Annotated in this window: 106 protein-coding genes, 1 tRNA gene, 1 pseudogene and 1 riboswitch (2 of these 109 cut by a window edge); of the genes and pseudogenes, 66 read left to right on the top strand and 42 right to left on the bottom strand. The window is 49.1% G+C overall.

All coding sequences use genetic code 11. The features are described 5' to 3' along the window. The 5 genes in view from yedF to HZB31_00805 are tightly spaced (at most 14 nt apart) and all read right to left on the bottom strand, a layout consistent with a single transcriptional unit that may run on beyond the window. Window positions 1–266: the 5' end (the start) of a sulfurtransferase-like selenium metabolism protein YedF gene (gene yedF / locus HZB31_00825; GenBank protein ID MBI5846497.1), read on the bottom strand. It extends 322 nt beyond the left edge of the window; the window shows 266 of its 588 coding nt (coding positions 1–266); the start codon lies at window positions 264–266; the stop codon falls past the left edge of the window. 9 nt (window positions 267–275) lie between these two features. Beyond that, window positions 276–1010 (bottom strand): rhodanese-like domain-containing protein, encoded by a 735-nt coding sequence (locus HZB31_00820; GenBank protein MBI5846496.1) that lies wholly within the window; start codon window positions 1008–1010, stop codon window positions 276–278. A gap of 14 nt (window positions 1011–1024) precedes the next feature. Next, window positions 1025–1891 carry a DUF169 domain-containing protein gene (locus tag HZB31_00815; protein MBI5846495.1) on the bottom strand — a complete coding sequence of 289 codons (867 nt, stop codon included), beginning with the start codon at window positions 1889–1891 and terminating at the stop codon, window positions 1025–1027. Beyond that, the gene (locus tag HZB31_00810) at window positions 1881–2618 is read right to left on the bottom strand and encodes a 3-hydroxyacyl-ACP dehydratase (GenBank protein MBI5846494.1); all 738 of its coding nucleotides are present in this window, start codon (window positions 2616–2618) and stop codon (window positions 1881–1883) included. The genes HZB31_00815 and HZB31_00810 overlap by 11 nt, the downstream gene beginning before the upstream one ends. 1 nt (window position 2619) lies before the next feature. Continuing rightward, window positions 2620–3915, bottom strand: a complete 1296-nt coding sequence (locus HZB31_00805; protein MBI5846493.1) for a 2-hydroxyacyl-CoA dehydratase — start codon at window positions 3913–3915, stop codon at window positions 2620–2622. A 441-nt stretch (window positions 3916–4356) separates the two neighbouring features. On the opposite strand from HZB31_00805, the gene HZB31_00800 reads away from it, so the two are divergent. Further along, a complete protein-coding gene (locus HZB31_00800; GenBank protein ID MBI5846492.1) occupies window positions 4357–4692 on the top strand; it encodes a hypothetical protein in 336 nt (111 codons plus the stop codon). Between the two features lie 212 nt (window positions 4693–4904). Here the strand turns inward: HZB31_00800 and HZB31_00795 are convergent, their stop codons facing one another. Further along, window positions 4905–5180, bottom strand: coding sequence for a hypothetical protein (locus HZB31_00795; protein MBI5846491.1), 276 nt, complete (start codon window positions 5178–5180; stop codon window positions 4905–4907). A 273-nt stretch (window positions 5181–5453) separates the two neighbouring features. Here HZB31_00795 and HZB31_00790 point away from each other — a divergent pair, with 273 nt between their 5' ends. The 8 genes and pseudogenes from HZB31_00790 (at window position 5454) to HZB31_00755 (ending at window position 11375) form a co-directional block, all read left to right on the top strand. Continuing rightward, complete coding sequence (locus HZB31_00790; protein ID MBI5846490.1) at window positions 5454–6245, top strand: C_GCAxxG_C_C family protein; 792 nt, start codon at window positions 5454–5456, stop codon at window positions 6243–6245. A 107-nt stretch (window positions 6246–6352) separates the two neighbouring features. After that, on the top strand, window positions 6353–6571 hold the full coding sequence (locus HZB31_00785; GenBank protein ID MBI5846489.1) for a twin-arginine translocase TatA/TatE family subunit: 219 nt from the start codon (window positions 6353–6355) through the stop codon (window positions 6569–6571). Between the two features lie 64 nt (window positions 6572–6635). Then, window positions 6636–6803 (top strand): hypothetical protein, encoded by a 168-nt coding sequence (locus HZB31_00780; GenBank protein ID MBI5846488.1) that lies wholly within the window; start codon window positions 6636–6638, stop codon window positions 6801–6803. Between the two features lie 126 nt (window positions 6804–6929). Then, window positions 6930–7072, top strand: a riboswitch (cobalamin riboswitch). 42 nt (window positions 7073–7114) lie between these two features. Continuing rightward, window positions 7115–7372: a metal-binding protein gene (locus tag HZB31_00775; protein MBI5846487.1), complete on the top strand. Its 258-nt coding sequence runs from the start codon at window positions 7115–7117 to the stop codon at window positions 7370–7372. Between the two features lie 16 nt (window positions 7373–7388). Continuing rightward, window positions 7389–8458, top strand: a pseudogene (locus HZB31_00770) (energy-coupling factor ABC transporter permease). A 278-nt stretch (window positions 8459–8736) separates the two neighbouring features. Continuing rightward, window positions 8737–9438, top strand: a complete 702-nt coding sequence (locus tag HZB31_00765; GenBank protein ID MBI5846486.1) for a class I SAM-dependent methyltransferase — start codon at window positions 8737–8739, stop codon at window positions 9436–9438. A gap of 131 nt (window positions 9439–9569) precedes the next feature. Then, window positions 9570–10310, top strand: coding sequence for a transporter (locus HZB31_00760; GenBank protein MBI5846485.1), 741 nt, complete (start codon window positions 9570–9572; stop codon window positions 10308–10310). A 12-nt stretch (window positions 10311–10322) separates the two neighbouring features. Continuing rightward, on the top strand, window positions 10323–11375 hold the full coding sequence (locus tag HZB31_00755; GenBank protein MBI5846484.1) for an energy-coupling factor ABC transporter permease: 1053 nt from the start codon (window positions 10323–10325) through the stop codon (window positions 11373–11375). A 103-nt stretch (window positions 11376–11478) separates the two neighbouring features. Here HZB31_00755 and HZB31_00750 read toward each other — a convergent pair whose 3' ends face one another. Beyond that, window positions 11479–12360 (bottom strand): LysR family transcriptional regulator, encoded by an 882-nt coding sequence (locus HZB31_00750; protein MBI5846483.1) that lies wholly within the window; start codon window positions 12358–12360, stop codon window positions 11479–11481. 17 nt (window positions 12361–12377) lie between these two features. After that, entirely contained in the window at window positions 12378–12785 is a 408-nt protein-coding gene (locus HZB31_00745) for a hypothetical protein (protein ID MBI5846482.1), read from the bottom strand. A 255-nt stretch (window positions 12786–13040) separates the two neighbouring features. Between HZB31_00745 and HZB31_00740 the strand changes: the two genes are divergently transcribed. Both HZB31_00740 and HZB31_00735 read left to right on the top strand, forming a co-directional pair. After that, the gene (locus HZB31_00740; GenBank protein ID MBI5846481.1) at window positions 13041–13511 is read left to right on the top strand and encodes an HAD hydrolase family protein; all 471 of its coding nucleotides are present in this window, start codon (window positions 13041–13043) and stop codon (window positions 13509–13511) included. A 369-nt stretch (window positions 13512–13880) separates the two neighbouring features. After that, window positions 13881–13939: transfer RNA gene (locus HZB31_00735), tRNA-OTHER, on the top strand. Between the two features lie 66 nt (window positions 13940–14005). Here the strand turns inward: HZB31_00735 and HZB31_00730 are convergent. The 3 genes from HZB31_00730 to HZB31_00720 form a co-directional block, all read right to left on the bottom strand. Next, window positions 14006–15277: an ATP-binding protein gene (locus HZB31_00730; GenBank protein ID MBI5846480.1), complete on the bottom strand. Its 1272-nt coding sequence runs from the start codon at window positions 15275–15277 to the stop codon at window positions 14006–14008. A 113-nt stretch (window positions 15278–15390) separates the two neighbouring features. Continuing rightward, entirely contained in the window at window positions 15391–16614 is a 1224-nt protein-coding gene (locus HZB31_00725) for a diguanylate cyclase (GenBank protein MBI5846479.1), read from the bottom strand. Window positions 16615–16690: 76 nt separating this feature from the next. Next, window positions 16691–16894, bottom strand: a complete 204-nt coding sequence (locus HZB31_00720; protein ID MBI5846478.1) for a hypothetical protein — start codon at window positions 16892–16894, stop codon at window positions 16691–16693. Window positions 16895–17398: 504 nt separating this feature from the next. Here HZB31_00720 and HZB31_00715 point away from each other — a divergent pair. Continuing rightward, window positions 17399–18448 carry a phosphotransferase gene (locus HZB31_00715; protein ID MBI5846477.1) on the top strand — a complete coding sequence of 350 codons (1050 nt, stop codon included), beginning with the start codon at window positions 17399–17401 and terminating at the stop codon, window positions 18446–18448. On the opposite strand, the gene HZB31_00710 is transcribed toward HZB31_00715, so the two are convergent. From HZB31_00710 to HZB31_00685, 6 genes are all read right to left on the bottom strand, one after another. Next, window positions 18445–19131 (bottom strand): ribonuclease H-like domain-containing protein, encoded by a 687-nt coding sequence (locus HZB31_00710; GenBank protein MBI5846476.1) that lies wholly within the window; start codon window positions 19129–19131, stop codon window positions 18445–18447. The genes HZB31_00715 and HZB31_00710 overlap by 4 nt on opposite strands. Before the next feature lie 99 nt (window positions 19132–19230). After that, complete coding sequence (locus tag HZB31_00705; GenBank protein ID MBI5846475.1) at window positions 19231–20529, bottom strand: S41 family peptidase; 1299 nt, start codon at window positions 20527–20529, stop codon at window positions 19231–19233. Between the two features lie 19 nt (window positions 20530–20548). After that, complete coding sequence (locus HZB31_00700; protein MBI5846474.1) at window positions 20549–21679, bottom strand: peptidoglycan DD-metalloendopeptidase family protein; 1131 nt, start codon at window positions 21677–21679, stop codon at window positions 20549–20551. Further along, window positions 21679–22554, bottom strand: a complete 876-nt coding sequence (locus tag HZB31_00695; protein ID MBI5846473.1) for an ABC transporter permease — start codon at window positions 22552–22554, stop codon at window positions 21679–21681. The genes HZB31_00700 and HZB31_00695 overlap by 1 nt, the downstream gene beginning before the upstream one ends. Beyond that, window positions 22554–23216 carry a cell division ATP-binding protein FtsE gene (ftsE, locus tag HZB31_00690; GenBank protein ID MBI5846472.1) on the bottom strand — a complete coding sequence of 221 codons (663 nt, stop codon included), beginning with the start codon at window positions 23214–23216 and terminating at the stop codon, window positions 22554–22556. The genes HZB31_00695 and ftsE overlap by 1 nt, the downstream gene beginning before the upstream one ends. An 18-nt stretch (window positions 23217–23234) precedes the next feature. Further along, complete coding sequence (locus HZB31_00685; protein ID MBI5846471.1) at window positions 23235–23621, bottom strand: hypothetical protein; 387 nt, start codon at window positions 23619–23621, stop codon at window positions 23235–23237. Window positions 23622–23886: 265 nt separating this feature from the next. Here HZB31_00685 and HZB31_00680 point away from each other — a divergent pair, with 265 nt between their 5' ends. From HZB31_00680 to rnr, 7 genes are all read left to right on the top strand, one after another. Further along, window positions 23887–25464, top strand: coding sequence for a peptide-binding protein (locus HZB31_00680; protein MBI5846470.1), 1578 nt, complete (start codon window positions 23887–23889; stop codon window positions 25462–25464). Then, window positions 25464–26465 (top strand): ABC transporter permease, encoded by a 1002-nt coding sequence (locus HZB31_00675; GenBank protein MBI5846469.1) that lies wholly within the window; start codon window positions 25464–25466, stop codon window positions 26463–26465. The genes HZB31_00680 and HZB31_00675 overlap by 1 nt, the downstream gene beginning before the upstream one ends. Beyond that, complete coding sequence (locus HZB31_00670; protein MBI5846468.1) at window positions 26462–27322, top strand: ABC transporter permease; 861 nt, start codon at window positions 26462–26464, stop codon at window positions 27320–27322. The genes HZB31_00675 and HZB31_00670 overlap by 4 nt, the downstream gene beginning before the upstream one ends. A 65-nt stretch (window positions 27323–27387) precedes the next feature. Next, on the top strand, window positions 27388–30204 hold the full coding sequence (gene glnE, locus HZB31_00665) for a bifunctional [glutamate--ammonia ligase]-adenylyl-L-tyrosine phosphorylase/[glutamate--ammonia-ligase] adenylyltransferase (GenBank protein MBI5846467.1): 2817 nt from the start codon (window positions 27388–27390) through the stop codon (window positions 30202–30204). Window positions 30205–30342: 138 nt separating this feature from the next. Next, a complete protein-coding gene (locus tag HZB31_00660) occupies window positions 30343–31548 on the top strand; it encodes a 6-phosphofructokinase (protein ID MBI5846466.1) in 1206 nt (401 codons plus the stop codon). Window positions 31549–31631: 83 nt separating this feature from the next. Next, window positions 31632–32975, top strand: coding sequence for a YihY family inner membrane protein (locus HZB31_00655; GenBank protein MBI5846465.1), 1344 nt, complete (start codon window positions 31632–31634; stop codon window positions 32973–32975). Between the two features lie 144 nt (window positions 32976–33119). Further along, on the top strand, window positions 33120–35255 hold the full coding sequence (gene rnr / locus HZB31_00650; GenBank protein MBI5846464.1) for a ribonuclease R: 2136 nt from the start codon (window positions 33120–33122) through the stop codon (window positions 35253–35255). Here rnr and HZB31_00645 read toward each other — a convergent pair. Genes HZB31_00645 through HZB31_00635 form a run of 3 tightly spaced genes read right to left on the bottom strand, consistent with a single transcriptional unit; the run spans window position 35252 to window position 37341 of the window. Then, window positions 35252–36175, bottom strand: coding sequence for a diguanylate cyclase (locus HZB31_00645; GenBank protein ID MBI5846463.1), 924 nt, complete (start codon window positions 36173–36175; stop codon window positions 35252–35254). The two genes, rnr and HZB31_00645, sit on opposite strands and share 4 nt — an antisense overlap. Then, window positions 36159–37022, bottom strand: a complete 864-nt coding sequence (locus HZB31_00640) for an HDOD domain-containing protein (protein MBI5846462.1) — start codon at window positions 37020–37022, stop codon at window positions 36159–36161. The genes HZB31_00645 and HZB31_00640 overlap by 17 nt, the downstream gene beginning before the upstream one ends. Beyond that, window positions 37012–37341, bottom strand: coding sequence for a hypothetical protein (locus HZB31_00635; GenBank protein ID MBI5846461.1), 330 nt, complete (start codon window positions 37339–37341; stop codon window positions 37012–37014). Before HZB31_00635 ends, HZB31_00640 begins: the two co-directional genes overlap by 11 nt. Before the next feature lie 121 nt (window positions 37342–37462). Between HZB31_00635 and HZB31_00630 the strand changes: the two genes are divergently transcribed. Next, window positions 37463–39280: a KUP/HAK/KT family potassium transporter gene (locus tag HZB31_00630; GenBank protein ID MBI5846460.1), complete on the top strand. Its 1818-nt coding sequence runs from the start codon at window positions 37463–37465 to the stop codon at window positions 39278–39280. 7 nt (window positions 39281–39287) lie between these two features. Then, the gene (locus HZB31_00625; protein MBI5846459.1) at window positions 39288–40127 is read left to right on the top strand and encodes a TIGR02757 family protein; all 840 of its coding nucleotides are present in this window, start codon (window positions 39288–39290) and stop codon (window positions 40125–40127) included. 78 nt (window positions 40128–40205) lie between these two features. Here HZB31_00625 and HZB31_00620 read toward each other — a convergent pair whose 3' ends face one another. Both HZB31_00620 and polA read right to left on the bottom strand, forming a co-directional pair. Next, window positions 40206–41543 (bottom strand): DUF4912 domain-containing protein, encoded by a 1338-nt coding sequence (locus tag HZB31_00620; protein ID MBI5846458.1) that lies wholly within the window; start codon window positions 41541–41543, stop codon window positions 40206–40208. Window positions 41544–41602: 59 nt separating this feature from the next. Beyond that, window positions 41603–44263, bottom strand: coding sequence for a DNA polymerase I (polA, locus tag HZB31_00615; protein ID MBI5846457.1), 2661 nt, complete (start codon window positions 44261–44263; stop codon window positions 41603–41605). A 74-nt stretch (window positions 44264–44337) separates the two neighbouring features. Here polA and tig point away from each other — a divergent pair, with 74 nt between their 5' ends. Genes tig through clpX form a run of 3 tightly spaced genes read left to right on the top strand, consistent with a single transcriptional unit; the run spans window position 44338 to window position 47475 of the window. After that, window positions 44338–45621 carry a trigger factor gene (tig, locus tag HZB31_00610; protein ID MBI5846456.1) on the top strand — a complete coding sequence of 428 codons (1284 nt, stop codon included), beginning with the start codon at window positions 44338–44340 and terminating at the stop codon, window positions 45619–45621. A gap of 1 nt (window position 45622) precedes the next feature. Further along, complete coding sequence (clpP, locus tag HZB31_00605) at window positions 45623–46234, top strand: ATP-dependent Clp endopeptidase proteolytic subunit ClpP (GenBank protein MBI5846455.1); 612 nt, start codon at window positions 45623–45625, stop codon at window positions 46232–46234. Continuing rightward, window positions 46234–47475 (top strand): ATP-dependent Clp protease ATP-binding subunit ClpX, encoded by a 1242-nt coding sequence (gene clpX / locus HZB31_00600; protein ID MBI5846454.1) that lies wholly within the window; start codon window positions 46234–46236, stop codon window positions 47473–47475. Before clpP ends, clpX begins: the two co-directional genes overlap by 1 nt. Window positions 47476–47600: 125 nt before the next feature. Here clpX and HZB31_00595 read toward each other — a convergent pair whose 3' ends face one another. Together HZB31_00595 and HZB31_00590 are read right to left on the bottom strand one after the other, a co-directional pair. After that, complete coding sequence (locus tag HZB31_00595) at window positions 47601–48050, bottom strand: DUF721 domain-containing protein (protein MBI5846453.1); 450 nt, start codon at window positions 48048–48050, stop codon at window positions 47601–47603. Further along, window positions 48050–48244, bottom strand: coding sequence for a 50S ribosomal protein L28 (locus HZB31_00590; GenBank protein ID MBI5846452.1), 195 nt, complete (start codon window positions 48242–48244; stop codon window positions 48050–48052). Before HZB31_00590 ends, HZB31_00595 begins: the two co-directional genes overlap by 1 nt. A gap of 123 nt (window positions 48245–48367) precedes the next feature. Here HZB31_00590 and infB point away from each other — a divergent pair, with 123 nt between their 5' ends. The 35 genes from infB to HZB31_00415 all read left to right on the top strand — a co-directional run bounded on the left by infB (window position 48368) and on the right by HZB31_00415 (window position 85860). Continuing rightward, window positions 48368–50824, top strand: coding sequence for a translation initiation factor IF-2 (gene infB, locus HZB31_00585; protein MBI5846451.1), 2457 nt, complete (start codon window positions 48368–48370; stop codon window positions 50822–50824). Between the two features lie 119 nt (window positions 50825–50943). Then, window positions 50944–51300, top strand: a complete 357-nt coding sequence (gene rbfA, locus HZB31_00580; GenBank protein MBI5846450.1) for a 30S ribosome-binding factor RbfA — start codon at window positions 50944–50946, stop codon at window positions 51298–51300. Then, window positions 51287–52243 carry a bifunctional oligoribonuclease/PAP phosphatase NrnA gene (locus HZB31_00575; protein MBI5846449.1) on the top strand — a complete coding sequence of 319 codons (957 nt, stop codon included), beginning with the start codon at window positions 51287–51289 and terminating at the stop codon, window positions 52241–52243. The genes rbfA and HZB31_00575 overlap by 14 nt, the downstream gene beginning before the upstream one ends. Window positions 52244–52303: 60 nt before the next feature. After that, window positions 52304–53182, top strand: coding sequence for a tRNA pseudouridine(55) synthase TruB (gene truB, locus HZB31_00570; protein ID MBI5846448.1), 879 nt, complete (start codon window positions 52304–52306; stop codon window positions 53180–53182). A 109-nt stretch (window positions 53183–53291) separates the two neighbouring features. Further along, window positions 53292–54344 (top strand): type IV pilus assembly protein PilM, encoded by a 1053-nt coding sequence (gene pilM, locus HZB31_00565; GenBank protein ID MBI5846447.1) that lies wholly within the window; start codon window positions 53292–53294, stop codon window positions 54342–54344. Beyond that, window positions 54341–54880 carry a PilN domain-containing protein gene (locus HZB31_00560; GenBank protein ID MBI5846446.1) on the top strand — a complete coding sequence of 180 codons (540 nt, stop codon included), beginning with the start codon at window positions 54341–54343 and terminating at the stop codon, window positions 54878–54880. Before pilM ends, HZB31_00560 begins: the two co-directional genes overlap by 4 nt. A 1-nt stretch (window position 54881) precedes the next feature. After that, window positions 54882–55493 (top strand): type 4a pilus biogenesis protein PilO, encoded by a 612-nt coding sequence (pilO, locus tag HZB31_00555; GenBank protein MBI5846445.1) that lies wholly within the window; start codon window positions 54882–54884, stop codon window positions 55491–55493. After that, window positions 55490–56020: a pilus assembly protein PilP gene (locus tag HZB31_00550; GenBank protein ID MBI5846444.1), complete on the top strand. Its 531-nt coding sequence runs from the start codon at window positions 55490–55492 to the stop codon at window positions 56018–56020. The genes pilO and HZB31_00550 overlap by 4 nt, the downstream gene beginning before the upstream one ends. After that, window positions 56020–58218, top strand: a complete 2199-nt coding sequence (gene pilQ / locus HZB31_00545) for a type IV pilus secretin PilQ (protein ID MBI5846443.1) — start codon at window positions 56020–56022, stop codon at window positions 58216–58218. The genes HZB31_00550 and pilQ overlap by 1 nt, the downstream gene beginning before the upstream one ends. Window positions 58219–58364: 146 nt before the next feature. After that, window positions 58365–58994: a hypothetical protein gene (locus HZB31_00540; GenBank protein ID MBI5846442.1), complete on the top strand. Its 630-nt coding sequence runs from the start codon at window positions 58365–58367 to the stop codon at window positions 58992–58994. 31 nt (window positions 58995–59025) lie between these two features. Beyond that, a complete protein-coding gene (locus HZB31_00535; protein MBI5846441.1) occupies window positions 59026–60726 on the top strand; it encodes an Ig-like domain-containing protein in 1701 nt (566 codons plus the stop codon). A 161-nt stretch (window positions 60727–60887) separates the two neighbouring features. Further along, window positions 60888–62393 (top strand): tetratricopeptide repeat protein, encoded by a 1506-nt coding sequence (locus tag HZB31_00530; GenBank protein ID MBI5846440.1) that lies wholly within the window; start codon window positions 60888–60890, stop codon window positions 62391–62393. 123 nt (window positions 62394–62516) lie between these two features. After that, window positions 62517–63359: a hypothetical protein gene (locus HZB31_00525; protein MBI5846439.1), complete on the top strand. Its 843-nt coding sequence runs from the start codon at window positions 62517–62519 to the stop codon at window positions 63357–63359. A gap of 10 nt (window positions 63360–63369) precedes the next feature. Then, entirely contained in the window at window positions 63370–65274 is a 1905-nt protein-coding gene (gene gspD / locus HZB31_00520; GenBank protein ID MBI5846438.1) for a type II secretion system secretin GspD, read from the top strand. Further along, window positions 65271–66794, top strand: a complete 1524-nt coding sequence (gene gspE / locus HZB31_00515; GenBank protein MBI5846437.1) for a type II secretion system ATPase GspE — start codon at window positions 65271–65273, stop codon at window positions 66792–66794. Before gspD ends, gspE begins: the two co-directional genes overlap by 4 nt. Beyond that, window positions 66781–67944 (top strand): type II secretion system F family protein, encoded by a 1164-nt coding sequence (locus tag HZB31_00510; GenBank protein ID MBI5846436.1) that lies wholly within the window; start codon window positions 66781–66783, stop codon window positions 67942–67944. Before gspE ends, HZB31_00510 begins: the two co-directional genes overlap by 14 nt. Before the next feature lie 16 nt (window positions 67945–67960). Beyond that, on the top strand, window positions 67961–68449 hold the full coding sequence (gene gspG, locus HZB31_00505; GenBank protein MBI5846435.1) for a type II secretion system major pseudopilin GspG: 489 nt from the start codon (window positions 67961–67963) through the stop codon (window positions 68447–68449). 90 nt (window positions 68450–68539) lie between these two features. Then, entirely contained in the window at window positions 68540–69001 is a 462-nt protein-coding gene (locus tag HZB31_00500; GenBank protein ID MBI5846434.1) for a prepilin-type N-terminal cleavage/methylation domain-containing protein, read from the top strand. Further along, complete coding sequence (locus tag HZB31_00495; protein MBI5846433.1) at window positions 68994–69317, top strand: type II secretion system protein; 324 nt, start codon at window positions 68994–68996, stop codon at window positions 69315–69317. Before HZB31_00500 ends, HZB31_00495 begins: the two co-directional genes overlap by 8 nt. A gap of 1 nt (window position 69318) precedes the next feature. Continuing rightward, window positions 69319–69909, top strand: a complete 591-nt coding sequence (locus HZB31_00490) for a prepilin-type N-terminal cleavage/methylation domain-containing protein (protein MBI5846432.1) — start codon at window positions 69319–69321, stop codon at window positions 69907–69909. Continuing rightward, on the top strand, window positions 69899–70768 hold the full coding sequence (locus HZB31_00485; GenBank protein ID MBI5846431.1) for a general secretion pathway protein GspK: 870 nt from the start codon (window positions 69899–69901) through the stop codon (window positions 70766–70768). The genes HZB31_00490 and HZB31_00485 overlap by 11 nt, the downstream gene beginning before the upstream one ends. Beyond that, window positions 70768–71739 carry a hypothetical protein gene (locus HZB31_00480; GenBank protein MBI5846430.1) on the top strand — a complete coding sequence of 324 codons (972 nt, stop codon included), beginning with the start codon at window positions 70768–70770 and terminating at the stop codon, window positions 71737–71739. The genes HZB31_00485 and HZB31_00480 overlap by 1 nt, the downstream gene beginning before the upstream one ends. Continuing rightward, window positions 71732–72226 carry a hypothetical protein gene (locus HZB31_00475; protein MBI5846429.1) on the top strand — a complete coding sequence of 165 codons (495 nt, stop codon included), beginning with the start codon at window positions 71732–71734 and terminating at the stop codon, window positions 72224–72226. The genes HZB31_00480 and HZB31_00475 overlap by 8 nt, the downstream gene beginning before the upstream one ends. Beyond that, complete coding sequence (gene gspN, locus HZB31_00470) at window positions 72223–72972, top strand: type II secretion system protein GspN (GenBank protein MBI5846428.1); 750 nt, start codon at window positions 72223–72225, stop codon at window positions 72970–72972. The genes HZB31_00475 and gspN overlap by 4 nt, the downstream gene beginning before the upstream one ends. Before the next feature lie 163 nt (window positions 72973–73135). Beyond that, window positions 73136–74329, top strand: coding sequence for a chorismate synthase (gene aroC / locus HZB31_00465; protein MBI5846427.1), 1194 nt, complete (start codon window positions 73136–73138; stop codon window positions 74327–74329). Window positions 74330–74351: 22 nt separating this feature from the next. After that, the gene (locus tag HZB31_00460) at window positions 74352–74855 is read left to right on the top strand and encodes a shikimate kinase (protein MBI5846426.1); all 504 of its coding nucleotides are present in this window, start codon (window positions 74352–74354) and stop codon (window positions 74853–74855) included. Beyond that, window positions 74852–75946, top strand: coding sequence for a 3-dehydroquinate synthase (locus HZB31_00455; GenBank protein MBI5846425.1), 1095 nt, complete (start codon window positions 74852–74854; stop codon window positions 75944–75946). The genes HZB31_00460 and HZB31_00455 overlap by 4 nt, the downstream gene beginning before the upstream one ends. Window positions 75947–76025: 79 nt before the next feature. Beyond that, the gene (locus HZB31_00450) at window positions 76026–76643 is read left to right on the top strand and encodes a DUF47 domain-containing protein (GenBank protein ID MBI5846424.1); all 618 of its coding nucleotides are present in this window, start codon (window positions 76026–76028) and stop codon (window positions 76641–76643) included. Beyond that, complete coding sequence (locus HZB31_00445; GenBank protein ID MBI5846423.1) at window positions 76636–77628, top strand: inorganic phosphate transporter; 993 nt, start codon at window positions 76636–76638, stop codon at window positions 77626–77628. The genes HZB31_00450 and HZB31_00445 overlap by 8 nt, the downstream gene beginning before the upstream one ends. 186 nt (window positions 77629–77814) lie before the next feature. Further along, window positions 77815–79209: a diguanylate cyclase gene (locus HZB31_00440; protein MBI5846422.1), complete on the top strand. Its 1395-nt coding sequence runs from the start codon at window positions 77815–77817 to the stop codon at window positions 79207–79209. Window positions 79210–79247: 38 nt separating this feature from the next. Continuing rightward, the gene (locus tag HZB31_00435; GenBank protein ID MBI5846421.1) at window positions 79248–81854 is read left to right on the top strand and encodes a CBS domain-containing protein; all 2607 of its coding nucleotides are present in this window, start codon (window positions 79248–79250) and stop codon (window positions 81852–81854) included. A 109-nt stretch (window positions 81855–81963) separates the two neighbouring features. Further along, on the top strand, window positions 81964–82209 hold the full coding sequence (locus HZB31_00430; protein MBI5846420.1) for a hypothetical protein: 246 nt from the start codon (window positions 81964–81966) through the stop codon (window positions 82207–82209). Window positions 82210–82274: 65 nt separating this feature from the next. Next, window positions 82275–84104: a thioredoxin domain-containing protein gene (locus HZB31_00425; GenBank protein ID MBI5846419.1), complete on the top strand. Its 1830-nt coding sequence runs from the start codon at window positions 82275–82277 to the stop codon at window positions 84102–84104. Further along, window positions 84101–85393 (top strand): hypothetical protein, encoded by a 1293-nt coding sequence (locus tag HZB31_00420; GenBank protein ID MBI5846418.1) that lies wholly within the window; start codon window positions 84101–84103, stop codon window positions 85391–85393. Before HZB31_00425 ends, HZB31_00420 begins: the two co-directional genes overlap by 4 nt. 11 nt (window positions 85394–85404) lie before the next feature. Next, window positions 85405–85860 carry a phosphate-starvation-inducible PsiE family protein gene (locus tag HZB31_00415; protein MBI5846417.1) on the top strand — a complete coding sequence of 152 codons (456 nt, stop codon included), beginning with the start codon at window positions 85405–85407 and terminating at the stop codon, window positions 85858–85860. Window positions 85861–85868: 8 nt separating this feature from the next. Here HZB31_00415 and HZB31_00410 read toward each other — a convergent pair whose 3' ends face one another. Continuing rightward, window positions 85869–86801 (bottom strand): carbohydrate kinase family protein, encoded by a 933-nt coding sequence (locus HZB31_00410; GenBank protein ID MBI5846416.1) that lies wholly within the window; start codon window positions 86799–86801, stop codon window positions 85869–85871. A gap of 532 nt (window positions 86802–87333) precedes the next feature. On the opposite strand from HZB31_00410, the gene HZB31_00405 reads away from it, so the two are divergent. Together HZB31_00405 and HZB31_00400 are read left to right on the top strand one after the other, a co-directional pair. Next, complete coding sequence (locus HZB31_00405) at window positions 87334–88200, top strand: hypothetical protein (protein MBI5846415.1); 867 nt, start codon at window positions 87334–87336, stop codon at window positions 88198–88200. A 15-nt stretch (window positions 88201–88215) separates the two neighbouring features. Next, window positions 88216–89133, top strand: coding sequence for a TPM domain-containing protein (locus HZB31_00400; GenBank protein ID MBI5846414.1), 918 nt, complete (start codon window positions 88216–88218; stop codon window positions 89131–89133). A gap of 99 nt (window positions 89134–89232) precedes the next feature. Here HZB31_00400 and uvrC read toward each other — a convergent pair whose 3' ends face one another. From uvrC to HZB31_00365, 7 genes are all read right to left on the bottom strand, one after another. Further along, window positions 89233–91110 carry an excinuclease ABC subunit UvrC gene (uvrC, locus tag HZB31_00395; GenBank protein MBI5846413.1) on the bottom strand — a complete coding sequence of 626 codons (1878 nt, stop codon included), beginning with the start codon at window positions 91108–91110 and terminating at the stop codon, window positions 89233–89235. Window positions 91111–91218: 108 nt separating this feature from the next. Beyond that, complete coding sequence (locus tag HZB31_00390; protein MBI5846412.1) at window positions 91219–91776, bottom strand: tetratricopeptide repeat protein; 558 nt, start codon at window positions 91774–91776, stop codon at window positions 91219–91221. Between the two features lie 91 nt (window positions 91777–91867). Next, a complete protein-coding gene (locus tag HZB31_00385; protein MBI5846411.1) occupies window positions 91868–92311 on the bottom strand; it encodes a CBS domain-containing protein in 444 nt (147 codons plus the stop codon). A gap of 84 nt (window positions 92312–92395) precedes the next feature. Further along, window positions 92396–93007, bottom strand: coding sequence for a TusE/DsrC/DsvC family sulfur relay protein (locus HZB31_00380; protein ID MBI5846410.1), 612 nt, complete (start codon window positions 93005–93007; stop codon window positions 92396–92398). Next, window positions 92983–93354 (bottom strand): hypothetical protein, encoded by a 372-nt coding sequence (locus tag HZB31_00375; protein MBI5846409.1) that lies wholly within the window; start codon window positions 93352–93354, stop codon window positions 92983–92985. The genes HZB31_00380 and HZB31_00375 overlap by 25 nt, the downstream gene beginning before the upstream one ends. Before the next feature lie 10 nt (window positions 93355–93364). After that, window positions 93365–93796: a hypothetical protein gene (locus HZB31_00370; protein MBI5846408.1), complete on the bottom strand. Its 432-nt coding sequence runs from the start codon at window positions 93794–93796 to the stop codon at window positions 93365–93367. A gap of 2 nt (window positions 93797–93798) precedes the next feature. Further along, on the bottom strand, window positions 93799–94029 hold the full coding sequence (locus tag HZB31_00365) for a DUF2934 domain-containing protein (GenBank protein MBI5846407.1): 231 nt from the start codon (window positions 94027–94029) through the stop codon (window positions 93799–93801). A 241-nt stretch (window positions 94030–94270) separates the two neighbouring features. Here HZB31_00365 and HZB31_00360 point away from each other — a divergent pair, with 241 nt between their 5' ends. From HZB31_00360 to HZB31_00350, 3 genes are all read left to right on the top strand, one after another. Further along, entirely contained in the window at window positions 94271–97708 is a 3438-nt protein-coding gene (locus tag HZB31_00360) for a PAS domain S-box protein (GenBank protein ID MBI5846406.1), read from the top strand. A gap of 2 nt (window positions 97709–97710) precedes the next feature. Beyond that, a complete protein-coding gene (locus tag HZB31_00355; protein ID MBI5846405.1) occupies window positions 97711–98343 on the top strand; it encodes a response regulator transcription factor in 633 nt (210 codons plus the stop codon). A gap of 211 nt (window positions 98344–98554) precedes the next feature. Continuing rightward, window positions 98555–99964: a sigma-70 family RNA polymerase sigma factor gene (locus HZB31_00350; protein ID MBI5846404.1), complete on the top strand. Its 1410-nt coding sequence runs from the start codon at window positions 98555–98557 to the stop codon at window positions 99962–99964. Window positions 99965–99974: 10 nt separating this feature from the next. Here HZB31_00350 and HZB31_00345 read toward each other — a convergent pair whose 3' ends face one another. Together HZB31_00345 and HZB31_00340 are read right to left on the bottom strand one after the other, a co-directional pair. Continuing rightward, window positions 99975–100967 (bottom strand): acetyl-CoA carboxylase carboxyltransferase subunit alpha, encoded by a 993-nt coding sequence (locus HZB31_00345; protein ID MBI5846403.1) that lies wholly within the window; start codon window positions 100965–100967, stop codon window positions 99975–99977. Beyond that, complete coding sequence (locus HZB31_00340) at window positions 100964–104365, bottom strand: DNA polymerase III subunit alpha (GenBank protein MBI5846402.1); 3402 nt, start codon at window positions 104363–104365, stop codon at window positions 100964–100966. Before HZB31_00340 ends, HZB31_00345 begins: the two co-directional genes overlap by 4 nt. Window positions 104366–104435: 70 nt before the next feature. Here HZB31_00340 and HZB31_00335 point away from each other — a divergent pair, with 70 nt between their 5' ends. Beyond that, the gene (locus HZB31_00335; GenBank protein MBI5846401.1) at window positions 104436–105659 is read left to right on the top strand and encodes a hypothetical protein; all 1224 of its coding nucleotides are present in this window, start codon (window positions 104436–104438) and stop codon (window positions 105657–105659) included. A gap of 6 nt (window positions 105660–105665) precedes the next feature. On the opposite strand, the gene HZB31_00330 is transcribed toward HZB31_00335, so the two are convergent. Beyond that, complete coding sequence (locus HZB31_00330) at window positions 105666–106685, bottom strand: HD-GYP domain-containing protein (GenBank protein ID MBI5846400.1); 1020 nt, start codon at window positions 106683–106685, stop codon at window positions 105666–105668. 28 nt (window positions 106686–106713) lie between these two features. Between HZB31_00330 and HZB31_00325 the strand changes: the two genes are divergently transcribed. Then, window positions 106714–107247: an adenylyl-sulfate kinase gene (locus HZB31_00325; protein ID MBI5846399.1), complete on the top strand. Its 534-nt coding sequence runs from the start codon at window positions 106714–106716 to the stop codon at window positions 107245–107247. 70 nt (window positions 107248–107317) lie between these two features. Here the strand turns inward: HZB31_00325 and HZB31_00320 are convergent, their stop codons facing one another. The 7 genes in view from HZB31_00320 to trpB are tightly spaced (at most 50 nt apart) and all read right to left on the bottom strand, a layout consistent with a single transcriptional unit that may run on beyond the window. After that, window positions 107318–109315 carry an LPS-assembly protein LptD gene (locus tag HZB31_00320; protein MBI5846398.1) on the bottom strand — a complete coding sequence of 666 codons (1998 nt, stop codon included), beginning with the start codon at window positions 109313–109315 and terminating at the stop codon, window positions 107318–107320. Window positions 109316–109337: 22 nt separating this feature from the next. Then, on the bottom strand, window positions 109338–110642 hold the full coding sequence (locus HZB31_00315) for a bifunctional folylpolyglutamate synthase/dihydrofolate synthase (GenBank protein MBI5846397.1): 1305 nt from the start codon (window positions 110640–110642) through the stop codon (window positions 109338–109340). Continuing rightward, the gene (locus HZB31_00310) at window positions 110639–111475 is read right to left on the bottom strand and encodes an acetyl-CoA carboxylase carboxyltransferase subunit beta (protein ID MBI5846396.1); all 837 of its coding nucleotides are present in this window, start codon (window positions 111473–111475) and stop codon (window positions 110639–110641) included. The genes HZB31_00315 and HZB31_00310 overlap by 4 nt, the downstream gene beginning before the upstream one ends. 50 nt (window positions 111476–111525) lie before the next feature. Then, window positions 111526–112296, bottom strand: coding sequence for a 3',5'-cyclic-nucleotide phosphodiesterase (locus tag HZB31_00305; protein MBI5846395.1), 771 nt, complete (start codon window positions 112294–112296; stop codon window positions 111526–111528). Beyond that, entirely contained in the window at window positions 112293–113399 is a 1107-nt protein-coding gene (locus tag HZB31_00300) for an HD domain-containing protein (protein MBI5846394.1), read from the bottom strand. Before HZB31_00300 ends, HZB31_00305 begins: the two co-directional genes overlap by 4 nt. Next, window positions 113400–114176 (bottom strand): tryptophan synthase subunit alpha, encoded by a 777-nt coding sequence (locus HZB31_00295; protein MBI5846393.1) that lies wholly within the window; start codon window positions 114174–114176, stop codon window positions 113400–113402. It lies immediately after the preceding gene. Then, window positions 114173–115343, bottom strand: the 3' portion of a protein-coding gene (gene trpB, locus HZB31_00290) for a tryptophan synthase subunit beta (protein MBI5846392.1). It continues 35 nt past the right edge of the window; only the last 1171 of its 1206 coding nucleotides appear in the window; its start codon lies beyond the right edge, outside the window; its stop codon occupies window positions 114173–114175. Before trpB ends, HZB31_00295 begins: the two co-directional genes overlap by 4 nt.

Raw genomic sequence — 115343 nt, 5'->3', positions numbered from 1 at the left:
AATAAGGTTTTCTCAGACGCCTGTGCTTTTTCGGTCGCAGCTGTGGGCGCGCATGCATAACCTTTCACTATCTTCACGCGCCAGTCGTTGCCGTCTCTGATTGTCTCGGAAAAGAAAGCATGGTTTTTTGCAAACCATGCAAGGTTATCCGCCGAACCTTCATTATCAACAATAACCTCGATAATGCCTTCTTTGATTTTCGAAAGGGCTTCTTCTGCCATCATAACCGGTTTCGGACAGCCCTGATCTCTTGCGTCGATTACCATGTTAACCTCCTATTTCTCTACCTGCTGCCCTGCCTCTTTCCAGTCAGCAAAGATTGTCTGATATATATTCGGATAAGCCAGCTTCATCAGCTTTCTATATGCAGTATAACTCCTCCCGCCAGTATTACAGTAAACGATGATCTTCTTCTCCTTTGGCAGAACTTCCGACTTCGCTGCAAAAGTTTCCACCGGAATGTTTATGGCAGTGGGGATATGCCCTTCTCGATATTCAGACTCATCCCGAACATCCACAATAACTAAGTCCTTTGCACTACTGTCGATCATCTGTTTCAGCTCTGCCGGTTTGAGCTTGGTTGTTTCAATTTTCTTACTATAATCAGGCCCTGCGGTTATGGGCAATGCCTTTTCTTCCCATACGGGGAACCCATCAGCATAGATTGTGATGTTTGTATATCCCGCGGCCGTTGTCTTGGCAGCGACCTTTTTGCTCTTCCCGCACTTGACACCGTTACAGTATATGACGAGGAGAGCGTTCTTGTCGGAAGGTAATTGAGATGACGAAGACTCAAAGCCTTTTTCCGATACATTAATGGCCTTCACAATGTGGGCCTCATCATACTCTTCCTTTGTCCGTGCATCTACAAGTGTAAAATCTTTCTTGGCGTCGAACATTGCCTTTAGTTGAGCTGTATCAATGAGGCTGTAATCCGCTGCTGCCTGAGAAACGAGAGCGAGCAGGCAGAACAACAGATAACCGGCAACCTTCCTATGCATTGTATTCATGATATCTCCTTGCGTTATTCTTTTGGTTTTGTCCAAACAAGAAACGGACAGAGTTTGCACATATTAAAGCCGGGATATGTTTCCCCCGTGCGAGGGAAAGACACCCCTTTGTCTCGCACTGTGCGTTCAAGCATCCATCTTACAGTAGGCTCAAGCTGATCTCCTGGCCAAATCCAGTTGAGTTCGCCCTGCTCTGTCTTTCCTGCTGTGTAGCTACCGCTGCACATGGGTGTAATGTTAGGCCTGTTATTCAAGAAAACAGACACAGCCCCGTGACATGCAGAGCTGTTCGCAGTCATTGTCATCTCAAACGGAAAGGTATCCATTGCTGCTGACCAGTCATTGCCCAAGTGATAGGATTGCAGCACATCGCAAACCCCATGCATCACATCAGGAACATAAGACGCTTTATGGAGTGGCGCAGTTGCAATAGCAAGAAGCCTTTGCCCTAATCGCTTTTTATTTCTCGCTATCCGCTCGGCCTGGGCCTTGTCCTTCGCATATTTCTGATGGCTTTTGATTTCCGATTCATCGAACTCCCGCCAGCCAAATACATACTGAGCATTTGTACATCCTATCCCCCTTGCCTCAGTCAGCAGGATATCACCTCTCTGACGCGAGGCAGCAAGATAGTGACAAAAAGTAAACGGATGGGCCGACCCCTTGAATTCGGTATTTAGCTTAAAAATCTTGAGTTCATCCTGATCAAAGAAGAACTTTACTGCAACAGGATAGTATTTCATCCGAAGCAGATTGCGAAGAACGAATACCATGTCAGCATTTGATAACGATGGCTTTGCAAGCATCTCTTTCGCAAAGGTAGTATCATCAAGCATTATTGAGCTGTCAATCATAAGCACATCCTTATCATCAGGTTCCATAAAGCGCAGCGCCGAGTGCGCCGACAATATCCGGAGGCTCCGGAAGCAGTATTCTTATATCCAGTCTTTCTTTCAGGAGATTTACAGCAGCCGGATTCTTTGCCACCCCTCCTGTAAAGACTACGGTGTCTTCGTATCCGACACGGGCAAGCATAGCCACCAGCCGCTCAATAACTGAGATATGCACTGCCTTGGCAATATCAGCAGGGAGTGTCCCATGGTTCTTGAGCGAAATCACCTCTGACTCGGCAAAGACGGTACACATATTACTGATTCTGACATCACCTTTCCCCTTCAGTGCCTCTGCGCCAAATTCAGAGAGGCCATACCCGAGCGACGAGGCCATAATCTCAAGGAACCTTCCTGTTCCTGCAGCGCACTTGTCATTCATCTGAAAATTGAGCACCTTGCCGCTTTCGTCAAGCGCTATGACTTTGGTATCCTGGCCTCCAACATCAACAATGGTCCTGCATTCCGGAAAAAAGTGTCGGGCTCCCAGCGCATGCGCCTTTATTTCAGTGATCACGTCATCAGCAAAATGTCTCTTGGCAAGGTGCCTGCCGTATCCGGTTGCAATAATTCTTGCCGGATGATATCCCTTTATCATTTCAAGGGATTGGCGATGAGGATCGTAGCCGCTCTCAGCTATCCGAAAATCAACAAGGCGGCTGTCTTCAACAGCAGCTACCTTGATTGTCCTTGATCCGAGGTCAACTCCAACTACCATGTCAGCCCTTTATTTGCTCAAGAAATGCCTCTATCCTGGTCTGCATCTGGCCGATATCCTCGGGCGAATAGTCCGACTCTATTGCAAGAAACGGTATCCCTGCCTTTTCACAGGCCTCCTTGATCTTGATTGCCTCGATGTTATAGGTATGGCAGAACTGAAGACAATAGTGAAGAATACCCTGTGCGCCGGAGTCACGATATTCCTTCAGAACCTGATCAACACGGTCGTCATTTGGCGTAAAGCAGGAGCAGTCTATCTTCATGTACCGGTCAGTCAGTGCCTTGAGCTGACTGTCAAGGTCAGTCATATTCTCATCCATCAGGTCTTTAAAATAGCGGGTGCCGATGCAGCTTTCATCATTCACCACTATGCCGCCTGCCTTTTCGACAAGGTTGTGGGCCTTCCAGTTCGGCATCGCCATAGGCGTGCCTGAAACCAGGACCCTCGGCGCACTGGCAGGAGCAACGGCTATACCTTTTTTGACCCTTTCGTCCAGTTCATCACAAAGCAGATTCACCTTTTCTGCAAACCGCACGGGATCATCGTAAAATGCGATCTGCTCAATAAGAAGAACATCCTTCCCGCTTATGGGCGATGGATTGTGGTGCTGCAGCCTGTTCAGACGCTGTAGGGCCTTTCTCTTATTGTTCATGATCTTAACTGCCTCAGTAACGGCTTCGGCAGTTATTGTCTTGCCGGTGACCTTCTCTATCTGTGCCTTGAAGTCCTTAACCTCCTCAAACCAGAGGGTCCGGTCTCTCTCTCGCTTCATCTGAGGTATCTCCATCACATAGGTCGGCACTTCTCTGTTAAGCAACTCCCAAGTCTTTTTCTTGGCGTCGCAGGTCGTCTCTCCGTACACAAAATCAACAGACTGGAAATATGGGCAGACCTTGGCGACCTTGAACCCATAAGCGGACTTGACCATGGGACATATGTTCCTTGGAAGGGTTTTTTCTGCATCAGGTATCGGACCCTGTGAGCCTCCGCAGAGCCCGATACAGATACCTCCTGCTGCAATAACAAGCTCCTCCGGAACATACACACAGAAGGTGCCCACAACCGGGCGGCCCTCCTTTTTTGCATCCAGTATCTCCCTGATACGGCCTCCGTGAATTTCAGAGACAATCCAGTTAAAATAGTCCATCCGCTGCGGACGGTTTTCCTGGGAAAGAAACGTAGTCTGAAAAACATCTCCCAAAACACAGCGCATCTTTTCAAACCTTGCCACATCCATTCCCAGACTTTCCCACATATCGGGATAACTCTTAATCTCAAACTGTGTTGATGACATAATTTCTCCTTTTTTTCATGAATTTTGGAGGGGAGTAGTGCGAATCGAACACACAATAGCCATTTTATGGCTATAACGCTGGTTTTGCAGACCAGGTGGGGACCATCCCCTTACTCCCCGTTATAGTGAACTTTCAATCTTGTTTCAATTTGCATCGCGACTTGGGGTCAACCTATTCCTTGAGTGTGATCTTGTATCTTCTTGATGATTGACCGAGGGATAAAATCGAACATAATCAGTCCTGCCATGAATATCGAAAGCCTCCTCCACATGATAACGGCGAATATGGTAAAGTTTAAGATAAATGAAATCTATTATACAAATAGATACAGTCTATTCATTAATCAGGATGTATAGGCTACACCCGAGTAAATTGACACAGCTAAATTCAGACTGAGTAGCTGGATATTTTTTGAAATTGCTTATACAGAGAGGTGTTGAATGTTATTTGAGGTAGGCATTGACAAGGATACTCTTCCCATACAGATTGACAATCCGTTTAATTATGACCTTCAGAATATGATCACACAGATCGTGCAGTTTGCATCCTCAAAGGGCATCAGTGTTGATGGGTTCGATCTCGACAGTCTTATCCCAAAAATGACACGAGGCATAGCCGGATGCCAGGGAGGGTGTCCTTCAAATGCGAAACGCTTTGCACAGACCGGCTTTCGCGATTTTTCCATTCAGTACATTGAAGGCGGCATTCTTTCAGTCAGTATTGATATCGGCAACGGCAGATTGCTCACATTGAAGGCGTTTCCGGACTTTAGCTAATTCAGCATGTCGGCCATGCGCTCCAGGCGATTGAGAGGGAAACTGCCATGAGCATATAGTCAAGGCAACAGGTCTGTAGCTAATGCTTGCCTTTTAATGATGAACAGAGATCGGATTCGGGAAATGATCGGAGAGGCAGGGAAGAAGATCCATGCCTCTTGTTTGCAGTCATTCTTTAATAATTACAATTTGACGTTGACTGTGTCATGAAATCAGTGCCAAAATAATGCGATGCAAAAATGTGCGCTAATCCTGCTGATGGTTCTATTTTTAGCTCTCTGCTCACCGCTCACTATTATTGCGTCGCCTTCTGAAAGCGGCTCATTTCTTGTTGCACTCGATGTCTGCCATGCCTCCGGTTCCTTTATGTCAGTGAACGCGGACAGTCCTGCCATCCAGGAATGTTCCCTCATTATAGTCCCTCTTGTATTTTCAGGATACATGGAGCAAACCAATTCTGTATTTAGTCCCTCAGTAATTATCTTCAAACAAGAACGTCCTCCACAAGCTTAATCCATTTATTCCGAAGTTCCCGAGTAATCGTTTTTTCAGAGATACAGGCTCTCCACCTGTATGGGAAAAGTCCTTTCTTCAGACTTTTCTCCCCGTTAAACTCGGCTCCACTTCGGCAATTATCTAAAAATAACTCCAGAGTGGAGCCACTTTTTTTACAAACACGTAGAAATTGTGAGCTTTATATAATCCGTTTCATCAGAAGCGGAAACGTCCTAAAAACCTTAGAGGAGGTAACGCGTATGGACATGAAGTTTTTAGACGAAAATGTATCAAGAAGAGGACTTATCAAAGGTGCAGCGGGAGTTGCAGGAATTGCGGCACTGACAGCCGGGGGGCTGGGATTTTTGTCAAAAGCAGAAGCAAAGGGCGGATCTACAGAAAAATGGCCATGGCCATATGAAAAGCTTGATCCTGAAAAGACTGCTGAGCTGGCCTATAACGAATGGTACCGTGTTTTTTGCGGCGCTGCGGTAATCAGCAGTGTATTCAGCCAACTCAGGGAAAAGGTGGGCGAACCCTATAAGTCATTCCCTATTGACGCTTATGTTTTCCTTGAGGGAGGGATGGTCGGCTGGGGAACGGTATGCGGTTCTAATGCAGGGGCAAACATAGTAGCAAATACGATTATAGGACCAAGAATAGCAGGACCTGAATGTGAAAACGGGGCAGCAATCGGAGCGGATATCCTGCAGTGGTACTCAGAAACAAAGCTTCCGACATTTTCTCCTAAAGAACCGAGGCAACAAGCAAAGATCATTCAGACAACCAGCAATTCACCGCTTTGTCATGTATCGGTCGGCAAGTGGATGAAAGAGTCAGGCTACGCCATAAGCAGTCCGGAGAGAAAGGACCGTTGTGCGCGAGTTGCAGCGAGCGTAGCATACGCCCTTGTCAAAGACTTGAATGCCTGGAAGGACGGCACCTATAAGCAGAAATCTAACTGGAAGCCTGCAAGCAACATGGGCATTACGGCGCAGCAAAACTGCAATGAATGCCACGGGTCAAATATACCCACCCCACCCTCGGCAAAGAAATAATTCTAACCGCACTAACACAAGGGGGGCAGAAGTTATATGCCCCCTTGTGTTAATTATTAATGGTGTGGGGGACAGCTGACCCACAAATATAAAAAGGGAGGCATATTATGCTTGGACTTGGATTTCAGGAGTTGTTGATCGTATTGGTAATAGTCATGGTTCTGTTTGGAGCCAAGCGGCTGCCGGAACTTGCAAGTGGAATGGGAAAGGCGATAAATAATTTCAAGAAGGCATCAATTGAGCCTGATGAGATTGACGTTACTCCCAGACAGGGTGCGGCAGAAAATGGGCCTGCCGAAAAAGAAAAAAGCGGTGCAAATGCTTAGACATTACGCACATATTATATTGTTGGTAATGGCATGATGCTGTCGAGAGCAACAGAATTAATCTATGTTTGATATCGGCTTTAGTGAGATTAAGGCGATTGAGCCTAAGGCCGAAGGCGATGTGAGCAATTTATTCAGAGACATTAACCCTGAGGCAGTATCTCCTGACCTTGAGGTGACTGAGCGAGAGACGGCGGAAGATGCTACTGCAGTTACAAGAAACCTGGGATAAGTTTTTCAGTTTATTACCTTGAAAAATCATCATAAGAAAATATATGCTTGTTCAAACAACGCTTATTGAAGGAGGCGATAAAACAGAAATCAACAAGAAGAACCATTCGTAGCTTCAGAGGAAGCCAGGGAAGAGGAGTGAAATTCTCCCGCTGCCCCGCAGCCGTAAAGGGAACGAAAGCCCAACCATAAGCCACTGTCAAAGGTAACACTTTGATGGGAAGGCGGGCAAGTAGACAGAAGTACAATAAGCCCTAAGCCGGAAGACCTATCCAAAATAACCCAACAATTCCCGAGGGAGGAATCTATGCAATGAACTATAAGTATTTTATTCATCAAGACTGCAGTTTTTATCCGTGTCACAATTTCACAGAATGGAAGTCATGCCTGTTTTGCTGGTGTCCGCTTTATCTGCTTGATTGCGGCGGTGACTTTGTTCTCAAAAACGGCATAAAAGACTGTTCCAACTGTTTTATCCCACATACCGAAGAAGGCTACGACTACATTCTTGAAGCCGTCACTGGTATGATCTATCAAAATAAATCGGTTCAAATACCAATCACAGCCTAAAAAGGATAAAAAAATAATGCATACTAAATCAATCCGGAAAATATTTTTTACATTTACTGTCCTGTCGTTGCTGGCGCTGGCACATGAAAATGCCTATGCAATGCATATCTCGGAAGGGATATTGCCATTCAACTGGGCTGCATTATGCTTTCTGGCCGCTGCTCCATTTGTTGCCTACGGGCTTTATCGTATTAAGAAACAGGCTACAATGGACCTGTCATTTAAACCCCTCGTAGGTCTAATGGCTGCGGTTGTCTTCATCATCTCCTGCATGCCTGTGCCTGTGCCAACAGCAGGCACCTGTTCACATCCTGCCGGGACAGGTCTGTCGGCGATTTTGCTTGGTCCTTCGATCAGCGTAGTTGTGGCATCCGTCGCTCTTCTCATCCAAGCCCTTTTTCTCGCTCATGGCGGTCTCAGCACACTGGGCGCCAACATAGTTTCGATGGGAATTATGGGCTCATTTGCAGGTTATCTTACTTTCAGGTCATTACGAAGTATTAGGGTCAACATTGCAGTTTCAGGGTTTATTGCAGGTCTCATTGCAGACTGGGCAACCTATATCACGACATCTGCGGAGCTTGCAGCAGGACTAAAAGGCGATGCCCAGTTTGTCCCTCTATTTTCAAAAATTGCCATTGCATTTATTCCGACGCAGCTTCCCTTGGGGATACTCGAAGGCGCTATGACAGCGGGCATGGTTGTCCTTCTCTATAAAAAGAGACCTGACCTGCTGGTTAAGATGCGCGTGTTAAAAGCAGAGGAGGTGGCAATATGAAACTTAACACTATCTGTGTGTTATGCAGTTGCCTGCTGCTTTTAGCTATCTGCAGCGCTCACGTCTTTGCTTCTGAGAAATGGCCCGGCGTTGATGAATCTGTCATTGAAAAATATGCAAAGGAGCATGGCAGGGAAGCCGCTGAGCCTTTGATAAATACTGACCAGGGGGATCTGCTGCTCTTCGTATTTCTCCTTGCTGGTACAGTTGGAGGCTTTGCAGCCGGATATTATTGGCGTGTATTGCTAACGACAAAGTCGCCAGAGATAGGAAATGAAGAGCAATTACGAATATCTCCCAGAGCGTAATTGTATGGGTTCCTGTGGATGTAGCTGATCTGCAGTAATCCATATTCGCAATATTGACAAAGCCAATGGTCATGGATTATTCTTCAAATATCTTACTTAAGAGTAACGCCAGTGCTGACGAACAGCAGGGCGTGCATGAAGAAAGATCAGGGGCCATGAAGGCATGCACCAGAAGGTGCGGTATTCATGGCCCTTTTTATTTGAATAATTTATCATCCAGCCGAGAAGGCCAGAACCTCCATGAAGGAGAATACGTATTCCTTATACAGGGAGGATTTATGCCTAATACAGTCTGCAGCCGAACAGCAAGCGTCACATTCTGGGACGGATACGCTCCGTGGTACAAGCTCTGGATGGAGCATAACCACTATCACAACAGGATTATCGAAACGCTCACCACCATGATTGAGCCGGGCTGGAAGGTTCTCGATGTCGGTTCCGGCAATGGCGTTCTTGCTTTTCCGCTCTGCGCTATGGGATGCGTAGTGACAGCAATAGAGCCATCGATCGGCATGAGAAACCTGCTCTTTGAGGAGGCCATGCAGAGGGGGATCGACTGGATCACTATTGACGAAAGGCGTTGGGAGGATGTCCCTTCATTTTACTTTGCAGATTATGACCTCGTCATGGCCTGTAACAGTCTTCATCTCACAGGCGCAGGCTTTGAGCAGTCTCTGAGAAAAACTTTTAAGACAGGGGCTAAAAACATTTTTGTTATCACCGAGCGGTTGCCCGAAATTAAACTGCCCTGGCAATATGGCAATTATTCCATGCTCTTTACCAAATCCTACGAAACAGAGAGCTCCTTTGCCTATCACCAGATGGCAGAGGTATTGGAACATCACACGTACAAGAAAGGTAGCCATCTTTCCGTCCACGAAGAACTCGATATAAAGGCAAGGTTGTGCTTTGAGAACGATCATCTATGCATCAAAGAAAATGCCCATGTCGGAATGTACTGGTGGACAAAACCAAAATGAAAAGGAGGTGAGTATAGAACAAAAAAGGCAGGGGTACCTGTGGAGAGGTCCCCTGCCGGGCGGGAAATGATGCAAGGCGCAACTCTTCCCGCTCCTATTTTATCAGAAAAAGATAATACGGAGGTTTGTTCATGAAGCAATTCTTAATGGCATTAAGTCTCATGCTGAGCATTTTCATTTCGCCGGCATATGCAGCGCATCCGCTCATCACCGACGACACCGGCACACAGGGCAAAGGGAAGTTCCAGATCGAGGTAAATGCAGAACATGCAAATGATAATGGAAATACCGAAACCGCACTTGGCGCTACACTTTCTACGGGACTTCTGGACAATGTTGATCTCGTCATCGGTTCTCCCTACATATTTCTGCGCGAAAAAGATGAAAACGGTCACTGGAATCGGGAAGACGGAATATCTGATCTTTCCCTCGCTCTCAAATGGCGCTTCTATGAGCATGAAGGTCTGAGCCTCGCACTAAAGCCCGGAATGACACTGGCAACTGGAGATGAGGCCAAAGGCTTTGGCGACGGCAAACCAACCTATAGCCTCTTTCTCATAACTACAAAGGAACTGGAACCATTCACCTTTCATCTCAATCTCGGATACGTTCTGAACCGCTCAGAGCTGCGCGATATATTCCATTATTCTCTGGCATTAGAATATGCAGCCGCAAAGAGTATCAAGATAGTCGGCAATGTCGGTGGTGAGACCAATCCAGACAAAGAATCCAGCACGCACCCTCTTTTTGTGTTAGGCGGACTGATCTACAAAGTAACGGATAGTTTTGATATTGATTTCGGTGTGAAAGCCGGCTTGAATAAGGCAGAGGCAGATTATACCCTGTTGGCAGGCATTGCCTTCAGGTTTTAGGGAGGAATTATCATGCATATGGCAGATGCTTTACTTTCACCTGCAGTTGGCACAACGTTTTGGGCGGGAGCATTAGGAACAATTGCCTATTGCTCAAAGAAGTTGAAGGATTCTATGGACGAAAGAATGGTTCCGCTGATGGGCGTTCTCGGGGCCTTCATCTTCGCAGCGCAGATGATCAATTTCACGATTCCGGCAACAGGGTCAAGCGGGCATCTTGGCGGTGGTATGATTCTCGCGGTAATACTTGGCCCCTATGCTGCGTTTATCGTAATGGCCTCGGTCCTTACAGTCCAGGCCCTTTTCTTTGCAGACGGAGGCCTTCTTGCACTGGGTTGTAATATCTGGAACCTGGGCATATACCCATGCTTCATAGCCTATCCCCTGATTTACAAGCCGTTAGTCCAGGCAGGAAGCAGCCCTAAAAGGATTACGATAGCTGCCTTGATTAGTGGCGTGATCGCCCTTCAGTTGGGTGCTTTTTCCGTGGTCATTGAGACAATGCTGTCGGGAAGGAGCGAACTGCCATTCGGTACCTTCGTTCTGTTAATGCAACCGGTGCACCTTGGAATTGGTTTTGTCGAGGGGCTTGTAACTGCGGGCGTAATAAATTTCATCAAGACTGCCAGACCGGAAATCCTTGAAAGCACATCATCGGCCCTGCCGCTTGCCCCTGATATCCCTCTCAGAAAGGTCCTGATAAGCTTGCTGGTTGTAGCTGCTCTGACTGGCGGCGCGCTTTCCTGGTTTGCATCTTCAAACCCTGACGGTCTTGAATGGTCCATAGAAAAAACTTTTGGGAAGCCGGAACTCCCCGAGCAGGAACACGGCATGATGCCAGCATTAATAAGGATTCAGGGGATTACGGCATTTCTTCCTGATTATGGGTTTAGAAAACCCGGAGAAAAAGCTGAAAGTGCTCAGGAAGGGAAAAAAGAAGAGACTTGGCCGGCGATAGAGCCAAGCACGTCCGTTTCCGGAATTATCGGCTCATTCATTGTTTTGGCTACTGTTCTGGTGGTCGGATTTGTGATCAGGGCAATACGGCGCAAAGCGATACCATAAAGCAAAAATCTGGCATAATAAGGCCACTCCACAGGTTCTATGGACGTGGCCTTATTTGCCTGAAAACATAGATAAGACAACGTAGTCACCGCAGGGCAATTGATTATTTCCGAAGCAGATATTCCAGAAATATCTTATATATATGCGGAAGGGTCCGCTTGCGGTGGGTGATAATATAGAACTGCCGCTTCATGTCGGCGTCCTTGATTGTGATTTCTTTGAGCATGCCGCATTTCAGTTCATCCTTCACGGCCCTGCGTGAAATTATCGAGATGCCCATGCCTTCCTTAACAGCCTGTTTAACGGCATCAGTCGAACCGAATATGCCAACAATATTGAGGTGCTGAAAATCGATCCTGGCTTTTTCAAGGATCTTTTCAAATTCTCTTCTTGTGCCTGAGCCCTGCTCCCTCATGACAATGGGCTGGTTGGCAATATCCCCGATAGCGATATTTTTTTTCGTGTCAAATGAGCCGGATGCAACCACAATAAGCTCATCATCAAGAAAAGGTCTGTAATCAACTTGTTTTGATTCGAGCTTGGCGCCCACAATTCCGACCAGTAGGTCATCCCCTGCAACCTTGTCAATAATTGCGCGGGAATCAGAAACAACGACCTCAAAGAGAACAGAAGAATTCTTTTGCCTGAATGAAGCTGTAATGCCGGGAAGAATATATGTTCCAGGGATCGTGCTGGCGCCGATAACGAGATGGCCAGAAAGGTCTTTTCTGAACTCTCCGAGAACATCCCTGAATCCCTCGACCCTGTCTATAATCTCCTGAGCCTTTCCTATGAGAACAGCAGCTTCTTTGGTAGGGATGATTCGCCTGCTCAGCCGGTCGAAGAGTTTGCAATTCAGTTCTTCTTCAAGTGACCTGATATGATCGCTTACCGTCGGCTGGGTGAGGTTAAGCTCCTCAGCAGCCTTCGAAAAGCTCTTATGTTTGAATACCGCCGCAAAAACCCTGAGATGGTGTATGTCCATTATGGAAGTAGAATAACTTATTGAACTCGCTGTGTCGATAGCGCGGATTGTTTCAGAAAGGCTGCAACTTCTGCTTGCATGACCTTTGCTTCTTCGGAATCATTCGTCGAATATATTGCGATCTCTTTCCCTCTTCCAATAAGTTGCACGGAAAACAAAGGAAGCGAATAGCCTTCTATCATTCGGCCCTTGTCTCTTATTTCTACAGTCACAAAGTCTTCAAGGGGATAAACCTTCTGTCTCGCATAGGCTCCTATCCTCCATGTCTTTCTGATCATCCTGTCAGCAAGGTTGATTTCCGTGATAGCCTGCCGTGACATGAATGCAATTGAACCGAGAATAACAAGAATAAGAGCGAGAACGGCAATAAAACTCTGCGATGTGATAACGCTGACGACAGCGATTACAGGAATAGACCCGGCCATTATCCATAAAAGTGGCTTTACATGAGTGCTTACAGGCAGATCACGGATTACAATAATGTTACCACTGCCCCTCTCGATAGCCCTTGAATGGCTTGGCCTGCAATCAGCAGAAGAAAAGTGAGTTAATTTCAAATCCATACATAATTATCGAATAGTTATACTATATGAGTAAAATAGTTTATCTCGATGCAAGGCATGTTATGTATAGAATTATGCAATATGTTTTAGATTTCAGCAATTGATATACTATGAAGCATGATCAGTGTTGAAATTCCAGGCAATATACGACTGGATATAGACCATTTTGTTTCTGACTTTTCCGGCACCCTTTCCGAGGATGGAGTTCTTCTATCAGGTGTTCGAGAAAAACTTAACGAACTTGCAGAAAAAGTTCATGTGCATGTGCTGACCTCCGATACCTTTGGCAAAGCACACAAGGAGCTTGAGGGTATTAAGTGCACAGTTCATATTCTTGACGGCCCGGATCACACCGGACAGAAAGAGCGATATGTCTTATCTCTGGGCGCCGAAAAGGTTGTTGCAATAGGAAACGGGAACAACGATGCCCGGATGCTTAAAGCTGCAGGCATAGGGGTTGTTGTCTGTCTGAAGGAGGGGTGTTCCGTGGAAGCGCTGACAGCAGCTAAGATTTTTGTAATGTCACCCATGGATGCTGTTGACCTGCTGCTCCAGCCAAAACGACTGATAGCGACATTGCGGCGATAAATATGTGCTTGCATGCCTGCGTATAAGAAGGCTTGGACTTGAATTGTAATGCTTGCATTCCACCACACAAAGCATAATTAAGGCATGGATTACGTCAATGGCTGTTTTGGCCATGAAATATGACAAGCCTAAATCAAGAGTCAAATGGTAGCCATGTCCGACTTGTCGGCTCATTTACGGTGGCGAAAAAGGCTGGATTTAAGAGGCGATGCCGCCATATTTTCCCGCTGGACACTGTAGCCAAAATGTAGCCAATAATTTCCAAATAGGTATAAAATGCGGGAAAATACCGCAAAGGATGGAATGACAAAACTCCTTGAAAATAGTGTATAATTCATAAAAATACAGGTAGAAGGCCCACTTAGCAAAATTGCCCATTTAGGGCTCTCAAGGCTAAAACACGGGTTCGATTCCCGTTGGGACCGCCAATCTTTTCAAGGGTTACACGGTTTCTGCATGTGTCTCCCCCTCTGAACGTGATAAAAACGTGATATTCAGCTTATCTTATTCCTGATGCTCCAGTATTTCCAATAAGGAATAGCCTCGATCAAAAGGCCCTCCATCTCGAATTTCGTCTCAGTGTCAAGGGTGACAAGCAGAGCCTTGTTAAGCTTGTTCCTCTCAAGGAATTTAAATAGTGTCTTCACATCATCCCTGCCTATCTTTGCCTTGATCTTAATCTCCACTGGCAGCACAATATTATCATGGGCATGGATTATGTCGATCTCCTCTTTCTGCGGGGTCTTCAGAAAGAACTTGGCATTGAGGCTGTTTACAAAGAACTGCTCAAGTACTGCCGGCAGATCGGCCTGCTGGTTCAGCGCCAACGTAAATGCTGTATTGCAGAGATAGAGCCTTTTCACTTTTTTCTCGCTGGTGAGGAGATTTGGAGAATAATTGTACAGCTTCTGCAGGAACAGGGCATATTCAAGATATGAGATGTAATTTGCAATAGTCCGCTGGTCAATATTAAGGTCATTGCTCAGATTTTTGTAATCAAGATAAAAGCCTGGCCTTGAAGCAGTAATGGTCAGCAGCTTCATAAGCAGATCGGGCAGGTCGAGCTTAAAGGTCTGCGGAATGTCCACAAAGATAACCCGCTCAAGAAGGCTCTCTTTGAGGTATTTCCTGAGCACAGGCTCCTCCATATCAAGTGCCTCGATAAACCCACCGGTCTTCAGAAATACTGCCATATGCCTCTTCAGATCCTTCTCGAAGATCTTCTCCCTGTGCTTGTCTATCCCAGCCTCTTTGAAATCAAGGTACTCCTCAAAGTCCAGGGGTTTGATCATAAAATCAAAGAACCTTCCTGCCAGGCTTTCCCTTGTGCCTTGCCACATGGTTATCTGTGCTGAGCCGGTCAGAAATATTTTTAATTTCGGGTTTGCATCATAGAGGAGTTTCACCTTTGAAGGCCAGCCCTCAAGCTTCTGTATCTCGTCGAGGAATATATAGACTTTCTTCTTTGAGATATCGTCCCGGAGCACCTCAGCCTCATACTGTCTGATGATCTCTTCGAGGTCGTATCTCATCTCGTCGAATGAGAAATAGAGAATATGATAAGGGTTCGTATTCTTTCCGATGAGTTCATCCATGATCTGATACATGAGGGTTGTCTTTCCGACCCTTCTTAGCCCTGTGAACAGCACGATCTGGCGCTTGTCTATATACGGAACAATCTCTTTGAATATTTTTCTTTTCCTTCCAATAAACTCAGGGGATATCTTTCCTGTCTTCCACCAAGGGTTAAAGCTTTGTAAGTCCATTAGCTCTCCGATGTTATTGAAGTTTAATTTCAATAACATTATAAGGTAATTATTAAATGAGCGCAAAATAATTTATTCCAGAAAATCGATTTCATGCAAACGACACTAATCGGTTAAACAGCTACAACTCTGTTTCTGCCCAAGCGCTTTGCCTCATAAAGACCTTCATCAGCTCTCTTTATCAGAGATTCTATAGACTGGTCTCCATCCTGCAAATACGATACTCCGAGGCTTATCGTTACTGAAATGGCTTCAATCTGTTTGTCTGCAATCAATTGCCTTGTCCTTTCTGCTATCTGAAGCAAATCCTCATTTGTGGTGTGAGGCAGTATCAAGAGAAATTCCTCCCCGCCATACCTCCCGAGTACGTCGTAATTACGAATCGATTCTTTTGTTCTTGCCGCAATTATTTTAAGTACGGCATCTCCGCTCTGGTGTCCGTATGTATCATTAATCTTCTTAAAGTTGTCAATGTCGAATATGATGCATCCCAGGTTCAGATGCAGGCGGGCAGCCCGTGAAAATTCTTCCCTGAACCTCGACATCAACTGTCTCCTGTTAAACAGCTCTGTTAGTTCATCGGTTACTGCCATATGTTCAATCTTTCTGCGCGCTTCAGAAATACTTCTGATAAGTCTGGCCGTAAAATACCAGATAAGAGAAAACAGCAGCACAAGCGTTGTTAATGCGAATAGGCCTATTATCAATGCGTTGAATTTAAGTTTTCCCTGCAGCTCCTCAACGTCCATGGATACGCTGATACCTCCACGCACATCACCAACTGCATACTCCTGCCTGCGGTGGCATTGGAGGCAGGCTTGTTCAATATAGAGTGGAGCCATATACCTGAAATACGTGCGGTTATTAACCCGTTCTGTCGTATACTGTTCTTTAAGACCTCCCTCAAACTGTTTAAGGGCTTCAATTTCAAATTCATCCGGCCTGTTATTGGGATTCATCAGTTTCAGACTGGTTATATGAAACGAGAACCGGTCTTCCTTCTTGAAATATTCAGATATTTCGCGGGTCATGAGAGCCGGGTTCTTCTTTGTGTATATCTTTCCTTCAACGGTCTTTATGTCAGGGTTTTCGAGATAGGGATTTGAGACAATGCCGTTCTTCTTTTCTACAAAAACTCCACCATGCCGTGCGTTCCACTTGCGCATCATTACTATGTCGTTAAAATGTGCGCGTGCATTTGCCAGGATTTCATCAAATATAAGATGCTTTGTCCTTATGGAAAAGCCGAGGAAAACAGCTGAAAGACATAGGGCGATAGTGAGACTGACGGATACCAGGAATGTCCGATAAATCTTTGTCTCTTTTTCGAGATTCATTCGATAAGCTCCAAAAAGCAAGTTTCAGTCGTGATCTGTAATGATGCACGTATCGCAGGACTCGGGAGAGATCCGTTCAATTAATCTCTGCCATTATCTCCCCTTTGGTCGGAGTAGCCATGAGGACTATGGCAATCACACCAATAATAAGACCAGGGGTGATCTTGTTCAGAAGGGGAAGGATTGTTTGTTCAGCACGGTAAAGAATATCGTAGATCAGCCCGAGTGACAATAGCAGGGCTGCATTGTTAATAAGGCCAATGAAAATCTTATCGTTCATAATAACGTAAAATCAGCATGTTGCGATAATAATGACCTAAAGATTCTCTATGCGTCAATGGAAAGAATTGAGATTGTTCCTCCTTGATCGAAAAGGTTCAGCTTACATGTGCAGTGTTAGTTTCGGCCTTGATAACAGGAAGGACTGCACTTTTTTCTGCAACTGAAATTTACAAGAATTGTAACCTTCCTGCACAAGCTGGCAGGAAAGGACTTTAACCCCATCCTTGTCGACAAATTCGTGGGGTTACTCAAAGCAGTTGATGCGATATGATCCGTAATGCTGTTACTATGTCTCTGCGATCTTGAGCTCTTTTTTCGGCCTGATAGATTTATAGAGAGGTTTGGCAGGGATCAGGGTGACGCTCTTCCCGTGCTTCTTTAACTATTTCATGGTCAACTCGCTGTCAACCTCTGCAATGACGATGTCCCCGCTCTTGGGTCTCTGTCCATTGTCAGGCTGGTTCTCTTGTGATATCCTGATTCAGGGATATACGAATTATTTATGATTAATGAAAAAGCGATAAAGGCCTATGTCCTGAAGGAATTCAGGGATATAAGCAACGTAGAGATCAGGAAGCTCGGTTCAGGGGTCCAGGGATCGGGGTTTCTCGTACAGATGCTGACAAAGAAGGGCTCTAAATCATATGTAGTGAAGTCGCTTCTGTCCGAGGGCTTTGGCCATGACTATTCCTCTGACAGGGCAGCGGTCTTTCTCCAGGACCTTGATGAATATGCCAATCTGCCGAACCATGTGAACGCAATAGATGTGCTTGCAGAGATGGAAGACGGGACCGTGAAATCGATCGGCGGCGGAAAAGAATATTATCTCATGATGGAGAAGGTCGAAGGCAGGGATTATTTCAATGACCTGACTGATTTTGCAGGCAAGGCGCAGCTTGATGACAGGGACATCGCAAAGATCAGGTCAATGGCAGCCTACCTTGGCAGGATACATGCGGTGAAGAAGGGATCAAAGACCCTTTACTGGCGGAAGCTGCGTGATACGGTTGGTCATGGCGAATGCCTCATGGGTGTCTTTGACATATATCCTGATGGGACGCTCCCGTATGAAGAGATGGCGGATATTGTTAAAAGGTCGGTTGACTGGTCATATAAACTGAAGCCGCGTTATAAAAGGCTTTCTCAGATCCATGGAGACTTCCATCCGGGGAATATATGGTTTAAAGAGGCGACGCATGAATTCATTCTCCTTGACCGGAGCCGCGGCCCCTGGGGAGAGCCTGCTGATGACGTCACTGCCTTGGTGATCAACTACATTTTTTTCTCGGTCAGGCATTATGGTGAGGTGAGGGGTACCTACCTTGAAGGGTTGAAGCTGTTTTTTAGCGAGTACATCCGGTGTTCCGGAGATCCGGAGATCGTTGAGGTGACCGCTCCCTTTTTCGCCTTCCGCTGCGCAGTTGTTGCAAACCCTGTCTTTTATCCTGACCTGAGTGCAGAGGCCAGGACAAAGATATTTAATTTCGCCAGGAGTGTTCTTTCCGCTGAACGGTTTGAGGTGGAGAGGGTGAATGAATATCTGGACGGTTAATACTTCTTCTGGTTCGGTATCCTGATGTAATTCTCCCAGACCGCAAAGAGTTCGGCGGTTGCCTTAAGATCCCCTGCGCAGTACCGGGCAATGTCCATATGTTTTCCTGCCTTGAAAAGGTCTTTCACCTCATAGCCGGTGATGCCTTCTGCCTTTGGGCTCTTGATACCAAAGGCCCGGCACCACATATCAAGACTGAACTTCCTGCGTGATGCGCCAAAAAAGGTGAGCTGGTCAAAAAGGTCTATATGTGCGTCGCCATACCGGTTCGGCATCAGGTCGCGGAGCGGTTTTATCTTATGCACGGCCGAGCGGACCATGATAAAGGGACAGTCAAAGCCTCTTCCGTTAAAGGTGACGAACTGGTTATAGCCCCTTATGGTTTCCCAGAACCGCTGAATGATCTCCTGTTCTGTGCCGTTTTCGTAGGTAACGCCTTCTTCTTCAAAGGGCAGAAGCGGATCAGCATTATTCTGAAAAAAGACAGATCCTTTGCATTTGTCAGGGTCGTACATGCCGATCGCAACGATTTCTGCCGTGAGAGGATAGAATGAGAGGCTCTCCTTTACGTCTTTTTTGTCCTCCTCCGTCTCAGCCCATTTAAGCAGGTAATCCTGAACGGCCGGCTCCAGGGAATCAAAATCCTTTCCAGCGGTCTCTATATCGAAAATTATGCGTGCCATTTCAAACCAGTAATGCGTAATGTGTGATCAGTGATGAGCACCCGAAAGAAATCTGCCTGTCCTTTCTCATTACCCATCACCCTTTACCCATCACTGCCGTTACGATGCCTTCGGCAGTTCCTTGAAGACATTCCAGGTCTTAAGTATGTCCACTGCCCGTTGAAGCTGGATATCGTCTTTCTCGTCCACTTCCATAGGCGCAGTTTCCTTCTCCGCATCCTTTGCGTCGCCCTGCTCGTTCTTCAGGTGGTGCGCAAGGTCTTTTTCCCTCAGCACAGGGTGTTCCTTGGCGCCGTTCTTTGCCTCGAGCTTAACAATGATGTCAGGCGTAATGCCTGTTCCCTGGATAGACTTGCCCTTTGGAGTGTAGTATTTTGCGGTCGTCAGTCTCAGGCCTGAGCCGTCGGTGAGGGGGATTACCGTCTGAACAGAGCCCTTGCCAAAGGTCACGGTCCCGAGGATCACAGCCCTGTTCCAGTCTTTAAGCGCGCCTGCTACGATCTCCGATGCGCTTGCGCTTCCCTGGTTCACGAGCACAACCATGGGGAGTGTAAAATGGCTGTCACCGTTTGTGAGGAACTCGGACTTCTCACCTGCCCTGGTCTTGGTGTACACAACCAGCTTGCCTTTTCCCAGAAACTGGCTTGCCACGTCAATAGAGCTGTTGAGCAGACCTCCCGGATCGTTTCTCAGGTCAAGGACGAGTGACGTTATCTTTTCTTCCTCCAGTTTCTTCATGGCAGCAGCAAGATCATTTGCAGTCTGTTCCTGAAATTGATTGATCTTTACATACCCAATACCGCCTTCGAGGACCTTTGACTTTACGCTTTTTACTTTGATAACCTCCCGTGTCAGGATGAAGTCCTTGGGCTCTTTCCAGCCTTCCCTCATAATGCTGACCGTAACGGTGGTTTTCGGTGCTCCTCTCATTTTTGATACGGCATCCTGAAGCGTCATGTCACGGGTGGTTACCGCGTTAATCTTGACGATCTTGTCGCCTGCCTTGATACCTGCCTTGTATGCAGGCGTGTCTTCAATGGGAGCAATGACTGTCAGCAGGTTTTCTTTCATCCCGATCTGGATGCCGATACCGCCGAATTCGCCCTTTGTTTCAACCTGCATATCCTTGTATCCTTCTGCGGTCATGAAGCTTGAGTGCGGGTCAAGAGAGCTGAGCATGCCCCTGATCGCGCCATATACAAGGTCTTTTGACTTTACGTCTTCTACATAGTGCTTCTTTACCATGGAAAGGACCTCGGTAAAGGTCTTAAGCTCCTCATACCCCTCGCCTTCAGCGCTTACTGCGGTGACTGACAGTCTGCCAAGGACTATGCCTGTGGTTGCTACTGCCAGGACGAGGAAGAATACAAGAAATGTCTGCTTCTTTATCTTAAACATGCTGATACGACCTCCTGATCTATCTCTTTTTCTTTTTCAGCCATTGGGCCGGGTCAAGTGGTTTGCCTTTGTACCGGATCTCAAAGTATATTCCCTGAGCGTTGAGGACGCCAGATGTCCCGACCTTTCCAATTACCTGGTTCTCTTTTATTATATCCCCAACCTTTGAAAAAATCTCGGAAAGGTTGCCGTAGAGCGTGTGGTAGCCGCTGCCATGGTTGATGATAACGAGCTGACCGAACCCCTTGAACCACTCGGCAAAGATCACTTTGCCCCCGTACACAGCACGCGCGTCTCCGGATGAGTCTGTCTGAATATGGACGCCGTTTCTGAAGACCGGTGTATCAAACTGCGGGTCTTTGTGTGAGCCGTAGGGGATTGCTATTTTCCCGTCTGCAGGCCAGAGAAGTTTCCCTTTGAGCTGGGTAAAGCCCTTGCCTTCGTAGTTGTCTGTCTTTGTCGATTCCCTGATGATATCAAGCATTCTGCGTGAGGCCTCTTTCAGCTCAGAGATCATCTTCTGCCGCGTAGCCTTCTCTGTTCTGACAGAATAGAGGATGGTCTCTTTTTCTTTTTTCTTTTCCGCGAGTTCCGCCTCTTTTGACCTGACCTTATCCTGCCGCGTCTTGAATTCTATCTTGAGGCCTTCGAGTTTTTTCTGTTCTGCATCCAGCTTCTGAAGGTTGTCCCGGTATGTTTTCAGAATCCTGTTTTCATAGAGGGTGACGTGCTCAAGGTATTTCCATGTCCGCATAAGCTGCGCCATATCTCCGGCGCTCAGCACCTGCGTCAGGACATCTCCTCCATAACCGAGTCGGTTCATGGCCCGGAGCTTTCTCCTGATCCAGTTCTTCTGCCGCTCGAGGCTGCGTTTAATCTTTTCCATCTCGATGGCAATGCCGCCGATGGTGGTCTCTGTCTGCCTCAGATTTGACCGGTATTTTCTGAGGTCTGTTTCGGCGATACTCAGCCTCTTATTCACTTCATCAAGCTCGTTTAAGACTGAGGCCTCGCGCTCCTGGGCCGCAGTCAGCTTTTTTTTCTCTTCATCGATCTTCTCCTGGATTTTTTTATACTCCAGTTCAGTTGGCGCCGCAAGGGAGATCGAAGGACAGGCGAGTGCAAGGATAAGGAGAGCGGCAAAGAACATCAGTATTTGAGCCTTCCCAGAGCGATCTCTGCGCCGAAAACGCCGAGGAACATGCCGATCAGGGGAAGGAGGAAAAATCCGTTGGAAGGAAAGAGGACGGTTTTGAAAAGCGGCAGAGAGATAATGAGCCTGAGGAACAGGAAATGATGAAGAAGAAATATGGCAGCAAGGCTCGTGAGCCCTGCCGTTATCCCGATAACCGCACCTTCAATAATAAAGGGGGCCCGGATGAAGCCCTTTGTTGCGCCGAGGAGCTTGAAGGTCTCGATCTCATCAGTTCTTCGATAAAAGAGGATCTTTACGGTGCTATAGCAGACGAATACAATCCCGGTGCAGAGGATAATGGCAAGGACAAGTCCGGTTATCTTCACTCCTGCCTTGATGTTCTGCAGGGCATCGAGGAACTTTTCACCGTAATCGACCTCTGAGACTCCCTTGATCTTCTTCGTCTCCTCTGCGAGCTGTTTGACCGATTCAGAGCCCATGGCATCTCTCTTCAGCTTTATTTCGAGCGAGTCAGGCAGGGGATTATCATCGAGCCCTTCAAGCACATACTGGGAATTCTTAAGCATGCCTTTGAGCTCCCTGAACGCTTCCTCACGGGGAATAAACTTGACTGAGGAGACTGCCCGTTTGGCCTTGACCGCGCTGACCACCTGATCAACCTTCTCCTGACTGAGATTGGCGTCGAGGTATGCGACCATGGAAAACTTCTCAGGCAGGTTCCGCGTTGCTATTTCGATATTATAAAAGACGAAGAAACTGATGCTGATGATAAATAGTCCGGCAAAGATCGTAAGCATCGACAGCAGGTTGATCCACTTGTCTTTTCTCAGGCTCTGCATTGCGAGCTTAAACGCATAGGACGTCAGCATCAGCATACCTCCTGGCTTACCAGGGATCCGGATTCAAGCCGCAGAACCCTTTTGCCCGAGTTCATATAGAGTTCCCGATTGTGCGTAGCGATCAGGATGGTCGTGCCTTTGGCATGAATGTCCTTAAATGTCTTCAGCACGTCTTCAGCCGTCTCAGGATCGAGGTTGCCGGTCGGTTCATCAGCCAGCAGGACCGTCGGCTCAGCAACGATAGCCCGTGCGATCACGATCCTCTGCTGCTCTCCCCCTGAGAGTCTTTTGGGATAACTGTCAGCTTTGTGCCGGAGATTGACGGTTTTGAGCGCTTCAAAGACCCGCATTTTAATTTCCCGTTCACCAATGCCGCGGATCCTGAGCGCCAGTGCAATGTTCTCGAAAATATTTCGGTTATCGAGGAGTCTGAAGTCCTGGAAGACAACGCCGATATTGCGCCGCACAAACGGGATGCTCGACTCTTTCAGCGAGCCGGTTTCCCATCCGGCGATCGTAATGTTGCCCTGGTCAGGCAGTTCTGCAAGATACACGAGCTTGAGCATGGTTGTTTTGCCTGAACCGCTGGGCCCTGTCAGAAACACCATCTCTCCTTTTTCGACGGAGCAGGTCACATCCCGCAAGGCTGTCTGAAGTTCATACTCCTTGGTGACGTTTTCAAAATGTATCATAGGGCCTGACTGTTCCATCTATTTTTCTTCTTCCTTCATGATGTAGTCGAGGAGGATATCATCGAGGCTTTTTGTTATCTGTTTTTTGTCAGGTTCCGGGAGAGTAACAGTCGATTCCGCCGCAGGCTCCTGCGCCGGCGGTGGAGCAGCTTCATCCCGGGTATGTTTGCCGGCAATCAACTCCTTGATCATCGCCTTGTGCTGTTCTTTCATCATTCCCTGTACTATTTCTTTGTAGTCGGGGGATGCTGCTATTTCTGCGTAGCTCACTTTTTTTCTGGAAAGGATGGTCCCCTTGTTATACAGCAGGGTGATGATATGCGGATTCCTGAGGCCGCTGTCTTCGGTCTGAACGTGATAAACGGTTCCCTTGTAGGATATGTTGGTGTTATAGCCAACGAGCATTATCAATATTATAATAAAAACAGGGATTTCGAATACATTATTTAGCAGCAGGCCAAAGCATGGGACAATAACAGCCATGTTTTTCGTTCTTTTCTCTTGCATTGCCCGGCAAAAAACAATCTGAAAGGGCGTTCACTGCAAACAGTTATTCCCCGGATTGCAAAACAGGAAAATATTACAGTATCCTTATTCCATGGCAATGGCCTCCTCCTGGACTACCATCATCCTGATCTTCATACTGCTTGCTACGGGCTGCAAGCAGAAAATGAGTGTATCCGAAACAGCTGTTGATCTGCAGGCAGCAACCGATCAGCCTGCATACGGTGATGCAGTCATTGAGGGTGTCATCGGCGAACCCTCGAATCTTATCCCGATGCTTGCCAGCGACAGCGCCTCGCACAATGTCTCAGGCCTCATTTTTAGCGGACTGGTCAAGTATGATACTGACCTGAGCGTTATCGGAGACCTTGCAGAATCATGGGACATTTCAAAGGACGGCCTTGTGATCACCTTTCATCTCAGAAAAGGCGTCACATGGACTGATGGAGCCGAATTTACTGCAGAGGATGTGATGTTCGGGTATAAAACCATTATCGATGAAAAAACGCCCTCTGCATATAAAGAAGATTTTCTTCAGGTCAAAAAGGCGGAGGTGCTGGACAAACGCACATTCCGTGTTACCTATGATAAGCCGTTTGCTCCTGCGCTCACAAGCTGGACAAGCCTCGTTATCCTGCCTAAGCATCTGCTTGAAGGCAAAGACATCACCAAGAGCGATCTGGTCAGAAATCCTGTGGGGCTTGGCCATTATAAACTTTCCAAATGGGTATCAGGCCAGGAACTGGTCCTCGAATCGAACAAGGACTATTTTGAAGGACGCCCCTACATTGACCGGTACATCTACAAGGTGATACCTGACCCTGCAACCATGTTCCTTGTGCTCAAGACCGGAGAGGTGGATACCATGGGCCTGACGCCGATCCAGTATACCAAGCAGACGGACAACGCCTTTTTCAAAAACAACTTTCGGAAATACCGGTATCCGGCCTTCAGCTACACGCATCTTGCCTTCAACCAGAAACATCCGTGGTTCAGTGATAAAAGGGTGAGACAGGCCATGTCCTATGCCATCGATAAAAACGAGATCGTTGATGTGGTGCTCTTCGGTCTTGGCAGTCCTGCAACAGGCCCGTATGTGCCGAACACCTGGCCGTATAACCCGAACGTGAAGAAATACGACTACAATCCCGAAAAGGCAAAAGAACTCCTGAAAGAGGCTGGATGGGAAGACAGGGACGGAGACGGCATCCTTGACAAGGACGGCAAACCGTTCAGCTTCACGATCCTCACGAACGCGGGCAACAACCTGCGCAAGAACACAGCAACGATCATCCAGTCCCGGCTTGAAAAGATCGGCGTAAAGGTCGAGATCAGGACGGTTGAGTGGTCAACATTTGTGAACCAGTTCATCGACAAGAAACGGTTTGAGGCAGTGCTTCTGGGCTGGTCGATCGGCCTCGACGCTGACCAGTATGATATCTGGCATTCTTCCAAGACAAAGGAGAAGGAGCTGAACTTTATCAGCTTCAGTAATCCTGAGGTTGATCAGCTGCTCGAAAAGGGGAGAAGGACATTTAATCTGGATGAGAGGAAAAAGGCCTATTTCAGAATCCAGGAGATCCTTGCCGACGAGGTACCCTACATCTTCCTCTATGTGCCTGATGCTACGCCGATCGTGCATGCCCGAATTAAGGGCATCAAGCCCACTGCCATAGGCATAAGCTATAATCTGCCGAAGTGGTATGTGCCAAAACCCCTGCAGCGGCATACCATGGTGCCATAATGCTCAAATACCTTCTAAAGCGCATGCTTGAGATGATACCGACCCTGTTCGGCATTACACTCATATCGTTTTTCATCATCCATCTTGCGCCGGGCAAGCCGACTGATGCGCTTTCGGAAATGAACCCCAAGATGACGCCTGAGGCAAGGGAACGTCTCGAAAAGCTGTACAACCTCGATAAACCGATCATTGTCCAATACGGCATGTGGCTCAAGAGGATCGTAAAGCTCGATTTTGGAGAGTCTTTTTCGATGGACAGGCGTCCGGTGATGCAGAAGATCTGGGACACCAAACAGCCCCTGCTTGACCGGAGGCTCTTTATCACCTTCATGCTGAACCTGATCGCAATGATCATCATTCTTATGATCGCCATTCCTATCGGCATTTCCTCAGCCACACACCAGAACACGCTCTATGACAAGATCACCACAACAACGGTCTTTCTCGGTTTTGCGATGCCCTCTTTCTGGCTTGCACTTCTGCTGATGATGTTCTTTGGTGTATATCTTGATTGGCTCCCCATCTCCGGCCTCAAGTCGATGAAATATGCTTCCCTACCGTTATGGGGAAAGATGCTTGATCTGGGGCGGCACCTTGTCCTGCCGCTTTTCGTTATCGCCTTCGGCGGTCTTGCGGGTGACTCGCGCTATATGCGCTCCAGCATGCTTGAAGTTATCCGTCAGGACTATGTGACGGTTGCAAGGGCCAAAGGTCTGCCTGAAAGGACGGTCATCTATAGGCATGCCTTCAGAAATGCGCTGCTTCCGCTCATCACCCTTGTCGGCCTTTCAGTGCCCGGCCTTATCGGCGGCAGCGTTATTTTCGAAAATATCTTCAGTATCCCGGGGATGGGCCAGCTGTTCTTCAACGGTGTTATGACAAGAGATTATTCCCTGATCATGGCAATACTTACGATCGGCGCCTTCCTGACGCTTATCGGGAACCTGCTTGCTGATATTGGATATATGTTGGCTGATCCCAGAATAAGGACAGAGAGATGAAGACAGAGTACGCTGGCAGCCTCTTTTTGAGAAGATTTAAACAGAACAAGCTCGCTGTTACAGGCGCGATTATTGTGCTCTGCCTTTTCGTGGCAGCAGTTTTTGCTCCGCTTGTCGCACCCTATAAACCGAACGATATTGACAGGAAGCATATTCTGATGCCGCCGGATATCCACCATCCGCTTGGTACCGACGACCTCGGCAGGGACGTGTTGAGCAGAATGATATGGGGAGCGCGCATATCCCTCGCAGTGGGGTTTGTGGCAGTAGGTATCGCATCAGTTATCGGCATTATCTTCGGCGCTGTTGCAGGGTACTATGGCGGATGGACAGAGCGGATTATCATGCGCTTCATAGACATCATGCTTACCATTCCGACCTTTTTCCTTATTCTCGCCGTTATTGCCTTTGTAGAGCCGAGCATCTGGAACATCATGATCGTTATCGGGCTGACCGGATGGATGAGCGTTGCCCGTCTTGTACGTGCAGAGTTTCTTTCTGTAAAACAGCGGGACTATGTTGTTGCTGCCCGTGCTCTTGGAGCAAGCGATCTGCGCATCATCTTCAGACATATCATGATCAACAGCATGGCGCCGGTTCTGGTATCGGCAGTGCTCGGCATTGCAGGTGCAGTGCTTGTGGAATCAGCGCTCAGCTTCCTTGGCATCGGTGTTCAGCCGCCAACACCAAGCTGGGGCAATATCCTCACCCTCGGCAAGGACAATATCGAGATCGCCTGGTGGCTTTCGGTCTTCCCCGGCCTTGCTATCCTTATCACCGTTGTCGGATACAACCTCCTTGGTGAAGGCATCAGAGACTCAATCGACCCGAGATTGTGGGAGAGCGAGAGGAAATAGCGGCCTGCAGGCTGAAAAGTTTCAAGCCTTCCAGCACTCTGTTGAATCGTGTATCATGGTAATTGATGAACGAGATAATCCTTAAAGAAGCCGCGGCTGCGACGCCCGATCCCGAGAGGGCGGTTAAGAACCTTTCATCGTTTCTTGAGGAGAATCCTGAACGAGCCGAAGAGCTTCAGGAGCATATCAGAAGCATTTCCCTTCTCTTTAGCTACAGCCAGTTTCTCGCAAACTACAGCACTACGCATCCTGAAGACCTTATTGCCGCAATCAACACCATGGAGAGTGCTTCAGAAAGGGAGGATATCGCCCTGGCTCTGAAGCAGGAGTTTGATGCTGTTGGAGATGCTCCTCAGAGGACATCACTTCCTCTTTATATGAACGCTGTCCGCAGGTTCAGGCTGAAAGAAATCCTGAAAATAACGCTCAGGGACATTCTGAAAAAGGCCGATCTGGTGGATATCATGTTCGAGATGAGCTGCCTTGCAGATGTGATCATCGAAGGATCTCTGCATATCGTCAGGCAGTATGTCAGCAGCATCTATGGAACCCCTGAAGACGAGAAATTTTCGGTGATCGCGCTTGGGAAACTCGGCGCAGAAGAGCTGAACTTCAGTTCTGATGTTGATTTCATGTATGTGTATAACACAGAGATCGGCGAGACCTCAGGCGGGCTCAATAGCCAGGGCATACGCACCAACAGAATATCGAACCATGAGTATTACTGCAAGATAGGAGAAGAGCTTTCAAAATTTCTTTCCCAGAACACTGAGGCAGGGTTTGTGTACAGGGTCGATCTGAGGCTGAGGCCTGAGGGGCAGCGAGGAGCAATAGCCCTTGCCCTCAGAGGCTATGAGATGTATTACGAATCCTGGGGAAGGGCCTGGGAGCGGGCAATGCTCCTGCGCGCCCGTCCTGTTGCTGGAGATGAGGGGCTCGGCAGAGATTTCATGGAGATGATCAGACCCTTTGTGTACAGGAAATATCTCGACTTCACTGCCATTGACGAGATCAGCAAGCTCAAGACGCGCATTGATGCAACGTTCAAGAAGACGGATATCAAGAGGGGTTATGGCGGTATCAGGGAGATAGAGTTCTTCAGTCAGGCTCTTCAGCTCATCTATGCAGGACGCGAGCCGCTGCTTCGGGCAAGGAATGTACTGAAGATACTGCACCGCCTCTTTCAAAAAGGGCTTATCGGTGGGGACGACTATGGCATTCTCTCCGGCAATTACCGGTACCTCAGGACCCTTGAGCACAGGCTGCAGCAGGTAAATGACCTGCAGACACATACCCTGCCTGTTGGGGATGCAGAGCTGGAAGGGCTAAGCCGGAAGATGGGCTATGCATCAAAGAGCCGGTTTACCGATGATCTTGAAAAGAGAAGGACACAGGTGCGCACCATCTATGATTCTCTCTTTGGTGCCAGAAAAGAAGAGCCCTCAACTGGCCATACGCTTTTTGATGAAGAGTTTTCTGACACTGAACTGAAGGAGTTCCTCTCTGTCGCAGGGCTGAAAGATCTTGGCAGGGCCCTGAGGAACATCAGGTCGATCAGGGACAGCACCTTCAACTTTCAGACCCTGAGGGGAAGAAGACTCCTCTCAGATATCCTCCCCATGTTTGTTGACAGCAGCCTCAAGTCCGGCAACCCTGATATTGCGTTGAACCATATTCAGTCATTTGCCGAACTCCTCAGTACAAACGAGTCTTACCTTGAGGTCTTCAGCAAAAACAGGACACTCATTGATCGTATTGTCTATGTCTTTTCCCAGAGCAACTATCTGTCAAAGATGCTCATGGCCCGGCCCCAATATCTCGAAATGATAGGCTGGCAGGAGACCCTGCGAAAGAGCCTTGGCGGACTGCAGGCAGAGATAAGAGAGGCCCTGTCAGAAGGCGGATCAATAAGCGATGCGGTCAGACTGATAAAACAGATGGAAGAGATCAGGATTGGCCTGCTTTTCCTCAGGAAGAAGATAGATCTGATTAAAGCAACGAAAGGTCTGAGCAGGACAGCAGAGGCGGTTCTCTCCTCATCGTTTACGCAGTGCGGCGAGGGACAGCAGGGTATGGCGGTTGTGAGCTTTGGCAAACTGGGCGGCAGGGAGATCGCCTTCGGTTCTGACCTTGATCTCATCTTTGTGTCCGGGGGCGATGTTCAGATCGAACAGACAAGGGCTGCAGAAAAACTGCTTCGGATGCTTATCTCATACACACGGGATGGCATTGCATACAGCGTGGATACGAGACTGCGGCCTGCAGGCTCTAAAGGCCCTCTTGTTTCATCAATCGAGGCCTTCAGAAAATATTATGCGGAGTCAGCCGCCTTCTGGGAGTTTCAGGCGCTGCTTAAGGCACGGCCTGTTGCCGGAGATATGAAGACAGGTTGTGCGTTTATGCAACTGGCGCATGAAATACTTATTGCTCACGGCTCAAAGGTAAATGCCTCTGACATCAGACAGATGCGCCAGAGGATTATGCGCGAGCGCTCCAAAGAGTCTGAGGGTTATGATATCAAACTCGGCCCCGGCGGCATCGAAGAGATCGAGTTTATGGTCCAGTTCCTGCAGTTAAAGAACTGTGCAGGGCATAAGACTCTTCTTGTCCAGAACACGCTTGCAGCAATCCGCAGACTTGCAAATGCAGAAATTGTCATTCAGGCAGAGGCAAAGATGTTACAGGATGCCTATCTCTTCTTCCGCACCATCGAATGCCTTCTGAGATTACGGGGAGAAGCTGTGCTCAAGAGAGATGAAGAAAGCCTCAAAAGCGCTTCCGAGTTCATGGGATTTAAGGATGAAGAGGGATTAACAGGGCATCTCCAAAGCAGAAGAAAAGCCGTAAGAGATGCGTTTGACATCCATCTGCCGGCTGATTGACCACGGCGGGTAAATTTTGCTGATGCGGGCCCTGCCAGCAGAAGGACCCCTGCCAAGCTCTTTAAAAAATCTCCCCTTATAATATAAACTTCTTTGTACAGAGAACCAATAACCACTCAGGAGGGTTTCATGGCATCGATAAAGCGCATAGGAATCATCACAAGCGGCGGCGACTGCGGCGGCCTGAATGCGGTAATCAAGGGAGTTGCCAGAGAGGCGTATGCCCTTGGTATCGAGTCTGTTGTCATCCCTAACGGTTATGCGGGGCTCTATAACCTCATTGAGCTCCCTGAGGTGGTTTTCCTTAACGCAGAGCGTGTCAGCCGCATCGAAGCGTCTCTCGCCGGCTCTGAGGCGGGCCATTCACGGGTGAAGATCAGCAAGATAAAGGACGAAAAGAAATATGACCGCATCAAGGAAGGCCTCAGGAAGTTCGGTATTGACGCACTCGTAATAAGCGGTGGAGATGACACCGGCAGTGTTGTCGTTGACCTCTCGTCACAGGGCATACCCTGCATCCATGTGCCCAAGACTATGGACCTCGACCTTCAGCCATACAGTGTCGGCGGTGACTCGTCTATAAACAGGATTGCGACATTTACCAGGGACCTTAAGACCACCGGACTGAGTCACAACCGGGTGATGGTCGTTGAGGTCTTCGGCAGATATGTCGGCCATACTGCCTTCCGCGGCGGCATCGGAGCAGAGGCTGACTGCATACTCATCCCCGAGATTCCTGTGGATTTCGATGTGGTATATGAGCATATGAAGATGACCTATTTCGGCAGGGTCATGAGGAGCGATGTCAAGGCTGGGACCTACATAATGGTTGTGGCCGAGGGCCTGAAAATTGCGAATGGCGAAATGCTCTATGATGAATCAGCCGGCGTAGATGCATTCGGCCACAAAAAACTGGCAGGGGCAGGCAAATTCGTCAGGCAGCAGCTCGAAAAGCGGCTCAAGTCAGACCCCGAGGTGATCGAGTTCATGAAAAAGACCGGCATGTACGCGCCGGGTGTTTATGAGGTTCCCGAAGTGAGGGAAGTAACGCCTGGACATCTTGTCCGCTGCGGCGGCTCATCAGCCTATGATGTTGTCTTTGGATACAAGACAGGCGCAGCAGCAGTCTTGCTTCTGACTTCAGGCAAGGCTGGAGTGACGGTGGCTAACGTTGATGGCAACCAGATCTACTTTAAGGATACCTCTGAGGCGATCAAGCGCAGAGAGGTTGATATTACCGAGATCGGACTTTACGAAAGCCTCGGCACTTGCTTTGGCAGAAAGCCCGAGAAATACACCTACGCCTTTACGGAAGTGAAGGACAAGATCGTTCGGCATCTCTAATCGGCACCGGCTGGCAGGGTGTGGGGTTAATTTTTTCAGCGATAGTTCTTCCACCCTTCAGGGCTTGTGATACTATGTAGTCGATGGCAACTATCGGCGAAAAGATAGATGGTTTCTTCATCCAGAAGCTTTGGAAAACAGATGCCCCCTTGGCCGGCAAGGCAAGGTCTCTTGAGATCAAGGCATCCCGGCTCATCTACATCGCCATCAAGGGTTTTTCAGAAGAGCAGCTAATCCTCAGAGCGATGAGTCTTGTTTACACAACACTCCTCTCCTTTGTTCCGCTTCTGGCAGTCAGTTTTTCCGTTCTGAAGGCTTTTGGCGTTCATACCCGCTTCCTGATTTTTCTCTATTATTTTCTTGAACCCCTTGGAGACAACGGCGTTGAACTTTCAATGAAGATCATCGGTTTTGTCGAGAATGTCAAGATCGGCGTCCTCGGCTCAATCGGTCTGTCCGCACTTATGTATACGGTCATCTCCACGGTACAGAAGATTGAGAGTGCGCTTAATTACATCTGGAACATCAAGGGTACGAGGGGATTGTCTCAGCGGTTCAGTAACTACATGAGCGTTCTTCTTGTGGGGCCAGTGCTGATCTTTTCCGCACTCGGGATAACAACATCGCTCATGAGCAGCACGATCATGAAAAAAATTATGGCTATCCAGATGCTGGGCCCTGTTATATATATGATCAGCAGGCTTGCCCCGTATCTTTTTATTTCTGCAGCCTTTACCGTGATCTATATGCTGCTTCCCAATACCAGGGTGCGGTTCAGGTCAGCCCTTGCCGGCGGCATTGCGGCGGGCATCCTCTGGCAGACCATTGGCTGGATATTCACCTCATTTATCGCATCTTCGGCCCAGTACTCGGCAATTTACTCAGGCTTTGCAACGCTCATACTCTTCCTCATCTGGCTCTACTGGAACTTCCTTACTCTGCTCATCGGAGCCAGGGTCTCATTCTACATGCAGCATCCTCAGCAGTTTGATCCGGGCCGCAAGGTCATGACCTTAAGCGATAGGCTGAAAGAAAAGCTTGCCCTTGCGATCATGTTCCTTGTGGGACAGAGTTTTCTCGGCAATCATCAACACTGGCACATTGCTTCCTTGACGCAGAAGCTTGGCATGCCGCTGGAGTTTGTGCATGAGGTGCTGACAATCCTTCAGGAAAGAGGTCTGCTTGTCCCGACAAGCAGCGAGCCGTCTGCATATCTCCCTGCGAAGGACCTGGAGACGATCACGCTGCATGAGATCATCAGTGCAATCAGAATTTCGGGTGAGGATGCGGATGCTGCCTCCCGATTACATGCGTCAATTCCCGAGATCGATGAGCTTATAAAACATATTGAAGATGCAATTACCCTTTCGCTGGACAGACAGACCCTTAAAGACCTTGTCCTGGCGGCAGATAAACAGACAGGGTAATCCGGCACCTGTCCATTTCCCGCTCCCGGAGGTAAAATGAAGCTATGCTGTTAAGGACGCGGAATACGCGCAATTACCGTCGTTTTTTCCCGGTATCGCCTATTATTCTGACAGTCATTAATGCCTCAGGAGTAATCATATACTATGCTGACTAAAGAAACGATACTCGCCTTTTTCAGGGGAAAGACGTCACGCCCTCTGCTCTTTAAAGACATTGCACACCGTATGGGGCTGAGCAAGCCTGAGACCCGTGCATTAAAGAGGCTGCTCAGGGACATGCTCAGGCAGGGCGAGATCGTCCTGAACCGGAAAGGCCTGTACGGCCCGGCTGAAGAGATGAATCTTGCCACAGGGTACTTTGCAGCCCACCGTGACGGGTACGGCTTTGTGATTTCTGAAAAACCGGGGGAGCGGGATTTCTTCATCCCGCCGAAGGGTACGCTTGGCGCCATGAAAGGTGACCGTGTCATGGTGCGGGTCGAAAACTGGAAAAAGCGCGAAGCACGCATCATGAGGATTCTTGAGCGGGCCCATGCCAAGGTGCTCGGCACCTTTGATATCACAAAGGCAGGCTCTTTTGTAAAACCAAAAGACAAATCCATTCCCTTTGACCTTTATGTTGCTCCACAGGACAGGGGTATGGCAAAGAACAAAGACATGGTGATCGCAGAGATCACTTCCTTTCCTACTGATAAAAGACCTCCTGCAGCCAGGATCACAAGGATCGTAAAAAAGCCGGAGGACCCTGCAGGAGAGGTTGAACTGATTATCGATGAGTTCAGTCTGCCGAGGAGGTTCCCCAAAGCGGTCAGTGATGAGGCAAAACTGCTCGCTGCTTCATTAGATACCTCAGTCCCTTCTATTACGGCAAAGAGGGGACAGGAAAAGATCGCAGAGAAAAGAAGAGATCTGAGAGACCTTATCACGGTCACCATAGACGGCGAACGCGCCCGGGACTTTGACGATGCCGTCTCCATAGCGCTCTCTGACTATGGGTACAAACTCTGGGTACATATCGCCGATGTGGGCTATTACGTGCCATGGAACTCGACCATTGACCTTGAGGCGCGAAAACGCGGCACCAGCGTGTACCTGCCGGACCGGGTGATACCGATGCTGCCGAAAGAACTTTCAGAGGACCTCTGCAGTCTCAGGCCAAAGGTGGACCGGAATGCCTTTACCGTTGAGATGGACTTTGATCGTTCCGGGCATCGTCTGGCTGCGCGCTTCTATGCCAGCCTGATCAACAGCGACGAGCGAATGACCTATACGTCTGTCAGGAAGGTGCTGATCGACAAGGATGATGCCACGCGTGATAAATACGGCCCCCTTCTGAAAGACTTTGAGCTCATGGAAAAGCTCTGCAATCTGCTCCGGACAAAAAGATTCGAACGGGGCAGCCTTGACTTTGATCTGCCTGAACCGGAGGTCCTGCTCGACCTTCAGGGAAGCCCTGAGGCGATCATAAAATCAGAACGCAACTTCGCCCATATGATCATTGAAGAGTTCATGATTGCTGCCAACGAGGCGGTTGCCGGACATATCGAACAGCTCGGTATTCCCTGCATCTACCGTATCCATGAGGAGCCTGACCCGCTGAAACTTGAGGACGTCATCAACGTAGTAAAACAGTTTTCAAGGACTGCAGGCAGGAAGTTAACGGTCAGGGATTTCTCGACGATCCTCAGGGAAATAAAGGACTCGCCCCACGAAGAGATCATCAATTACATTGTCCTCCGGAGCCTTAAACAGGCCCGCTATTCGGTCACCAATGTCGGACACTTCGGCCTTGCCTCAACGTCATACACGCATTTCACTTCGCCGATCCGGCGCTATCCTGACCTTGTCGTACACAGGCTCCTGCGCGAGATCCTGACAAGGAAGGTCATATCCGATCAACGGAAAAAAGAACTCGAAACGGTGCTTCCCGATATTGCCTTCAGTTCATCGCGCACGGAAAGGGCGGCTGATGCTGCCGAATTTCAGGTGATCAAGGCAATGAGGGCATGGTTTATGAAAGACAGGGTCGGAGTTGTCTTTGCCGGAAAGATCGTCGGCGTCTCGTCCTATGGCATCAGGATACGTCTGAACGAATTCTATGTTGAGGGATTTCTTCCTATCTCTTCCATGACCAATGATTTTTACCAATACAATGAACGGACCATGAGACTGTATGGCAGACGTACGAACTGCTCATTCAGAATAGGCCAGGAACTTTCTGTGAGAATCGACCGGGTAGACCTCGATGAACGGGAGATCGTTTTCGGCCTGCAGACCTAAGTCTTTCTTCTGTCCACAACATAACAACTCTCACCTGATTTCTTGGCGAATTTTTTCATCTCAGCCGAAACCTCAGCTACTTTTCCAAAGTGGGTCATTTTCGGAGTATTCATCGGGATAACCGCTATGGCAATTCCAAGGAGAGGGATATTCTGTTCATTCCCCTGCCGGTCACTTGCCCGGTAAGAGCCTCTTGCCTTTTCTTCTTCGCCGAAGAGGTCGGAGACAATTATTCTAAAGTGGTCGAGGATAGTCTGGCATACTGATTCCGCTTTTTCGAGGGTTACGATGAAAACAAAATCATCGCCCCCGACGTGGCCAGAAAAACCACCTGGCCCTGCATCTCTCACGCAATTCGCCATGATACGGGCAACCATCCGCAGCACTTCATCACCGTGGGAAAATCCATAGGTGTCATTGTAGGGTTTAAAGTTATTGATATCGATATAGCAGACAGCCAGATCTCTGCCAAGCGCCTTTTCGATCGCATTTTGTATGGAAGTATTACCGGGAAGTTTGGTGAGAGGGTTGTTATCAAGGACCCGTTCTATACGTTGAAGAGAAAGGTTGATGCGGCTGAAAAATACACTATGGTTAAACGGGTGCGTGATAAAATCATCCAGAGGACAGTCCGACCAGGTAAAAGTCTCATCAGCATTTTCTTCAAATATGCCGATGACGGGAAGCATACTGAAATAACTGTCGCCTTTAAAATCCCGTATGAGATCCTGTATTTCGCTTCCACCATGGCGAAGATCAGCAATCACAACGTCCGGCGGATCACCATAGATGATGCCGAGTACGCTGCCGAGTTCATGCAGCAGAATTGGCTGAAATCCCTTGCCCTCGAGCCAAAGCCCGAGCTGGGAGGAAAAGTCACGGTCCTTTGATATGACCGCTATCCTAAGTTTTTGTGTCACCTTCTGACTGAATCTCCAGACTGAAATTTTTGCAGTCGACAAGCTTGTCTTCGAGTTCTCCGACGATCTCCTCGAGGAATATCTCGTTCAGTCCTAACTTATTCCATGCGACAGCTTGAATGCGGGGGACATAATCATCGCCGCTGAACCCAAAACCGCTTGCCTTTACCAGCACGTCGGCGACATGGACAACAGCGGTCTTGACGAGCTGCGTCGACGCACGCTCGACGTCATGGTGAAAAGCGATCGGTTCGATCAGCTTTTCCGGAAGGAACCAGGAGCGCGCAAGCCATTCACCGATCTCTGCATGATCGGCATCAAGCAGATCTTTTTCTGCTTCGAGCATGGACATATCCTTCTCTTTGATCAGTGCAATGAGATGGTCGTAATCGGACTCAAGCTTGATCTTGATAATAACCTTGCCTATGTCATGAAGCAGCGCCGCCGTTGATATCTCTTCTATCTCAGGCAGTTCCAGCTTCCTCGCAATGATGTTTGCCGCAACACCGGCGCCGAGGGAGTGCTCCCAGAGCCCCACCGTGTTCTTCTCCATCATTTCGAAGATAGAGCTGCTGAGTGCGAGGCTTTTCACCACATTGACCCCGAGAAGTATCAAGGCATTCGAGATCGTAGAGACCCGTCCGGAAAAACCATAAAAGGGGGAGTTCACCAGCCGCAGGACCTTGGCAGAGAGGACCTGGTCTGAGGAGACTACCCGCGCCATTTCATTGACCGACGCCTTGCTGTTTTCGGCAAGCGAGGTAAGTTTTGCAATAACGCCGGGAAGCGTCGGCAGGGACTTTGTATCCTTGATGATGCTCCTGATCTCTGCCCGCTTATTGTCCATCAGCATTCCCCATAGATTTGATGATCTGCCTCCGGTAAATTTCCTTGAGTTTTTGCATCAGCGGATCTGAAGACACCTTTGCAAAGCGCTTATCGAGAACATCGAGGGTCTCTTCAAGCGATTTTTCTCCTTCAAGCATTACAGGATGCCCCTCAACAATAACGGATTGAACCCCCATGCTCGCGAGCCTGCTGATCAGTGAATCGCTCAGGGTCACACCCTTGCCGCAAATGGGAGGGCTCGCCGGATTATCGTCGGTCTTGATCTCTTTAGCCAGAACCATGCCTGCAGCAGCAAGCGATATAGGGATATTCTGCACACGTTCTCCTTTTGATAAAAAGCCCGAATTCTTACCATTATACACGATATTTCCCTATTCCATGCAGTATGAAATGCCCGCATATTGCCTCAATGCATCTCAGTTCTTATAATAGAATGTTATGTCTGAAAAGACTTCACCGGTAAAAGGCATTATTCGTTCTCTCGGACTTGTTTTCGGCGATATCGGAACAAGCCCTATCTATACGCTCACCGTCGTCTTTCTTCTGTTTCAGCCGCCTACCCAGGAGAATATCCTGGGCGTGCTTTCGCTCATAGTCTGGACCCTGATCATGCTCGTCACCGTACAATATGCATGGATAGCCATGAACCTCAGCCGGCGGGGCGAAGGCGGCACGATTGTGCTGAAAGAAATTCTCATTTCGAGTCTCAAGTCACGGAAGATGTACGGGTTCGTGACCATGCTTGCGATCATCGGTGTGGCGCTGCTGATTGGCGACGGCGTTATAACACCCGCTATCAGTATCCTTAGTGCTGTTGAAGGCGCCCTGCTCATCCCCGGCCTTGAAAGCCTGTCCAAGGGTTCAATTGTTCTTATCTCGGCAGTAATTGCCATAGGCCTTTTTGCTATTCAGAGCAAGGGGACGGAAAAGGTCGCCGGAGCTTTTGGCCCTATCATGATCATATGGTTTTCAGCTCTTGCTTTCCTGGGGGTATTCTATATCCTTGAATCTCCGGTAGTTCTGAACGCACTAAACCCCTATTGGGGCATGAAGTTTCTTCTGGACAATAAGATCAAGGGGTTCATTGCACTTGGCGAGATCATCCTCTGTGCAACCGGTGGTGAGGCCCTCTATGCTGATATGGGACACCTTGGGGGCAAACCGATCAGGCAGGCCTGGGTCCTTGTTTTTGTTGCACTTGTCCTGAACTATCTGGGGCAGGGAGCCTATCTTTTGAAGCATCCTGAGGCAAAGAATATCCTTTTTGAGATGACCTTTCATGCCTTCAGGCCTGTATACGTGCCCTTCCTCCTCCTGAGCGTCTTTGCAACGATCATTGCTTCACAGGCAATGATCAGCGGCATGTTCTCGATCGTGTACCAGGGCATAACAACAAGGCTGATGCCGATGTTCAAAGTAGACTATACCTCGGTGGAGCGCAGATCTCAGATATACCTGGGCGCCGTGAACTGGTTCATGCTCTTGTCGGTCATCTTTATCATGATCGAATTCAAGGAGTCGAGCAAGCTTGCCGCTGCATACGGACTTGCAGTTACCGGTACCATGACCCTGACCGGGATTATGATGACCTGGATTTTCGCCCAGAAGCAGAAACCCCTTTATTCAGCACTTTCTCTGCTGGTTACGGTCATTGACGTGGCATACCTGAGTTCAAATTTCTACAAGATCCCTCATGGCGGCTATTGGTCGCTCATAATCGCATCAATCCCCTTTGGCATGATTATCCTGTATAAGGAGGGACAGAAGAGGCTGTATAAGATGATGGAATTCATGCCGCTTGAGGAGTTCCTGCACAAATTCAGAAGGGTCTATGCCTCTGCTTCCAAGGTGAGCGGAACAGCGCTCTTCCTGATCAAAGATGCAAAGGAGATCCCCTTCTACATTATCCAGACCATGTTTTATCACGGTATTGTCTATGAAGACAATATCTTCGTTTCGATCATCAAACGTGATGATCCTTTTGGCGTGACAGGCTTCTTCAAGCCTGATCTTTCGGACGGACTCAGGGTCTTCGAGGTGCAGATGGGATATATGGAAATGGTGGACGTCGAAGAGATCCTGAGAGAGGCTGATATCGAAGAGCGCTCGGTATTTTATGGTCTTGAAGACATCATAACGAGCAACCCGGTCTGGAAACTTTTTCATTTCATCAAGAGGAACACGCCGCCCTTCATTAATTTCTATAAGCTGCCTCCCAAGAAACTCCATGGTGTCCTGACAAAAGTCATCATGTAATATCAGCATGTCTGAACTGAGAAGCGTACTCAACAGGTTTTACCGGGAATATGATTTCAGCCAGAGGATCCTCCACGATCCGATCGAATTTCCACACCGTTATAAAAACATCGGAGACATTGAGATCGCCGGGTACCTTGCATGCTGCTTTGCGTACGGCAGGATAGGACTCTTCAAGCCTGTTATCGAAAAGATCCTGTCGATCATGGGGGAAAGCCCCTATGATTTCCTGCTCCATTTCAGTGTTGCCAGACAGGCAAAACGTTTTCAGGGCATACAGTACCGATTCAATAGAAACGAAGATATCATCTGCCTTCTCTTTATACTTAAGACGATCCTTCGGAAAGAACGTTCTCTTGAAAACATCTTTGTGAAGCATTACCGGAATACGGATGAGAACATCGGCAATGGCCTTGCAGCAATGATGGATCGGTTTCTCTCCGTGGACACAACAAAGATCTACGGCAGGAACATTAAGCCCTCAGGTCTTCTCCAATTCTTTCCTTCGCCTGCAAAGGGAAGCACCTGCAAACGATCGACTCTTTTTCTTCGCTGGATGATTCGCGACAAAGACATTGATTTTGGCATATGGAAAAGAATTCCAAAGGATAAGCTGGTTATTCCGCTTGATACGCATATCATGAAGATATCCCGGTGTCTTGGTTTCACCAAAAGAAATTCGGCAGACTGGAAGACAGCGGTTGAGATAACCGGCGCGTTGAAACAATTCGACCCAAAAGACCCGCTTAAGTATGATTTTGCCCTCTGTCATCACGGTGTTTCCGGGATCTGTAGGGGGGAAAGGGATACAACCGCATGCTCAGGATGCGTCTTCAGTAACTGCTGACTTTTTCCGCCTGTGGCAGTGCGTCAGCGTACTGGGAAAGGATGTGACAATCGGCAATTAGTTTGCAGAATTTTCAGATCAGTACCCGACAGGGATGCCTGCTTCAAAGAGTTTTTGCGCGATGCCAAGTTCGTCGAAAGTCAGAAGAGCAGGGAAGGATACCATCCCTGACCGTACGATCGGCATGAATCCGCCAACCGGCTTGAGTATACCGGCGGCAACAACGATATCCCGCCCCGGCATGCGTATGTCAAAAAAGCCGCTCCCTACTCGTCTGTTAATCGGGATATCAAGAACAGCATGTGCATTCCAGTCATTCAATTCGATGCCCGTAATATCATAGAATCTAAGATTCAGATCCCCCTCCATATCGGCAATATCCTTTGGAACGACCTCCCAGTCCACAAAGACCGTGTTTGGGTCAACGGCCAGCGCAATTACGGAATTTTCACCATATTCTTCGGGAAGTTCTCCGAAAAAGATTTCCGCTGCTTCCTCTTCAGTTATATCCTGCTCAGGCAGGAATATTTTTAGTCTTGCCCGGGAGTTTTTTGAAGGATACCTCTCTGCTTTAGAGCCAGTTACTTCTTTTGCCTCATACGTTTTTCCTGAATTACCTGATTTTAACGATTGGTTTAGAGAGGCAGATTCTTTCTTTGCTCCAATAACGCTCTTCTCTGCCTTTGCCGCAGGAATTGGCTTTACGGCAGCGGCCTTGGTAAGCGAGGTTATTGGTTTAGCCTTGGCTTTGACCTCAACCTTAGCGGGAATTGGCATCTTCTTAGGCGCAGCCTTCTTTGGCGTAATGACAGGAATTGGCTTTACGGTAGCGGCCTTGGTAAGCGAGGTTATTGGTTTAGCCTTGGCCTTGATCTCAACCTTAGCGGGAATTGGCATCTTCTTAGGCGCAGCCTTCTTCGGCGTAATGACAGGAGTTGGCGTTACCTTAGCGGCCTTGGTGATCGAGGTTATTGGTTTAGCTTTGGCCTTGACCTCAACCTTAGCAGGGATTGATGTTTTCTTAGGCGCAGCCTTCTTTGGTGTAATGACAGGCTTAGTCGTTACCTTAGCGGCCTTGGTGATCGAGGTTATTGGTTTAGCCTTGGCCTTGACCTCAACCTTAACAGGGATTGATGTTTTCTTAGTCGCAGCCTTCCTTGTTGTAATGACAGGTGTTGGCGTTACCATTACCTTTGCCACTACGGTTTTCTTCGTTGCAACAGGCTTTGCTATGTCAGGTTTCTGTTTGATCTTTCTTGTCGTCGCATTATTTTTAATAGAAGTTGATTTTACTGATGTTGCGGTCCTTGCATCAAAAGACTTGGTGGACTTTTCAGGAGCGGCCTTTTTCGCCGCAGTCTTTTTTGTGCCCTCTGGTGTCTTCTTGGAATTGTTTTTTTGATCTTTGGTTTTCATGAGGTTAACCCTGTTGAAGCTATTCTATCAAATTTAAGGAACATTTATACAAAATATTATCAATGGGCCTCGGCCCAGTTATGACCATGGCCTATATCCACTTTCAGGGGCACGGAGAGTTCCAAAACCCCCTCCATTCCTTCCCGAACAATACGTCCCACCGTATGCAGTTCTGACGCTGGAAGCTCGAACAGAAGTTCGTCATGGACCTGCAGTATCATTCGCGCCTGCAGAGATTCTGCTCTTAGGCGCCCCCTGATATGTATCATGGCAAGTTTGATTATATCTGCTGCAGTTCCCTGGATGGGCGAATTCACAGCCAGTCTTTCGCCTAATTGGCGGATATTCCTGTTCTGGTTCTTCAACTCAGGGACAGGCCGCTTTCTGCCGAAAAGCGTTGTGACATATCCTTTTTCCGTGGTCTCTGCTATTAACTGTTCGATATACTGCTTTACTCCTGGATGGCGGTCAAAATACTGTTTGATAAACTGTTCAGCCTCTTTTCTGCCTATATTAAGCGTCTCTGAGAGACCAAATGACGATATGCCGTAGATTACGCCGAAATTGACTGTTTTTGCAGTCCTTCTCATCTCGGGCGAAACACTTTTAAGAGGAACACCAAAGATCTCGGCCGCTGTCCTCGTATGAATGTCGATATTGTCCCTGAAGGCCGCTATCAGCCCGGCATCATTGCTCAAGTGCGCCAGGATCCTGAGTTCTACCTGTGAATAGTCAGCAGAAAGAAGCAGGTTCCCCTGTTCTGCAACAAATGCAGCCCGTATCCGTTTCCCCCAGTCCCCCTTTACCGGAATATTCTGGAGATTCGGGTCGCTGCTGCTCAACCTTCCTGTTGCAGTTACCGTCTGATTGAAGGACGTATGCAGTCTGCCTGTCCGCGGGTTCACCAGGGCGGGCAGCACATCTATATAGGTGGTCTTCAGTTTTGTGAGGCTCCGGTAGTGAAGGACTTCCCTTGGGAGCTCATGAGACTCTGCAAGTTCTTCAAGCACATCCACGCCTGTTGAGAACCCTGTTTTTGTCTTTCTGCTTGGGCTCAGGCCGAGCCCGGTAAAGAGGATGGCGCTTAATTGTTTTGGAGAATTAATGTTAAACTCCTCGCCGGCAAGGAAATAGACCCGCTTTTCGATCGCAGCTATGTCAGCGGCAAGTTCTTTTGACATTTCTTCCAGAAGACCTTCCTGTATCTTTATCCCGGCAGTTTCCATGTCAACAAGCACCTTGATGAGCGGCATTTCAATGGTTAAATATACCGACTCAAGCCCGCCCTCTTTCAGTCTTTCAAAGAGCAGATCCTTAAGCTCAAAGGCAAGTGCAGCGTCCTCTGCAGCGTATGGCGCAGCCTCGTCAATGGGGACGTCGGCAAAACTCGGCCGCTTTTTCAGGACTTCCATAAAGGACTTTTTTCTTTTCGAAAGATATTCAAAGGATACTTCATCAAGGCTGTGTCCTGCCTTGTTGGGGTTCAGGAGATACGCTGCGATCATGGTATCCAGAAGAGGTCCGTCAACAGAGATTCCTTCTTTGGCAAGCATCAACAGGTCGTATTTCAGGTTATGGCCGATCTTGCTGATGTTCGGATCCGCAAGAATGGGGTTGAGAATCTGCATCACTACTTCTTTGCCCAGCTGCTCATGTTCCGGCATGAGCGATTGAGTATGGCCCATCGGAACATAGTATGACTTCTCACTGTCATTGCAGAGAGACAGCCCCACAAGCCTGTCGATGAGAGGGTATTTTCCGGTCGCCTCCGTGTCAAAGGCAAGTTCTCTCTTTACTGATGCCGCTATTTCCCTGAGCGTATCAGCCGAGAAGACCGCACTATAATGTCTGTTCGAGGTTGCAGGAGCGGTAGCCTGAGAAGGGAGAAGTTTCATAAGACTGGTAAATTCGAACTCCTTGAACAACGACAGCAGGGCGAGCCAGTCAGGATCAAGAAGGCCAAACTCGGCGGTAGTAAAATCTATCGGCACCGCAGTATCTATCGTCGCCAGCTTTTGGCTCATGATCACCATATCCCGGCTCCCGGAAATCATTGCCCTCAGCTTTTCCCTGGGTATTCGTTCGGGATGCTCAAGGAGCTCTTCTATGCTGGCAAAAGAGGCAAGGAGTTCCTTTGCAGTTTTTTCACCAATTCCCTTGACCCCGGGGATATTGTCAGCAGCATCTCCGGTAAGCGCCATATATTCGGTAACCCGTTCAGGTCCTACGCCAAACCTCTCCATGACATATGCCTTGTCAAGCATTCTGTCTTTCATCGGATCATAGACCTTGACCCGGTCATCAACAAGCTGAAGCATATCTTTGTCTGCCGTGACAATATAGACATTCGACCCTTCGGATGCAGCCTTTTTTGCTATAGTCCCGATAATATCGTCTGCCTCATATCCCGGCATCTCGAATACCTTTATATGGAGGGCGGATATCACTTTTCTGATATGCGGTAACTGTGCTACAAGATCGGCAGGCGTCTCCTTCCTGTTTGCCTTGTACTGTTCAAACATCATATGCCGTCCGGTTATTGCCGGTGAGTCAAAAGAAACTACAATGCCTTCCGGTTTCTTTTCCCTGATGACCTTCAAAAGCATGTTCGTAAATCCGAGGATTGCATTGGTAGGAAATCCTTTTGAGTTTGTCAGTGACTTTATGGCGTAGTATGCCCGGTACACATAGGAGTTTCCATCGATAATATAGAGGTCCATTGATGAGATTATACCTAAAATTGACTAAAGATACGTTCTTATTTTAGAGTAGATAAACGGCATCGGAGGTAACATTGGCCCCTATAATTGAGGATATCAGCAGCACAAAAAAACGGCTTAAAATCGAGATTCCGGCAGACATTCTTGAAAAAGAATATGCCGGTTCTTTAGATAATGTCCGGCAGCGGGCACGTATTCCCGGGTTCAGACCCGGCAAGGCACCGATGAGTATGATCGAAAAGAAATTCGGTGAGGACATAAAGAGTGAACTCCTTGAAAAACTTATTCCGACCTATTATGCAGAGGCAGTAAAAGAGGCTGATCTTGCTCCTGTTGCAATGCCTAAGATCGAGACGAACCTTGCGCTCAAGAGAAATGAACCGCTGGTCTTTTCGCTTACCGTTGAAGTAAGGCCGAAGATCGAGATGATGAACTACAGCGGCCTTACGGTTAAAGAGATCGAGGCATCTGTTGATGATAAAGAGGTGGACGATACGCTCAAAGGCCTGCAGAACGAGAGGGCTGTTTTTGAGGCTGTTGACCGTGAGATCAGGGAAAACGACCTGCTCATTATTGATTATGTGAAGCTTGATCCCTCAGGCGAAACAGAGATTGCCGCGGAAAAGGATCAGGTCATGAACCTTGGCAACGGGCTTACGCCGCGCGGTATCCTTGACAGCCTGACAGGGAAAAAGAAAGGCGATATTGTTGAGGTCACGCTCCCCGAGATCGTAGGCAAGGAACTGAAAGAGGATTCTGACAAGGGCGACAGGCTGCGCATAACAATCAAGGAGGTCAAGGAAAAGAATCTTCCCGAGATCGACGATGAGTTTGCAAAGGACTTTGGCAGTGACTCCCTTGATGCCCTTACAGTGAAGATAAAGGAAGGGCTCCTGACCGCAAAACAGGAAAATGGGAAAAAACAGCAAAAGGCCCAAATTATCGATACGCTGATCGAAGGTCATACCTTTGATGTCCCGGAATCTCTCGCTGAAGCAGAACTGGAACACCTGATAAGCAGCGAGCGCAAGACTGAAAGTTCTCTGCCGCAGGGTGAACCGGCCAATGAAAAAGCAGATGCAGTCCTTGTTGAAAAGCTCAGGCCAAAAGCGATCAAGAATGTAAAGGCAACGCTTCTGTTAGATGAGATAGCCGAGAAAGAGAAGATCACTGTTTCAGAGGCAGAGGTCAAGGACAGGATATCGCTCATAGCCAGGCAGTTTCAGGCAACACCGGATGCGATCGTTAACCTTTTTATGACGAGGGACGGGTCCCTCGAAAATCTCAGGCATAATATCAGAGAAGAAAAGGTGCTCGACTTCCTGCTGTCCGGTGCTGAGACCACCAAAGGAGCGTAATATGAGCGTCATCCCTATCGTAATAGAACAGACCGGCAGGTCTGAGCGCGCCTATGATATCTATTCCCGTCTTCTGAAAGACAGAATTATTTTTCTTGGCACAGCGATAGATGACCATGTTGCCAATACGGTCATTGCACAGCTTCTTTTTCTGCAGACAGAGGATCCGGAAAAAGATATCCATCTTTATGTCAATTCACCTGGCGGCATCGTAACCTCAGGCCTTGCCATCTATGACACCATGCAGTATGTGAAGCCCGACATCTGCACCTATTGCATCGGCCAGGCAGCAAGCATGGGAGCTCTCCTGCTGACCGCAGGCACAAAGGGCAAGCGGTTTTCTCTGCCCCATGCACGGATTATGCTCCATCAGCCGCTGGGTGGCTTCCAGGGGCAGGCAACGGACATCGAGATCCATGCGCGGGAGATATTGAAGGTTAAGGATACCCTTAACAAGATACTTGCAGCACATACCGGTCAACCGCTCGATAAGATGAGGACCGATACGGACCGCGACTTCTTCATGTCCGGCAGGGAAGCGAAGGACTATGGCCTCGTGGACGAGGTTATTGACACTACCAACAAGAAGAAGAAACAGGAGAGTCAGAAGTAATGGCAAGAAAAGACGACGAGGCGCTGAAGTGTTCTTTCTGCGGAAAAGGTCAGGAAGAAGTGAAGAAGCTCATCGCTGGCCCGACGATATATATCTGTAACGAGTGTATTGAACTTTGTAAGGAGATCATTGAAGATGAGCTCGCGGTTGAAACCGGTACGGAAGCCCTGCCCAAACTCCCGAAGCCCAGGGAGATCCATACGTTTCTCAACGATTATGTCATCGGCCAGGAAAAAGCGAAAAGGATACTTTCTGTCGCTGTACATAATCATTACAAGAGAATATACAGCCCTGGTGTATCGGACGTAGAACTCCAGAAAAGCAATATTCTGCTGATTGGTCCGACCGGGACAGGCAAGACTCTGCTTGCCCAGACGCTTGCCAAGCTCCTTGATGTACCGTTTACTATTGCTGACGCTACTACCCTCACTGAAGCAGGCTATGTTGGTGAGGATGTCGAGAATATTATCCTCAAACTGCTTCAGGCTTCTGACTATGATGTAGAAAAGGCGCAACGGGGCATCGTATACATCGACGAGATTGACAAGATCAGCAAGAAGTCCGATAACCCCTCCATTACCAGGGATGTTTCCGGTGAAGGTGTTCAGCAGGCGCTTCTCAAGATCATTGAAGGGACGATCGCGAGCATCCCGCCTCAGGGTGGCAGGAAGCATCCCCAGCAGGATTTCATCCAGGTAGATACGACAAATATTCTCTTTATCTGCGGTGGTGCATTCACTGGCCTTGACGGGATCGTTGAGCAGCGCGTGGGCAAAAAGACCGTAGGGTTCGGTTCCGCCCTTTCGCCAAAGAGCGAGAGGAAGACTGCAGATGTGCTCAGCATGGCAGAGCCGGGTGATCTGATCAAATACGGACTTATCCCTGAATTTGTCGGAAGGCTTCCTGTCGTGACCATGCTTGGAGAACTGGATGAGGCTTCCCTCGTAAAAATCCTTACGGAGCCCAGGAACGCGCTTACCAAGCAGTATCAGAAACTGCTCTCTTTTGATAACGTGAGATTGAAGTTCACGGATACAGCCCTATCTGCGATAGCGAGGAAGGCAATACAGCGAAAGACCGGAGCACGCGGTCTGCGAGCTATTCTTGAAGAGATCATGCTTGATGTCATGTATGAGATACCTTCGCAAAAAGGCATCAAGGAATGTCTCATAACCGAGGACACGGTAATAAAAAACGAAAAGCCGATTCTCCTGTACGAAAAGCAGGCAGAATCAGCTTAATTTGGAGCATTGCGTAACCCTTCAGTTACAAGGGGTATAACAGCACAAAATACGACCCATCCCTTATCTCCCCTCCCAAAAGGGGTGCAGGGGTGGGTTTCTTTCTTTACTGAGGCATTACAACATCACCTGTTTTGACCTGGTTTTCTGTCTGCAGCGAGCGATTTTTCGATAGCCTTCCGGATGGAATCCTTCAGCGCTTCATTCCTGATGTCGGCAACGACCGATGCTGCAAATGAAATCTCATCGGGCGAAAGCGGCCTCATCGGCCTCTCCGCTGCTTGCTTCGGTTTCTTTTGCGTGATCCTCCCCAGACTGAACCGAACATCAGTTACAGCGTATGAAGAAAGCTTCCGGATGATCTCTTTTTTATAATACGTAAGTTGCTGCATCCAGGCGGGTGATTCAACATGCAGAAGCAGTTCCCCCTCGGTAAGTGTTGCCGGAAACATATGGGAAGAGATACTTATTTCGAAGATGTCAGACCAGTCGTTGCGGAGCCGCTCAAGCCTCACTCCGTTCTCGATCCCGAGTTGTTTCAGCATCGGGCCGAGAACGGTTTCAGCCTTTTTCATCAGACGACCTTTTTTACCGTTCCAGTCCTCAGGCAGCGTGTGCAGACATAGGCGCGCTTGATCCCGGCATCAGTCTGTATCCGCTTCCTCTGGAGATTCGGCAGAATCTGCCGTTTCGTCCTGTTGTTTGCATGGCTGACATTATTGCCAACCGTCTTTTTCTTGCCACATGCATAACAGCTTGCCACGTTCATTCCCCCTTTCTACATTGCATAATCATAGTTGGTTATGATAACATTTTAAAACTCTTGTTACAAGATTATCACTCGGCGCAGTATTCTATCTGCAGCACGTCGCATAGCTAAGGACAAAACAACATGGCAAAAGTCAGGATATACGAATTAGCAAAGAAGTTGAACAGAAACAGCAAGGACATCCTTGACGAACTTGCCGACATGGGCTTTGAAGGGAAATCCCATTCCTCAAGCATCGATTCATCGATCGCAGACAAAATAGCAAGAACTCTGGCCGTTTTGGAGCCTGTAGAGCCTCCTCCGCCTCCTGTTGAAGAACCGAAATCGATGCCTGAGCCTGCCAAAGAGGCAGCAGAAATGGAAGAACAGAAGATAGAGGAAATAAAGGCAGAAGTTCAGACGGAGCCTATGGCAGAAACAGCGGCAGAGCATAAGGATGTCGCCAAGAAAGAGGAGCATAAGAAAGCTCAAAAGCTGGCCAAACCGCATAAAGACAAGATGGAAAAAACCATAAAGCTTGAGCCGACTTTGCCAAGCGAGCCTCCTCCCCTCGTAATGGACGAGCCCGAAGTTGAGCTTGCTGCTGCGCCGGCAATACCTGAGAAGGACGAGGATGTTGCTGTTCCTGACCGGTTCAAGAAAGAGAGCGAAGCTGAAAAGATAGAAAAGTTCAAGGCGAAGCCGGGACTCCAGAAAGCCTTCACGAGTATCAGGAAGGTTGAACCGAGGAAATGGGATCCGAGGTCACAAAAAAGAGGGTTCGGCGGGTCCAAATCATCCTATAAAGATGAAAAGCAGCCTGTCCTCTCGACCGCTCCACGGAAAAAGAATCTTAAACTCCGTGAGGGCATGTCAGTCAAGGAATTTGCAGAACTTATCGGCATCAAAAGCGGCGATGTCATCAAAAAGTTCATGGCGTTAGGAGATATGACGACCACCATTAACCAGCCGGTTGATACGGATGCGGCACTGCTTATTGCCGACAGCTTTGGCATTAAACTGGAACTTGCTTCAGTGGAAGACGATTATCAGGTCGACGAAGAGACGCAGGAAAATGCGGCAGACCTTCAGCACCGCGCCCCCGTCATAACCATAATGGGACATGTTGACCACGGCAAGACCTCCCTTCTGGACGCTGTCAGGGAAACTAAAGTTACGGAAACCGAGGCAGGCGGCATAACCCAGCATATCGGTGCCTATAAGGTAAATCTTAAGGGGAAAGATATTGTATTTCTTGATACACCGGGGCATGAGGCCTTTACCGCTTTAAGAGCGAGGGGCGCCAAGGTTACGGATATTGTTGTCCTTGTTGTCGCTGCCGATGACGGCGTTATGCCGCAGACAAAAGAGGCTATCAATCACGCCAAGGCCGCAAATGTCCCTATCGTTGTAGCCATCAACAAGATTGATAAGCCGGATGCCAATTTAACCCGTGTAAGAAACGAGCTCTCTGAGCAGGGTATTATCTCGGAGGATTGGGGCGGCCATAATATCTTTGTCGAAGTTTCTGCAAAAAAGCGTATTGGCATAGAGCATCTTCTTGAAATGATCCTGCTTCAGGCTGAAGTCCTGGAACTGAAGGCAAACCACGACAGAAGAGCCAAAGGTACGATTATTGAAGCAAAGCTCGATAAGGGAAGAGGGCCCGTTGCAACCCTGCTTGTCCAGGCCGGCACACTCAAAATTGGAGATGCGCTCCTTTCTGGCTCGCATGTCGGCAAGGTCAGGGCGTTGCTCGATGATACAGGGAAAAGGATCCAGGAGGCTGGCCCGTCAACACCGGTTGAGGTGATAGGTTTTTCTGAAGTGCCTGCAGCCGGCGATGTCTTTACGGTGGTCGATGACGAAAAACGTGCCCGTCAGATCGCCATGACGAGACTTCAGAAGCAGCGTTCTTTGGAAATAGCAAAGGCAAAAAAGCTTACCCTTGATGAGCTCTATACCCAGATCAAGGAAGGCCAGATCAAGGAGTTGAACATAATCATTAAGGGTGATGTTCAGGGCTCCGTTGAAGCGATCAAGGCGGCCTTTGAGAACATAATACATCCTGAGGTCAAGGTTAAGGTCATACATTGTTCTGTCGGCGGTATTAATGAGTCAGACGTCATGCTAGCAACAGCATCAAATGCCATCATTATCGGCTTCAATGTGAGGCCCGAGACCAAGGCGGCGCAAACAGCAGAAAAAGAGGGCGTTGATATTCGGCTCTACAATATTATTTATGAGGCGATCGACGACGTCAAAAAAGCCCTAGAGGGTATGCTTGAGCCGACACTCAAGGAGAAGATCCTTGGCAGGGCGGAGGTCAGGCAGCTTTTTCCTGTTTCCAGACTCGGTACGATAGCGGGATGCTCCGTCATCGATGGCTATATGACACGGGTAAGCGACGGCATCCGTGTCATCAGGGATAGCGTTGTTGCCTACGAAGGCAAGATCGCAAGTCTGAAGAGGCAGAAGGACGATGTGAAGGAAGTTCAGACGGGATACGAATGCGGTATCCTTATAGAGAATTTCAATGATCTGAAGCTCGGTGACATCATTGAAAACTATATCATAGAAAAGATCGCTACCAAGCTTTAATCAAACCGTCCCTCATGTTCAGTGCGGCCCGTATCCGCGGGTCGCTGACTGCAACCTATCTTTAGAAAAGAAAATCGTTTATTATATTTTTATGCGCTGCATATCTTATGAGGTGATCGATGCTTCCCTATAAACGTTCGCAGAGGGTTGGCGACCTTGTCCGCGAGGAGGTTGCTGACATTATCATGTATCGGCTGAAGGACCCGAGAATCGGTTTTGTAACCGTAACCGGGGCAGATATGTCCGATGACCTTAAGTCGGCTCGTATTTTTGTGAGCGTACTGAAACCGGAAGACCGGGAACAGACTCTCCATGTCCTCAACGACGCCAAACCCTTTATCCGAGCGGCTCTCGGTAAACGGCTCAAAATGAAATTTATCCCGACGGTGGAGTTCAGACTCGACACGTCTATTGAATACGGCTCTAAAATAGACAGCCTCCTGAGAAAAATTAAGACAGAAGATGAAAGTTCCTGAAAGCCTCCTGACTGCTCTCAGAAAAGAGCAGGCTTTTCTTCTTGCAACGCATATTAATCCTGACGGTGATGCATTGGGCTCCTGTCTTGCCCTTGCTGAAGCGCTTGAGGCGCATGGGAAAAAAGTCCATATCTTTGACCGGGATCCCGTACCTGAACCGTACCGGTTTATGCCAGGGCACAAGAAGTGTAAATCCTCGCTAGGGTATCAACTTAGAAAAAACCCTCTGCTTATTCTTTTAGATTGCAACAGTCCGGAACGGGCAGCGCTTGAGGGTTATTCATTCGCCAAATCTGTTGTCATTGACCACCACGAAACTGAATCGCCCTTCGGTGACATCCGATGGGTTGAACCAACTGCGGCCGCAACCGGACTGATGGTATTTCATCTGATAAAAGCCTTGAATATCGGGCTTACAAAATCTATGGCGACAAATCTGTACACGGCAATAGCGGTTGACACAGGAACCTTCAGATACAGTAACACCAGTTCTGACGTGCTCAGGGCAAGCGCTGAGCTTATCGATGCCGGTGCACAACCGGGCGTTATATCCGAGCATTTGTACGAGCGTTGGAATAAGAACCGGTTTGACCTGCTTAATCTTTGTCTTGGCACGCTTGAAATCAGGGACAACGTAGCCCTGATCCATGTCACCAGAGCTATGTTCAGGAAGACCGGGACTGTCGAAGCGGACACGGAGAATTTTGCTAATGTTCCGCGCATGATCGATTCTGTTGCCATCTCTGCGCTCATCAGGGAGACCGAGGATGGCCGCTGGAAAGTGAGCATGAGATCCAAGGGGCAGGCAAATGTTGCAAAAATCGCTGCGCTCTATGGCGGCGGGGGACACAGGAATGCTGCTGGCTTCAGGGCCAGGACAGATCTCACATCGCTGAAAAAGACCCTCTTTACGGCAGGCAGAAACGTCCAGCCGAAGAGATGAAACAACGGAACATTTTCGGAACAGTATCCTTCTGATATTCCCTCTCGTTATCTCATATCCATGAATATTATTATCAATCTCGACAAGCCAAAAGGAATAACCTCCCAGCAGGCAGTCACGAATGTGAAGAGACTGCTGGGAGTCAGAAAAGCCGGTCATACCGGCACCCTTGATCCTATGGCAACGGGAGTTCTTCTCGTCTGCCTGAACGAGGCTACGAAGGTAAGCCGCTTTCTTCTTGATAAAGACAAGACCTATCAAGCGAGGCTGAAATTAGGCGAAAGGACCGACACCCTTGATGCCGACGGTAAGGTTATTGAAATAAAGGATGTCCCGACATTTACACCAGAACATATTATCAGCGTTGTCAATCAATTCATCGGCAAAATAATGCAGAAACCTCCGATGTATTCTGCGATTAAACTCAACGGCCAGCCCCTTTATAAACTGGCCAGGAAAGGCATGGAAGTAGAAAGAGCAGAGCGGCCGGTTGAGATCTACGATATTAATATTCTGCTGGTAGAACTCCCCTATGTTGAGATAGCGGTCTCCTGTTCAAAAGGCACTTACATACGAACGCTCTGCGATGACATCGGTCTTATGCTGGGCACAGGAGCTCATATCACGGCGCTTAAAAGAACAGGTATCGGTTTCTTTACGAGTGATGCATCAGTGACTTTTGACATGCTGCAACAGGGGATAACCGACGACTCGCCATGCGTGTCAACTATTGACCATGCACTCACTGATTTGTCAGAGGTCATACTTGACGAATCAGACTGCAGGAAAGCGAAAAATGGCATACCTCTAAGCAGGGATATTGTCGGCGGAATCCGTGATAATGCCTATGTTAGACTGAAGGATTCCCTGGGTTCTCTGTTCGGGATTGGTATGACGAAAAATGAAAAAATTATCATTGAAAGAAACCTCAATTTGTAACTTTAATGGGCATTTCTTAAAGCATTTTCTTAGGGTTCAGTTTGAACTCTCTGAAATAAATACAAAAAAAATACTTGACAAGAGCTTTTTTTTCTGGTATTCATAAGCTATGTTTTTTAGCGGAAAAGGATCAATCGGGTTAGACATCGGCTCGAGCTATGTCAAAGCGGTGAAGCTCAAAGAGTCAAAAGGCGGGTATGAGCTTGAGCTTTGTCATCTCCATTCTCTGCCGCCTGAACTCATTGTTGACGGCTCAATTATCGACTCTCTGCGTCTTGTTGACTCTCTGAAGGAGATGCTCAAAACAGCAGGGATCAGGGCGCAGAACGCAGCCATCTCTATTTCGGGCCATTCCTCCGTTATTATCAAAAGAATATCTCTGCCTGAAATGTCAGAGGAAGAACTCTCTGAATCAATTAAGTTTGAGGCGGAGCAATATGTGCCTTTTGATATTGAAGACGTTAATCTTGATTTCCAGATCATAGGCCCTAAAGATGAACCGGGTCAGATGGACGTTATTCTTGTTGCCGTAAAAAAAGATATTATTAACGAATATATCCAGGTGGTCAAAGAAGCCGGTCTCACGCCAATCGTTGTTGATATCGATTCGTTCGCACTCGAGAATATGTACGGGATCAATTACGAGATTGAGCCCGGAAAAAATGTTGCCCTGCTCAATATCGGCGCAAGTACAATCAATATGAGTATTCTGAAGGGCGGCATATCAGTCTTTACCAGGGACAGTTCCCTTGGCAGCAATCTGCATACCGAGGCGCTGCAGAGAGAATTCAATATTACCTATGAACTCGCGGAAAAACTGAAACGGGGCGAGTCGGTTGAAAATGTATCACCGGAAGATGCAAACGCCGTAATTGAATCGGCGTCTGAAGAGATCCTCAGTGAGATCAGCCGCTCCTTTGATTACTACCGGAGCACAACCGTGCATGAGGATATCGCGGAAGTCATCCTAAGCGGGGGATGCGGCCTTATCAGGAATTTCTCCTCCATGATTGCCGAACGTTCGGGCATAGAGACAAAGATTGCAGAACCGTTCAGAAACATCAAGATCCCAAAAAAGTTTGATGTTTCTTATATTGAGGAAATAGCCCCTATGATGGCTGTAGCGGTCGGGCTTGCCCTCAGAAATCAGGGCGACAGATGATAAAAGTCAATTTACTCTCAACCAAAAAGAAGAAAAAGCAGAAGCCTGTCCCGGCTTTTCTGATTTATGCGGTTCTTCTTACCTTAGCCGTTGGAGCGATATTCACCTATATCACCTACCACTTCAGTTCCACGGTATCAGCCAAGGAGGCGAAGGTTAAGGAAAACGAAAAAACCATCGCTGCACTTAAAGAAAAAATAAAAGCGGTCGAAGACTTCGAAAAACTGAATAAAACGTTTCAACAGCGCAAGGATATTATTGAGGAGCTTGGAAGAAACAAATCCCGTCCGATCAAGATCCTTGATGAGATCAGCGCACTTTTGCCCGCTGGAGTTTGGCTGGGGAACGCGGAGGTTAAGGGGTTGGACGTATCGCTTTCCTGCACCGCGTTTACCAATACCGACGTTGTCAATTATGTCAATAACCTGAAGAACTCCAAGCTCTTTACGGATGTATATCTTCAGGAGTCGGTACAGTCAAAGGTAGCCACCACTACCGTATATTCATTCAAATTAACGTTCAAGGTGAAAGCATAATATGGCAATCAAACTTGATATAAAGACCTTGCCCTCTTATGTGAAAATAATCGTTGCGGTACTGCCGTCGATCATCATCGCGCTGCTGGTACTGTTTCTGGTGATTAGTCCTAAGCTGAAGCAGATCAAGGTTCTGGAAACACAGATCGACAAACAGAATAACGAAATCGCTGCCAGCCAGGCAAAAGCTGCCAAGCTTGACGTATTGAAGACAGAAAATGAAAGACTGGTAAAAAGGATCAATGAACTGAAAGAACAACTCCCTGATGAGAAAGAAATATCAAGCCTCTTAAAACAGGTTTCTGATATGGGAATTGCAGCCGGTCTTGAGATAAAATCGTGGAAACCGTCCCCAAAAAAGGCGCATCCGAGCGGCATTGTTCATGAAATACCGGTATCGGTTGATGTCGTCGGTTCATATCATAATCTTGGATATTTTCTCAGCAGTCTCACCAAACTGAACAGGATTGTCAATATTTCTAATATGAAACTCGGAAGCCCCAAGAAAGAAAAAAGCGGAACATCATTGCAGGTCTCATTTACTGCCGCAACCTTTTCTTCAGTTTCTGATGCGGAGGCAGCCAAGGCCCCGGCTCCGGCGGGTGCAAAATGATGAAAACCGGGAAGATACTTCTTGTCTTTGTTCTTTCAACTGCTTTGTTCATAGTATCAGGCTGCGGTGGTAAACAGCCTGCGGCTCCAAAGAAACCTGAGGCAGCGAAGCCTGTGCCTGCGGCTCCATCTCAGCAGGCTGCAGTGCCGACTGCCGAAATCAAGGTCGAGAAAGAAGTGTATGTCTATGAACCCAAGGACCGGAGAGATCCATTTACCTCTCTCGTTGAAGTTAAACCGACCGGTACTCGCCAGGCCTTGAAGGGAGCTTCTCCCGTTGAATCCTTTGATGTTGACGAGATAAAACTGATTGCAATCGTATGGGACCGGCAGCAGTCTTATGCTATGATAACCCTGCCGGACAATAAATCATTTACGATTCGAAAAGGTATGACCTTGGGGATATATGGCGGTAAAGTTCGTGAAATTACTCCTGATTCAGTAATCATTACCGAAAAGGTCAAAGACTACAAAGGTCAGCTCAAAATCAAGGATACTATACTGAAACTCCGCAAGGAGGAGGAATAATGAGAAAATATACACTCCTGAAACCATTAATAACTATTTTTGTCCTGATAGCGCTGCTGGGTTGCGCAAATACGCAGGCAGTCAAGCAGTCATCCCAGACAATCGAAGTTCCTGCCCTTACCTCACTCAGGGTTGATGAAAACAGTCTTACGATCCAGAGCAGCAAGCCATTCACCTATACGCTGAACAAGACAAACGATCCCTACAGAGCGACCATCGAAATTCCAGACATGAGCATTGGTGCATTTACGGACAAGATCGTTTCCGATAATGGCATGGTCACTGAAGTTGTGCCTCAGCAGATCGATTCGCCGACACGTATGACAAGGCTTGATATTGTTCTGCAGAGCCCTTCCTCCCTTAGCCCTGAATATAAAGACAACACGCTTATTCTTTCCATCAAAAAAGATGATCCTATGGTTTTTACCGAGGCCAAAAGCATTGAAGCAGATCCTAAGCCTTTGGTAAGACTTGTTGCGGTAGAGGTCCCGGCAGAAAAAGAAGCATCGCCTGCAGCATCCAGAGCTACCGAAATAAACAGCATAACCATAAAGAAATCAGCTGATACGGTAAAAGTAATCATCAGCGGCAATGGTACAATGATTCCGAATGTCTTCCCCGTGAATGAGCGTATTGTTGTTGATATCCCTGACACGGCGTTACGTGCTGCCTTACCGTCTCAAACTATGTCTCCTCTTAAAGGCATACGGGCGGGAAAGCACAAGGACAAACTGCGTATCGTGCTTGACCTGAAGGAAAAAACAAATTTCGATGTAACGGCAATCGGTAACTCAATTGAAATATCGCTTATGAACAAGGAAGATGCCCAGCCTCAGCGTGCATCGACTAACGCAGCCAAAGAATCGGCCGCTGGTGCGGCGCCTGTTGCATCGGAACCGGCAGTTGTTGCCAAAGAATCAGCGGTATCTGCCACTACAACCGATGGGGCCTATTCGGGCAAGAAGATTTCTCTTGATTTCCAGGATGCGGATATTATTCCCATATTCAGGCTACTGGGAGATGTAAGCGGATATAATATCGTTGTTAATCCCGAAGTGAAAGGAAAAATAACCCTAAAACTAATTAATGTGCCCTGGGATCAGGCTCTCGACATTATCATGAGGACGTTCCATCTGTCCAAAATTGTTGACGGCAATATCATCAGGGTTTTACCGACTACTGCGGTAGCGAAAGAGCTTGATGAAATAAAAAATAACAAAAAGGCCCAGTCTGAAGCCGGTGATCTTGTTACGAAGATCTTTACCGTGAACTACGCCAATGTGGATAAGATCAAGGAAGCTATTGACAAGGCTAAGGTGCTCAGTTCAAGGGGTAGTTTGAGTACTGACAAAGACAGTAGCAATATCATCGTTAACGATCTTGAACTGAACCTGCAGAAAGTAGAGGCCCTTCTGAAAGATATCGATACGGAAGATTTGCAGGCCAGACAGGTTTTAATTGAGGCGAGAATCGTTGAAGTCAATACGGACTATTTACACGACCTTGGTGTTCAGTGGGGAGCATTTGCATCGAAAGCTACTGGAAATGGAACATACGGTGTCGGCAACCAGGGCTTGGCCGGAACTGCAGCGCCTGGCAATTTCCTGGTTAATGTGCCTGCGTCATCTATAGCAGGACAGCTCGGGTTCGGATTTATCAATAGAGCAGGCACTATGGCACTCGACGTTCGTCTATCGGCCATGGAGGAGAATAAAAAAGGGAAGATATTGTCAAATCCAAGGCTCCTGACGATGAACAACATCGAAGCATCCATTAAGCAGGGGCGTGAGTTACAGCTGCCTTCCACGGATAAAGATGGACAGCCAAAATTACAAACAGTTCCGGTTGATCTCACGCTTAAAGTTACGCCAAAAATTACTCCGGCCGGCGCGATAATTCTTGATCTTTCAATTGTGAAAAAAGAATTGCTGCAATTAATCAATGCCGGCGGAAATGTCGGAGCAGATACCACCAATACGGACATTAAGACAAAAGTCCTTGTAAACAATGGTGAGACTCTTGTTGTCGGCGGGGTCTACAAATATAGTGAGTCGCATAGTGATCAAGGCATTCCGGGCCTGAGTAAAGTCCCGCTTCTTGGACAATTATTCAAGAATGATAATAATTCCAAGAATCAATTTGAAATTATTGTATTTGTTACGCCCAGAGTCATCGAGAGCAACGTCAGTCTAAAATAGAGTTCCTGTTGCGGATGAAAGCAGGTGCCTAAACGCAACGGGATTGTTGCGCAGGAACTGCAGGAATGACAGAGAAGCTATGAGCAGATATTTAAGTTAATTGCAAATTGCCAATAACATTGAAATATAGAAACAAGGAGTGAAACATGAAAGGTAAAGTTCTTATATCAGGCTTGATGGTTTTGCTGACATTGCCGCTTTTCAGTTGCGGTGGCGGTGATGTTGGAGCGCCCGGCTCTACCGGAAGCAGCGATACAGGCATCGTGATCCAGTCCGTAAGCATTAAAGGGGTTCCGACAACGACGGACCTGACGCCGGATATTGATGCAAATGTTCATGTCTGCTCTGTCGATGCTAACGGTGTTGCGACGTATGAAAAAGGTCTTTTCCGGGTGGACGCAGAGATAAACATACTTGCCAAGAGGCTGAATGAAAGCGGTGTTGCGAATCCTCCTTTTCCGGCAAGTGTAGAGGAATGCACCATAACCTATCTCAGGGCAGTTGAAGACCCTTCCGCTCCGGTCATCCCTTCATTGACGTTCTATCCAAACTGCATCCTTACTGACAGCACAGCGTCAACATGTTCAGTTCCGCTCATTGATATACAGAGAAAGCATGATTTCTGGAGCGCCTTGGTTGGCGGCATAAATGTTCCCTCTGAAAGACCTACCCATTATGTGGCAAAATACTACTGCAAATATAGGAATGATTTCGGCACTGGCTATTTCCCGATTGAATATGATTTCTGGATAGATGACTTTGAGACCTGTCAGTAATGATGACGGCAGCTACCAATTAGGAGGAACTATGAAAAATAAATTATTATTGCCAATATTTATACTATTGATCTGCATGACAGTGCTCCTTGCCGGATGCGGCGGTGGAGGGACTGGCAGTTCAGCAGCACCTCCTGGCGTAAATACCGGTGTGCCTTCGGTAGTTAAGCTGCTCCCGGTTCAATTTATCGCCCAGACGAATTCCTTTATCACCTTAAAGGCCAGGGTGCTTGACGGCAACGGCAATGCTGTTGCTAATTATCCCGTGAGCTTTACGAACATGTCATTAACCGGAATCTTGAGTGCAGTAACCGCAACTACGAACAGCCAGGGTAATGCCGAGGTAAGACTCTCCTCGACTACCCCTGGGTTTGCCACGATCGTTGCACAGGTTACTGCCGGCTCAGGGATCGTAAGAGACCGGAAGACCGTTTACTTCTCTACAAACGATGTGCTTGCAACCAGCATGTCTATGGAAGTAAATAGCGTCCCCGGCAACAGCACATATAATGAAGTGTCCGATTTTACGCTGTTTGAATCAGATGCTGATGATACCTTTGAAGTATTGGCCACAATCTTTGATGCAGGAGGGGTTCCTGTTCTTGGGGGTTGGGGAGTTTCCTGGGGCACGAGCCATGCAGAAGCGGTAGTGGTCAGAGCTGAAACGGAAACGAATGTATATGGTCAGGCTAAGGCTATATTTAAGGTCTCCCCAACATCTATCCGGGACACAGAGACACACGTCAATGTCACTGCTTTTGCGGGTAATGGGGCTGCCAATATGGTGACCCTCTTCCTGCGGCCGGTTGTGGTTTCGGCTGCAGCTTCATCGCTTACGGCTGATCCTCTGACGGTAGCCCCGGGCGGCACATCTGATTTAACCGCTATTGTTATGCTCAATACCGGCGCAAAAGCGCCTGACGGCACAACAGTGAATTTCTCGACAACGTGCGGAACAGTAACGCCATTTGGACAGACAACTGACGGTGTGGCCGCGAGTGTATTTACCGCCCCTGTAACAGAGGGGACATGTACGGTGACTGCAAAGGTGGAGGGAGTCGTGATCGGCACTGTTCCTATCCGTGTGACGCAGGCCCTGGCAGTCTTCCCGACGTCTGCGACTATAGACGGCTTGGCTGGCGGCAGTCGAATCTTCACCATCACCGGTGGAAACCCGGCTTACAGCGTCACTGCAAGTAACCCGTCGGTGACCTTATCGGCAGTGGCGGCCAATGGGACCTTTACTGCTACCGTTGCTCCTGGAACGGCAGCCGGAGCGGTTACGGTACAGGTTCGGGATTCTGCAGGTGCAACAGTGACCGTAACGATTACGATTACTGCTGGAATCTGTACAGCAGCTGCGCCAACAATAACAGTTGTGCCCGGCGTAGCACAAAATATTTCAGCCGGGGGTGTTCTTCCTGCTTCCGTAACCTATAACCTTACGGTGCATAATAACGACAGTGCAGCATGCGCTGCTGCAACGTTTACTCTCACTAAGACATCGGATACCCCGGCGGTTCCTACTGCAGATTTTGCAACATCTGTACTCTCCGCAACGATCCCAGCTCCGTGCTCGTTGGTGCCTGGGGGAACGTGTACCGCTACGCTGACGCACACGTCTACAGCAGGGCCGCTTACAGCTACAAATACGCTGGCCACATTAGTGACAGCCTCCGCAGCGGGACATGCGAGTGGCACATTGACCTTAACGACAACGATCGTGCCATAGGAATTGACGAGCCATTTTGTAGGGCATACATGAGAAAGGGCGGGCTAAACCCCCGCCCTTTTTTTTGTCTTGCGTTCATCAGGACTCCGATACAGACAGATGAAAGCGCATGGCTATAGAAAGGTTGTTAAGCCACGGATACTTCGGTGAAAGCATAAAAAATGAAATTTATTCATGATCTCATATCCCCGCTGCATGATATTGCAGGGGTAATCGCCGGCTATCTGCATATCCCGTGGGCAGCAGAGTATGTCCACTATTTTCTCGCAGCCATACTCCTTCTTATCCTGTTTGTTATTGCCAAAAAAATATTGTCGGTTCTTCTTGGCGTCTTTCTACGGCCGTTTCAACCTCTGAGAAGATACTTTGCCGAAAAGAGCATGAATCGAGCAGAAGAAAAAGTCATCAAAAGGAGGATAAAAAAGGCACTGACCGAAAAGGACCATAAAACAGCAGCCCAGCTTTATCAGTCGATCAATGCCTATGAAAAGGCGGCAGTTCAGTATCTTGAGGCAGAGGAGTATGCCTCTGCAGCCGAGATCCATGAAAAGACCGGAGACCTTGAAAAGGCAGCGCTATTTTTTCAAAAGGCCGGAAACAACACAAGGGCTGCCGAACTTTTTCTCAAGATTCAGGATGATAAAAATGCGGCACTCATGTATGAAAAGGGCAGGCATTACCTTAAAGCGGCTGAGCTCTATGAAAAAGCTGGTGACTTCATGAAGGCAGCCGAGTCTTATGAGGCCTGCTTTATCGAGCAGAGAAATCCTGTATCCATGGAAGCATCCGGAAGCAGATATGCGCTTATGAGCGGGAAACTGTATGAAAAAGCCGGTCAATATGACAAGGCGATCAGGATCTTTGAACGTGCGCGTCTCTTTTATGATGCCGCGGCTGCGCATGAGCTGAAGGGCGATTTCCTCCGGGCTGGAGAATGCTATCTGCACTCGGGCAATCCTGAAAAGGCAGCAGAATTATTTGGCAGAGGCGGGGAGTTCAGAAGACAACATGAGATCCTGTCAAACATATCTTATCGGAAAGGACAGCTGCAGGAGGCGGCGTTGTTTGCCGAAAAGGCAGGTGACCTTCTGCTGGCTGCAGAGATATGTATGGAGGCGGGCAGCTATTTGAAGGCCGGTGAGTTATACGCCATGGCCGGCTCCTTCAACGATGCGGCAGAGATGTACCTCAGGGGAAATGATTTTTCAAAGGCGGCCGAAGCCTTTGAAAAGGCGGGGAACTATATCCCTGCAGCGGAGGCATATCAGAAGACCGGACAAATCGACAGGAAGGTTGCAGAACTCTATGCAAAAGGCGGTGAATATCTGCGGGCAGGCAAGCACTTTATGCAGCTTGAACTTATTGATAATGCGCTGACAGTTCTTCAGAAGATAGAACCTGAATCCCCTGATTATAAAACCGCCTCTGTAGCTATCGGCAGGATATTTGGCCAGAAAGGCATGGCGCACCTTGCTATTGAGAAGTTCAATAAAGCGATCAACAATGAGCCGGTCAACAGGTCAAATCTCGAACCATACTACTATCTGGCGCTCTATTATGAAATTTCAGGCAAGACTGATGATGCCAGAACTATCTATAACAAGATCTTAGCCGAAGATTACCAATATATGGATGTCAGTCAGAGGGTTTCCCGACTCTCACCATGATCCGGCAAACCTGCAAGTTTTCCATGGCAGTCTCCTCTTAAGTGTACGGCATCGCTAAGGTTTCAACTCGTAGCAACCTGATTTGGTGGTCATTTTTGTTATATAATAGCCTTCTGGTAATCTATGAAAACGATGGATTTTTTTAGAAAGAGCGCGTTTCTGAATACCGCAGGCGTTGCTGTCCTTGTCCTGTCAGTTTCATTTAATCTGGGAAAGATTTTTGAACTTGTCTCGACAAAGGGGACCGTGACGAAGACGGAAGACAAGTCTTCCGGAATGAAGGATTTGCAATCCGTAAAAAGCTTTGCTGCTGTTGTTGAGAAAAACCCTTTTGGCATAAAGGGCGCCAGATTTTCAGTTATCCAGAAGGAGTCTGGCACGGCGACAGACCCGAAAGGACTTGTCTTAAAGGGCGTTATAACGTATAAGCCCGGATATGCCTTTATAGAAAATAAGGGTTCCATGCAGAGGCTTTTCAGGCTCGGGGAGGATGTCTTTGGCGCCGGGAAACTGGCTGCCGTCTCAGCAGACAAAGTGACCATCTCCGATGACGGCAGACGATTCGAACTCCTGTTTCCGAATATAGAATCTGTTGCTTCAAAAAACCCCTCAACCGCGGCCTTTGCCAGTCAGACGATGAAAAACAGCAAAGAAATGACCTTTGACAGGGAGCAGATCAAGAAATTTCTCGAAAACCCCAATGAGCTGCTTACGGGCGCCCGGCTTATGCCGCTTCTTAAAGAAGGCAGGCAAGAAGGTTTCGTGGTCAAAGAAGTCAGGCTGGGGGGTGTGTATGAAAATTTGGGACTGAAGAATGAAGACATTATTCTCAGGGCAAACAAAATAGACCTGAATTCGCCGGGTGACGGGGTGAAGATATTCAATATGATAAAAGAGCTGGACAGGATGGAACTGGACATAATAAGGAATGGCGTACCGATGACTCAGGTATACCATATCAATTAGGGGGGCTATTGTGAAGAAAATCGGTATATGTCTTCTGGTTGTTTTTCTGCTGGTTTCGGTCGTTTCTGCCGAAACGAAGAAAAACCTCATAGCAGTGAACCTGCAGGATGTTGAGCTTACCAATGTGGTGAAGTTCATCAGCGAGGTGACGGGGAAGAATTTCATATTCGATGAGACGCTGAAGGGCAAGATCACGATTATGGCGCCCTCGAAGATATCGGCTGATGAGGCCTTTTCTCTCTTTACCTCGGTGCTCAATCTGAAGGGTTATACCCTGATACCGGCGCCTGGCAACCTGCTCAAGATAGTCCCTGTCGGCCAGGCAAAGGCTCTCTCCCCCGAGGTTGCAGAGGGGAAGGCCACGGATGCGTATATCACAAAGCTTATACCGCTGAGCCACATAAGCGCTGAACATGCCCTGAAATTTTTTCAGCCCCTTATCTCAAAGGACGGTCATGTCTCGGTATTCGGGACGGGCAATTACCTGCTGCTTGTCGAAAATGCGCTGAACATACAGAGGATCGAGCATATTCTTTCCTTTGTGGACCAGCCACTTGCGAAGGATGATCCTGAGTTATACCAGATCAAAAACGGTGTGGCGGAAGATATGGCGAAAACGATCAATGAGTCGCTGCAGAAAAAGGACAAGGCCGTGATCGGGGGCGATGAGATTCGGGTCATGGCAGATACCAGGCTCAATGCCCTTATTCTGATCGGCTCGAACTATGCCAAAGAATCGATAAAGAAACTTGTTGCCCTCCTTGATATTCCGCAGATAGATATGACAGGTAACATCAAGGTCTATTTTCTTGAAAACGCTGATGCGATCGAGATGGCAAAGGTGTTGGACGGCGTTGTCAAGGGTATTGAGGAAAAGGCAAAACAGCCCCAGGATACGAAAAGTAAGGTTACGATCACGGCAGACAAGGCGACGAATTCGCTCATTGTAAATGCGCCTGCCGGGCTTTACCAGAACCTGTTGGGCATTATCAAGGACCTGGACAAGCGGCGCAAACAGGTGTATGTGGAGGCCATGATTGTGGAGGCGTCACTGGATAAGCTCAAAGAGCTTGGTTCCAAATGGCGCACCATAGCCCGGAACAATGGCGAGGGCGCGGTCGCAGGGTTCGGAACGATGGACAGCAACTCCATGCTCGAAATCATCAATGGGCTGGCCGGTATGTCTGTAGGCGGCATGGGCAATTTTTTCAGTGTGCCGGTCTCTGACGGAACGACAACGACCAATCTGACTATCCCCGGATTTTCAGCCCTCTTCAGCGTCAATGAGTTCAGGGACGCGGTGAATGTGCTCTCGACGCCCCAGATACTCACCTCTGACAATAAAGAAGCTGAGATTATTGTCGGAGAGAATGTGCCATTTATATCAAAGAGAGAGACCAATACGACGGGTACGTCCACAGGAAGCCTCTTCAATGTAATCGAGCGGAAGGACGTGGGCATTATGCTCAAGCTGACACCTCAGATAACCGAAGGGGAGTATGTCAAGCTCGACCTCTATCAGGAGATTTCCTCCCTGAAGCAGGAGACCAACGTGCGTATCCTTACCGAGGTGGGCCCGACCACGACAAAGCGTTCAACAAAGACTTCCGTTGTTGTGAGGGATAACCAGACCGTTGTAATTAGCGGCCTAATGCAGGAAAAGGGCGAGGAAATAATTACCAAGGTGCCGGGGCTTGGCGACATACCGTATCTGGGATATCTTTTCAAGTTCAAGTCCGTGAACAAGACAAAAACGAACCTGGTTGTATTTCTGACTCCACATATCATAAGGAATTCCGCTGACCTTGCGGCCCTCTCAGAGCGGAAGAAGGCTGATTTTACCAGACAGATGTCTGATGACAAGTCCAGCCTCAAAGAGCATATTGAACCCGACGTGAAGGTGAAGGACCAGTGAGCCGGGAAGTCAACTCCCTTCAGATCTCTGATATCGATGTCAGCGTGCTGAAGGATGTCCCCTTTGAGTTTTCAAGGAACAACCGGTTCCTTGTGTACAAGAAGGAAGACAATACATTATTCGGCCTGGTCTGCGATGACAACGGCAGATTCGCCCTGCGCGACATGGCAAAGAAGTTCGGCCTCGGTTTTGAATACGGGTTATGCCCTGAAGAGACGCTCTTGAGTCTGCTCAACCAGGCCTACAGCCTTATTCCGTCCGCACAAACGGTCATGGGAGAAATCTCCGGGGAAGACCTGAAGATGTTCTCGCAGTCAGCCGAGCTGCCAAAAGACCTCCTTGAACTGAAGGACGAGGCGCCGGTTATAAAACTGCTTAATGCCCTTTTTCTTGAAGCGGTGAAAGAGAGGGCGAGTGATATCCATATTGAGCCTTACGAGAGGGAGCTTGAGGTGAGGTTCAGGATAGATGGAATACTGAAAAAGCTCATAACGCCGCCCAAGATAATTCAGGACGCACTCATCTCACGCATCAAAGTGCTTGCCAATCTGGATATCGCTGAAAAGAGGCTGCCTCAGGATGGGCGTATCCGCCTTATTGTAGGCGGTAAGGACATCGACATAAGGGTTTCTATTATTCCTACTTTTTTCGGTGAGAGGGCGGTATTGAGGATACTCGACCGCATGAAGGGTGTAATGAGCCTTGAGGAGCTTGGACTTGGTGAAAGCAGGATGCCTCAGTTTGCGTCTCTGCTTTCCCGGTCAAATGGCATACTGCTTGTAACAGGCCCCACGGGTTCCGGAAAGACAACGACACTGTACGGCAGCCTGCTCAAGATATACAGCGAGGAGAAAAATATCATCACGATCGAAGACCCCGTGGAATATCAGATTAGAGGGGTTGGACAGATCCAGGTGAACCCGAAAATAAACCTGAATTTCGCTGCCGGCCTCAGGTCAGTACTCAGGCAGGACCCTGATATTATAATGGTGGGCGAGATTCGGGACCGGGAGACCGCAGAGATCGCCATACAGGCCTCTCTCACCGGCCATCTGGTCCTCTCTACACTGCATACAAACGACTCGGCCTCGGCTGTCACGAGACTGGTGGATATGGAGATTGAACCTTTCCTGGTTGCGTCATCACTGTCTGGAGTGCTTGCTCAGAGGCTCGTGAGGAAGGTATGCGATTTCTGCAAAACGCCGGTGGCACTCAGTCCAGGAGAAAAGTCAGGGTTTCCTGCATTGAAAGATGTTGAGACCGTGTACAAGGGCAAGGGCTGCCCGGAATGCAGGGGCAAAGGCTATCTGGGCAGGACAGGAATCTTTGAGTTCCTCTCGATAGACGAAGAGATAAAAGATCTGGTCCTTGCCAAGAAGGACGCAAGGACCATCAAGCAGAGAGCGGTCCAAAAAGGCATGGCGACGCTTATGGATGACGGGATCAGCAAGGTAAAGAAGGGGAGCACCACCCTTGAAGAAGTGCTCAGAGTTACAAACCAGGATTATGCCGAATTTTAAGTATCTCGCTTACAATACCAAAGGCAGGGAGATAAGCGGCAAGACCTTCTCGCGAGATGAAGATGAAGCTATTGTTGACCTCAGGAAAAAGGGCCTTTACGTAAAGGAGATCGGGAAGGATGAAAAATCAGGCTTCAGGCTCGAAAAGGGTCTAAGCATTTCCGATATCTTCATTAACCTTTCTGCAATGATATCTTCTGGCGTCCTGGTGCCTGCCGCTATCCAGTCAATCTCCGGAGAAACCGTGGGAAATGTGAAGAAGGTTATGGAGGACGTCTACAATAATGTTGTGAAGGGCCTCAGCCTTTCCGGCGCCATGGAGCTCAGAAAGGACTTCTTCCCTCAGTATGCTGCCTCTATGGTGAGGGCAGGTGAAGAATCAGGGAGGCTGGATATTGTGCTTGCGAGCCTTGCCGGTTTTTTAGAGAGGGAGAAGGAACTGAAAGACAAGGTCAGATCGGCACTGATATACCCTATCTTTATGGTTACGGTCTCACTGCTGCTGATATTTTTTGTCTTTGTCTTTGTCTTTCCAAAGGTGACCGGAATATTCATGGACCAGAAAATACCATTGCCCTATATAACGAGAATATTCATGGGGCTTAGCAATTTTCTCTACGGGTACTGGTATCTGCTGATCATTGCTGCAGCAGCCGCTTTTTTTTCGGGCAGGGTCTATTACCGGAAACAGACGATGCAGATATCAAAAAAGCTGTTTTATTCTCCCTTGAAGTCATTCAGGAACCTTTCTATCTCAAGATTCTGCAGGGTCCTGAGCCTTCTTCTTGCAGGAGGGGTCCCGATAATAAAGGCGCTCGAATATTCCAGGGACGTTTCGGGCAGCGAGTACCTTGCATCAGAGATAGACAGGATCAAGAAAGAAGTCAAAGAAGGGAAAAAACTGTCAGATCTCGCACTTTTTCTGCCCCCGACATTTCTTCAGCTGGTGATAACCGGCGAGAAGACCGGTGGGCTTGAAGGACCGCTCGAAAGGATAGCGGATATGGCGGAAAGAGATTTCAGAAAATCGATCGACAACTTTCTCCGGGTGCTTGAACCTTCAATCATCCTGGTGATGGGTGCAGTTGTGGGCTTTATGGTGATATCCATTCTCCTGCCCATATTCCAGATGAACCAGATCATTAAATAAGGAGAAGAATATGCGGATGCAGAGTTTACAGAACGTTTCGGGTTTTGTCGGACCCCAACCACCAACCACCAACCACCAAAGACAGAAGGGCTTTACGCTTATCGAGGTGCTTGTTGTGGTATTCATCCTTGGTATTTTGGCCGCTCTTGTGGCGCCGAAGATGCTTGGTCGTACTGACGACGCCAAGATAGCAGAGACAAAGCTGCAGATGAAAAACCTTGAGACTGCCCTGAAGCTTTACAAACTTGACAACGGCCTGTATCCCACAACCGATCAGGGGCTCGATGCCCTCATCACAAAGCCGGCATCAGAACCCATACCGAAAAAATACAAGGATGACGGGTACCTGGAGAAGAATAAAATACCGAAGGATGCCTGGGGAAACCCTTATCTGTATCTGTCTCCGGGAAGCCATGGCGATTTTGATATGATCTCCTATGGCTCTGACGGAAAGCCGGGAGGAGACGGCAAGGACGCTGACATAAAAAACTGGGAGTTGGAGTGATACGGATTCAAGCTGCGCATACGGCCGGATATGAGGAATTAAGGAGTTGACTGCGAAGCCAACGCCGGCAGTGTCTGAAGGTGACTGTGTATGAGAGGGTTTACCCTGTTAGAACTGCTTGTTGTCCTGTTCATAATCACGACGCTTGCCTTTATATCATTCCCGAGCGTCTGGGGCGGACTGGTAAAGGACGATAACGCTGCGCTTGCCTCGACCCTCAGAAAGCTCAGGAATGAGGCTGTTGCTACAAAAAAAGAGATATTCTTTACGATCGACTTCAAAGAACGCCAGTTCAGGGTACGTGGTGCAAGGGGCGAGGCAAAAGATAAGCCCAGGATTATCGATATGAACGAGGGCGAGATATGGGAGGTTTTTATCCCCTCGAAAGGAACCGTAAAAGAAGGCCAGGTAATCGTCACCTTCAGCCCTTCGATACAGGAAGAACTCATTGCGTTTTATCTCACGAAAAATGGGAGAGAGACGTCTATCATACTGAATAACCTCTCTGGTGAAGTCGAGATTGAGGAAGGCAAAAGGAAGTTCGATGAGTAAGATGAAGGGGTTCACCCTTATCGAGGTCCTGGTCTCTCTTGCGATTGTGAGCGGGGTATTTCTGGTGGTGCTTACCTCATTTTCCTATCATATCGATGTCTTTGGCAGGAAGAAAGACAGCCTTAGGCTTGTGCTTCGGGCAAAGGAAAACCTCTACCTTTACAGGACCGGAAAACTCATAGAACTGACCGGCACAAAAGACGGTATAGAATACGAGATAAAGACGGAAGATGCGCAATATCACCTGAAGAAGGTCACCTCAATGGCCAGGTCCGGCAGGGATGAGGCATCGCTCCTTGTTTACATGAGGAAATGATATGGAGGCTGGCAATAAAAGCGGCTTCACGCTGATCGAGATACTCGTGGCGCTTGCCATAGCCGCAGTGGTCATCGGGTCGGCCTACACGCTTCTGTTTACGGTAAAAAAAGGCACGGCAGGCGTATACGAAAAGATGCAGGAGAAGGAGCAGGCCTTTAACCTCTTAAGCATGATCAGGAAAGAGGTTGAGAGTATATACTATGCCAGAAATACGGATTATACGGGCATTAAGATCGAAGAGAAGGACTTCTACGGCAAGCCTGCTTCACGGCTCACCTTCACCTGCTTTTTCAGGGACGGGCTGAAGGTGATCAGTTATGAGGTGGTGGAAGACAAGGAGGGCAGGCTGAATATCCTAAAGACGGTTGCGGATGTAGTAAAGGGCGGACAACCGATAAAAATAACCGTTCTCAAAGATGTTGAGGGCTTCAGTGCACAGGTGCTGGATGAGGGATACGATAAAGTATATGATTCGACAAAGCTTAAGAAGGTCCCGAAAGACGTGAAGTTATCACTCCTGCTGAAAGGAGGCAAAGAGGGCGAGACATATTCCCAGATATGCTCTCTCATGCTGAACGATGCGCTCTAGAAAAGGCTATGTCCTTGTTATCGTACTGCTGATACTGGCAGTCACTACGGCTGCGGTAATTCATTTTGCCGGGACAGTGTATGGATATGTAAATACGGCCAATAATTTCAATGAGTCTGAAAGGATGTCACTGCTGGTTAAGTCAGCCTATATCCTTACGGCAGAAAAGGCTGCTGAACTGTTATCACAGACCAATTTCAGTGACCAGAGAGTCATCTCTTTTGAAGAGAAGATTGAAGATACGACTGTCGGGCTCTTTCTGGAAGACAATAACAGCAAGTTCAATGTGAATCTGCTCGGTTCAGGGAATCCGGTTCTGAGCGAAACCAGCTGCAATATCTTCAGAAGGCTTCTGCGGGAACTCAAGATCAGCGAAGAGTATGCCGACAGACTTGCGGACTTCATCGATGCTGATAACATTCCGAGGGTGCCGGGCGGCGAGGACCGTGCCAAGAATCAGTTGCTCTTTTCTTTGTCGGAGTTGAGCTATATCTTTCCAGACGATGTTTTGAAGGCTGTTGAGCCTTACATTACGGTTTTCGGAAGCGAAAGGGTGATGATAAATATAAATACGGCCGACCTGCCTCTCTTGAAGTCCCTTCACCCGGAGATGACTGATACGCTGGCAAGAAGAATCATTGAAGTAAGGGAAAGCAAACCCTTTATAAAGACGGCCGACCTGCTAAATGTACCTGGCATGGAAAAGATCGGCTATCATATATCAGATCTCATAACGGTGAAAAGTACCAGCTATAATGTGACCGTAAAGGCAGAGCGCAATGACTTGATAGAGACTGCGGAGGCCGGTTTTGATCTGGGCGGGGGCAGGGCAGTCCTAAAATACTGGAGGGAACAATAATGGCTTTATGTCTCTATGAGGAAAACGGCGGGTTCCGCCTGTATGACGAGGAGGCGAAACGGTCCTCTGATGCGGCAGAAAAGATCGAAGATCTTCTGCCGTCACTGCAAAGGAACAGGGACATCAGGCTTTATATCGGCCTTGACGCTTTCTCGATGCGCAAGTGCGTTCTGCCTCATCTGGAAGGCGACAAAATAAGAGAGATTCTTCCCTTTGAGATGGAAGGTCTTTTTCTGTCTCCTTCTTCGGAGCTTCTGTTCGATTTTTACCCTCTCGCGACTGCTGAAAATGGCACCGAAGGGATTGTGTTTGCCTTGAAAAAGGAGGCCGCAGAAAAATATATAGCCCCATTTGTAAAGGCCGGACTGAACCTTACCACACTTTCTCCTGTATGGGACAACAGGCTTTCTGAATATTGCGCTGATGCAGGACTTTTCTATAAGACAGCGCTTAACCTTGCGCCTTCGGGTCTCACCGGAGAAAAAAACAAGAGAAAGGCGATGAACGTTTACCGGACGTTATTTCTGTATGCAGCAGCTGTCCTGCTGGTATTTACGGCTGGACTCTCGGTCAGGTATTTCCTTGTTCTGAAGAAAGAATCCAGGATAACCAAAGAAGTGTCTTCTGTATACGCCAGCCTGTTCCCGAACCAGAAGATGCCGTCTGACCTGTATTACGGCGTTCAGTCGAAACTGACCGAACTGAAGCAGAACTACCGGGCCTTCAAGGGGATTGAGGTGCTCGGGACCCTCAGGTCGGTATCGGAGAGTTCGCGGGAAGGGGTCAGAGTGAAAGAGATCACTATGGATGGCAACAAGGTCCTGCTTAAGGGAGACGCTGCAGACTACGCTTCCGCAGACCAATTCAGAAACACCCTGAAAAAAAGTTTCGGCGAGGTTCAGCTCCTCGAGACGAAGAACATGCCGGACGGTAAATCCGGGTTTGCATTAGAGGTGACAATCCATGAATAATGATAAGAAAAAGCTGCTTGTTGCTGCCGGAGCCCTTGCCTTGCTGTTTATTGCAGTTCTTTTCCTTCATGCAGGGGTGAACGGTGCCCTGAAAAGGCTTGCGCTGATGGAGTCCGTGTATGCCGAGATGAGCGGCAACAGGGCCGGACTTATTTCCATGTCGGAAGAGACAAAGGCCCTGAAGGCAAGGGTTGAAGAGAGCAAGAACAAAAATTTTGTATCAGAGACCGAAAAGATCGCAACCGAATGCGGACTTTCAAAGAACCTGAAAAAGATACATTTTATTACGCACAGAGAGGATGCCCGGTTCAAAGGAGACGATTATGAGCTTAAGATCGAGGGCGTAGACATCAATACATCAGTTAACTTCATATACCGGATATTAAACGCCGGCGTGCTGGTGAAGGTAAAAAAGTGCTCGATTGCGGTCAGCTTTGAAAATCCGACCCTGCTCAATATCAGTCTCCTGGTTTCTCACATCACATGAAAAAGATCGTCGTTGTCCTGGCCGCCGTAATACTGACGGTCTTTCTTACGTTCTTCTTTTTTCTTACGCCTTTGCAGATCATATCGAAGTTTAACGATGCTCAGCAGGCAGTGGTGTTGAGTGCCGGCAAGTCAGGCGGTAACTTTCTGACAGGGTACCATTTCACGAATGCATCCTTTGCCGGCAAGGAGGGCGCGAGGCTGTTGCTGCTCGATGAGGCGACACTCGATATTCACCTCCTGCCGCTCATTTTCGGGCGTATAGGGATAGACGTACATTCAAAAGAGATAACGGCTGTTTTGTCTGCGGGCCTTGACGGCAGTGTCAAAGGAGAGGCTAGCTTTCACGACGTCCCCTTTGATACCGCAGCGTTGATCGTGCCTGCAGAGGTTTCTTTCACTGCGCCGATTTCCGGCAGAGTGACCGTATCAGGCAGAAAAGCCGATATTGAAGTCAAGGCTGAACAGATCAGCTGGAAAAAGCTTTCTGTGTCGGGGTTCGATCTGCCGCCGAACCTTTTTGAGAAGGGCAAAGGCGCCCTGTCCGTTGAAGGTGACAGGATAACGGTCAGGTCTCTTGCCTTTGAGGGAGGCAAAGGATATGCAAGGCTCTCCGGCGAGATACTCGGCGGTCAGAGGAGCCTTACGCTTGAACTTTTCCCCAGCGACTGGAACGATTTTATGCTCCTGCCGCTCGAGCGCTATAAAGTTTCACCCGGGCAATATAAAATGACACTCAATTCATGAAGATGAGGAAAACGGTCCATTATCCCATAAACTTCTCGTGTCATATTTTGCCATACAGGGCCCAGACAGTACATAAGACTTCTATTTACTTTACTCTTATGATTTCAATAACATAGTGACAGAATAAAGTCGTTATCAGGAAAGAGAGGTATAAACGGAGAGCATGGCGCATCTGAGATTTCTTACATCAGGCGAGTCGCACGGGAAGGCCCTTACAGGGATTATTGATGGAATCCCTTCAGGATTTTCCCTCTCCTCGGACGATATTGACCGGGACCTGAAGCGGCGGCAGGGCGGATATGGCCGCGGCGGCAGGATGAAGATCGAGACGGACCACGGAGAAATTATTTCGGGCGTACGATGGGGCAAGACCTTGGGTGCCCCGATCGCGCTGCAGATTGTCAATAAGGACTGGGATAATTGGCAGAAGGGCATGTCCGAATACGAAACGGATGCTCTTTCCATCCCTCCGGTTACCAAACCTCGACCGGGCCATGCAGATCTTGCCGGGTCCGTAAAATATAATACGAAAGATATGCGGGATATTCTGGAGCGATCGAGCGCCAGAGAAACTGCCATGCGGGTGGCACTGGGCGCTATTGCCAAGAGAATACTTTCGGTTTTTGACATAACGGTCGGAAGCTACGTGATTCAGATCGGAGCTGCCGGCGTTAAGAAACCGGCATGTGCAACAGAAAAACAGCTGTTGGCCCTATTCAAACTGGCAGAAAAATCATCGGTCAGATGCCCTGATACCGTCGCATCAGGCAAAATGATTGCAGCTATTGACAAGGCCATTAAAAATGGCTATTCGCTTGGCGGCCTGTTTACGGTCTTTGCCACAGGCCTGCCGATGGGGTTAGGCAGTCATATTCAGTGGGACAGGAAGCTTGATGGCCGGCTGGCACAGGCGCTCATGAGCATTCAGGCGATAAAAGGCGTTGAAATCGGCAGCGGCTTTGCCATGGGCGGACTGCCCGGTTCGGAAGTGATGGACGAAATATATTACCGGAAATCAACAGACCCAGAAGTAATGCCTTTTTTCAGAAAAACAAATCATGCCGGCGGCATCGAAGGGGGGATGACCAACGGAATGCCAGTCACCCTGACTGCAGCCATGAAACCGATTCCGACCCTGAGGAAGCCTCTTGCATCCGTGGACATTGTAACGAAACGTCCCCTTGCGGCAGCATACGAGCGTTCAGACGTCTGCGCTGTGCCTGCGGCTGCTGTGGTGGGCGAAGCCATGGTTGCCCTCACTATTGCGAATGCTTTTCTCGAGAAATTCGGTGGTGACAGCAAGGAAGAGATTTCGCGCAATTATAAGAGCTACCGATCATATATCCGGAAATTCTGACGGGCATGTTTCAGACTGGGTTATGTTGACAAATATCGTATTGACTGGATTTATGGGGACAGGGAAAAGTGCTGTTGCCAGGGAGCTGGCCCGGCTGTGCGGCATGAGGCTCGTCGATATAGACCGGGAGCTTGAAGCCTCGCAGCAGAAAACCATTCCTGAGATTTTTTCCTGTAACGGAGAAGAGTATTTCCGGCAGATCGAGACTGCAGCCATCCTGCAGGTTGCGTCAGAGCAGGGCATTATTATATCTACAGGAGGGGGAGCTGTTTTGAGGGAGGAAAACCTGAATGCGCTGAGGGCCCATGGCCGTATCTTCTGCCTCACCGCAGGCCCCGAGACAATTATGCTTCGTACTGCCGGCAATAGTGATCGGCCTCTTCTGCAGAGTGAAGACAGGCTGCTGAGAATATCAGAACTGTTAGCAGCGAGACAGCCATTTTATGAGAAGGCGGGAATAATGATTGATACGGAAGGCAAGACACCTCTTGAGATTGCTGGCGAAATAATAGGAAAAATGTCATGAACAAGATACGGGTAGAGCTGGGAGAAAGAAGCTATACCATTGCCACAGGCAGCGGCATCCTGAAGGATCTTGGGAAAAGTCTCGAACGCTTTGATTTCAGCAAAAAGGCTGCAATTGTGAGCAATCCGACTGTCTATGATCTTTATGGTAAAGCACTGGCAGCTTCACTCACAGGCTCCGGCTTTGAAATCATCGAGATCATTCTTCCTGACGGAGAGGAATACAAAAACCTCTTGTCGGTAGAGCGGATTTATGAACAGCTGCTCAGGATGCGATTCGACAGACGCTCGGTCGTGATAGCGCTTGGCGGCGGAGTCATCGGCGACATTGCCGGATATGCAGCCTCAACCTATATGAGAGGGATTGATTTCATCCAGGTGCCTACTACGCTTCTGGCGCAGGTTGACAGCTCCGTAGGCGGAAAGACAGGCGTCAATCATGCCCTCGGGAAAAATATGATTGGGACGTTCTGGCAGCCGAGGCTTGTCTGGGTTGACATCAGCACACTCCATACGCTTTCGCGGAGAAATTTCCTCGCCGGAATGGCCGAAATTATCAAGTATGGCATCATTTGGGACAGCACTTTTTTTGATTTTCTTGAGAAGAAACGGGAAACCCTCCTGAGCCTTAACCCTGACGACCTTATCCATATTATCAGACGCTCCTGTGAAATCAAGGCTGATGTCGTATCACGCGATGAGCGCGAGTCAGGTCTCAGGGCCATATTGAATTTCGGTCATACCATTGGGCATGCAATCGAGACTGCTACGGGATATACCACGTTCCTCCACGGCGAAGCAGTTGGCATCGGAATGCATGTTGAGGCCATGATCGCCCATGAAGTCGGTCTTATAAGCAGCGAGGAGGTCTCAAGAATACAGCACCTCATAAAAATATTCGGCCTTCCGACCGAAATACCTGCCGGCATCGACCTCTCCGCGTTCTTTGACGCCATGAAACTGGACAAAAAAACCGTTTCCGGTGACGTGAAGTTTATTCTCCCTGAGCAGATAGGAAGGGTCAAGATACAGGGTAACATACCCGGAAAGGCAGTTCAGCAGGCGGTTCAAAAAACATTGTCGGTTTCGTAATGCGGGTGCTGCTATTTTCAGAGACTTTATATTTGACATCTAATTCGCCTTTGTATATCCTATTTCCTGAGGGCTATATATGAAACTTTTTCCTAAAGAAGTAGATTTTTTTGAGATCTTTGACCGCGCGTCACAGAATCTGACAAAGGCTGCAGGACTTCTGGTATCACTTATGGAGAATTTCGACAATCTCGAGGCGAGGGCAAAGGAGATTTATGAGGTCGAGCAGGAAGGCGATATCCTGACTCATGAGGTGATGAAACAGCTGAATAAGACCTTTATCACGCCTATCGACAGGGAGGACCTGCATGAGCTTGTCGCAAGCCTCGATGATGTTCTCGACCTTATCTGGGGAGCGGTTGACCGGATTATAGTTTTCAGACTGAAGGAGTCAACAAAAGAGGCGATTTCCATGTCAAAAGACCTTCTGATAACAACAGAGGTGATGCATAAGGCTATCCAGAAGCTCAAGGAAAAGAACTACAGCCATGTCCAGGAATATTGTATTGAGATAAACAGGCTTGAAAACAGGATTGACAGGGATTTCCGGGATGCTCTCGGGAAATTGTTTGATGAAATCAAGGACCCGATCCTGATCATCAAGTGGAAAGAGATCTACGAACATCTTGAAGATGCCTCTGATAAGTGTGAAGACGTTGCCAACGTTATTGAATCCATTGTTCTGAAATATGCATGATTCTATTACCCTTCTTGTCTGCGTCATAGTCCTCGCAACGGTCTTTGATTTTATTAATGGCTTTCACGATACGGCAAACGCCATCGCAACCTCTGTTTCTACCCGAGTGCTTTCGCCCAAGGTTGCCGTATCCATGGCAGCTATTCTCAATATCGCCGGGGCCTTTGCCGGCACTGCGGTTGCAAAGATGGTCGGCTCAGGGCTTGTCGAGGCATCAGCAGTCACCCAGATTACGGTCATTTCAGCGCTCCTGTCTGCCATTATATGGGATCTTATTACCTGGTATTTCGGTCTTCCGACATCATCGAGTCACGCGATCCTTTCAAGTCTTGTGGGTGCGGCCATAGCAACATCAGGGACAGGGGTCATTATCCAAAAAGGCGTGTATAAGATACTGGGAGGTCTTTTATTGTCGCCCGTCGTAGGTCTCGTGCTTGGTTTTTTTCTTATGCATCTTCTCATCCTGGTATTTAGGCGCTCTTCTCCTGCGCTGGTCTCGAAAATATTCAACAGGTCTCAGATCGCATCTGCTGCGTACATGGCCTTCAGCCATGGCAACAACGATGCCCAAAAAACTATGGGAATTATCACCATGGCACTGCTGAGCGCTCATGTAATCCCCGATTTCAATGTGCCGCTGTGGGTCATAGCTCTCTGCGCAACGGCAATGGGACTGGGAACTGCATTTGGAGGCTGGAAGATTATCAAGACTCTCGGCGTAAAGCTTGTCAATCTTAAGCCAATTCATGGATTTGCCGCTGAGGCATCTGCTGCGACCGTCATAGAAGTTGCCTCACATTTTGGCCTTCCTCTTTCGACAACCCATATTATTTCCTCGACCATTATGGGCGTGGGAGCCTCCAAAAGACTCTCGGCTGTCCGCTGGGGGGTTGGAGGCAATATTGTTCTGGCATGGCTCATTACCCTTCCTGCCTGTGCAATCCTTGCCTGGCTCATCTGCAAAGCAATACTGCTCTTCTCCTAACTACCCGTCGGGTGTTCTGCCGGTTTACGCTCTGGAGTGCGCATAGGTAGTTAGTCGCCAACCTAAACAGGTTATTAGCACAGGCTGCCGTCTAAACATCTGAGTTGTTACATCTCCTTTTGTTTTGACAGACAGCACGAAAACTGGGATAATAGAGGCAATAAAAACTCATAAAAATAAGCGGTTATGAAAAAAAAGACCCTACTGCTTTTTGCAAGAAATAGATCTGTTATAACTTTTCTTGAGTCCTTCTTCAGAGGCTCAAGAAAATACCGTTGTTTGAACTGTGATTCAGCTGAAGAACTGTTTGACGCCCTTTCAACAAAATCTCCCTCTGCAGTTATTACAGAAAATTCGCTTCTGCCCCTTATTTCCGGGCGGACGTCAGACACGCCGGTTATTACCATGATTGCAGGCGGCAGAGAAAAGGGTATCCAGGCGTCTATTGCCCATAACGCAGGTCTTTATATGTACAAACCGTTTCTTGATGAGGACCTCGATCACAAGCTCCAGATGATTATCGGTCTGAAAGAGGCGAACATTGCATTGAAGCAGGAGGTCTACAACCTGCAGATCGTTAACGACTTTACGCAGCTCATCTCATCGACGCTCGATTCCAAAGAACTCTTATATCTGATCGTCAAGAAAATCGCCGAGGTCATGCCGGTCACGCGGTGCTCGATCGTAAGAATTGACTGGCTCCATAAGTATGCCTATGTGGTGGCCAGCTTCGAGACGCCGGATCTCATCGCGATCAAGCTCAGTCTTAAGAAATATCCGGAGATTGAGGAGGCCCTGATCAACAAGAAGCCGGTCATTATACGGGATATCACTTCTGATCCGCTGATGTCGTCCGTACGGGATATCGTGGCCCCTCTGGGCATTCGCTCTATTCTCGTTATGCCGATTATCTTTAAGGAGAAGGTCATCGGTACCCTGTTTCTGAGGACATCGAGAAAACAGCATGCGTTTACGGAAAATGAAATCAGGCTCTTGAAGACGATATCAGATGCATCTGCTAATACACTCTACAATGCCTTTCTTTTCGCACAGATAGAGGATGAGAAGACAAGACTTGAAAAACTTGCCATCACTGACTACCTGACCGGTATTTACAATATACGTTATTTTTATCACCGCATTATTGAGGAGTTCAGTCGTTCGGAGCGGTATGCTTTGCCGATAAGCTGTCTCATGCTCGATATTGATTTCTTCAAGAAAATAAACGATTCTTACGGTCACAAAATCGGCGATGCCGTGCTGAAAGAATTTGCCCTGCTGCTGAAACATCACACACGCAAGAGTGATGTGCTTGCGCGCTACGGGGGAGAAGAGTTTATCGTCATGCTTCCCCAGACGCCTGTTGAAGGGGCCATAGCAGAGGCAGAGAGGATGCGCACGGCGATCAAGAGCCACAAGTTCAGAATTCTCAGGAACATGGCCGGCATAACCGTCAGCATCGGCATTTCAGCCTTTCCCAATGCCAGGATCAAAACCCACGATGAACTCATTTCTGCTGCTGATGATGCCCTGTACGAGGCAAAAAAGAGTGGCAGAGACCGTGCAATTGTTTTCGATTAGCGTATCGTTTCCCGGTCAGCGGCGCTGGCGGTAACCACGTGGAAATTATCACCTCTCACCTCAATGCTGATTTCGACTCACTTGCATCCATGATTGCGGCGAAGAAGCTCTTCCCGGATGCCTTCCTTGCATTTCCGGGATCACAGGAGCGCAAGGTCCGGGATTTTATAGAGGTTTTCCGGCCCGTGGAGATCCGGAAGCTCAGGGACATTGAACCTTCCGGGATAACGAGGCTTATCATTGTTGATACCAAACAGCCGGACCGGATCGGTATATTCTCTGATGTCGTAAAGAACAAAAATGTTCGGGTTCATATCTTTGACCATCACCCTGTTGAAGAAGGTGACATCCGCAGCAATGACGAGCGGATAGAAACCGTGGGGGCAACGGCGACGATCTTTACCGAGCTGCTTAAGGAAAAGGGGCTTCACCCGGACCCGATGGAGGCAACCATCCTTGCCCTGGGTATCTACGAGGAAACGGGATGCTTTCTTTTCCCTTCCACTACCGAGCGTGATCTGAGCGCCGTATCGTATCTCATTAAACGGGGGGCCATCCTCAATATTGTCTCGGAATATGTGAAGACCGATTTGGGGAAGGAAGAACTGGAGATTCTCAACGACCTTCTGAAATCTTCACGGGAACTGATCATCAAAGGTATACGAGTCATGATTTCAACAACTTCGCGGGATTCCTATTTCGGCGATGCAGCTCTCCTGGCGCATAAAGTCATGGATCTGGAGGACATCGATGCCGTTGTTCTGATATTGGGCATGCAGGGGAGGATTATCCTGGTCGGCCGCAGCAGGGTGAAAGAGTTTGATGTTGCTGCCCTTTTGAAAGAATTTGGCGGAGGCGGCCACCATGCGGCTGCATCGGCCAGCATCAAGGGCGATTCCCTGGAGACCGTCGAAGAAGAGGTTCTCAGGAGGATTCCAGACCATATCAAGCCGGGTAAAGTCGCTGCTGATATTATGACGAGTCCGGTCATTACAATCCCCTGGGAAAGTGCGATCAGAGAAGCAGAAGATACGATGACCAAGTTTGGTGTCAATGTTCTGCCAGTAATAAAAGATGGTGAATATGCCGGGCTGATATCACGTGAGACCGTAGAAAAAGCGATCTTTCACGGCTTCAAGAAGAACCGCATTGCTGATTTCTGTTCGACGGAAAAACTGACGGTAACCGCAGATACCCCAATCAGGGACATCGAGACAATGATGATTGAGCACAATCAGAAATTTATGCCGGTGTTGGAGGGGCAGAGGATCGCTGGCGCTATCACAAGGACGGACCTGCTCAGGGTGCTTTATGAGGAATTTCTGAAAAAACGGCGTATCGACAGGGATGAAACCGCTGATATCCATTATTCGAGCCGTAACCTTTCCTCCTGGCTCAGAGACAGGTTCCCCGCAGAGATATTCAGTATTCTGAAGCTCTCCGGTACGATTGCCGAACGTTTGGGGTTCAGTGCGTATCTGGTCGGAGGATCGGTGAGGGACCTCCTTCTCGGAAAAGAAAATCTTGATATTGATCTTGTGGTCGAAGGAGACGGTATCGGCTTTGCAAATATCCTTGCAGCGCAGATTGGGGCGAAAGTCAAGCCTCATGATAAGTTCGGCACAGCCCAGGTCAAGCTGGGCACACTGCGTATCGATATTGCTACTGCCCGTACGGAATATTACGAATCACCGGCAGCACTTCCAAAGGTAGAATCATCTTCGATTAAAAAAGACCTGTACCGCAGGGATTTCACGATCAACACTCTTGCCATCAGGCTTAACTCCAACGACTTTGGCCTTCTCATCGACTTTTTCGGCGGTCAGCGAGATCTGAAAGAAAAGACTATCCGCGTCCTTCATAACCTCAGTTTTGTGGAAGATCCTACCCGCGCATTTCGTGCAATACGCTTCTCTGAGCGGTTCGGGTTCAGGCTGAGCCGGCATACTGCATTTTTGATGAAATCAGCCATCGAGATGAATCTATTTACCAGGCTTTCAGGATCACGCCTGTATGAGGAGCTTCTTCTGTCACTGCATGAAACTAATCCGGTACTTACCCTGAAGAGGCTGTCTGATCACGGTCTGCTGAAAGTAATCCATGAGAAGATCGTCTTTGACAAGCAGCTCGAGGCCGAACTCGAATCCACTGCCGAGACCCTTGCCTGGTATAACCTCCTTTATCTCGACCAGAAGATTGAAAAGGGAATACTCTATCTTATGACGCTCCTGTCCCACCTCGATGACCGTGAACGCGCTGATGCGGTTGCCCGGCTCTCAACGCCGCCCAAGGCCAGGAACATCATTCTTGAGGGGATGAAACAGCAGCGGGAGATCATTGCCGGACTTCCTTCTAAGAATCCGGTCAGTCTCTACAACCTTCTCTGCGGGAAGGAATTGGAAATTGTCCTCTTTTCGATGTCTTTGACAAAAGATACGGGGAAGAAGCGGGACATCTCCCATTTTCTTGTTGAACTCCAGAAGGTCCGGCCAATGCTCAAAGGGAATGATCTGAAAAAGCTGGGGCTGCCTCAAGGTCCGCTCTACTCCAGGATCCTGCATGAACTTCTGTATGAAAGACTCGCCGGCAGGCTGAATACCGCAGGAGATGAGCTCGATTTTGTAAAGAACAAATACCTCACGTGACAGGTCCGTCACGGCTTAAGCATACCCGAATCTCTTAGAAATAGAATTTGACCATGGCATTGAATTCTGATAGTCTTTAACCAGACCGGAAGAATAATGGAGAGAGCTTATGGACGAGAACCTTCGGCAACTGATCGAACTTGCTACATTACGGGGCAGCAACTACGTCAAAGGCGCTTCAACTCTTGAAGAACTGCCGGGCAAGCTTGCCGAGTTAGGGGTGCTTCTGCTGGAAAAAGCAAAGATCATGCAGCATTCCGGCAACGGCAAGCTTAAAGACGAGGTCATCGAACTCCAGAACAAAATCGATGATATGAGAAAAACCCTTTTCGCCAGCAAGCTGCTTATCAAGTAGCAGACACCTGCAGAGCGCCTGGGAGGACTTCGGGTGCAGCCGGAACAGATCAACGGATCAGTATTATGAACCCCAACAGACTCATCTCTGAAAAAAGTCCTTATCTGCTGCAGCATGCCTATAACCCTGTAGACTGGTATCCATGGGGACCGGAGGCCTTTGATAAAGCAGTAAGAGATAACAAACCGGTCTTTCTTTCGATAGGATATTCAACCTGCCACTGGTGCCATGTCATGGAAAAGGAGTCTTTTGAAGACGAGCGCGTGGCGGAACTGATGAACGAGACCTTCGTATCCATCAAGGTAGACCGCGAAGAAAGGCCTGACATAGATAATGTCTACATGACAGTCTGCCAGCTCATGACGGGCAGCGGAGGCTGGCCTCTTACCATCATCATGGCCCCCAACAGACATCCGTTTTTTGCCGGCACCTATTTCCCCAGGCAGGCCAGTTTCGGCAGGATTGGCATGCTTGATATGATCCCGCGCCTGAAAAGCCTATGGGAATCTGACCTGCCGAAGCTCATGAAGCTTTCCGAAGAAGTGATTGACCGACTCAGGCGTGGAAATGCGCCTGTTGCGATGGAAGAGCCGGTGGAATCTGTTTTTCACGATGCCTTTGAGCAGTTAAGGCATCAGTTCGACCATGAAAACGGGGGATTCAGCCAGGCCCCCAAGTTTCCAACACCGCATATTCTGCTTTTCCTCCTGCGATATGCCGGGAGCACAGGCAACAGGGAGGCGATGCAGATGGTCACAAAGACCCTCGATGCCATGAGAGATGGCGGCATCTATGATCATGTCGGTTTTGGTTTCCATCGCTATTCGACAGATGCTCATTGGCTGCTGCCTCATTTCGAGAAGATGCTCTATGATCAGGCGATGCTCTGTATCGCGTATACCGAGGCTTTTCAGACAACAGGAAACGAGGCATACCGAAAAACGGCAGAGGATATTCTTCTCTATGTCCATCGGGACATGACATCTCCTGAGGGCGGCTTTTATTCGGCTGAAGACGCTGACAGTGAAGGAGAAGAGGGTCGATTCTACCTCTGGAGACATGAGGAAATTTTCGAGGTTCTTGGCCATCAGGACGCGGAAATCATCTGCGCGTTTTTCAATATCAGCAAGGAGGGTAATTTTGCAGAGCAGGCATCAGGGAGTTCTTCAGGTTTAAATATTTTTCACCGGGAGAAGAATCTGAATACCGCAGGAACAGAAGCTGCGGAAAAAGACCTGGCTGACCGCATAGAAGCAGCCCTTACCCGTCTGTATTCCCATCGTGCAGGCCGCATACCCCCCGGCAAGGATGACAAGGTCCTGACCGACTGGAATGGCCTTATGATAACGGCTTTTGCCAGAGCAGCAGAGGTTTTTCAAAAACCAGAATATAAGGTTATTGCATCACGTGCTGCCGATTTTATCCTGGCCCGGCTTCGCACACCGGAGGGAAGGCTTCTTCATCGTTATCGACAGGGGGATGCATCACTTCCTGCTTCTGCAGACGACTATGCCTTTTTTATCTCAGGGCTTATCGCGCTTCATCTGGCAACTTCTGAAGCACGGTATCTTGAGGAAGCCCTCGCGCTTAACCGGATTTTCATTGACCATTTTTGGGACCATAACCATGGCGGCTTTTTCTTTACCGCAGATGACGGCGAGGAACTGCTTGTCCGACAGAAAGAGGTCTATGATGGAGCAATACCTTCGGGGAATTCCATTGCGCTCTTCAATCTCCTCCGCCTTGGCAGTATTACGGGGGACCAGGATATCCTCGAGATGGCGTCAAAGACTGCCAGGGCATTCTTTGGCTCAGTCAGGCAGGCGCCGACAGCCTATACGTTTTTTCTCATGGCACTCGATTACAGATTTGGCATGACTCCGGAGAAGCAATGATCCGGATACGCGGCAATATGTTGCTTCTTGTATGTGTGTGTATGCTGCCGGTATTGGTCTTTACCTGCGCGCGGCCCGCTTTTGCGGATACAACCCGGCAGCCGCAGAATACCGTCAAGATCTATTTTTTTTGGGGTAGCGGATGTCCTCACTGCGCCCATGAAAAGGAATTTCTTGCCGCGATCAAAGAGCGCTATCCGCAAATTGTCATTGAATCGTATGAGGTATGGCAGAATTCTGCAAATGCACAGTTCTTTTCCCGGATGACGAAGAGTGCCGGCATTAAATCAACCGGCGTGCCGGTAACATTCATTGACCGCAGGGTATTTGTCGGCTTTTCCGAGAGGGAAAAAACGGAAATGGAAAAGTCCATCATAGGCTGTCTTGAAAGCGAATGCGCTGATCCGGCGGACAGGCTGACGCAGCCTGTGGAAAATGAAACGGAAAGGACCATTAAACTTCCTTTATTGGGGGTTATTGATCAATCCAGGGTATCGCTGCCGCTGATAACTGTTGTACTGGGGGGATTGGACAGCTTTAATCCCTGCGCTTTCTTTGTACTCTTCTTTCTTCTGAGTCTCCTGGTTCATGCACGTTCGCGGGTCAGGATGATGATGATCGGCGGCACGTTTGTCCTCTTCTCAGGCATGATCTATTTTCTCTTCATGGCAGCCTGGCTTAACCTCTTCATGCTTGCCGGTAATCTCTCTGCCATAACCCTTACGGCCGGCGTTGTAAGTCTTATCGTAGCAGCGATCAATATCAAGGACTTTTTCTTCTTTAAAAAAGGGGTCTCACTCTCAATACCGGAAGGTGCAAAGCCGAGGCTATTTGAAAGAATGAGAAATCTGCTCAAATCAACGTCTCTTGCGTCAATGTTGGGCGGGACCATGGTGCTTGCGCTTGCTGCCAACACCTATGAACTGCTCTGCACTGCCGGGTTCCCGATGGTCTTTACCAGAATCCTGACACTGCATAACCTCTCCCCGGCAACCTATTACCTTTACCTCGGCCTTTATAACCTTGTCTACATTATCCCCCTGTCGATTATTGTTGCTGCATTTACGATAACGCTCGGCGCACGGAAACTTACCGAGTGGCAGGGGCGAAAGCTTAAACTCATTTCAGGCCTTATGATGCTTTTTCTTGGTGCTATCCTGGCGATAAAACCTGCGCTGCTCAACAATGTTATCGCCTCAGCCGGTATTCTTGGAGTCGCCATTGCCCTGTCCTGGCTTGTCGTGCTCATTGCCCGTCGAACGGGATATGGTCCGGAACAATCTGTCTGACGCATGGTATAATGACTTCCATTACTATGGAACAGAACAAGGCTGATCTCACAGAGTTATTCCGCAGGGGACTGGTAAAGGCAGACATGGTCCTGCATGTCGTTGCTGCCCTGCTGCTGCTTGCAGCATGCGGTTTTATCTTTTACTATGCGGTTCTGAATCTTGTAAATCCGACCCGGGACGCCATTATTCATCTGATCAACGATGTGCTCCTTGCCCTGATCATTCTTGAACTGCTCTGGACCGTAATCAGATTCCTGAAAAAACAGAAGTTTGTTTTGGCCCCTTTCCTTGCCATCGGCATTATTGCTGCGGTAAGAAGAATTCTTCTGATAGAGGCCCAGACATCGTTCATGGAGCATGTTCCCAATGAGAAGCTTTACGAAATAGGGCTAAGCGCCTTTGTGGTGATAACCCTGATGGTTGCCTATTACCTCTCTGTCAAGGCACAGAAACTCGAACAGTAACCAGGCTGTTACAGTACGCCGAAATTCTGCTGATATCGTTCTGAAAATTCCTCATGCGTATAGCAGTGCTCCTGAGTGCCGTAGTGTTCCACCGCATAGGCTGCAGCCACTGCGCCGATCTTTGCGGCGTCTTCGATACTCTTTCCCATGGCAAAACCCTTCAAAAGGCCGGAGCGATAGGCATCTCCGGCGCCTGTTGGGTCTACGACGTTGGAGGCCTTTGCCGCAGGAATTGTTATGTCCCGGCTGCTCATGCTGATGAGAGAGCCTTTATCGCCAAGCGTGGTGATGATCATCTTCGTCAGACCGAGGATCTCTTCTTTCCTCATGCCGGTCATCTTTATGATAACCTCAAGTTCGTAATCATTCGTGATCAGCATCATGGAACCGCTTATCCAATCCCTGAGCTGATCGCCGGTCCACAGGGTCAGCGACTGGCCGGGATCGCAGATGTAAGGTATGGCTCTTTCCCTGCAGCGTGAGGCATAGCCGATCATATCCTGAAGGTTGCCCGGGGCAAGGAGTACGACCGAATCGTTCGGATCTGCAGCGCTCAGGTCATAGTTCGTTGCCTGTTTCATCGCCCCCGGATTAAAGCCCGTGATCTGGTTGTCTGACTTGTCAGTGGTGATGTACGCACCGGCAGTGAACTCCTCCCTGATGATCGTGATGACTTCATTCGATATGGAGTGGGATTTCAGCCAATCAAAATAGGTTTCATAGTCCTTGCCGATCGTTGCAATGATGACCGGTTTTTCGCCAAGCAGGCTGAGGGAATAGGCGACATTGCCGGCAGTACCGCCGAACTTCTCTGTCAAGCTGGTGACATTGAAGCAGACATTCAGTACATGGATCTTGTCCGGCAGGATGTAGTCGGCTAACGAACCGGGAAAGTCCATAATCCTGTCATATGCCATAGAACCCGAGATGAATATATTCATTGCTGTTCCCCTTTATTTGCCTGGCTCTTCATGGAGCCTTCAACTTCAAAACTGAACAACTTGAGACTGACTTATTACTGTGCCACAAAGCGATATTATTGTAGCATATCAGCAATAAAGCGCTCGTATGACCTCAGCGCCCTTAAGCCATATTTGTCATGCTTCAGTTATGAGCGATCTGCATAACTCCCCCAACCCCTGCGTAAAGCACCTACTGTTGGCTCTTATCCTCCACTAGGGAGGACAGGCCTCAAGTGGGTGAATGTACCTCCCCTTAAGATAAGAGGAGGGGTTATGATTTTTCCGTGTATACCAAATTGCTTCATTTTGGGTGATTTTTAGTATTTACATTTCCCATATGTTTCATTAAACTTACGCAGGGGACAGAAACAAGGCATTCATCCCGGGTATATCACATGTTTAAAACAGATGATCAGCACACGAATCATACTGCCTTGCAGTTGATTTGGGCAGTAATCGGCGGCAGCCTGTCAAAAAACAGCCCGCAAACATCTGACAGGGGAGGAATCAAATGAAAAGTTATTTATCAGCAGTTGCTGCAATATGTCTGGGAATTTTCATGTTTGCTGTTAATGTTGTACCGGCAGGTGCCGAAAACACGGCAAAGGGAAAGCTCACAGTTGACGGAAAGACGGTTGAGATAACGCATGTTCTTGCATATTCACGGCCGGGCTTCTTCGACAAAAAGAAGAAGGATGTGGTAGTTCTTATGTGCGATGCCCCGGTTACCGTTGAGGTAGCAAAGGAACCCATGGGGATTTATGACCAGGTGAAGGCCGGGAAATTGCACTGTGTCAGGCATACGATCGATGCCGACAAAAAGGTGATAAGTTTTGAAGTGAATCATAACCGATTCAAAATGACCGTAAGCGGCGGGTCCAGCTTCGAGGTTTTCGAACCAAAGGCGGTTACCGGCAGTTCTATCTCCGGCCGCTCGTTCACAAAGTCTCCCCAGAAATCAGGATTCGATGATGTTTCATACAGCTATGACATCACCTTCAGTGCCGATATAGCAGTACCTCAAAGCAAGAAGGTCGGCACGAAACTTCCTGCAGATGGCGGCGATGTATGGAAGGCGTACATGGCACATAACAAGAGAATAAAGAGCATGGATATCAAGGAGATGAGAAAGACCATGCCAAAGGAAGAATCCGAACAGATAACTGACAAAGAACTCAAGACGATGAAGGAATTGGCTGTTGCGATGATGCCGAAGAACGCTAAATTTTCAGAAGGTTATGTAAACGGAGATAAGGCGATTCTGTTTATCACCGATCATTCAGGCAAAGAAAAAAAATATGGCACAATCGATATGGCAAAGGAAAAAAGCGAGTGGGTCGTGGGCATGCAGAGTTGGAGCGACAATCCGTCGGAATAAGAGGACTATCGAAAGATGAAGAGAGCAGCTTACAGGATACGATGTATATGGGCAGCAGCTTTATTGCTGGCATTGTTCGTGCCGGTTGCTCATGCGCTTGAGGTTCCGGAGATTCTGGGATATGTCAATGACTACGCCGGCATAATCTCACCGGATGTCAAATCCCGCATGGAGGAAATGCTCAATACCCTTGATCGGACCAGCTCCAATCAAATAATGGTTTTGACCGTTCCGACATTGGAAGGCCAGTTGATGGAAGAGTTTGCGCTAAAGGTCTTTAGATCCTGGAATACCGGAGCGTCAAAACTTGATAACGGCGTCATCCTGATCGTGGTACAGAAGGAAGGTAAGATCCGGATCGCGGCCGGCAGGGCACTTAAAGAGAAAATGACCGATCTTGCCGCCGGAAGAATTACAGATAACATAATGGCCCCTAAATTCAGGGCGGGTGATTACGACGCAGGAATTCTGGAAGGGATCGACGCTATTATTCCGGTCCTGAAAGGGCAATACAGTGCTTCCGTGCTTCGTGATTTCTGGGGCGGAAGTTTTTTACGGTATATCTCTGAAAACAGTGACACGGTATTTACCTACGCACTTTTAATGATGCTCGGGGCTTCTCTTATTTCGGTACTGTTTAAATTAGTTCTTGGCGAGGAGTTCCTGCCAGGAAGGATGAAGCGATCAAAGTCCACCTTTGGCGCCTTGGGAGGTGCGGTCTGCGGTCCGGTGGCGGGATACTGGATGATGGCTGAGACAAGTCTTCTTGCATGGCTGTTTTATGTCTGTTCCGGAGCACTGTTGGGTATCCTGGGCATGTATGTGCGGTTTTCCAGCTCCACCAGCAGAAGCAGCAGTAGTAGCGGTGGCAGCGGTGGATTTTCCGGCGGCGGAGGTTCCTCCGGAGGAGGAGGCGCCTCGGGGGATTATTGAGTTCGGTCCCGTGATCCGGAAAATGTGAGGGAGAAGAGCTGATGCTCGGAAACGCAACGCCGGTGTTTTCGGGAAAGCCTATACATCGAAGTTTGAAATCTATTTCCCCGCCAGCCCTTTCAGCACTTCCTCTGCCAGCTTCTTTGTGAAGCCCTTTAACCCGGCGATATCCTCAACCGAGGCCTTTTTTATTGCCTCTATACTGCCAAAACGATCAAGCAATGCAAAACGCCTCTTTCTGCCAAGACCGTAGATGCTGTCAAGCGTTGAATCGAACATCCTCTTTGCACGCTGCTTCCGGTGATAGCGGATCGCAAACCGGTGGACCTCATCACGTATCCTCCTCAGCAGCAGGGAGGCAGGCCTGCTGTCATCAATGAGTATAGGTTCATCCCGGTCCTTTATGAATATCCTGTCAGGGTCCTTTGCGAGGCCGATCACAACAGGACGACAATTATCACCCCCCTCAGTCCCCCCTTGGCAAGGAGGGAAGTAAAGGGAATCAAAAACTTCCAGTGCTGCATGCAGGTGTTCCCTCCCGCCGTCAATTATGATCAGGTCCGGCAATGCTGACAGAAGCTCTTTTTCCCCCTCATTCGTTTCTTCGCCTTCCCTGTAGCGGCCCTTCGCCCTTTGCCCTTCGCCTATACTTTTGACCGTTCTCCTGACCATCTCCCTCATCATGGCATAGTCATCAGGGCCTTTGACTGTATCCATACTGATATTGCGGTACAGTGACTTATCAAAAGCACCGGCCCGCCAAACTACAAAAGCTCCTCCGGCAGAGGTCCCGGTTATATTCGATATGTCGAAGGCGCCGATGCTTTCAGGGACCTTCTTCAGCCCCAGAAGTGAAGCAACCTCTGACATCAGTTCCGGGTCTGCATCTGCTTTTCTGGTTTTTATGATCTCCTGGCTGTTTTCCTCTGCCATGCTCACCAGCTTCCGCTTTATCCCCCGCACCGGAACCATGATCCTGACGCTTCCTCCTCTCTTCTCTGACAGCCATTGAGCAAGCAGAGCCTTGTCTTCAGGAATTTTAGAACAGTAGAGCTCAGGAGCTGGGATGATCTCCCTGCCATAGAACTGCTCAATGAAGTTCCTGAAAAGGTAGCCGTCTTTCTCTCCTGTTGTATGGTTCTGTTCAAAATCCCTTGTCCCGATCATCACGCCGTTTCTGATGAAAAAAAGCTTAAACACTGTAATATCAGCCTGCCTGAAGAAACCTATGACATCAGCGTCCCCAAGCTCGGCTGAAACCACCTTCTGGGACTCTGACACTGACTGTATTGCCCTGATCCTGTCCCTGATTATCGCCGCCTCCTCAAAGCGCATCTCATCGGCAAGGAGCGTCATTTTTGTTTCGAGTGATTCAATCAGTTTTTTGTTCTTTCCCTCCAGAAGAAACTCGACCTCCCTGATCATCTGCATATAGTCTGCATGGTCGACTTCACCGGAGCAGGGGGCACTGCATTTTCTGATCTGAAACTGGATACAGGGACGCATCCGCTTTTCGAGTGAATATCTGCAGGTCGGGATTTGGTAATGATTTCTGATAAAGGAGAGGGTTTCCCACATGGCACCTGCAGGAACATAGGGCCCAAAGTAGCGTGCATTCCCTTTCTGGATCCTTCTGACGACCTCAAGCCTCGGCCACTTTTCATCAAGCGTGAGTTTCAGATAGGGATAGCTCTTGTCATCCCGCAGCAGGATATTGTACCGGGGCTTGTGCTGCTTGATCAGATTTGCCTCGAGGATGAGCGCCTCAAGCTCATTGCCTGTGACGGTGAACTCAAAATCTGCAACGCTCTTCATCATGGCAGATTTGCGCTCGTCAAGGCCTGCAGCTTTCTGAAAATAGCTCCTTACGCGGTTTTTCAGAACCTTTGCCTTGCCTACATACAGGATCTTGTCCTGGTCGTCCTTGAAGAGGTAAACACCGGGCTTGCCCGGCATTGTCGCAAGTTTTTCCTGCATAGGCATAGATTAAAGATAAGGGCGGGAAGTTTCAAGGGGCAATGGCCCTGGCTCAATCAGCCCAGCCCTTGCCCCCTGAAGTTACGTTGCAGAGAAAAAGATAAGGTATTACTTTGCCGCAGCCTTTAACTTTTCAATCTCTGCCTTGATCGCTCCGGCATCCGGTGCATTCGGCGCAAGCGAAAGTGCCTTTTCAAAATATTTCCCCGCCTGTTTGGCGTCTTTGAGGTCATATGCCAATACAACTGCCATATTCTTGTTCGCATTGATATGATTGGGATTAATCTCAAGGGCTTTCTTATATTCAGCAACTGCCATATCAGGCTTGCCCGACTCTCTCAGGCAGGTCCCCATGTCAACACGGATATCAACATTTTTCGGATCGATGGCAAGGGCCTTTTGATATGGATCGACCGCCTCTGCATACCGTTTTGAATCCATCAAAATATTGCCAAGTTCGGTCCATGCATTGATATTCTTCGGGTCTTTGGCCGCTGCATCCTGAAGCATCTTCACCTTATCAAAGCCCTGCAGCGGTCCGCTTCCTGCAGGCATCTGCCCCTGCTGTCCGACAGGCGGCTGGAACTGAGGGGCTGAGCCCTCTTTTTGCTGGCAACCATACGCGGCAACTACAGAAAGTAAAACGACAACAGCGATTTTTTTCATGTCAGGCTCCCGGGGATAAAATTTGTTCGTATTATATCAGAAGTCATTTCCCCCCGAAAAGAGCAGCCTGCTGCATCCCTGATCAATCCAACTATGGTGTTCTCTTTTGGAAATCCATCTCATGCCAGTATCCCTGTTCTGCCATCGCATTTATCACGCTTTTTCTGGTGATAAGTCCGACCAGCATCTTGTCCTGCACGACCGGAAGGACCGTGAAGCTGTCAGAAAACAGCAAAGATGCAAGGTCTTCGACCGATGTCTCTACCGACACGGTGACCGGTTTGCTGCAGACGTTGTGGTCAGGATGGCCGCAGCTCATGATCGATTCGGCGCTGAACTCGTGGATCGTCCTTCCCTCTTTGACGGCACTTAAAAGATCGAATTCAGAGACGATACCGACGACCTCATAATCATCGTTAATTACCGGCAGAGCAGGATAGGGACACATCAGCTTCTGGACCACTTCATCCCCCTTCATTTTGGCCGGAATACTTACCCTCGGATACATGATATCTCTTGCGGTAATACAGGACATGATAACCCTCCTACTATTCAGTGCCTGGTTAATTCTGCCAGGCAATGCCGAGGCTGTGAATCGTGGCACTATTCCTTATTTTTGTCATGTGGGCGGTTCGTTATGCTCCAGGAGATTCATGATCACTGCGTCGGGTTTCGGCAGCCCGGCCAGCTTCCATACAATAGCCGGATTCACAAACTTTTCGCTGAGGCAGTCCTTATCCTGATGCAGGTTCTTACAGATAGATCTGATGATCGGAAAATAATTGTACTGCTCGTAGTGGGCTCTAACGAATTTCAGAATATCGATCTGATCATCGGTCAGTTCCTTTATTCCCTCCCTCTCTGCCAGACCGAAGGCAATGCTTTCATTCCAGTCATGAAAATTTAGCAGATAGCCGTCATTATCAATACAGGCTGAATATCCACAGCATTCTATCATCAGCATCTCCGGCACCGGGGGCCGGTCACTAATAAAATTCTTAATGAACTGCCCTATCTGGCCTCCCAGATGTACGCATTTAAACCCGTCCATACACTCATCAGCATCCTTCTTCTCAAGATGGGTAGAGAGCAGATGGGCCCCTTTTCTGAAATTGACGACATAGGCATTCTTTTCTTCATGGAAGACAAGACCCACAAGGATGCCGTTCTTCTCGATCTCCGGGTACATCTCCATGATTTTATTTTTTAGTGCGACAACTGTGTAGCCCATGGCTCCTCCTTCCTGTTGTCGGGCCATCGGTAATGGCCGCGCTCCGGCTCCTGCTGACGGCCGGTTTGTAAGGCAGGACTGTCGGTTGTCTGCGTCTGACCGGATACGAAACTCTGCAGCCAGCGTCCTATCTGAAAACCCAAAAAGACGAATTTGATGCCGTCCATACATTTATCAACTTCATTCCTTTGCAGATGGGTAGCAAATGCATTCAGCCCTTTGCTGAAACTGATAAAATAGGTATCGTTATCCTTATTGAAGACAAGACTCATCATGACACCGTTTGTTTCGATCTCCGGGTACATCTCCATGATTCTATTTTTTAGTGCGACAACTGTGTAGCCCATTGTTCCTCCTTTACGCCTTGAAAAAATTCAGCCGTTCCATTTCTTTAAACGCCCAGACATCTGCCAGCAGTTCGTCCTGCCCGATCTCCGGCAGGCTTGCGGCGTATTCCGCCAAAAAAAGATAGGCAAACTTCTTTCTGTCCGAGTTCAGTCTCTCTGCCAGGTCCTCTGTAGCACTATTAAGCTGATTTCTGATGCGCAGAGCATTGATCCGCTGCTCGATCTCCTGATCAGTGGCGACACGACTGATCAGCATCTTGCAGCCCTGCGGACTGCTCGTGACGAGTTTAAGCGGCCTTTCCCTGTCAGGTTCCTGAATGCCCTGCTGTCTGCACCATCCAGCGATATTATTGACGAAAAGTATATCTTCAGGTCGAAGGCAGTAAGATTCCTGCAGTTGTTTGAACAGCTTGTTGTGGTCTTCTGCATACAAAAAGCCCATACTTATGCCACTGCCATCCTGTCGCCAGCCGGCTGTTTGCGCTTCTGAGGGACATTTTTGCCGCAGTCTGCTGTAGTTTCTTTTCCCTGCCTGTTCCCGCTTTTCTTCTGAGCATACTTGCGTGCCACGATGTGCTCTGCCTCAATCCAGTTGTCAAGATCACGGCCGCTAATCCTCCCGCTTGCTTCGTAAAGTTCGTATGCGATTTTTTCTACTTCATCCTGATATGACATCGTCTTTCCTCCGTTGAAATGCAGAATGTCGAGCAGCAGTTCCTTCCTGTAATCATTTTGCTGCCTGTGACGTGGTTATTCAAGAGGGACATTGGACTATTTATGTCGGAATCTCGGGAGCACGATGTAAGTATTGCCCTACAAAATCTTTCTGCTCCTTCTGCAGTCTTGCCATCGGCCTTTCATGATAAAATATAGAAACTTGTTGGCCGGAAACAGGCAGAAGCCCAGGGCAGGAGCAATGGAAAATTCGATAACAGAAGAAGACGAAAACAGGAAATCAGATGAGCTGATAAAGCACCTCGCCTCCTTTCCTCAACTGAATCCGAATCCGGTCATCGAGGTGGATATTTCCGGCAACGTCGTATTTATCAACCCCGGAGCTGTCCGTATTCTTGACGGTCTGGGCTTGGACAAGAAGGATGCGGCTATATTCCTGCCTCTGGAACTGGGTGTCATTCTGGATGACCTGAATAGGAAATCCGAATGTTCCTTTTCCCTCGAGGTGGTAGTCAAGGATAGGATTTTCCACGAAACTATCCAGCTTATTCCGCAATTCAATGTCGCACGCATTTATGCTTTCGATATCACGGAGCGTAAGCGAGCAGAGGAGGCGCTTCGGGAGAGTGGGCTGCGTGAACGTGAACGGGCGGAGGAATTGGCCACTGTGCTAGAGGCTGTGCCGACTCCTGTTATTATCGTCCATGACCCTGATTCAACCCACATGACAGGAAATCGCGCAGCAGATGACCTGCTTAAGCAACCGCACGGCGCTGAGGTCTCGCTGTCAGCGCCTTCTAAGGTGAGGCCGCGTCATTTCAGGGCGCTCAAGGATGGACGTGAACTAAGGCTTGAGGAGCTTCCTGCGCAGCGGGCTGCCCGCGGCGAACATGTACAGGACTTCGAGTTCAGCCTGGTCTTCGACGATGGCACAATCAGACACCTGCTGGGTTACGGCACTCCCCTGCTGGACGATCGGGGCTTTCCGCGCGGAGCAGTCCACGTCCTGATTGACATTACCGACCGCAAAAAGTCTGAAGCAGCTCTGGCCAGAAGCAAATCCGAGTTTGAGGCGATGTTTAATTCCATCACCGATGCTGTGGTATTCGCTGACATGCAGAGAAGAGTGCTAATGGTCAATCCTGCGGTAGAAAGGCTTTTCGGCTATTCACCGGATGAGATCATCGGCCGTTCTGCCGAGATCTTTTATCCGGACGGAGACACGTATGAGAGGATTGGAAGGGAAGTCTATCTGAATCAGACAAATGTGGACTCCATGCCTTTTGAGGTTCGGTATCGGCGGAGGGACGGGTCGCTCTTTTATGCTGAAACGCTTGGCACTAAAGTTAAAGATGTCCAAGGCAATATTATTGGTTTTATCGGGATTCACCGCGACATTACTGAGCGCAAGCAGGCAGCGGAGGAACTGCAGCGAGCACACGATGAGCTTGAGGAGCGTATACGGATGCGCACTTCTGAACTGGCGGCTCTCAATGACGACCTTGAAGCAGAGATATATGAACGCAGAAAGGCAGAAAGAAGGCTTGCACGCATAAACGCGCTCTACTCGGTCCTGTCACGGGTGAACGAGGCCATTGTCCGCATCCACGATCCCGAAAGACTGTTTGAACAGACCTGCCGCATTATTATTGACAGCAAACTCTTTAAGATGGCATGGATCGGACTCCTTGACCCTCAAACGTCAAAGGTCGAACCAATTGCCAGCGCAGGGGACAGCGGCAAATACCTTGACCGCATCACGATCATCGCGATGGACGTCCCTGAAGGGCGGGGGCCAACCGGGAGGGCGATCGTCGAAGGGAAGGTCATGGTATGCCCGGACATAGAAAATGACCCGACGATGCAGCCCTGGCGAGAGTCTGCAATGAAGGCGGGTTTTCGCTCATCTGCAGCCTTTCCCCTGCATGCTGGCTCCGCAGTCGTCGGTGCACTCACTGCATATGCCGAAACCCCCCACTTCTTTACGGACGAAGAGCTCAACCTGCTTTCTTCACTTGCAGACGATATATCCTTTGCGATCGAAGCCATGGCCGCAGAGAAGAAAAGGATCGAGGCCGAAAGCTCTCTTTTGGCATCTTCTGCTGAGATCAAAGACCTGTACAACAATGCCCCCTGTGGCTATCACTCTCTGGACAAGGAGGGCAGGATCGTCAGCATTAATGACACTGAACTCTCCTGGCTGGGATATGAAAGGGACGAAGTGATCGGCAGAAAGATAGATGAGTTTCATGCCAGGGAGAGCAGAAAACGGTTTAAGCAGCTTTTTCCGAAATTCCTGAAATCAGGATCTATCAGGGAAGTCGAATTCGAGCTGATCCGCAAGGATGGAACATTGCTGCCGATCCTTCTGAATGCCACGGCTATGCGTGACAGGGACAATAATTTCATAATGACCCGCTCAACTGTCTTTGACATTACCGAACGCAAGGCACAGGAACGCCAGACCGAGGCAGCCAACAATGTGCTCAAGCTCTTATCCGCCACTGCCTCGCGTTCCGAATATCTGAATGCCCTTGTCAGCCAGCTTAAGAGCTGGTGCGGATGCAGCTCTGTCGGCATACGGATTGTGGGGGGGGAAGGGGATGTCCCGTTTGCAGCGCATAGCGGGTTCAGCAATAAGTTCCTGAAGCAGGAGGACTGCCTCTCGCTTGGGAAAGACTCCTGCGCCTGCATCAGGGTGATTGACGAAAAGCCCCGCAGGGTCGAGACGGGTTTTATGACAGGAGAAGGTTCTTTTGTCTGCAACGACACGTCCAGCCTTTGCTCCAAAAATCTGCGTGACTTTTACCGGCATGCCTGCATCCGCGAAGGGTTTTCCTCTCTGGCCGTGGTCCCGGTACGGTACCGCACCGAGGTAATCGGCGCTCTACACCTTGCTGATCCCCAAAAGGATGCATTCCCGCTGCAGATCATTGACTTTATCGAAACCATTACGCCGCTGGTCGGCGAGGCTGTGCATCGGTTCTCCATCGAGGAAGAGCTGACCGCTTCCCGGGAGCAGCTGCGCGCATTTTCAGCTCATCTGCAGGAGGCTCGGGAAGAGGAACGTACGAAGATCGCCAGAGAGATCCATGACGAACTGGGCCAGATCCTTACTGCAGCAGGGATGGAGTTGTCTATATTGAAGAACCGCTACAACGATCAGGCCCCCATAAAGAAGGCTGCCTTATCGGTCATCGGACTGCTTGATAATGCTGTTGCAGATATACAGAGGATTTGTGAGGAACTGCGGCCGCGAGTGCTGGATCATCTCGGTCTGCCGGTGGCCATTAAGCAGGAGGCTGCTGCTTTTATAAAGCGCACCGGTATCCCCTGCTCGCTCGACCTTGTCAGTAAAATCCCCGGCCTGACCGATGAGTCTGCTGTCGCTCTTTTCCGCATCTTTCAGGAAGCGCTGACCAATGTCGCAAGGCATTCAGGGGCTAAAGCAGTATCGATCCGCCTCATCGCAGACAAGAAAAATATCATTCTTGAGATAACGGACAATGGCAAAGGAATCTCCAGTCAGGAATTCGGCAAGAGCACATCATTAGGCCTGATCGGCATGCGTGAACGGGTGCGCGAAATCAGCGGTGAAGTGACTATCCAGGGAACTGCAGGCAAGGGAACTGTTGTGACCGTCCGGATCCCGTCCGGAAAACGCTCAGAAAAGAGGTGACCATGTATAAGATCCTTATCGCAGATGACCATCCTATTGTCCGAAAGGGGCTCAGGCAGATACTTGAGGAGGGCGGCATCGTCAGAAAAGTGGAAGAGGCCGGCAGCGGCAAAGAGGCTGTCGAGAAGGTCAGGAATGGCAGTTTCGACGTAGCGCTGCTCGACATCTCAATGCCTGAAATGAGCGGACTCGAGGCCCTTGACGAGATAAAAAAACTGAGACCGTCCATGCCGGTGCTGATCCTGAGCATCTACGCCGAAGAAGAGTATGCGGTGCGTGCCCTGAGATCGGGCGCCTCAGGCTATATGACCAAGAAGTCAGCGCCTGATGAGCTGATCGCTGCCATCAGGAAGATCGTCCGCGGCGGGCGGTACATCAGTCCGTCCCTGGCCGACTTCCTTGCAAGTCACCTTACCGGGGAGAGCGACAAGCCACTCCATGAGACCCTGTCGACCCGGGAGTTCCAGGTGATGCGCATGATCGCTGCGGGCAGGTCCCTGAAGGAGATCGCCTATGACATGTCCCTCAGCCCCAAGACGATCAGCACCTTCAGGACGCGCATCCTGCAGAAGATGCAGATGCAGAACAACGCTGACCTTATCCAGTATGCAATAAAGAATAAACTGACCGATTAAGCATTACGCAGGTCTCCGTCTTCTCCCTGCATCTGCCTCGCTGCCCTGTAAGGAAAACCTTACGCGGCTCTGCCCATAATTTGACGAATAAAACTACTTCCGCTGATATCTTCGGACCTTTCGGACGATTTACGCTAATAGCACGATGTCGTGAGATCATTCCGGCACCCGCAGAAAGAGAAATTAAGTCAGTCCAGCAGGGAGGTTTGCCATGAATAACGTTTTGGACCTTGATCCGGAGTATGCGGACAGCGATGTCCTGGATCATACGGAAGAACTTTCCGAAGAACCGGAGGAGATGGTGATGGAGCATGCTGTTGACAGCCATGCGGAAGAAGCCTCTGCCGAAGAAGACCCTGCTGACGGCTATGAGTCCTGCGATCCACTCAAGATGTACCTGAATGAGATCGGTTCGACACCACTCCTGAAAAGAAGCCGGGAGTTTGAGGTCGCACGACAGATCGAAGACAGCTGGGAACGGGCTATAGCAGCCCTCTTCTCCCTGCCTTCTGCGGTCGAAAAACTGCTGCAGGCCGGAAACGACGTGCAGTTTGGCAAGATGCACCTGAACGAGGTCATCCGTTTATCGTCCGACCCGGAGCAGATCAAGGATGACGAGAAAAAGAAATTCGTCGACGCGGTGCGGCAGATAGAACGGCTGCAACGGCTGAAGACCGCATCACTGTACCGTGATAAATTGCCTGCCAGGGTCAATGCGCTCAGACTGCGCTTTGATTTCGTCGAAGGGGTGTTCAGCGAGATAGATGCCGAGGTGCATGCAACAGGAGAGAGGCTTGCCGGCATGAATGCCAGAAAGGCTTTAGCGGAAAGAAATACGTTCAAAGAAAAGACCGGCACACCGCTTGAGACCATGCAGGACGTTCTCCGGACGTTCAGCCATGCACGGGCTGAGATCCATGAGGCCAGAAATGTCCTGATCGAGGGAAATCTGAGACTCGTCGTAAGCGCGGCAAGACGTTATGCCAGCATGGGAAGAATGAGCATGCTCGACCTCATTCAGGAGGGGAATATCGGGCTGATGAGGGCTGTTGATCTGTTCGACTATCGGAGGGGGTTTAAATTCAGCACCTATGCCATGTGCTGGATCAAACAGGCGATCACGCGTGCGCTCTCAAGGCAGTCGCGGCTGATACGCCTCCCGGTGCATACAGCGGATGAGTTGACCAGGATCATCCAGGTGTCTAAGCAGCTGACCAATGAGTTGGCTGAAGATCCCTCCCCGGAGACCATTGCAGCACGGATGAAGATGCCTGAGCATAAGGTGAGGGGACTGCTTGAGATGTCGCGGGACCCGCTCTCTCTGCATACCCCGGTCGGCGAAGATGACTCCGAGATGATCGACTTCATTGAGGACAAGTCGATGCAGTCGCCGCTTGCAGCCCTCATTCATAGCGATCTCAAAGAAAAGGTGCGGAGCGCGATATCTCTTCTCGACCCCAAGGAAGAGAAGATCCTCCGCGGACGGTTCAGCCTCGACAGGGAAGAACAGACGCTCGAAATGCTGGCCAATGAATTCGGCCTGACCAGAGAACGGATCAGGCAGATCGAGACAACAGCCATAAAGAAACTGCGGGTCCATTTCGCGGCTGCAGGCGTTTAAGGGCGATTGATTACGCAGACTCCCTGTTTGTTTCTTCAGTGAAGCTGCCGATCTTCTTGAGCCTTTTGTAACGGTCTTCGACCAGTTTCCCCGGGGTCTTTGCTTTAAGCTCTTCAAGGGCCTCGAAGATCTTGTCCGAAATGCTTTTTGCCATCATCTCGGGGTCGCGGTGCGCTCCGCCTGAAGGCTCCGGAATAATCTCGTCAATAATCTTAAAGCCAAGAAGGTCTTCGGCCGTCATCTTCAAAGCCTCTGAGGCCCTCGCGAAATCCTCAGGCCCCAGTTCGCTCTTCTTCCAGAGAATCGCAGCGCATCCTTCAGGAGAGATGACCGAATAGACCGAATGTTCGAGCATATAGAGCCTGTCAGAAACACTCAGCGCAAGAGCACCGCCGCTGCCTCCTTCGCCGATTACCACCGCAATGATCGGAACCCTCAGACGCGACATATGCATGAGGCTTGACGCAATTGCCTCGCCCTGGCCCCGCTCTTCAGCACCAATGCCGGGATATGCCCCTGGAGTATCAATAAGTGTGATGATCGGTCGCTTGAACTTCTCTGCCAGCTCCATAAGCCTCATGGCCTTTCGGTAGCCTTCGGGGTGCGGCTGCCCAAAGTTTCTGTGTATTCTCTCCTTTGTGCCCCGGCCCTTTTGATGGCCGATGATCACAACAGGCAGACCGCCCTTCAGCTTTGCAAGGCCGCCGACAATAGCCTTGTCGTCAGCAAACCTCCTGTCGCCGTGAAGCTCGATGAAATCCTCGGTCATGAGGCCGATATAATCAAGCGTGTAGGGCCGGTCAGGGTGACGGGCAAGCAGTGTCTTCTGCCAGGGCGTAAGGTTGGCGTAGATCTCTGTCCGGAGCTCCCTGATCTTCTTTTCGAGCTTTTTGATCTCGCCTGAAAGATTAATGTCCTTGCCGTCGGAGAGTCTCTTGAGTTCTTCCATCTTGAGCTCAAGCTCTTCAATCGGCTTTTCGAATTCGAGGTAGTATTTGATCATGAGACGGTTATCGCTCCCTTGCCTATCATGGTTTCAAGTCTTTTCACCAGCGCCGTGTCAGGCTTGATAGAAATACTCGTTGCGATCAGGGTCTGGGACTTGTCACCTCTTATCCTGAGGTAGAGCTGGCAGTCACCGGGATACTCCATGACCAGTGAGCGGATATTCTGCAGGCCCTGGCTGCTGCCCTGGGATTCCGGCAGCGAGATCTCCATCTTCCTGATGCTCTTCCTTCCTGCATCCTCGAGGTTAGAGACTTCCAGCCCGCGCAATCTCACACCCTTTTCGTCCTTGTCAATGCTTCCCTTCACCAGGACAACCGCGTCCTTCTTCAGGCGTTCAAATGCGCTCTTGTAGAGGTTCGGAAATATGATGACTTCAACGCTGCCCTCGTCATCTTCGAGCGTCAGGTAAGCCATGAGCTCTCCCGATGATTTTACATTTTTCTTTTTGACCGTCCGTAAAATGCCGCCGATAAGGACCTCTGTCTTGTCAGGCGCATGCTCAAGATCTGACGTCTTTTTTGCCTTGAGCCGGGAAAGCAGCGTATCGTACTTTGTGAGCGGATGGCCGGTAATATAAAAACCGAGCGCCTCTTTTTCATTGTTCAGAAGTTCTGCTTCGTCCCACTCAGCGCCAACCGGAGCAGGCTCCGGGAGTTCATCGCCGAACATGCTCACCTGATTGACATTTCTGGAGCTTTTCCCGCTTCCATTAAGGAGATCCGTGACCGCTTCCATTGCTGCTGCACGTGTCACGCCGAGAGAATCAAAAGCGCCTGCCTTTACCAGGCCTTCGAGCACTTTTTTATTTACTTTTCTGGTGTCCGCCCTCTTTATGAGATCGGCGATGGAGGTAAAGGGGCCTCCAGCCTCCCTCACTTCAAGCACCAATTCTATAGCCGCGCCGCCCACACCCTTTACCGCTTCGAGACCAAAGCGTATGGAGTTGCCGATTACCCTGAACTCCCTGCCCGAGAGGTTGATGTCAGGCGGCAGCATCTCTATCTTCATCTTCCGGCACTCATTGATGGACTTTACGATCTTGTCCGTATCGCTCATATCGAGGGTCAGCGTTGCCGCCATGAACTCAACAGGATAATGCGCCTTGAGATATGCCGTCTGATACGCGATAAAGGCGTATGCTGCAGAGTGTGATTTGTTGAAACCGTACAACGCAAAAGGAGCCATCACATCGAAGAGCCGCGCAGCTTTTTTCTCGGTAATATTATTTTCGACCGCACCTTTGATGAAGCCCTCTTTCTGTTTCTCCATCTCCTCAATATTCTTTTTCCCCATCGCCTTTCTGAGCACGTCTGCCTGTCCCATCGAGAAATTCGCGATCCTGTTTGCGATCAGCATGACCTGTTCCTGATACAGGATGATGCCATAGGTCTCGTCAAGGATCTCCTTAAGCTGGGGCATCATGTACGTAACCTTGGTATCCCCTTTTTTCCGCTTGATAAAATCATCGATCCACTGCATCGGCCCTGGCCGGTACAGGGCAACAAGGGCGATCAGGTCCTCAAAGCGGTTCGGCTGCATCCTGATCAGGATGTCGCGCATGCCTTCGCTTTCAAGCTGAAACACGCCCGCGGTCTGTCCTGAACTGAGCAGAGCATAGGTCTGCTGATCATCAATCGGTATGGTTGCAAGGTCAAGGACATCCTTGCTCTGTTTAATGTAGGCCAGGGTCTTTTCGATGACCGTGAGTGTCTTCAGCCCCAGGAAGTCGAATTTGAGCAGCCCTACTTTTTCAAGGGCCTTCATCTCGAACTGGGTTACGATGCTTTCATCCGAAGGGTTCCTGTAGAGCGGGGCATAGTTGGTGATCGGCTCGGGAGATATGACCACACCTGCCGCATGGGTGGAAGCATGTCTGTTGAGACCTTCGAGCCGCATCGCGATATTCAGCAGTTCCTTTACGCCCTCGTCCGTTTCATAGGCCTGCTTCAGCTGCGGCTCCGCAGCCAATGCAGATTCGATCGTGATCTTCGGATCATGAGGGATAAGCTTCGCAATGCGGTCCACCTCTGCATAGGGTATGTCCATGGCACGCCCCACATCCCGGATCGCAGCCTTGGCCTTCATCGTCCCAAAGGTGATGATCTGGGCTACGTACTCGGCCCCGTATTTCTGGGTGACATAATTGATGACCTCCTGCCTCCTGTCCTGGCAGAAATCAACGTCTATATCAGGCATGCTCACCCTTTCAGGATTCAGGAAGCGCTCAAAAAGAAGCTTATATTTGATCGGGTCTATCTCAGTGATATCCAGGCAGAAAGAGACAAGGCTTCCTGCCGCGGAGCCTCTTCCCGGCCCTACCGGGATGCCTTTACTCTTTGCGTGATGGATGAAGTCCCAGACGATCAGAAAATAGGAGGTGAAGCCCATCTTTTTGATCATGCTCAGCTCGCTGTTGAGCCTGTCCTGGTAGTTCTGCGGCGCATCTTTCCCGATCTTCCGCTCAAGGCCTTCATGGGAAAGAAGAGAGAGATAGGTCTCTGCGTCCTCGCCGTTGTCGGGCTTGAACTGCGGCAGCAGGTTCTTGTGTTTGAGCTCCAGGTTGCAGCGTTCCGCAATCACGATCGAGTTTCTGATTGCCTCAGGGGTGTCCTTGAACGTATCGATCATCTCCCCGGGAGATTTGAGATAGAATTCGTTGGTGCTGAACTTCATGCGTGCGGTGTCCTTGAGCGTCTTGCCTGTCTGGATGCAGAGAAGCACCTCATGCGCCTTTGCATCATCCTTTCTCAGATAATGGCAATCATTCGTCGCAACAAGTCCGATATGCAGTTCCTTGCCGAGCTCTATGAGCTGGCTGTTCACGACAGCCTGTTCAGGGAGGCCGTTTGCCTGTATTTCGAAGTAAAAGTTCTCGGGGCCGAGGATATGCTTGTACGCCAGCGCCCGTTCACGCGCCTTATCAATCATGCCTCTCTGGAGATAGTAGGGTATCTCTCCTTTCAGACATGCAGACAAGCCTATCAGCCCGCCGCTGTATTGTTCGAGGAGGTCCATATCGATGCGGGGCTTATAGTAAAAACCCTCCAAAGAGGCCTTGCTTACGAGCGTCAGGAGATTTCTGTAACCCGCATCGTCACGGACAAGGAGGATGAGATGGAATGAGGAATATTCGTCCTCACTGGTCTGGGTCTTGTCAAAACGGCTTCGCGGTGCAACATAGACCTCGCAGCCGATGATCGGCTTGATTCCGGCATGCGTGCACTGGCGATAGAAATCAACGGCGCCGAACAGATTGCCATGATCAGTCATGGCTATTGCCGGCATCCTGAATTCTTTTGCCTGTTTGATCAGGTCCTCAATACGAATTGCACCATCAAGGAGGCTGTATTCTGTATGCAGGTGGAGGGATACGTAATCCGCGTGTGAATGCATAGGGAATTTTACCCGATGGTCAGTTTGAAGGTCAATGAAAGAGCATTTTTTTCTGATATAATAGACACTTATGGAACAGGCCTCCAACGGACTAACCGCCCTCTTTGCCCTCCTTGCGATACCGGCGCTGATCGCGCTCTTTTTTCTGGCCAAATTCATCTACCAGCAGACCCTCGGCAGGAAGATGAAGACGACCCTGAAGGAGGATTATCAGAACGAGGCAGACCGCTTTGAAAAGGCCGGCAAGTTCGTCTCGGCCGCTCATGTGTATGAGACAAAACTGAAGGACCTGAAAAAGGCTGCAGCGTTTTATGAAAAGGGAGGAGATTTCAGAAGGGCCGCATCGCTGTATGATCTTCTGGGTGTTTCTGCAAAGGCAAAGGAGATGTACGAAAAGGACGGCAACATTGAAGATGCTGCAGAGGTCTCGATTCGTGAGGGTGAATTCGAGGAGGCGGCAAAACTTTATCGCAAGGCAGGGAAGAAGGCCGATGAGGCGGTCATCATGGAGCAGGCAGGCAGAAGACTGCCGGCGATCAGGGCATACCGCGAGGCAGGCGACTACCGGAACGCAGCAAGACTGCTTGAGGCAGAAGGCATGCTTACGGAGGCTGCCGAGATGTTCGGCCTTATGCTCCGGGACAAACCGGTTGACCAATCAACGATCGAGGACTTTTATGCCTATGCCTTCAAGCTCGAAAAAACGGACCAGCCTGATAAAGCCCTTGATGTGTACCGGCAGATAGACCATGCAGACCCAACGTTCAGGGATGTAAGAGAAAAGATCCAGGCACTTTCGCCGCAACAGGCAGAAGAAGAGGAAGACACGGTCGGTAAGACATCCATCCGCAGCGTTATCAAGTCAGGCAAGATAGAACCGAAATACAGCTTCAAACTCTGGTTCCAGATCCTGAAGTCTCTTCAGGATGCACATAAGGCCGGCAGAGGTTATGGCCTCATGAGCCCGGAAAATATTTTTGTTGATACGCATAACAGCATCTCATTCTCAAAAAAACCCCTTTCAACAGCCTATCTCGCGCCGGAAAAAACACGGGACCTCGAGCTTGATGTGAGGGCTGATATTTTCTCGATGGGCGTCATTCTCTATGAAATGCTGACGGGGCATCTCGATGGCCTCGGCACGGTAAGGGTAATGGATGTTGCGCATGATGTTCCTGAATGGCTTGACGAGATCGTCATCAGATGCATCCGCAAAGTCCGGGAAGACCGCTATCAGGACATTGAGGAGATATTGACTGATATCAGGGAGCTTTCAAAAAGCAGAAAAGCCTGAGAATAGTTACTTGTTGCTGAAAAGCAGCACGAACTCCTCGAACAGATCCCGGTGAAAGTGGTTGAGCATTTCATCCCGCATTATCCTGAGAGACTCAAATGTCGTCTTTTTCTGCTTATACGATCTCTCCGCGGTAAGTGCATCAAACACATCGGCAACAGAACATATCCTGCCGTACACATGAATATCATTGCCCTTAAGACGCCTGGGGTATCCCAGGCCATCATCCCGCTCATGATGCTCCATGACAATTGCCCTGCACTCATCCGTGAGATGAGCTGTTTCGGAAAGGATCTTGTACCCCTGATAGGGATGAGATCTCATTTGTCCCATCTCGCTATCCGTAAGTCTGCCAGGTTTGTTAATGATTGCAGGATCGATATGCACCTTGCCGATGTCATGAAGAAAGAACCCTGCACCGAGCTCATGCATATCGTGCCCGTCCGATCCCCTGAAATGGGTCTTGGCAAGCATGATCGCATAGACCCCTACATTTACGGAATGTGTGTAGGTATAGTAATCGTGAGAAGTGATTTTCAGCAGGCTCTCGGACGTCTCTGTATCCGAGACGATCAAATCAACAATCTCGGCGACGCCCTTCTTCGCCTCGCCGATATTCTCTGCGCTGGGATTCTGCAGAAGCCGCTCCATCAGCTTCAGGGACGAGGCATAGACAACTTTTGCCTTTTTCTCAGGGTTAAGCTTCCTGTCATGGATGGCTTCGCTCAGTTCTGGCGGGATAAGGGCTGATGACATCCAGGCCTTCGGAGGCACGGGGACATCTTCAGCTGGCAGTGCCTCTTTACCATCTGCTTCATCAGGCAGTCTGACCATCACCTCATCGAATCCACATTCGATGATCTTGTCTATCTCCTCCTGGGAACTGATCGCGAAGCTGCTTTTCAGGAAGGGATGGCTGAACCAGGAGGCAGGCAGAACAACATTCATGCCTATCTTCAGGGCAGATACCTTAATCCGTTTTTGAATCACATGCCATTTTACCACACGGTCGGATCTGCTTGCCATTTGCATGATGTCAGGCTAAGATGTAAAAATGAACGGTCTTGTATTATGGTTCACCGGTTTGCCCGGCAGCGGCAAAAGCACAATAGCCGATAACGTGAAAGAGCGTAATGCGGCTTTCGTCATACTGCGCATGGATGACCTGCGGCGTATTGTTACGCCGCAACCCACCTATTCCGAAGCAGAGAGGGATATGGTCTACCGAAGTCTTGTTTACCTGGCAAAGACCCTGTCCGACCTTGGACATGATGTAATCATTGACGCCACGGGGAACCTCTCGAGATGGCGCCAACTGGCCCGGCAGTCAATACCGTCATTTGCCGAGGTTTATCTTAAATGTTCTCTGGATGTCTGCAGGCAGAGAGAACATCAGCGGAGAGAGACGCATGGAGCGCCGAGGGGGATTTATCAAAAAGGCATGGCAGGGTGGCCAGTCCCAGGCCTTAATGTCCCGTATGAAGAACCCCTGAATCCCGAAGTGGTCATTGATGCGGAAAAGGTCTCGGTTGCGGATGCTGCAGAACTGATCGTCAGATTTATCGAACGCTCCCGAAATAGATCGTAACCCGGCATGCGTAACGAAGAAGCATCAGACTGACACTGAAGAGGGCCGATCTTCCTCTGGCTGATGTTACTTATTGCGGACGTTTGGCCGTAACACCAAAAAGATCGAACATCACCTGGACCGTGAAGTCACCCGGCTTTTTTGTCGCCTCCAGCCTGGCACTCCAACACTGGCCGGTATATTGCGCACGAGCGCCCACCTGTCTTAACCCTTCGCCCTTTGCATCGTACCGAACCTCGAGACCCACCTGAATGGGTTTGACCGGCTGCACCGCAATGCCAGCCCGAAAGACCATGATATCATCTGTTCTATGGTAACGCTGACCGAAGCTTACGGCACCGTACGAAAAGGGCAGTATGATATCGGAACTCACCGACTGCAGCTTGCCCGTATGGACGTCATAGGCTGCGCTTATTTTTGCGGGGACGGGCATCTGCGTAGCAAGATCAAATTCCAATGGTCTGAACGGTCTGTCGCCCTGATTCATATCAAAAGGCTGGGTGATCCGTGCTGCTATCCGTTCCATCCCCTTAAAGAGAATCCGGTTAAGTATGCTGAGTTCAAGCCTGGATGTCTTGCCCTGCAGTTCCCATGCGTCGAAGGTATACAGAAGGTCATTTGGTGAGTCCGATATATAGTGATAGCGGATCGTCGGCTCAATCACATGCGTGACAGAATCATATCTCCTGCTGAAACGGGCATGGATGTTCCCGTCATATTCGAACGCAAGCCGCTGAGTGCTGCCTGCCGCTCCGGTATCGTGATAAAAATCGTAGGCACTTCCTCTTACAGCAACGAACTGGGACAGAACCACATCGCTGCCGACAACATGAAGCACGGTTGGATATAGATCAAGTCTGTGCGCCGAGATACCGTTTTTCCTCCAGAAGTTTGCTGCAGACGCCTCTGCCGAAACGAGGAAATTTCCAAAACGCCTGTAATTCATGACCACGCCTATCTCGGGGAGTTTCTGCGGGATGTCGCCGGTAGCGTAGTTGAGATCGACCCAGTACTGCGCAAGGAAATAGGCGCGTGCGTTGTCAAAGGGGATATTGACCTCTGCCGTAGTTTCGAGAAACCGCTGTATATTTTTCTCATTGTTCGGACTGATTTCGCGGTAAAAAACCTTCTGAGAAGTGATCTCCCGGTAATAATCCTTCTCGTTTACGAAATTGGCATTCAGAAACAGCCCTATGCCGCCCGAAGACCGGTCATCATGCAGTGCCTTGAACTCCGTAAAATCAGTATGCAGCTGATGGTCGCGGATATGGTACAGCCGCCATGCACTCTGAAGACCACCCGGTTCGATATAGCGGTATTCCATGCCGGTGCCGATCCCCTGCCGCGCATAGGCATCGAGCTGAAACGTTGCATCCCTGTTTTCTGCAATCGCCCAGTATAAGGGGATATTGAGGCCCGGTCCGTGCGAACTGCCGCTGCTGAGCGTAGGCATCAAAAAACCGGTTTTCCTGTCATTGCTTATCGGAGCCCAAAGCCGGGGGGAATAGAACAGAGGAAAATCCCTGACGCGGAATGATACGTCCCGGGCAGTAATCTGATCGCCGATAACCAGGTTCATCTCTCTGCCGCGAAAACACCATGCAGCCACAGGTCCGTCACAGGTTGTCACATTTATGTCGTCCCTGCTGTAGAACTCGTTTTCCGCTTTTCTCTCGATCTCTCTGCCGCTGAGATGATAGTTATCGCTTTTGAAGAGGATGTCAGCATCAAAAAGTCTGCCGGTCTTCTTCTCCATGTTCATCTCAGCCTTCTTTGCGGTAAAGAAGGCCTGCAGATCGTCATACCGCACATTCCCAGAGGCTGTTACATCGCCGGTCTCTTCAAAATAGACCATTGTATCAGCCTCGACCGTTGTGTCATTCTGAGTGACTTTTACCGTGCCCGCAGCGATATATTTTTTCGTTTCAGAGAAATACTCAAGCGTATCGCAGGTGATTTCGGTATGCGTATCTGCAGCGTGGCAGCGGTCAATGAAATGTGATTGGCAGAAACTGAAAAGGCAAAAAGCCGCAGCAACGAGGATTTTTTTTGCCGCTCCGCTGATCAATGATGACCCCTCACGGTCTTTATCATTCTCTCAGCCTGGCAAGTACGCCTTTGGGGCCGAGCGCCTCTTTCACCTCTCCGATTGTGTAGAACGAACCGGTCACGACAATAAGATCGCCCTGCAGAGCGAGCCGTTCCGCCAGATTCAGCGCATCTGCCACGGTCAGGGCGGTATGCGCGAGGTATCCGAGGCCGCGGGCTTCAGCCGCAAGTGTTTCAGGAGATGCTGCCCTGCCATAGCCGGCAGCGGTGAATATGATTTCTGAGGCAAGAGGCAGCAGAGGTGTCATGATCCCTTTTCTGTCCTTGTCGTTCATGATACCCATGATCAGGATTATTCTGCTATACAGCCCAAGCGCCTTCCTGAGGTATTCTGCAAGCACCGCTGCAGCGTGGGGATTATGCGCGCCATCGATAAGTATCGGCGGATGGTCCTTCACAAACTCAAGTCTTCCAGGCCAGCGGGTGTCTGCCAGCCCCTGCCTGATGTCGCAGTGCATATCCGGATGCGTCTTAACGACCTCTTCCATGGTCCTTACCGCCAGGGCAGCATTCAGTGCCTGATGTCTTCCGGCAATCTGCAGTGAAAGATCGCGGTATTCCCTGTCTCCGCGATAATTAATCCTGATACCGACAAGTTCATCAGCAGTAATCTCAGCCGAAAAATCCTTCCCGTATGTAATCAGTTGCGCATTGCACTTATCTGCCGCGTGTTTCAGCGTTTCGGCAGCCTCGGGACGCTGCAAGGCGCTGATCACGGGAACGCCCTGCTTGATGATGCCCGCTTTTTCTCCCGCGATCTCCCCGAGTGTGGAGCCCAAAAAATCGCCGTGGTCAATATCGATAGCCGTAATAACGGATGCCTCGGGCGTAAGGATGTTCGTTGCATCAAGCCTGCCGCCCATGCCAACTTCAACAACTGCCCATGCAACGTGCATCTTTCTGAAATACAGAAATGCCATAGCGGCAGTCACTTCGAAAAATGTCGGCAAAAACCCGGGGATTGTTTCGGCAACCCTTCGCACTTCCCCGGCGAGACTTACTACTTCGGCCTCGGATATCTCCCTGCCGTTGACCCGTATCCTCTCGGTAAAGCTCACGAGATGAGGAGACGTAAACAGTCCGGTCGTAACTCCTGACGTTCTCAGCAGGGATTCGATCATCGCAGAGGTTGAACCTTTTCCGTTGGTCCCCGCTACATGGATCGAATAGAATGAGTCCTGGGGATTGTCAAACGCTGCCATGAGTCGCCTGATATTATCCAGACCGAACTTTATGCCGTATTTCTGAAGGCTGTAGAGATAGGCTATCGTGCCCTCATAGCTCATGAAAGAATCCCTATAATTTGGCCAATGGTTTTTTTCAGATTCTTCCGGTCAACGACCATGTCTATCATGCCATGATCCAGGAGAAACTCTGCCCTTTGGAAATCTTCAGGCAGCTGCTGTTTGATCGTCTGTTCAATGACTCTCGGGCCGGCAAATCCTATCAGGCTCCTCGGTTCAGCAATGATAACATCTCCAAGCATGGCGAAACTTGCCGTAACTCCCCCAAACGTCGGATCAGCCAATACCGATATGTAGAGGCATCCGTTGTCGTTCAGCCGGGCAATGGCTGCAGAGACCCTGGCCATCTGCATGAGAGAAAAAATGCCTTCCTGCATGCGCGCGCCGCCGGAGGACGCTACCGTGACAAGAGGCTTCTTTGCCTCAAGGGCTGCCTCTGCCGCACGCACCACCTTCTCCCCAACGACTGACCCCATACTGCCGCCCATGAACGAAAAGTCCATCATCACGAGGACTACAGGGATACCCTCAATAGTCGCCTCTCCTGATATGGCCGCCTCTTCGAGTTCGCTCTTTCCCCTGTTTTCCGCAAGACGGTCCTTGTAGGATATCTTGTCTTTGAAATTGAGCGGATCTTTGGATGACAAACCCGTATCGATCTCGGTGAAGCTTCCTTCATCGACAAGCAGCTGAATGCGGTCCTTAGCGCTGATCCTGAAATGATAATTGCACTTGGGGCAGATCCTGAGGTTCTTGTCTATTTCCTTCTTATAGATGATCTCCCTGCAGCTGTCGCACTTCACCCACAAGCCCTCAGGGATCTTGATCTTTTTTTCGGACTTTATAACTTCCTTGCTTTTCTTAAACCATGCCATTGTCTCTGCGTTCCTTATGTGCCGTCATTAAGATCATACGGCGGTGAATATTATACCTTATATATGCGGCCATCTTTGATTATCTGTATGACAATCCGTGTCTTTTTCCTGATGGCCTGCAGTTCCTTCCTGATCTTCGCCATGTATTGGGGCTTAATATGTGTGATCAGTATCTTATCCGGCAGATGCTTCATCTTGCCCGTTTCGACCCCAAGGAGGTGGGGTGTGAGATGACCTGTTTTTACTGCCAGTTCTTCCATGTTGTTGGGGAACGACACCTCAATGATCATGGTATTAATACGGTCTGATGAAGCCCATATCTTCTGTGTTGGACCAGTGTCTCCGGTGTACAGCAGCGTCCGTCCAGAACTGTCCCTCACGATATATCCGACGGCCGGAACCGTGTGACTGACCGGATACGCGGTCACGGTATATCCATTAACGATGAAAGGCCTTCCCGGGACGATGATTTTCATCTTCAGAACGGGAGCAATAGATGCAGATATTTTCGTAAAATCCGGCCAGAGTTTATCGTTCAGCAGATGATCACGCAAGGTTTTGAGCGTCTCTTTTGTGCCAAAAAGCGTCACACTGTGCTTCTTCTGCTTGATAACAATATTATCGGCGAGAAAAGGGATGGCCTTGATGTGGTCAAGATGGGCATGTGTAATCAGGATATCTTTCAGTTCCCACTGCTTGGACTCCCTGAGCGAAGTCCCGATCGTCCCTGCATCAAGAAGCACCTTGCCGTCTACAAGAAAGGCAGAAGAGTTGTATCCCGGCAGTTCTGCCCCTGAACTTCCCAATACCTTAATGTTCATCTATATTCTCCCAGTTCCGGAAGCACCCATACAAACTGATCCACCACAGCGCCATCGAACTGCTTTCCGGAAAATTTTTTTAATTCCTCAACGGCGGTCTGACTATCTAGCGCCTTACGGTAGGGACGGTCCGTTGTCATGGCGTCATACGTGTCAGCAACGGCAATAATCCGCGCGATGATATCAATGTCCAGACCTTTTAGTCTGTCCGGATATCCGGTGCCGTCGAATTTTTCGTGATGTCCCCTTACGCCGGGGATAATATCCTTCATCTGTTTCACGCGGCTGAGCGCCTTTGCTCCCAACGCGGCATGTTCATTCATCGTTTGTAACTCTTCAGGATCCAGTCGGCCGTTTTTCAGAAGAATATTGTCGCGTATTCCGATCTTTCCGATATCATGCAGAATAGCTGCCAGCCTAAGACGCTCCATATCCTGCTCGGACAGCTCCATTGCCCTGCCGATTGCAAGGCTGAAATGCATCACCCTTCTGGTATGGCCTCCGGTATACGGGTCCCGCATCTCGATCGTTTCGGCAAGGGCCTGCGCTGTTTCGTAAAAGGTCTCTTTCAGTTCCTCATAGAGGTTTGCGTTTTCGATTGCAGTGGCAACCTGGTTTGCGAGTGCAGACAAAACTTCCTTGTCCTCGTCATCGAACGCATCTTCCTTATTATTTATGGCCTGAAGCACGCCAAGAACCCTGTTTTTTGTCTTGACCGGAACACAAATCATATTCTTTGTCCTGAACGTACTTTTGATATCAGCGCCGCCGAAAAACCTGGGATCTGATGCGACATCATGAATTATTATGCTCTCACTCGTTTCGGCAACCCATCCCGCAATTCCCTGTCCCTTTGCCAGCCGAATCTCCTTCAACGCATTTCCCTTATCGCCGAGCGCTACCTCAAAAAACAGCTCGCCGGTATCCCGGTCAACAAGAAGCAGGCTGCCGGTCTCTGCATTTACGAGACAGGTAGCAGCCTCGATAGCCCGCTTTCTGATCTCGCGCGTGTCAAGGGTTGAATTTACCAGAGCAGAAAGCTCCATGAGCGTCTTGGTCTGCTGGAGTTTTCTCTGCAGGGTAAAGGTTAAAAGGTCGCCCATTTAAATACTTTCGCGCAGGGAAAGCAGGTATTTTTTCAATGTCTCGTCAGACTCATTGATTCTCTTGACGATTGCGCTGCCAATAATCACGCCGTCAGCGAACCGGGCGACCAGAGAAGCCTCATCGGGTGTCGCGATACCGAAGCCGACTGCGACAGGAGTATCGCTGGCAGACCTGATACGGTTCATGTGGGATTCGATTGCAGGATCAAGAGAAAGCTTTGAGCCGGTGATGCCCGTAATCGATACATAATAGATAAATCCCCGTGAAGCCTGACCGACTTTTGCGATCCGGTCATCTGTGGAGGTGGGCGCCAGGAGAAAGATCAGATCAAAGGGTCTTTTCTTCGCGAGTTTCATCATCCCCTCTGCCTCATCAGGCGGCAGATCCGGGACAATAATGCCGTCAACCCCGGCGGAAGATGCATCTTCGACAAACTGTTCTTCACCATATTTGAAGATGGGATTGTAATACGTCATCAGGATAATCGGTATCTGGGTCGTCTTTCGCAGCTCCGCGACAAGATCTATGACCGTATGCAATGTCGTGCCGGCCTCAAGCGCTCTCTGTGCCGCAGCCTGTATGGTAGGGCCGTCTGCAAGCGGATCGGAAAAGGGCACACCCAGTTCGATAATATCAACGCCGCAGTCCTCGAGAATCCTGACCATCTCCTTTGTCCTTTGAATACCTGGATCTCCGGCCATGATATAGGCGATAAACGCCTTCCGGTTTTCTTTTCTGAGCAGCTCAAATTTTCTGCTGATGCGGGATTTCATAGCTGCACCCCCTTGATGCGCGCGACATGCTGCACATCCTTGTCACCTCTGCCTGAAAGGTTCACGACGATGATCTCGTCCTTCGAGAGCTTCGGTGCAAGCATCATTGCCTCTGCAAGGGCATGGGACGATTCGAGTGCGGGAATAATGCCCTCGGTCATGGAGAGTCTGTCAAAGGCCGCAAGCGCTTCGTCATCCGTGGCGAATGCATATTGAACCCTGCCTGAGTCCTTAAGGAAAGCGTGCTCCGGCCCGACCGCTGCATAGTCAAGGCCTGCTGATACTGAGTGCGTGCCTAACACGTTGCCGTTATCATCCTGAAGCAGGTAACTCTTTGTCCCCTGCAATACGCCGATCGAACCGCCGGCAAAACGCGCTGCATGCTCACCCATGGCAATACCCCTGCCGCCCGCCTCTACGCCGACCATCTTCACCTCATCATCCATGAACTCATGAAACAGGCCCATGGCATTGCTGCCGCCGCCGACACAGGCAATGAGATAATCAGGCAATTTCCCTTCTGCGGCAAGGATCTGCTTCCTTGCCTCTCTGCCGATGACAGACTGAAAGTCCCGAACCATCACGGGAAACGGATGAGGTCCGAATACGGTGCCCATCACATAATGGGTTGTCCGGACATTCGTCGTCCAGTCTCTCAGTCCTTCGTTGATCGCATCTTTCAATGTCCTTGACCCAAGCGTGACCTCATGCACGGTTGCGCCGAGGAGTCTCATCCTGAAGACATTCAGCGACTGACGGGCCACATCGTCAGAACCCATATAAATCTCGCACGCAAGTCCGACCAGTGCCGCTCCTGTTGCTGTGGCAACGCCATGCTGTCCTGCGCCTGTCTCTGCGATCAATCTCTGCTTGCCCATCTTCTTTGCAAGCAACGCCTGGCCAATCGCGTTATTGATCTTATGGGCGCCGGTATGGGCGAGGTCTTCACGCTTCAGATATATTTTTGCCCCGCCAAGATCAGCGGTAAGTCGTTTTGCGAAGTAAAGCGGCGTCGGTCTACCGATATAGGTCTGCTGGAGCAGTCTGAGTTCATCATGGAACTCGCGGTCCTTTTTTGAGGCAGCATACGCAGCTTCGAGTTCCTGCAGCGCAGGCATGAGGGTCTCCGGTACGAACCTGCCGCCATAAGCGCCGAAATAGCCTTTT

It is taken from the genome of Nitrospirota bacterium, from assembly GCA_016235245.1.
Taxonomy (GTDB): Bacteria; Nitrospirota; Thermodesulfovibrionia; order Thermodesulfovibrionales; family UBA6898; genus UBA6898.
Note: the sequence above shows the minus strand (reverse complement) of the source record. Positions and strands in the feature narration are given on the sequence as shown.

Bases quoted from the DNA above. Each gene is read 5' to 3' on its own strand.
- HZB31_00820 (MBI5846496.1), bottom strand. From the start codon at position 1,010: ATGAATACAATGCATAGGAAGGTTGCCGGTTATCTGTTGTTCTGCCTG.
- HZB31_00815 (MBI5846495.1), bottom strand. From the start codon at position 1,891: ATGGAACCTGATGATAAGGATGTGCTTATGATTGACAGCTCAATAATG.
- HZB31_00810 (MBI5846494.1), bottom strand. From the start codon at position 2,618: ATGGTAGTTGGAGTTGACCTCGGATCAAGGACAATCAAGGTAGCTGCT.
- HZB31_00805 (MBI5846493.1), bottom strand. From the start codon at position 3,915: ATGTCATCAACACAGTTTGAGATTAAGAGTTATCCCGATATGTGGGAA.
- HZB31_00800 (MBI5846492.1), top strand. From the start codon at position 4,357: ATGTTATTTGAGGTAGGCATTGACAAGGATACTCTTCCCATACAGATT.
- HZB31_00790 (MBI5846490.1), top strand. From the start codon at position 5,454: ATGAAGTTTTTAGACGAAAATGTATCAAGAAGAGGACTTATCAAAGGT.
- HZB31_00785 (MBI5846489.1), top strand. From the start codon at position 6,353: ATGCTTGGACTTGGATTTCAGGAGTTGTTGATCGTATTGGTAATAGTC.
- HZB31_00780 (MBI5846488.1), top strand. From the start codon at position 6,636: ATGTTTGATATCGGCTTTAGTGAGATTAAGGCGATTGAGCCTAAGGCC.
- HZB31_00775 (MBI5846487.1), top strand. From the start codon at position 7,115: ATGAACTATAAGTATTTTATTCATCAAGACTGCAGTTTTTATCCGTGT.
- HZB31_00765 (MBI5846486.1), top strand. From the start codon at position 8,737: ATGCCTAATACAGTCTGCAGCCGAACAGCAAGCGTCACATTCTGGGAC.
- HZB31_00760 (MBI5846485.1), top strand. From the start codon at position 9,570: ATGAAGCAATTCTTAATGGCATTAAGTCTCATGCTGAGCATTTTCATT.
- HZB31_00755 (MBI5846484.1), top strand. From the start codon at position 10,323: ATGCATATGGCAGATGCTTTACTTTCACCTGCAGTTGGCACAACGTTT.
- HZB31_00750 (MBI5846483.1), bottom strand. From the start codon at position 12,360: ATGGACATACACCATCTCAGGGTTTTTGCGGCGGTATTCAAACATAAG.
- HZB31_00745 (MBI5846482.1), bottom strand. From the start codon at position 12,785: ATGGCCGGGTCTATTCCTGTAATCGCTGTCGTCAGCGTTATCACATCG.
- HZB31_00740 (MBI5846481.1), top strand. From the start codon at position 13,041: ATGATCAGTGTTGAAATTCCAGGCAATATACGACTGGATATAGACCAT.
- HZB31_00730 (MBI5846480.1), bottom strand. From the start codon at position 15,277: ATGGACTTACAAAGCTTTAACCCTTGGTGGAAGACAGGAAAGATATCC.
- HZB31_00725 (MBI5846479.1), bottom strand. From the start codon at position 16,614: ATGAATCTCGAAAAAGAGACAAAGATTTATCGGACATTCCTGGTATCC.
- HZB31_00720 (MBI5846478.1), bottom strand. From the start codon at position 16,894: ATGAACGATAAGATTTTCATTGGCCTTATTAACAATGCAGCCCTGCTA.
- HZB31_00715 (MBI5846477.1), top strand. From the start codon at position 17,399: ATGATTAATGAAAAAGCGATAAAGGCCTATGTCCTGAAGGAATTCAGG.
- HZB31_00710 (MBI5846476.1), bottom strand. From the start codon at position 19,131: ATGGCACGCATAATTTTCGATATAGAGACCGCTGGAAAGGATTTTGAT.
- HZB31_00705 (MBI5846475.1), bottom strand. From the start codon at position 20,529: ATGTTTAAGATAAAGAAGCAGACATTTCTTGTATTCTTCCTCGTCCTG.
- HZB31_00700 (MBI5846474.1), bottom strand. From the start codon at position 21,679: ATGTTCTTTGCCGCTCTCCTTATCCTTGCACTCGCCTGTCCTTCGATC.
- HZB31_00695 (MBI5846473.1), bottom strand. From the start codon at position 22,554: ATGCTGACGTCCTATGCGTTTAAGCTCGCAATGCAGAGCCTGAGAAAA.
- ftsE (MBI5846472.1), bottom strand. From the start codon at position 23,216: ATGATACATTTTGAAAACGTCACCAAGGAGTATGAACTTCAGACAGCC.
- HZB31_00685 (MBI5846471.1), bottom strand. From the start codon at position 23,621: ATGCTCGTTGGCTATAACACCAACATATCCTACAAGGGAACCGTTTAT.
- HZB31_00680 (MBI5846470.1), top strand. From the start codon at position 23,887: ATGAGTGTATCCGAAACAGCTGTTGATCTGCAGGCAGCAACCGATCAG.
- HZB31_00675 (MBI5846469.1), top strand. From the start codon at position 25,464: ATGCTCAAATACCTTCTAAAGCGCATGCTTGAGATGATACCGACCCTG.
- HZB31_00670 (MBI5846468.1), top strand. From the start codon at position 26,462: ATGAAGACAGAGTACGCTGGCAGCCTCTTTTTGAGAAGATTTAAACAG.
- glnE (MBI5846467.1), top strand. From the start codon at position 27,388: ATGAACGAGATAATCCTTAAAGAAGCCGCGGCTGCGACGCCCGATCCC.
- HZB31_00655 (MBI5846465.1), top strand. From the start codon at position 31,632: ATGGCAACTATCGGCGAAAAGATAGATGGTTTCTTCATCCAGAAGCTT.
- rnr (MBI5846464.1), top strand. From the start codon at position 33,120: ATGCTGACTAAAGAAACGATACTCGCCTTTTTCAGGGGAAAGACGTCA.
- HZB31_00640 (MBI5846462.1), bottom strand. From the start codon at position 37,022: ATGGACAATAAGCGGGCAGAGATCAGGAGCATCATCAAGGATACAAAG.
- HZB31_00630 (MBI5846460.1), top strand. From the start codon at position 37,463: ATGTCTGAAAAGACTTCACCGGTAAAAGGCATTATTCGTTCTCTCGGA.
- HZB31_00625 (MBI5846459.1), top strand. From the start codon at position 39,288: ATGTCTGAACTGAGAAGCGTACTCAACAGGTTTTACCGGGAATATGAT.
- HZB31_00620 (MBI5846458.1), bottom strand. From the start codon at position 41,543: ATGAAAACCAAAGATCAAAAAAACAATTCCAAGAAGACACCAGAGGGC.
- polA (MBI5846457.1), bottom strand. From the start codon at position 44,263: ATGGACCTCTATATTATCGATGGAAACTCCTATGTGTACCGGGCATAC.
- clpP (MBI5846455.1), top strand. From the start codon at position 45,623: ATGAGCGTCATCCCTATCGTAATAGAACAGACCGGCAGGTCTGAGCGC.
- clpX (MBI5846454.1), top strand. From the start codon at position 46,234: ATGGCAAGAAAAGACGACGAGGCGCTGAAGTGTTCTTTCTGCGGAAAA.
- HZB31_00595 (MBI5846453.1), bottom strand. From the start codon at position 48,050: ATGAAAAAGGCTGAAACCGTTCTCGGCCCGATGCTGAAACAACTCGGG.
- HZB31_00590 (MBI5846452.1), bottom strand. From the start codon at position 48,244: ATGAACGTGGCAAGCTGTTATGCATGTGGCAAGAAAAAGACGGTTGGC.
- infB (MBI5846451.1), top strand. From the start codon at position 48,368: ATGGCAAAAGTCAGGATATACGAATTAGCAAAGAAGTTGAACAGAAAC.
- rbfA (MBI5846450.1), top strand. From the start codon at position 50,944: ATGCTTCCCTATAAACGTTCGCAGAGGGTTGGCGACCTTGTCCGCGAG.
- HZB31_00575 (MBI5846449.1), top strand. From the start codon at position 51,287: ATGAAAGTTCCTGAAAGCCTCCTGACTGCTCTCAGAAAAGAGCAGGCT.
- truB (MBI5846448.1), top strand. From the start codon at position 52,304: ATGAATATTATTATCAATCTCGACAAGCCAAAAGGAATAACCTCCCAG.
- pilM (MBI5846447.1), top strand. From the start codon at position 53,292: ATGTTTTTTAGCGGAAAAGGATCAATCGGGTTAGACATCGGCTCGAGC.
- HZB31_00560 (MBI5846446.1), top strand. From the start codon at position 54,341: ATGATAAAAGTCAATTTACTCTCAACCAAAAAGAAGAAAAAGCAGAAG.
- pilO (MBI5846445.1), top strand. From the start codon at position 54,882: ATGGCAATCAAACTTGATATAAAGACCTTGCCCTCTTATGTGAAAATA.
- HZB31_00550 (MBI5846444.1), top strand. From the start codon at position 55,490: ATGATGAAAACCGGGAAGATACTTCTTGTCTTTGTTCTTTCAACTGCT.
- pilQ (MBI5846443.1), top strand. From the start codon at position 56,020: ATGAGAAAATATACACTCCTGAAACCATTAATAACTATTTTTGTCCTG.
- HZB31_00540 (MBI5846442.1), top strand. From the start codon at position 58,365: ATGAAAGGTAAAGTTCTTATATCAGGCTTGATGGTTTTGCTGACATTG.
- HZB31_00535 (MBI5846441.1), top strand. From the start codon at position 59,026: ATGAAAAATAAATTATTATTGCCAATATTTATACTATTGATCTGCATG.
- HZB31_00530 (MBI5846440.1), top strand. From the start codon at position 60,888: ATGAAATTTATTCATGATCTCATATCCCCGCTGCATGATATTGCAGGG.
- HZB31_00525 (MBI5846439.1), top strand. From the start codon at position 62,517: ATGAAAACGATGGATTTTTTTAGAAAGAGCGCGTTTCTGAATACCGCA.
- HZB31_00510 (MBI5846436.1), top strand. From the start codon at position 66,781: ATGCCGAATTTTAAGTATCTCGCTTACAATACCAAAGGCAGGGAGATA.
- gspG (MBI5846435.1), top strand. From the start codon at position 67,961: ATGCAGAGTTTACAGAACGTTTCGGGTTTTGTCGGACCCCAACCACCA.
- HZB31_00500 (MBI5846434.1), top strand. From the start codon at position 68,540: ATGAGAGGGTTTACCCTGTTAGAACTGCTTGTTGTCCTGTTCATAATC.
- HZB31_00495 (MBI5846433.1), top strand. From the start codon at position 68,994: ATGAGTAAGATGAAGGGGTTCACCCTTATCGAGGTCCTGGTCTCTCTT.
- HZB31_00490 (MBI5846432.1), top strand. From the start codon at position 69,319: ATGGAGGCTGGCAATAAAAGCGGCTTCACGCTGATCGAGATACTCGTG.
- HZB31_00485 (MBI5846431.1), top strand. From the start codon at position 69,899: ATGCGCTCTAGAAAAGGCTATGTCCTTGTTATCGTACTGCTGATACTG.
- HZB31_00480 (MBI5846430.1), top strand. From the start codon at position 70,768: ATGGCTTTATGTCTCTATGAGGAAAACGGCGGGTTCCGCCTGTATGAC.
- HZB31_00475 (MBI5846429.1), top strand. From the start codon at position 71,732: ATGAATAATGATAAGAAAAAGCTGCTTGTTGCTGCCGGAGCCCTTGCC.
- gspN (MBI5846428.1), top strand. From the start codon at position 72,223: ATGAAAAAGATCGTCGTTGTCCTGGCCGCCGTAATACTGACGGTCTTT.
- aroC (MBI5846427.1), top strand. From the start codon at position 73,136: ATGGCGCATCTGAGATTTCTTACATCAGGCGAGTCGCACGGGAAGGCC.
- HZB31_00460 (MBI5846426.1), top strand. From the start codon at position 74,352: ATGTTGACAAATATCGTATTGACTGGATTTATGGGGACAGGGAAAAGT.
- HZB31_00455 (MBI5846425.1), top strand. From the start codon at position 74,852: ATGAACAAGATACGGGTAGAGCTGGGAGAAAGAAGCTATACCATTGCC.
- HZB31_00450 (MBI5846424.1), top strand. From the start codon at position 76,026: ATGAAACTTTTTCCTAAAGAAGTAGATTTTTTTGAGATCTTTGACCGC.
- HZB31_00445 (MBI5846423.1), top strand. From the start codon at position 76,636: ATGCATGATTCTATTACCCTTCTTGTCTGCGTCATAGTCCTCGCAACG.
- HZB31_00440 (MBI5846422.1), top strand. From the start codon at position 77,815: ATGAAAAAAAAGACCCTACTGCTTTTTGCAAGAAATAGATCTGTTATA.
- HZB31_00430 (MBI5846420.1), top strand. From the start codon at position 81,964: ATGGACGAGAACCTTCGGCAACTGATCGAACTTGCTACATTACGGGGC.
- HZB31_00425 (MBI5846419.1), top strand. From the start codon at position 82,275: ATGAACCCCAACAGACTCATCTCTGAAAAAAGTCCTTATCTGCTGCAG.
- HZB31_00420 (MBI5846418.1), top strand. From the start codon at position 84,101: ATGATCCGGATACGCGGCAATATGTTGCTTCTTGTATGTGTGTGTATG.
- HZB31_00415 (MBI5846417.1), top strand. From the start codon at position 85,405: ATGACTTCCATTACTATGGAACAGAACAAGGCTGATCTCACAGAGTTA.
- HZB31_00410 (MBI5846416.1), bottom strand. From the start codon at position 86,801: ATGAATATATTCATCTCGGGTTCTATGGCATATGACAGGATTATGGAC.
- HZB31_00405 (MBI5846415.1), top strand. From the start codon at position 87,334: ATGAAAAGTTATTTATCAGCAGTTGCTGCAATATGTCTGGGAATTTTC.
- HZB31_00400 (MBI5846414.1), top strand. From the start codon at position 88,216: ATGAAGAGAGCAGCTTACAGGATACGATGTATATGGGCAGCAGCTTTA.
- uvrC (MBI5846413.1), bottom strand. From the start codon at position 91,110: ATGCAGGAAAAACTTGCGACAATGCCGGGCAAGCCCGGTGTTTACCTC.
- HZB31_00390 (MBI5846412.1), bottom strand. From the start codon at position 91,776: ATGAAAAAAATCGCTGTTGTCGTTTTACTTTCTGTAGTTGCCGCGTAT.
- HZB31_00385 (MBI5846411.1), bottom strand. From the start codon at position 92,311: ATGTCCTGTATTACCGCAAGAGATATCATGTATCCGAGGGTAAGTATT.
- HZB31_00380 (MBI5846410.1), bottom strand. From the start codon at position 93,007: ATGGGCTACACAGTTGTCGCACTAAAAAATAAAATCATGGAGATGTAC.
- HZB31_00375 (MBI5846409.1), bottom strand. From the start codon at position 93,354: ATGGGCTACACAGTTGTCGCACTAAAAAATAGAATCATGGAGATGTAC.
- HZB31_00370 (MBI5846408.1), bottom strand. From the start codon at position 93,796: ATGGGCTTTTTGTATGCAGAAGACCACAACAAGCTGTTCAAACAACTG.
- HZB31_00365 (MBI5846407.1), bottom strand. From the start codon at position 94,029: ATGTCATATCAGGATGAAGTAGAAAAAATCGCATACGAACTTTACGAA.
- HZB31_00360 (MBI5846406.1), top strand. From the start codon at position 94,271: ATGGAAAATTCGATAACAGAAGAAGACGAAAACAGGAAATCAGATGAG.
- HZB31_00355 (MBI5846405.1), top strand. From the start codon at position 97,711: ATGTATAAGATCCTTATCGCAGATGACCATCCTATTGTCCGAAAGGGG.
- HZB31_00350 (MBI5846404.1), top strand. From the start codon at position 98,555: ATGAATAACGTTTTGGACCTTGATCCGGAGTATGCGGACAGCGATGTC.
- HZB31_00345 (MBI5846403.1), bottom strand. From the start codon at position 100,967: ATGATCAAATACTACCTCGAATTCGAAAAGCCGATTGAAGAGCTTGAG.
- HZB31_00340 (MBI5846402.1), bottom strand. From the start codon at position 104,365: ATGCATTCACACGCGGATTACGTATCCCTCCACCTGCATACAGAATAC.
- HZB31_00335 (MBI5846401.1), top strand. From the start codon at position 104,436: ATGGAACAGGCCTCCAACGGACTAACCGCCCTCTTTGCCCTCCTTGCG.
- HZB31_00330 (MBI5846400.1), bottom strand. From the start codon at position 106,685: ATGGCAAGCAGATCCGACCGTGTGGTAAAATGGCATGTGATTCAAAAA.
- HZB31_00325 (MBI5846399.1), top strand. From the start codon at position 106,714: ATGAACGGTCTTGTATTATGGTTCACCGGTTTGCCCGGCAGCGGCAAA.
- HZB31_00315 (MBI5846397.1), bottom strand. From the start codon at position 110,642: ATGAGCTATGAGGGCACGATAGCCTATCTCTACAGCCTTCAGAAATAC.
- HZB31_00310 (MBI5846396.1), bottom strand. From the start codon at position 111,475: ATGGCATGGTTTAAGAAAAGCAAGGAAGTTATAAAGTCCGAAAAAAAG.
- HZB31_00305 (MBI5846395.1), bottom strand. From the start codon at position 112,296: ATGAACATTAAGGTATTGGGAAGTTCAGGGGCAGAACTGCCGGGATAC.
- HZB31_00300 (MBI5846394.1), bottom strand. From the start codon at position 113,399: ATGGGCGACCTTTTAACCTTTACCCTGCAGAGAAAACTCCAGCAGACC.
- HZB31_00295 (MBI5846393.1), bottom strand. From the start codon at position 114,176: ATGAAATCCCGCATCAGCAGAAAATTTGAGCTGCTCAGAAAAGAAAAC.